Source organism: Vibrio sp. zbq_1, assembly GCF_043102935.1.
In the GTDB taxonomy this organism is placed as follows: domain Bacteria; phylum Pseudomonadota; class Gammaproteobacteria; order Enterobacterales; family Vibrionaceae; genus Vibrio; species Vibrio parahaemolyticus.
Map to the genome: position 1 here is coordinate 173015 of NZ_JBICJH010000015.1, position 115343 is coordinate 288357.

At 46.0% G+C, this 115343-nt stretch carries 110 protein-coding genes, 1 pseudogene and 1 riboswitch (2 of these 112 running past the window's edge); of the genes and pseudogenes, 56 read left to right on the forward strand and 55 right to left on the reverse strand.

The annotated features are described in order from the left end of the window. From ACF8CV_RS08705 to ACF8CV_RS08740, 8 genes are all read right to left on the reverse strand, one after another. Window positions 1-291: the 5' end (the start) of a molecular chaperone gene (locus tag ACF8CV_RS08705; protein WP_171055944.1), read on the reverse strand. It extends 468 nt beyond the left edge of the window; only the first 291 of its 759 coding nucleotides appear in the window; its start codon is at window positions 289-291; its stop codon lies off the left edge, out of view. 21 nt (window positions 292-312) lie between these two features. Continuing rightward, a complete protein-coding gene (locus ACF8CV_RS08710; RefSeq protein WP_031809938.1) occupies window positions 313-810 on the reverse strand; it encodes a spore coat U domain-containing protein in 498 nt (165 codons plus the stop codon). A 39-nt stretch (window positions 811-849) separates the two neighbouring features. Beyond that, on the reverse strand, window positions 850-1395 hold the full coding sequence (locus tag ACF8CV_RS08715) for a spore coat U domain-containing protein (protein WP_005462880.1): 546 nt from the start codon (window positions 1393-1395) through the stop codon (window positions 850-852). A gap of 402 nt (window positions 1396-1797) precedes the next feature. After that, window positions 1798-2829 carry an L-threonine 3-dehydrogenase gene (gene tdh / locus ACF8CV_RS08720; protein WP_005478141.1) on the reverse strand — a complete coding sequence of 344 codons (1032 nt, stop codon included), beginning with the start codon at window positions 2827-2829 and terminating at the stop codon, window positions 1798-1800. 165 nt (window positions 2830-2994) lie between these two features. Continuing rightward, window positions 2995-4188, reverse strand: coding sequence for a glycine C-acetyltransferase (locus ACF8CV_RS08725; RefSeq protein WP_005485813.1), 1194 nt, complete (start codon window positions 4186-4188; stop codon window positions 2995-2997). Between the two features lie 212 nt (window positions 4189-4400). Then, window positions 4401-6725 carry a bifunctional diguanylate cyclase/phosphodiesterase gene (locus ACF8CV_RS08730; RefSeq protein WP_129147361.1) on the reverse strand — a complete coding sequence of 775 codons (2325 nt, stop codon included), beginning with the start codon at window positions 6723-6725 and terminating at the stop codon, window positions 4401-4403. Further along, window positions 6722-7654: a transporter substrate-binding domain-containing protein gene (locus tag ACF8CV_RS08735; protein ID WP_005462861.1), complete on the reverse strand. Its 933-nt coding sequence runs from the start codon at window positions 7652-7654 to the stop codon at window positions 6722-6724. The genes ACF8CV_RS08730 and ACF8CV_RS08735 overlap by 4 nt, the downstream gene beginning before the upstream one ends. A 63-nt stretch (window positions 7655-7717) precedes the next feature. After that, complete coding sequence (locus ACF8CV_RS08740; RefSeq protein WP_005478185.1) at window positions 7718-9124, reverse strand: aminotransferase class V-fold PLP-dependent enzyme; 1407 nt, start codon at window positions 9122-9124, stop codon at window positions 7718-7720. Window positions 9125-9668: 544 nt separating this feature from the next. On the opposite strand from ACF8CV_RS08740, the gene sodC reads away from it, so the two are divergent. After that, the gene (gene sodC, locus ACF8CV_RS08745) at window positions 9669-10184 is read left to right on the forward strand and encodes a superoxide dismutase family protein (RefSeq protein ID WP_025557730.1); all 516 of its coding nucleotides are present in this window, start codon (window positions 9669-9671) and stop codon (window positions 10182-10184) included. 27 nt (window positions 10185-10211) lie between these two features. Here the strand turns inward: sodC and ACF8CV_RS08750 are convergent, their stop codons facing one another. From ACF8CV_RS08750 to ACF8CV_RS08765, 4 genes are all read right to left on the reverse strand, one after another. Continuing rightward, window positions 10212-11585, reverse strand: a complete 1374-nt coding sequence (locus ACF8CV_RS08750) for a sensor histidine kinase KdpD (RefSeq protein WP_138938085.1) — start codon at window positions 11583-11585, stop codon at window positions 10212-10214. A gap of 24 nt (window positions 11586-11609) precedes the next feature. Next, the gene (locus ACF8CV_RS08755; protein WP_171055945.1) at window positions 11610-12341 is read right to left on the reverse strand and encodes a response regulator transcription factor; all 732 of its coding nucleotides are present in this window, start codon (window positions 12339-12341) and stop codon (window positions 11610-11612) included. 188 nt (window positions 12342-12529) lie between these two features. Further along, entirely contained in the window at window positions 12530-13225 is a 696-nt protein-coding gene (locus ACF8CV_RS08760) for a spondin domain-containing protein (RefSeq protein ID WP_138938087.1), read from the reverse strand. 9 nt (window positions 13226-13234) lie between these two features. Continuing rightward, window positions 13235-13918, reverse strand: a complete 684-nt coding sequence (locus tag ACF8CV_RS08765) for a spondin domain-containing protein (protein ID WP_138938088.1) — start codon at window positions 13916-13918, stop codon at window positions 13235-13237. Window positions 13919-14138: 220 nt separating this feature from the next. On the opposite strand from ACF8CV_RS08765, the gene ACF8CV_RS08770 reads away from it, so the two are divergent. The 3 genes from ACF8CV_RS08770 (at window position 14139) to ACF8CV_RS08780 (ending at window position 15995) form a co-directional block, all read left to right on the forward strand. Next, complete coding sequence (locus ACF8CV_RS08770) at window positions 14139-14612, forward strand: hypothetical protein (RefSeq protein WP_138938089.1); 474 nt, start codon at window positions 14139-14141, stop codon at window positions 14610-14612. 77 nt (window positions 14613-14689) lie between these two features. Next, the gene (locus ACF8CV_RS08775) at window positions 14690-15619 is read left to right on the forward strand and encodes a LysR family transcriptional regulator (RefSeq protein ID WP_020841459.1); all 930 of its coding nucleotides are present in this window, start codon (window positions 14690-14692) and stop codon (window positions 15617-15619) included. Beyond that, entirely contained in the window at window positions 15612-15995 is a 384-nt protein-coding gene (locus ACF8CV_RS08780; protein ID WP_021452955.1) for a VOC family protein, read from the forward strand. Before ACF8CV_RS08775 ends, ACF8CV_RS08780 begins: the two co-directional genes overlap by 8 nt. Window positions 15996-16042: 47 nt before the next feature. On the opposite strand, the gene ACF8CV_RS08785 is transcribed toward ACF8CV_RS08780, so the two are convergent. The 6 genes from ACF8CV_RS08785 to ACF8CV_RS08810 form a co-directional block, all read right to left on the reverse strand. Then, a complete protein-coding gene (locus tag ACF8CV_RS08785; protein WP_138938090.1) occupies window positions 16043-17482 on the reverse strand; it encodes a PepSY domain-containing protein in 1440 nt (479 codons plus the stop codon). Between the two features lie 148 nt (window positions 17483-17630). Continuing rightward, entirely contained in the window at window positions 17631-17990 is a 360-nt protein-coding gene (locus ACF8CV_RS08790) for a hypothetical protein (protein WP_020838202.1), read from the reverse strand. Window positions 17991-18153: 163 nt separating this feature from the next. Beyond that, a complete protein-coding gene (locus ACF8CV_RS08795) occupies window positions 18154-18543 on the reverse strand; it encodes a cytochrome b562 (protein ID WP_005462833.1) in 390 nt (129 codons plus the stop codon). Window positions 18544-18696: 153 nt separating this feature from the next. After that, complete coding sequence (locus tag ACF8CV_RS08800) at window positions 18697-19449, reverse strand: phosphatase (RefSeq protein WP_171055955.1); 753 nt, start codon at window positions 19447-19449, stop codon at window positions 18697-18699. A gap of 139 nt (window positions 19450-19588) precedes the next feature. After that, window positions 19589-20041 carry an SRPBCC domain-containing protein gene (locus ACF8CV_RS08805; RefSeq protein ID WP_005462830.1) on the reverse strand — a complete coding sequence of 151 codons (453 nt, stop codon included), beginning with the start codon at window positions 20039-20041 and terminating at the stop codon, window positions 19589-19591. 100 nt (window positions 20042-20141) lie between these two features. Beyond that, window positions 20142-21068 (reverse strand): DMT family transporter, encoded by a 927-nt coding sequence (locus ACF8CV_RS08810; RefSeq protein WP_138938092.1) that lies wholly within the window; start codon window positions 21066-21068, stop codon window positions 20142-20144. A gap of 112 nt (window positions 21069-21180) precedes the next feature. Between ACF8CV_RS08810 and ACF8CV_RS08815 the strand changes: the two genes are divergently transcribed. Both ACF8CV_RS08815 and ACF8CV_RS08820 read left to right on the forward strand, forming a co-directional pair. Next, the gene (locus ACF8CV_RS08815; protein ID WP_023584526.1) at window positions 21181-22071 is read left to right on the forward strand and encodes a LysR substrate-binding domain-containing protein; all 891 of its coding nucleotides are present in this window, start codon (window positions 21181-21183) and stop codon (window positions 22069-22071) included. Window positions 22072-22158: 87 nt separating this feature from the next. Beyond that, the gene (locus tag ACF8CV_RS08820; protein WP_138938093.1) at window positions 22159-23196 is read left to right on the forward strand and encodes a trypsin-like serine protease; all 1038 of its coding nucleotides are present in this window, start codon (window positions 22159-22161) and stop codon (window positions 23194-23196) included. A gap of 37 nt (window positions 23197-23233) precedes the next feature. Here ACF8CV_RS08820 and fliJ read toward each other — a convergent pair whose 3' ends face one another. The 8 genes from fliJ to ACF8CV_RS08860 are packed head-to-tail and all read right to left on the reverse strand — an operon-like array spanning window position 23234 to window position 31257. Beyond that, window positions 23234-23674: a flagellar export protein FliJ gene (gene fliJ, locus ACF8CV_RS08825; protein WP_005462826.1), complete on the reverse strand. Its 441-nt coding sequence runs from the start codon at window positions 23672-23674 to the stop codon at window positions 23234-23236. 15 nt (window positions 23675-23689) lie between these two features. Beyond that, the gene (gene fliI, locus ACF8CV_RS08830) at window positions 23690-25039 is read right to left on the reverse strand and encodes a flagellar protein export ATPase FliI (RefSeq protein ID WP_005478244.1); all 1350 of its coding nucleotides are present in this window, start codon (window positions 25037-25039) and stop codon (window positions 23690-23692) included. After that, window positions 25032-25787 (reverse strand): flagellar assembly protein FliH, encoded by a 756-nt coding sequence (gene fliH / locus ACF8CV_RS08835; protein ID WP_005478070.1) that lies wholly within the window; start codon window positions 25785-25787, stop codon window positions 25032-25034. The genes fliI and fliH overlap by 8 nt, the downstream gene beginning before the upstream one ends. A 3-nt stretch (window positions 25788-25790) precedes the next feature. Beyond that, window positions 25791-26810 carry a flagellar motor switch protein FliG gene (locus ACF8CV_RS08840; protein ID WP_005478340.1) on the reverse strand — a complete coding sequence of 340 codons (1020 nt, stop codon included), beginning with the start codon at window positions 26808-26810 and terminating at the stop codon, window positions 25791-25793. Beyond that, a complete protein-coding gene (gene fliF / locus ACF8CV_RS08845; RefSeq protein ID WP_031776906.1) occupies window positions 26773-28527 on the reverse strand; it encodes a flagellar basal-body MS-ring/collar protein FliF in 1755 nt (584 codons plus the stop codon). Before fliF ends, ACF8CV_RS08840 begins: the two co-directional genes overlap by 38 nt. A gap of 3 nt (window positions 28528-28530) precedes the next feature. Then, window positions 28531-28887: a flagellar hook-basal body complex protein FliE gene (gene fliE, locus ACF8CV_RS08850; protein ID WP_005462799.1), complete on the reverse strand. Its 357-nt coding sequence runs from the start codon at window positions 28885-28887 to the stop codon at window positions 28531-28533. Window positions 28888-28903: 16 nt separating this feature from the next. Then, complete coding sequence (locus ACF8CV_RS08855) at window positions 28904-30235, reverse strand: sigma-54-dependent Fis family transcriptional regulator (protein ID WP_021450557.1); 1332 nt, start codon at window positions 30233-30235, stop codon at window positions 28904-28906. Beyond that, window positions 30235-31257, reverse strand: coding sequence for an OmpA family protein (locus ACF8CV_RS08860; RefSeq protein ID WP_138938094.1), 1023 nt, complete (start codon window positions 31255-31257; stop codon window positions 30235-30237). The genes ACF8CV_RS08855 and ACF8CV_RS08860 overlap by 1 nt, the downstream gene beginning before the upstream one ends. A 387-nt stretch (window positions 31258-31644) precedes the next feature. Between ACF8CV_RS08860 and ACF8CV_RS08865 the strand changes: the two genes are divergently transcribed. The 9 genes from ACF8CV_RS08865 to lafA all read left to right on the forward strand — a co-directional run bounded on the left by ACF8CV_RS08865 (window position 31645) and on the right by lafA (window position 39860). Beyond that, window positions 31645-32463, forward strand: coding sequence for a FliM/FliN family flagellar motor switch protein (locus ACF8CV_RS08865; protein WP_005462796.1), 819 nt, complete (start codon window positions 31645-31647; stop codon window positions 32461-32463). Continuing rightward, window positions 32460-32831, forward strand: coding sequence for a flagellar motor switch protein FliN (gene fliN / locus ACF8CV_RS08870; RefSeq protein ID WP_005462794.1), 372 nt, complete (start codon window positions 32460-32462; stop codon window positions 32829-32831). The genes ACF8CV_RS08865 and fliN overlap by 4 nt, the downstream gene beginning before the upstream one ends. Window positions 32832-32849: 18 nt before the next feature. Further along, window positions 32850-33608: a flagellar type III secretion system pore protein FliP gene (gene fliP / locus ACF8CV_RS08875; RefSeq protein ID WP_005462793.1), complete on the forward strand. Its 759-nt coding sequence runs from the start codon at window positions 32850-32852 to the stop codon at window positions 33606-33608. 12 nt (window positions 33609-33620) lie between these two features. Then, window positions 33621-33890 carry a flagellar biosynthesis protein FliQ gene (gene fliQ, locus ACF8CV_RS08880; protein WP_005462792.1) on the forward strand — a complete coding sequence of 90 codons (270 nt, stop codon included), beginning with the start codon at window positions 33621-33623 and terminating at the stop codon, window positions 33888-33890. Beyond that, window positions 33890-34666 carry a flagellar biosynthetic protein FliR gene (gene fliR, locus ACF8CV_RS08885; RefSeq protein ID WP_005462790.1) on the forward strand — a complete coding sequence of 259 codons (777 nt, stop codon included), beginning with the start codon at window positions 33890-33892 and terminating at the stop codon, window positions 34664-34666. The genes fliQ and fliR overlap by 1 nt, the downstream gene beginning before the upstream one ends. Next, on the forward strand, window positions 34663-35790 hold the full coding sequence (flhB, locus tag ACF8CV_RS08890; RefSeq protein WP_005462787.1) for a flagellar biosynthesis protein FlhB: 1128 nt from the start codon (window positions 34663-34665) through the stop codon (window positions 35788-35790). The genes fliR and flhB overlap by 4 nt, the downstream gene beginning before the upstream one ends. A 31-nt stretch (window positions 35791-35821) precedes the next feature. After that, complete coding sequence (flhA, locus tag ACF8CV_RS08895) at window positions 35822-37912, forward strand: flagellar biosynthesis protein FlhA (RefSeq protein WP_005478396.1); 2091 nt, start codon at window positions 35822-35824, stop codon at window positions 37910-37912. Further along, complete coding sequence (locus tag ACF8CV_RS08900; RefSeq protein ID WP_011106532.1) at window positions 37905-38702, forward strand: EAL domain-containing protein; 798 nt, start codon at window positions 37905-37907, stop codon at window positions 38700-38702. Before flhA ends, ACF8CV_RS08900 begins: the two co-directional genes overlap by 8 nt. A gap of 303 nt (window positions 38703-39005) precedes the next feature. After that, window positions 39006-39860 carry a lateral flagellin LafA gene (gene lafA, locus ACF8CV_RS08905; RefSeq protein WP_005462780.1) on the forward strand — a complete coding sequence of 285 codons (855 nt, stop codon included), beginning with the start codon at window positions 39006-39008 and terminating at the stop codon, window positions 39858-39860. 70 nt (window positions 39861-39930) lie between these two features. Here the strand turns inward: lafA and ACF8CV_RS08910 are convergent, their stop codons facing one another. Beyond that, a complete protein-coding gene (locus ACF8CV_RS08910) occupies window positions 39931-40218 on the reverse strand; it encodes a hypothetical protein (RefSeq protein WP_005499873.1) in 288 nt (95 codons plus the stop codon). Between the two features lie 416 nt (window positions 40219-40634). On the opposite strand from ACF8CV_RS08910, the gene fliD reads away from it, so the two are divergent. The 9 genes from fliD (at window position 40635) to ACF8CV_RS08955 (ending at window position 47270) form a co-directional block, all read left to right on the forward strand. Further along, window positions 40635-41972 carry a flagellar filament capping protein FliD gene (gene fliD / locus ACF8CV_RS08915; protein WP_138938096.1) on the forward strand — a complete coding sequence of 446 codons (1338 nt, stop codon included), beginning with the start codon at window positions 40635-40637 and terminating at the stop codon, window positions 41970-41972. A gap of 19 nt (window positions 41973-41991) precedes the next feature. Next, entirely contained in the window at window positions 41992-42378 is a 387-nt protein-coding gene (gene fliS, locus ACF8CV_RS08920; RefSeq protein ID WP_005462778.1) for a flagellar export chaperone FliS, read from the forward strand. Continuing rightward, window positions 42362-42682 (forward strand): hypothetical protein, encoded by a 321-nt coding sequence (locus ACF8CV_RS08925; RefSeq protein WP_005478392.1) that lies wholly within the window; start codon window positions 42362-42364, stop codon window positions 42680-42682. The genes fliS and ACF8CV_RS08925 overlap by 17 nt, the downstream gene beginning before the upstream one ends. Further along, on the forward strand, window positions 42679-43761 hold the full coding sequence (locus tag ACF8CV_RS08930; protein WP_171055946.1) for a flagellar hook-length control protein FliK: 1083 nt from the start codon (window positions 42679-42681) through the stop codon (window positions 43759-43761). The genes ACF8CV_RS08925 and ACF8CV_RS08930 overlap by 4 nt, the downstream gene beginning before the upstream one ends. Window positions 43762-43784: 23 nt before the next feature. Beyond that, window positions 43785-44285: a flagellar basal body-associated protein FliL gene (fliL, locus tag ACF8CV_RS08935; RefSeq protein WP_025557711.1), complete on the forward strand. Its 501-nt coding sequence runs from the start codon at window positions 43785-43787 to the stop codon at window positions 44283-44285. A gap of 12 nt (window positions 44286-44297) precedes the next feature. Then, complete coding sequence (lafS, locus tag ACF8CV_RS08940) at window positions 44298-45026, forward strand: lateral flagellar system RNA polymerase sigma factor LafS (RefSeq protein WP_005462772.1); 729 nt, start codon at window positions 44298-44300, stop codon at window positions 45024-45026. A 10-nt stretch (window positions 45027-45036) separates the two neighbouring features. Further along, window positions 45037-45894, forward strand: coding sequence for a flagellar motor stator protein MotA (gene motA, locus ACF8CV_RS08945; protein WP_005462768.1), 858 nt, complete (start codon window positions 45037-45039; stop codon window positions 45892-45894). Next, window positions 45894-46886, forward strand: coding sequence for a flagellar motor protein MotB (locus ACF8CV_RS08950; protein ID WP_110176478.1), 993 nt, complete (start codon window positions 45894-45896; stop codon window positions 46884-46886). Before motA ends, ACF8CV_RS08950 begins: the two co-directional genes overlap by 1 nt. Before the next feature lie 96 nt (window positions 46887-46982). Next, complete coding sequence (locus tag ACF8CV_RS08955) at window positions 46983-47270, forward strand: hypothetical protein (RefSeq protein ID WP_005462765.1); 288 nt, start codon at window positions 46983-46985, stop codon at window positions 47268-47270. Window positions 47271-47282: 12 nt separating this feature from the next. On the opposite strand, the gene ACF8CV_RS08960 is transcribed toward ACF8CV_RS08955, so the two are convergent. The 3 genes from ACF8CV_RS08960 to ACF8CV_RS08970 form a co-directional block, all read right to left on the reverse strand. Then, on the reverse strand, window positions 47283-47660 hold the full coding sequence (locus tag ACF8CV_RS08960; RefSeq protein WP_165494742.1) for a PH domain-containing protein: 378 nt from the start codon (window positions 47658-47660) through the stop codon (window positions 47283-47285). Window positions 47661-47772: 112 nt separating this feature from the next. Beyond that, on the reverse strand, window positions 47773-47988 hold the full coding sequence (locus ACF8CV_RS08965) for a TIGR02450 family Trp-rich protein (RefSeq protein ID WP_020841479.1): 216 nt from the start codon (window positions 47986-47988) through the stop codon (window positions 47773-47775). Window positions 47989-48127: 139 nt separating this feature from the next. Next, the gene (locus tag ACF8CV_RS08970; protein ID WP_005462762.1) at window positions 48128-48601 is read right to left on the reverse strand and encodes an HPP family protein; all 474 of its coding nucleotides are present in this window, start codon (window positions 48599-48601) and stop codon (window positions 48128-48130) included. Between the two features lie 98 nt (window positions 48602-48699). Here ACF8CV_RS08970 and ACF8CV_RS08975 point away from each other — a divergent pair, with 98 nt between their 5' ends. Beyond that, the gene (locus tag ACF8CV_RS08975) at window positions 48700-49245 is read left to right on the forward strand and encodes a TetR/AcrR family transcriptional regulator (RefSeq protein ID WP_138938097.1); all 546 of its coding nucleotides are present in this window, start codon (window positions 48700-48702) and stop codon (window positions 49243-49245) included. 87 nt (window positions 49246-49332) lie between these two features. Here the strand turns inward: ACF8CV_RS08975 and ACF8CV_RS08980 are convergent, their stop codons facing one another. Both ACF8CV_RS08980 and ACF8CV_RS08985 read right to left on the reverse strand, forming a co-directional pair. Next, the gene (locus ACF8CV_RS08980; protein WP_138938098.1) at window positions 49333-51756 is read right to left on the reverse strand and encodes a formate C-acetyltransferase/glycerol dehydratase family glycyl radical enzyme; all 2424 of its coding nucleotides are present in this window, start codon (window positions 51754-51756) and stop codon (window positions 49333-49335) included. A 2-nt stretch (window positions 51757-51758) separates the two neighbouring features. Next, window positions 51759-52688, reverse strand: a complete 930-nt coding sequence (locus ACF8CV_RS08985; protein WP_138938099.1) for a glycyl-radical enzyme activating protein — start codon at window positions 52686-52688, stop codon at window positions 51759-51761. 214 nt (window positions 52689-52902) lie between these two features. Between ACF8CV_RS08985 and ACF8CV_RS08990 the strand changes: the two genes are divergently transcribed. Both ACF8CV_RS08990 and ACF8CV_RS08995 read left to right on the forward strand, forming a co-directional pair. Continuing rightward, window positions 52903-53577 carry a fructose-6-phosphate aldolase gene (locus ACF8CV_RS08990; protein WP_031847032.1) on the forward strand — a complete coding sequence of 225 codons (675 nt, stop codon included), beginning with the start codon at window positions 52903-52905 and terminating at the stop codon, window positions 53575-53577. Window positions 53578-53919: 342 nt separating this feature from the next. Next, a complete protein-coding gene (locus ACF8CV_RS08995) occupies window positions 53920-54432 on the forward strand; it encodes a DUF2799 domain-containing protein (protein WP_023584513.1) in 513 nt (170 codons plus the stop codon). A 10-nt stretch (window positions 54433-54442) separates the two neighbouring features. On the opposite strand, the gene ACF8CV_RS09000 is transcribed toward ACF8CV_RS08995, so the two are convergent. Both ACF8CV_RS09000 and ACF8CV_RS09005 read right to left on the reverse strand, forming a co-directional pair. After that, entirely contained in the window at window positions 54443-54898 is a 456-nt protein-coding gene (locus ACF8CV_RS09000; RefSeq protein ID WP_017447218.1) for a GNAT family N-acetyltransferase, read from the reverse strand. Between the two features lie 25 nt (window positions 54899-54923). Further along, window positions 54924-55394 carry a GNAT family N-acetyltransferase gene (locus ACF8CV_RS09005; RefSeq protein WP_024701018.1) on the reverse strand — a complete coding sequence of 157 codons (471 nt, stop codon included), beginning with the start codon at window positions 55392-55394 and terminating at the stop codon, window positions 54924-54926. Window positions 55395-55526: 132 nt separating this feature from the next. Between ACF8CV_RS09005 and ACF8CV_RS09010 the strand changes: the two genes are divergently transcribed. From ACF8CV_RS09010 to ACF8CV_RS09055, 10 genes are all read left to right on the forward strand, one after another. After that, entirely contained in the window at window positions 55527-56717 is a 1191-nt protein-coding gene (locus ACF8CV_RS09010; RefSeq protein ID WP_005484197.1) for an MFS transporter, read from the forward strand. Then, window positions 56692-57660 carry an HTH-type transcriptional regulator YidZ gene (gene yidZ, locus ACF8CV_RS09015; RefSeq protein WP_020841488.1) on the forward strand — a complete coding sequence of 323 codons (969 nt, stop codon included), beginning with the start codon at window positions 56692-56694 and terminating at the stop codon, window positions 57658-57660. Before ACF8CV_RS09010 ends, yidZ begins: the two co-directional genes overlap by 26 nt. Window positions 57661-57801: 141 nt before the next feature. Then, window positions 57802-58671: a DMT family transporter gene (locus ACF8CV_RS09020; protein ID WP_069510953.1), complete on the forward strand. Its 870-nt coding sequence runs from the start codon at window positions 57802-57804 to the stop codon at window positions 58669-58671. A 387-nt stretch (window positions 58672-59058) separates the two neighbouring features. After that, a complete protein-coding gene (locus ACF8CV_RS09025) occupies window positions 59059-61233 on the forward strand; it encodes an FUSC family protein (protein WP_140282724.1) in 2175 nt (724 codons plus the stop codon). A 10-nt stretch (window positions 61234-61243) separates the two neighbouring features. After that, entirely contained in the window at window positions 61244-62887 is a 1644-nt protein-coding gene (locus ACF8CV_RS09030) for a TolC family protein (RefSeq protein WP_031776415.1), read from the forward strand. Beyond that, window positions 62887-63090 carry a DUF1656 domain-containing protein gene (locus tag ACF8CV_RS09035; RefSeq protein WP_005462724.1) on the forward strand — a complete coding sequence of 68 codons (204 nt, stop codon included), beginning with the start codon at window positions 62887-62889 and terminating at the stop codon, window positions 63088-63090. The genes ACF8CV_RS09030 and ACF8CV_RS09035 overlap by 1 nt, the downstream gene beginning before the upstream one ends. A 12-nt stretch (window positions 63091-63102) precedes the next feature. Then, on the forward strand, window positions 63103-63993 hold the full coding sequence (locus ACF8CV_RS09040) for an HlyD family secretion protein (protein WP_005480130.1): 891 nt from the start codon (window positions 63103-63105) through the stop codon (window positions 63991-63993). 16 nt (window positions 63994-64009) lie between these two features. Beyond that, window positions 64010-64696 (forward strand): potassium channel family protein, encoded by a 687-nt coding sequence (locus ACF8CV_RS09045; RefSeq protein ID WP_005462716.1) that lies wholly within the window; start codon window positions 64010-64012, stop codon window positions 64694-64696. Further along, window positions 64689-65834 carry an AI-2E family transporter gene (locus ACF8CV_RS09050; protein WP_005484213.1) on the forward strand — a complete coding sequence of 382 codons (1146 nt, stop codon included), beginning with the start codon at window positions 64689-64691 and terminating at the stop codon, window positions 65832-65834. Before ACF8CV_RS09045 ends, ACF8CV_RS09050 begins: the two co-directional genes overlap by 8 nt. A gap of 278 nt (window positions 65835-66112) precedes the next feature. Further along, window positions 66113-66784: a DUF2057 domain-containing protein gene (locus tag ACF8CV_RS09055; protein ID WP_005499910.1), complete on the forward strand. Its 672-nt coding sequence runs from the start codon at window positions 66113-66115 to the stop codon at window positions 66782-66784. 33 nt (window positions 66785-66817) lie between these two features. Here ACF8CV_RS09055 and ACF8CV_RS09060 read toward each other — a convergent pair whose 3' ends face one another. Both ACF8CV_RS09060 and ACF8CV_RS09065 read right to left on the reverse strand, forming a co-directional pair. Further along, entirely contained in the window at window positions 66818-67306 is a 489-nt protein-coding gene (locus tag ACF8CV_RS09060) for an RDD family protein (protein WP_138938101.1), read from the reverse strand. 151 nt (window positions 67307-67457) lie between these two features. After that, window positions 67458-68222 (reverse strand): ferredoxin--NADP reductase, encoded by a 765-nt coding sequence (locus ACF8CV_RS09065; RefSeq protein ID WP_005499911.1) that lies wholly within the window; start codon window positions 68220-68222, stop codon window positions 67458-67460. Between the two features lie 210 nt (window positions 68223-68432). On the opposite strand from ACF8CV_RS09065, the gene ACF8CV_RS09070 reads away from it, so the two are divergent. Then, entirely contained in the window at window positions 68433-68885 is a 453-nt protein-coding gene (locus ACF8CV_RS09070; protein ID WP_005480116.1) for a thioesterase family protein, read from the forward strand. 111 nt (window positions 68886-68996) lie between these two features. On the opposite strand, the gene ACF8CV_RS09075 is transcribed toward ACF8CV_RS09070, so the two are convergent. Next, the gene (locus tag ACF8CV_RS09075) at window positions 68997-69215 is read right to left on the reverse strand and encodes a VF530 family DNA-binding protein (protein WP_005396617.1); all 219 of its coding nucleotides are present in this window, start codon (window positions 69213-69215) and stop codon (window positions 68997-68999) included. A gap of 150 nt (window positions 69216-69365) precedes the next feature. Here ACF8CV_RS09075 and ACF8CV_RS09080 point away from each other — a divergent pair, with 150 nt between their 5' ends. Continuing rightward, entirely contained in the window at window positions 69366-70289 is a 924-nt protein-coding gene (locus tag ACF8CV_RS09080; RefSeq protein WP_138938195.1) for a LysR family transcriptional regulator, read from the forward strand. Here ACF8CV_RS09080 and ACF8CV_RS09085 read toward each other — a convergent pair. Together ACF8CV_RS09085 and ACF8CV_RS09090 are read right to left on the reverse strand one after the other, a co-directional pair. After that, window positions 70286-70576 carry a putative quinol monooxygenase gene (locus ACF8CV_RS09085; protein WP_047009627.1) on the reverse strand — a complete coding sequence of 97 codons (291 nt, stop codon included), beginning with the start codon at window positions 70574-70576 and terminating at the stop codon, window positions 70286-70288. The genes ACF8CV_RS09080 and ACF8CV_RS09085 overlap by 4 nt on opposite strands. Window positions 70577-70645: 69 nt before the next feature. Then, window positions 70646-71299: an oxygen-insensitive NAD(P)H-dependent nitroreductase NfsB gene (locus ACF8CV_RS09090; RefSeq protein ID WP_017634436.1), complete on the reverse strand. Its 654-nt coding sequence runs from the start codon at window positions 71297-71299 to the stop codon at window positions 70646-70648. A gap of 167 nt (window positions 71300-71466) precedes the next feature. Here ACF8CV_RS09090 and ACF8CV_RS09095 point away from each other — a divergent pair, with 167 nt between their 5' ends. Both ACF8CV_RS09095 and ACF8CV_RS09100 read left to right on the forward strand, forming a co-directional pair. Continuing rightward, window positions 71467-72930, forward strand: coding sequence for an AraC family transcriptional regulator (locus tag ACF8CV_RS09095; RefSeq protein ID WP_171055947.1), 1464 nt, complete (start codon window positions 71467-71469; stop codon window positions 72928-72930). Window positions 72931-73059: 129 nt separating this feature from the next. After that, window positions 73060-75717, forward strand: a complete 2658-nt coding sequence (locus ACF8CV_RS09100; protein WP_208871068.1) for an alpha-amylase family glycosyl hydrolase — start codon at window positions 73060-73062, stop codon at window positions 75715-75717. Window positions 75718-75801: 84 nt separating this feature from the next. On the opposite strand, the gene ACF8CV_RS09105 is transcribed toward ACF8CV_RS09100, so the two are convergent. Beyond that, on the reverse strand, window positions 75802-76959 hold the full coding sequence (locus ACF8CV_RS09105; RefSeq protein ID WP_005462693.1) for a D-alanyl-D-alanine carboxypeptidase family protein: 1158 nt from the start codon (window positions 76957-76959) through the stop codon (window positions 75802-75804). Window positions 76960-77169: 210 nt separating this feature from the next. On the opposite strand from ACF8CV_RS09105, the gene ACF8CV_RS09110 reads away from it, so the two are divergent. Next, window positions 77170-78465 (forward strand): alpha/beta fold hydrolase, encoded by a 1296-nt coding sequence (locus ACF8CV_RS09110; protein ID WP_138938102.1) that lies wholly within the window; start codon window positions 77170-77172, stop codon window positions 78463-78465. Between the two features lie 76 nt (window positions 78466-78541). Here the strand turns inward: ACF8CV_RS09110 and ACF8CV_RS09115 are convergent, their stop codons facing one another. Next, on the reverse strand, window positions 78542-79030 hold the full coding sequence (locus ACF8CV_RS09115; RefSeq protein ID WP_005462686.1) for a GNAT family N-acetyltransferase: 489 nt from the start codon (window positions 79028-79030) through the stop codon (window positions 78542-78544). Between the two features lie 325 nt (window positions 79031-79355). On the opposite strand from ACF8CV_RS09115, the gene ACF8CV_RS09120 reads away from it, so the two are divergent. Then, window positions 79356-80336 carry a rhodanese-related sulfurtransferase gene (locus tag ACF8CV_RS09120; RefSeq protein WP_023623768.1) on the forward strand — a complete coding sequence of 327 codons (981 nt, stop codon included), beginning with the start codon at window positions 79356-79358 and terminating at the stop codon, window positions 80334-80336. A gap of 424 nt (window positions 80337-80760) precedes the next feature. Next, window positions 80761-80865, forward strand: a riboswitch (cyclic di-GMP riboswitch). A 100-nt stretch (window positions 80866-80965) separates the two neighbouring features. Continuing rightward, complete coding sequence (gene gbpA, locus ACF8CV_RS09125) at window positions 80966-82429, forward strand: N-acetylglucosamine-binding protein GbpA (RefSeq protein ID WP_138938103.1); 1464 nt, start codon at window positions 80966-80968, stop codon at window positions 82427-82429. Window positions 82430-82499: 70 nt separating this feature from the next. On the opposite strand, the gene ACF8CV_RS09130 is transcribed toward gbpA, so the two are convergent. After that, entirely contained in the window at window positions 82500-83372 is an 873-nt protein-coding gene (locus ACF8CV_RS09130) for a patatin family protein (protein ID WP_005458402.1), read from the reverse strand. 181 nt (window positions 83373-83553) lie between these two features. Further along, window positions 83554-84195 (reverse strand): MarC family protein, encoded by a 642-nt coding sequence (locus tag ACF8CV_RS09135; RefSeq protein WP_005458325.1) that lies wholly within the window; start codon window positions 84193-84195, stop codon window positions 83554-83556. 195 nt (window positions 84196-84390) lie between these two features. Between ACF8CV_RS09135 and nfsA the strand changes: the two genes are divergently transcribed. Further along, window positions 84391-85113, forward strand: a complete 723-nt coding sequence (gene nfsA / locus ACF8CV_RS09140; RefSeq protein WP_138938104.1) for an oxygen-insensitive NADPH nitroreductase — start codon at window positions 84391-84393, stop codon at window positions 85111-85113. A 75-nt stretch (window positions 85114-85188) separates the two neighbouring features. Here the strand turns inward: nfsA and ACF8CV_RS09145 are convergent, their stop codons facing one another. Next, on the reverse strand, window positions 85189-86088 hold the full coding sequence (locus ACF8CV_RS09145; protein WP_138938105.1) for a hypothetical protein: 900 nt from the start codon (window positions 86086-86088) through the stop codon (window positions 85189-85191). Between the two features lie 454 nt (window positions 86089-86542). On the opposite strand from ACF8CV_RS09145, the gene ACF8CV_RS09150 reads away from it, so the two are divergent. From ACF8CV_RS09150 to ACF8CV_RS09160, 3 genes are all read left to right on the forward strand, one after another. Beyond that, window positions 86543-87661, forward strand: a complete 1119-nt coding sequence (locus tag ACF8CV_RS09150; protein ID WP_023584498.1) for a polysaccharide export protein — start codon at window positions 86543-86545, stop codon at window positions 87659-87661. Window positions 87662-87789: 128 nt separating this feature from the next. Continuing rightward, window positions 87790-88230, forward strand: a complete 441-nt coding sequence (locus ACF8CV_RS09155; protein ID WP_023584497.1) for a protein-tyrosine-phosphatase — start codon at window positions 87790-87792, stop codon at window positions 88228-88230. 53 nt (window positions 88231-88283) lie between these two features. Next, window positions 88284-90455: a polysaccharide biosynthesis tyrosine autokinase gene (locus tag ACF8CV_RS09160; protein WP_021484128.1), complete on the forward strand. Its 2172-nt coding sequence runs from the start codon at window positions 88284-88286 to the stop codon at window positions 90453-90455. A gap of 64 nt (window positions 90456-90519) precedes the next feature. On the opposite strand, the gene ACF8CV_RS09165 is transcribed toward ACF8CV_RS09160, so the two are convergent. Together ACF8CV_RS09165 and ACF8CV_RS09170 are read right to left on the reverse strand one after the other, a co-directional pair. After that, on the reverse strand, window positions 90520-90891 hold the full coding sequence (locus tag ACF8CV_RS09165; RefSeq protein ID WP_025520864.1) for a hypothetical protein: 372 nt from the start codon (window positions 90889-90891) through the stop codon (window positions 90520-90522). A 7-nt stretch (window positions 90892-90898) separates the two neighbouring features. Beyond that, window positions 90899-91207 (reverse strand): monooxygenase, encoded by a 309-nt coding sequence (locus ACF8CV_RS09170; RefSeq protein WP_005499937.1) that lies wholly within the window; start codon window positions 91205-91207, stop codon window positions 90899-90901. Between the two features lie 109 nt (window positions 91208-91316). Between ACF8CV_RS09170 and ACF8CV_RS09175 the strand changes: the two genes are divergently transcribed. From ACF8CV_RS09175 to ACF8CV_RS09195, 5 genes are all read left to right on the forward strand, one after another. Beyond that, on the forward strand, window positions 91317-92207 hold the full coding sequence (locus ACF8CV_RS09175; protein WP_021450521.1) for a LysR family transcriptional regulator: 891 nt from the start codon (window positions 91317-91319) through the stop codon (window positions 92205-92207). A 280-nt stretch (window positions 92208-92487) separates the two neighbouring features. Further along, window positions 92488-93759, forward strand: a complete 1272-nt coding sequence (locus tag ACF8CV_RS09180; RefSeq protein WP_031820829.1) for a DUF1835 domain-containing protein — start codon at window positions 92488-92490, stop codon at window positions 93757-93759. A 400-nt stretch (window positions 93760-94159) separates the two neighbouring features. Continuing rightward, on the forward strand, window positions 94160-95464 hold the full coding sequence (locus ACF8CV_RS09185) for a dicarboxylate/amino acid:cation symporter (RefSeq protein WP_005458380.1): 1305 nt from the start codon (window positions 94160-94162) through the stop codon (window positions 95462-95464). Between the two features lie 404 nt (window positions 95465-95868). After that, a complete protein-coding gene (locus ACF8CV_RS09190) occupies window positions 95869-96342 on the forward strand; it encodes a DUF6795 domain-containing protein (RefSeq protein ID WP_020838249.1) in 474 nt (157 codons plus the stop codon). Continuing rightward, a complete protein-coding gene (locus tag ACF8CV_RS09195; RefSeq protein WP_015313641.1) occupies window positions 96342-97535 on the forward strand; it encodes a lipase family protein in 1194 nt (397 codons plus the stop codon). Before ACF8CV_RS09190 ends, ACF8CV_RS09195 begins: the two co-directional genes overlap by 1 nt. A gap of 9 nt (window positions 97536-97544) precedes the next feature. Here the strand turns inward: ACF8CV_RS09195 and ACF8CV_RS09200 are convergent, their stop codons facing one another. From ACF8CV_RS09200 to ACF8CV_RS09215, 4 genes are all read right to left on the reverse strand, one after another. Further along, window positions 97545-97919: a YkvA family protein gene (locus ACF8CV_RS09200; protein WP_005458336.1), complete on the reverse strand. Its 375-nt coding sequence runs from the start codon at window positions 97917-97919 to the stop codon at window positions 97545-97547. Between the two features lie 165 nt (window positions 97920-98084). Next, window positions 98085-99209 carry a M20 family metallopeptidase gene (locus tag ACF8CV_RS09205; protein ID WP_208871067.1) on the reverse strand — a complete coding sequence of 375 codons (1125 nt, stop codon included), beginning with the start codon at window positions 99207-99209 and terminating at the stop codon, window positions 98085-98087. A gap of 9 nt (window positions 99210-99218) precedes the next feature. Further along, a complete protein-coding gene (locus ACF8CV_RS09210; RefSeq protein WP_005458317.1) occupies window positions 99219-99686 on the reverse strand; it encodes a YjiG family protein in 468 nt (155 codons plus the stop codon). After that, window positions 99686-100423, reverse strand: a complete 738-nt coding sequence (locus ACF8CV_RS09215) for a nucleoside recognition domain-containing protein (protein WP_005480162.1) — start codon at window positions 100421-100423, stop codon at window positions 99686-99688. The genes ACF8CV_RS09210 and ACF8CV_RS09215 overlap by 1 nt, the downstream gene beginning before the upstream one ends. 448 nt (window positions 100424-100871) lie before the next feature. On the opposite strand from ACF8CV_RS09215, the pseudogene ACF8CV_RS09220 reads away from it, so the two are divergent. Both ACF8CV_RS09220 and ACF8CV_RS09225 read left to right on the forward strand, forming a co-directional pair. Next, window positions 100872-101159, forward strand: a pseudogene (locus ACF8CV_RS09220) (hypothetical protein). A 96-nt stretch (window positions 101160-101255) separates the two neighbouring features. Next, window positions 101256-101972: a DsbA family protein gene (locus ACF8CV_RS09225; RefSeq protein ID WP_392416707.1), complete on the forward strand. Its 717-nt coding sequence runs from the start codon at window positions 101256-101258 to the stop codon at window positions 101970-101972. Between the two features lie 67 nt (window positions 101973-102039). On the opposite strand, the gene ACF8CV_RS09230 is transcribed toward ACF8CV_RS09225, so the two are convergent. The 5 genes from ACF8CV_RS09230 to ACF8CV_RS09250 all read right to left on the reverse strand — a co-directional run bounded on the left by ACF8CV_RS09230 (window position 102040) and on the right by ACF8CV_RS09250 (window position 112324). After that, window positions 102040-104100, reverse strand: a complete 2061-nt coding sequence (locus ACF8CV_RS09230) for an alpha-amylase (protein WP_208871065.1) — start codon at window positions 104098-104100, stop codon at window positions 102040-102042. 180 nt (window positions 104101-104280) lie between these two features. Next, on the reverse strand, window positions 104281-104958 hold the full coding sequence (gene mtgA, locus ACF8CV_RS09235) for a monofunctional biosynthetic peptidoglycan transglycosylase (protein ID WP_120417116.1): 678 nt from the start codon (window positions 104956-104958) through the stop codon (window positions 104281-104283). 151 nt (window positions 104959-105109) lie between these two features. Continuing rightward, window positions 105110-107305: a 1,4-alpha-glucan branching protein GlgB gene (gene glgB / locus ACF8CV_RS09240; RefSeq protein ID WP_373366529.1), complete on the reverse strand. Its 2196-nt coding sequence runs from the start codon at window positions 107303-107305 to the stop codon at window positions 105110-105112. A 267-nt stretch (window positions 107306-107572) separates the two neighbouring features. Continuing rightward, window positions 107573-109753 (reverse strand): 4-alpha-glucanotransferase, encoded by a 2181-nt coding sequence (gene malQ, locus ACF8CV_RS09245; RefSeq protein ID WP_153646065.1) that lies wholly within the window; start codon window positions 109751-109753, stop codon window positions 107573-107575. 117 nt (window positions 109754-109870) lie between these two features. After that, window positions 109871-112324, reverse strand: a complete 2454-nt coding sequence (locus ACF8CV_RS09250; protein ID WP_140154316.1) for a glycogen/starch/alpha-glucan phosphorylase — start codon at window positions 112322-112324, stop codon at window positions 109871-109873. A 753-nt stretch (window positions 112325-113077) separates the two neighbouring features. Between ACF8CV_RS09250 and malT the strand changes: the two genes are divergently transcribed. After that, window positions 113078-115343 carry the 5' portion of an HTH-type transcriptional regulator MalT gene (gene malT, locus ACF8CV_RS09255; protein ID WP_153646067.1) on the forward strand. Its footprint extends 443 nt past the window's final position, so only the first 2266 of its 2709 coding nucleotides appear in the window; it begins with the start codon at window positions 113078-113080; its stop codon lies off the right edge, out of view.

The following is a 115343-nucleotide window of genomic DNA, read 5'->3' on the forward strand; positions in this document are numbered from 1 at the left end:
GCGAATCAGCTGTTTTTCACCAGGTTCAATTTTGACAAATGGTGGCGTGGCAATCAGTTGATTTTGATTAGAATAGTTATCTTCACCTTCATTTTGTCCCCATTTAAAAATCCTCACTTGTAAGTAAGAATCAACGTTGCCTTTATTCACCATCCAAAGGTATGTCGCATTAGTCTCCGCTGTTATTTGGGGGTAGATCGGCCAAATTAATAATGAATTGGCGTTAGCATTGGAGATAAAAACAAAAAGGAAGGTCGCTATTAATAATGATTTTTTGAGTATGAATTCCATTTCATCCCTCCGAAACATCACTTACCACTCCAAGGTCAGCGTAAGCGTATCCATATAAATTCCGGCTATTTCATTCCCATTTATTATTGCCTTTGCCCAGATAGGAAACTGAATATTATCTGGGTCTTGCGTGGTATCGACGGAATATCGTGTATCGATATCAAGCACTTGTGTGTAATCCAGATCCTGAAACAAAAAGTAGTCTACCGTCGTGACCCCTTCGCTATGCTTTAACTTGCGCACACCATCCGATGAATTCAGCCCACCGTTTAGAGAAACATTCATCGCAATACCCGGAGTACAACTTAATGTAAGTGATGAGCTGTATGTGACACTGCCTTGTACTTCCGCTGCATAAACAGAAGAATGTTCACCAAAATCCAACGTTCCTATTTGTCCAGCTTGCGTTGCGCTCTCTTCTTGTACTGCGCCATTAATCAAACAGCCTGTGTCTACTGTTGCTGATACTTGAAAGGTTTCTGTCACATCAGCCAGCACAGTTGAAGAACACCAACTCATCACGACAAGTGAAAAGCCTCTAACAACCAGCGTCACGGTTTACCAGCTTAATGTCACACTGATTGTATCTGAATACGATCCCGCAGTGCTGCTCGTACCGTAAGCTTTCGCAAAAAGCTCAATGGTCTGAGCCGTTGCGGTCGTAAACTCAGTAAGCGCCACCGTTCCATTTTGCACGATTTGGGTATTTCTGTCTGAATCGGTAAACAGCTTATATTCGATATACTCGGAACCATTCGACATCGCGTAGGAGCCAGCTGCTACACTTCCGTCATACAAACCAGTGCCAAGTGTAAAGGTCGGAGTCACGCCGTTACTACAGAGCACTTCAATGCCCGTCGCGCTGCCACCATTGACCACAGCATCTTGCTCAGTAAAGATCGCTGGCACGTCGCCGAAATCAAGTAAACCAAAACCAATACCAGACGCAGTATCTACCGCATTATTTCCGTTGATCACACAACCTTGTACAAGGTTAATGGAAACATCAATGGTGCCGCTCACTGAGGCGCCGTTTGCTTGCCAACTGAATGACGTTAATAACAGAGGCATCATCAAATATATTCTTTTCATATAAAGCTCCATTTTCTAACATTCCACTGTATATCGATGATTGTTTTATTAGTTATAGCTCAAGTATGACAAACTAAATGCATATAAAATACGAAACATATAAAAGAAGTAAGTTAGGTATAAAAACAGGCACGATTAAAAAACAAATAACTACAAAAGGAGATTTTTACAAGATATAAAACCACAAAATACCCTTAAAAATAAAATGGTCATTTGGTTATTCTAAATACAGAAAGTGAAGCTTTACTGAAGTTTCAGAAGAAAATAAAGTCGATTTGAACAGAGTCGAGCAGGAAATTGGTTATTAAACGGCAGTAAAATTCTAGGCTGAAATTAAGAAAATGGACGAAAAAGATAGGGCTAAAATAAACAAAAAAGCGCCCCCTTTTGGAGCGCTTTTCTTACTAGAACTGATTATTCCCAATCAAGAATAACTTTGCCCGACATGCCAGAGCGCATAACGTCAAAGCCTTCTTGGAAATCATCAATCTTGTAGTGGTGCGTGATGATTGGCGATAGATCCAAACCAGATTGAATCAGCGAAGCCATCTTGTACCACGTTTCGAACATTTCACGGCCGTAAATGCCTTTGATAACCAGACCTTTGAAGATCACTTGGTTCCAGTCGATACCCATGTCTGATGGTGGAATACCCAACAGAGCGATACGACCACCATGATTCATTGTTGTTAGCATTGAGTTGAATGCTGCTGGGTTACCCGACATTTCAAGACCTACGTCGAAGCCTTCTGTCATGCCTAGTTCAGCCATTACATCTTCAAGCTTCTCTTCAGCCACGTTTACTGCACGAGTTACGCCCATTTTACGAGCAAGCTCGAGACGGTATTCGTTTACGTCTGTGATAACTACATGGCGAGCTCCAACGTGTTTAGCAACCGCTGCCGCCATGATGCCGATTGGGCCAGCACCTGTGATCAGCACGTCTTCACCCACAAGGTCGAAAGAAAGTGCGGTGTGTACTGCGTTACCAAACGGGTCAAAGATAGACGCTAGATCGTCAGAGATCTCGTCTGGGATCTTGAACGCGTTGAACGCTGGGATAACCAAGTATTCTGCAAATGCGCCTTCACGGTTTACACCCACACCGATAGTGTTACGGCATAAGTGAGTACGGCCGCCACGACAGTTACGACAGTGACCACAAGTGATGTGACCTTCGCCAGATACGCGGTCACCGATTTCAAAGCCACGAACTTCCTGACCAATCGCAACCACTTCACCCACGTATTCGTGACCGACAACCATAGGTACTGGAATTGTCTTTTGTGACCATTCGTCCCAGTTGTAAATGTGTACGTCTGTACCACAAATCGCGGTTTTCTTAATTTTGATCAGAATGTCGTTATGGCCAACCTCAGGTTTGTCTACTTCGGTCATCCAAATGCCTTGTTCAGGCTTTAGCTTTGATAGTGCTTTAATTTTCATAGTATTCACCAAATATTGCCCCGCTCAGTGCGAAACAAAAAATCTCTATAAGGTTCATCATCACTCAACAATGCGGGATAAAAGGCTTAACCCAATGAGCCTGCTCCAACGGAGATTTGGGCAAGCCTTTGTCATCAAACCGCATCAACATGAGAGATATCGAACTTAGATAATGCCCATGTCTTTACCAACTTGGATGAACGCATCGATCGCACGATCTAGCTGCTCACGAGTGTGCGCTGCTGACATTTGAGTACGGATGCGCGCTTGGCCTTTTGGTACTACAGGGAATGAGAAGCCGATTACGTAGATGCCTTTTTCTAAAGCACGCTCAGCGAACTCCGCTGCAACTTTTGCATCGCCCAGCATGATTGGAATGATCGCGTGGTCTGCGCCGCCCATTGTGAAACCTGCTGCTTCCATACGAGCACGGAAATGCGCTGCGTTTTCCCATAGACGGTCACGTAGATCGCCGCTTTCTTCTAGTAGATCTAGAACGCGGATAGAAGCGTTTACGATTGCTGGTGCAACAGAGTTAGAGAATAGGTATGGACGAGAGCGCTGACGTAGCCAATCAATCACTTCCGCTTTACCAGATGTGTAGCCGCCAGAAGCGCCACCCATTGCTTTACCTAGCGTACCAGTGATGATGTCGATACGGTCAACCACATTGTGGTACTCGTGCGTACCTGCCCCCGTTTTACCCATGAAGCCAACTGCGTGAGAATCATCAACCATCGTCAATGCGCCGTACTTCTCTGCTAGGTCACAGATAGCTGGAAGGTTTGCTACTACGCCATCCATAGAGAACACACCGTCCGTTACGATAAGGATGTGGCGAGCACCTGCTTCTTTCGCTGCGATCAGTTGTTGCTCTAGCTCTTCCATGTTGTTGTTTGAGTAACGGAAGCGCATTGCTTTACATAGACGAACACCGTCAATGATTGAAGCGTGGTTCAGTGCATCAGAAATGATCGCATCTTCTTTACCAAGAATGGTTTCGAACAGACCTGCGTTTGCATCAAAGCAAGAGGTGTAAAGAATCGTATCTTCTTTACCGAGGAATTTAGAAAGCTTTTGTTCTAGCTCTTTGTGGATGTCTTGAGTACCGCAGATAAAACGTACTGATGCCATGCCGAAGCCGTGCTCATCCATGCCAGCCTTACCCGCTTCGATAAGCGCTGGATGGTTTGCTAGGCCTAGGTAGTTGTTCGCACAAAAGTTCAGTACTTCTTCACCTGTCGAGATTTTAACAGCGGCTTGCTGTTGAGAGGTAATGATACGCTCTGCTTTGTAAAGACCTTCAGCCTTCACTTCTTCAATTTGCTGTTGAATCTGTTGGTAAAATGCAGAAGACATTCGCAATTCCTTCCTGGTTGTTTTGACGAGTTTTCACTCGTTTCGAATTTGGTTTAGCCTTTACGTGACGGGCGTCACAGGCCATCAGCTATCAATTAATTGTAGTGTAAAACAAGGAAAGGAAAACGATTATCCCTCAAGGTGGAAAAGCATTAATGAATTTGAGGAACAAATAACATCAATGCTTTTCTATGAGTTTGTATTGAAAGGAGTTATGACCAAGTAGGTTGGTTTAGAAGTTGCTTAAACTCCTTCGCTGGCACAGGGCGGCTATAGTGGAAACCTTGGCCGAACTCACAGTTTAGCTCGTTGAGATAATCCACATGGCGTTGCTCTTCGATACCTTCTGCGACAATTTTAAGACGCAAGGCTTTGGCCATAGCAATGATCACGTTGACCAGTTCACGATCAGAGTCGTTCTCAAACACGTTTTGCATAAAACTGCGGTCGATTTTCAGACGGTCAAACGGGAACTTCTGCAAGTAACTCAGTGCAGAATAGCCCGTACCGAAGTCGTCAATCGTCAGCTTGGTACCCAGCGCACGTAGGTTATCCAGCATGTCTACCAACTCATCATCATGGTTAAACAACAAGCTCTCGGTTACCTCGACATCAAATTGCTCAGCAGGCAAACCCGATTCTTCTAAGCTTTGCCTGATGAACGCCAATAAGCGATCACAATAGCGGAATTGAACGCTAGAGAAGTTCACCGATACAAACAACGGCGAAATGGATTGCCACTGTGCTGCTTGATAACACGCTTGCTGAATGGCGAACTCGCCAAGTTGATGAATCAACCCATTTTTCTCTGCAATCGAGATGAACTCTTCTGGATTGACGAAACCAAACTTCTCATCGTTCCAACGCATCAATGCTTCTGCGCCAACAATTTTACCGCTTTTCAGTTCGATGATTGGCTGATAGTACATTTCGAGCAGTTGGTTCGAAATCGCATTACGCAAACGACTTTCTAGATCCAAGTAACGCTGTAGATCTTGGTTCATGTTGTGGTTGTAGAAGCAGAACGCATCGCGGCCATCTTGCTTCACGCGGTACATCGCCATATCGGCACACGCCAACAGTTGCTCGGCGTTATCACCGTCGTCTGGGAAAACCGACATGCCGACACTGCCTGTCAGGAAAAACTCGTGATTATTCCAAACAAACGGTTCACTAAAGGCCGATAACACACTCGAAGCAACGCGCTTCGCGGTATCGTTATCTGGTAAATCTGGAATCACCAACAGGAACTCATCCCCACCGATTCTGGCGAGCAAATCGGTTTTTCTCGCGACGTTTTGAAGACGCTGAGCACTGAGTTTGAGAATTTCATCCCCGACAAAATGCCCCATAGAATCGTTGATCTGTTTGAAGTGGTCCAAATCAATAAACATCACCAATACTTTTGACCCCGTACGAGATGCACGGATAAGCTCCAGCGCCAATCGTTCTGAGCCATAACTGCGATTTGGCAATTCTGTTAAGGTGTCGTATTTGGCTTGGAATGCGAGCTCTTTCTCCGATGCTTTTCGGCGCTCTATTTCTTTGGTGAGTTTGTGGTTTTGTTGAGAAAGAATATCTTTACGCTTTTTCTCTTCCTCAAGCTTAATCTTTAATTCCAATTTATTATTGTTTGCGACAAATGCATAACACAGCGCAATAACAATCATCACGGCGAGAATACTTAGCCCAACAATAAAGAGTCGAGAAGTAAAAATATCTCGCTCGTTGAGCGGTTCAAACCATGCCATCAATTTAAAGTGATGTTGTTCCACTGGCACTTCGAAATATATTTTTCCATCCAAAACTTTAGAAAGAAAATGATTCTCATCTGCATTAGTGGTTGAGTTTTTAGTGATAGAATCCCACACCACCATTTCAACATCTTTTATTTTCAGCACCATGCGACTGTAGCTGTCTTCGTGCTCTTGATTGGTTAATTGCTCAATAACAATATCTTTATTGATGTCCGCAATTAAAAAAGCCACTGGTTTCCCAGAAAATTTGACTTGCTTAATCACTTGAATCCGAATGTTGTCGCCATCACGAGTGGCACAAACTTCTTCCGGATGCCCGTGTTGGGTCATCAAATCATGAATATCCATTGGCTTGAGATCTTTTGGGCCAGTCGTGACGATGGTTGTTCCGTCACTGCCCACCAGCGTTAACTTGTTGTAGATGTTGCTACTGTTGATCAACTTGCCGTCAATCTTCTCATCAAATCTACGTTTTAAGTTGATTAAACTTGCACCTAGGCCATATTCCATCGACATACCAGATGCTAAGTTTGCAAAAAAAGTTTGAACGGTTTTGTCACTCGATAAATTATCTACGTCTTCACTTGCGATAGTAAATAAGTTGTCTAGTGTGCTTGCATAGCTTTTTACTTTTAAATCCAGCTCTCTATATTGAGAGTCTTTTAATTTATTCTGTCCAAGACTTGTAACAACAATAAGTATCGCTAAATAAATAGAAACGATTATTGCGCTTATCGTTATTATCTTTTTACTGGATATTTTTTTAACAGCCTTTTTCATCGAATTTTCTTACTATCTTCTAAGAAGTAATCGTTATAAAAGTAGTAAATGGACGGGTAGTATTTTTTAACGAGCTTTTCATACGTCCCATCTTTTTTAATAGAGTCTAAATAACGATCAAACGCTTCGCGTAATTCCGGTGAATTTTTACGGAACGCAACAGCCATTTTTTGATTTTCAGAAACAGGGCCAATGACTTTTATTTCTCCCGGCCATTTTTCTAAAGCAATTAATGTGTCTGCTACATCCAATAAGGTACTTTCAGCATCATTTTTCATGATGGCAGGTACCATTTCGTTTAGGAGTCGTTTGCCATCGGGCAAAATCACTTTGGCACCCGTGTCGTACAAGTCGTAAAGGTTCGGGTCTAGGCACGAATGCTCTAGCGCCAACACTTCTCGTCCATCGATCAACTCTTTCACTGTCTTGACGTCTTCGTCGATCGAGCCACTTGGCTTAATTGGACTTAAACTTGAATCGGTACGAGAAACAAGCCATACCGCCGATGGGAAGTAGTCCTGAGAAAAGTCCAATACCTCTTCCCGCCAATCCAAAATCGTCACGCCATTGGCTATCAGATCACCCTCAATTGGCACACTGCCACCCACTACTGCGCGGTTGTGTCGGTATTGAACATCTTGACCTGTCAGCTTACCGACCATGTCACTCCACTGAGCCGGTACGTACTCATATCGCACACCTAACGAGCTCGCAAATCCTTTTACGATATCGACATCTAATCCTGTCAGCGTGTGCATTTCACCTTGCTCGATGTAAGAAACAAAGTTGGCATAAGGCACACCGATATGACGAAGCACACCACGTTCACGGATTTCTTTAAGGTCATTAGACCAAGCCGAAGAAGACATCACGGACGCGGCCAAAATCGCCACTGCAGTGATGGTTCGTTTAAGTGTTTTGACTGACATTGTGTATATCCTTCCCTTCAACAAAGCGCCCATAAATGGGCGCTTGAGTGATAAACAACGACGTTAGAACGAGTAGTACAGATCAGCAATCGCTTCGACCAATCCTTCTACATCTCGCTCATCATGGAACAAGTGTGTAGAGATACGAAGCGCGTACGTGTCGTGTCCATCATCTTTGTACAGCTTGAAGTTCGTTGTACGGATGATGTAGCCATATTCTTCACGCAGACGGTCACGGAACTCAGTCAGGATTTCTTCGTTCGTCACATCATAAAATGGGTTGAACGTCGTTAATCCACTCGTCAGCCCTTCCACATTTGGCGAGAACATTTTCGCATGTGGCAGCACGTCTTGGAGTGAGGTTTTACATTGGTCACTCAACGTTAGAATGCGGTCTTGGATTCGGTCACGACCAATCTCATCCCACATTTTACAGCTATCAGCCAGCGCTTGTTTAGCTGGGTAGTTGTCGTTACCAATGTACTGCATTTGGATTTGCTTACCTAAGTAATCCGCATGAGAAAGCGACGAGTTTATCAACCACAATGGATTTTCACGGTCGCTCCAGTATTCGTTCAAACGATTACCGTTGTCGCGCACGTATAAAATGCCTGTTGCGCCCGGGCCACACTGCCATTTATGGCCAGAACCAGAGTAGAAATCACAATCCAGATCATGTAGGTCAAGATCGAACATACCCACCGTGTGAGCACCATCCACTAACGTTGGAATTTGGTGCTCTTTTGCAAGAGAACAAATTGCCTTTGCTGGCAGCGCAGTACCGGTCTTGTATGTGATGTGAGAGAACACAATCAGGCGAACATTGTGGTGCGCTTCAATAGCGTCACGGAATGCTTGAATGTAGTCTGCTTCAGAAACGTCTTCAGTACCTGTAAACACTGGTAACTGAATTTCCACGACTTCTACACCAAAGCGGTGTTTTACAACATTCAGCGGAGATGTCGCTGCAATATGTTCGTGGTGTGTAGTAAGAATCACGTCTCCCGGCTCGAAATGCAGACCATTAATGATCGAACATAGACCGTCAGTCGTGTTGCGGCTTAAGATGATTTCATCAGCATTTGCGCCAAAACCTGGTGCAATCTCTGCGATCATGTCTGAAACGTAAGGGAACTTACCAAACTTACCTTTCATGTCCCATGGGAACTTCGCCACTAATTTGTTGTTGTCTTCATAGCCTTCAAGAACATGTTTCGGCATTGAGCCTGTTGTACCAATGTTCATGTAAGTCGTTCGTTTATCCAAAACGAACTGCTTTTGCACTTTACGCCAAAAACGCTTATCGTGCTTTCTACCTAGCCCGCGGCTGCTCCAATCAATTTTCTGTTCTCGAGCTTGTGCTACACCTGAAAAAGCAGAAGCACCAACACCAGCTACAACGGCACCCGTTGCACCTTTAAGAAAATTACGTCGGCTGCGATTAGTCTGAATAGAATCCTTGTCGCTCATTTTTTCGATCCTTGTCGGAAATTAGCCATATTATTAATTTTTAAACGCGTAACTATCTGTTACTAAAACATTATTACCTATTCAAACCAGACTTTAATTTTTTACTCTGCCATTAAGTGACTTTAGTTCCACTTTTTTAGCTTATTTGATGACATAAGCAACAGTTTCGCTTCCAACCAATAAACAACTGAATACATATTAAAATATTCATTAAATTGACTATTTTTATGATAAACGCTTAATAATAGTTTTATCTATAAACAAACAGTGAGCTTTGTTATAAATTCATTAAAAATTTAACTTTGTATTAATTAGAAAATTCAGCGTCATATTTGTTCAACTGCGACTATTCTTTTTATAACCAAGTAATCTCAATATGTTAAGTTTCATAAAATGGCTTGATGTTTAAATGAACAGTTAATTTTTAGACCATATATAGCGAGATCTAAAGTAGTTCAAACAAATGTACGGCCTAACTCTTAGCTGCGAGAACAAACCACTTGGATATACGCTCAAATGAATACTTTATAAAGAAGGAAATCGCATGTTAAAAGGATTGCTGTGCATCTCAGCGGCGGCTGCTTTCGTGATGACACCAAACGCGTTGGCCCAATCAATCACCATGACCGATTTGGGTACTAACCAAGCCGTCGGTACGGTGGAATTATCAGAGAGTGACTACGGAATTGTATTCACGCCGAATCTGTCAGGAATTCCAGCCGGACTACATGGTTTTCACGTCCACGCTAACCCATCCTGTGACAGTGCAGAAAAGGACGGTAAAACCGTAGTAGGTGGCGGTGCGGGTGGCCATTACGACCCAGACAATACTGGCCAACATGGTTTTCCATGGACCGATGGCAACCATCTTGGCGATCTGCCAGCGTTGTATGCCGACATGGAAGGAAACGCCAGCCAACCGGTTTTAGCTCCGCGCCTCAAAATGTCTGATTTAAAAGGCAGAGCCTTGATGATTCATGCCGGTGGGGACAATCACTCGGATCAACCAGCCAAATTAGGTGGCGGCGGTGCGCGCATTGTGTGTGGCGTGATCGATTAAATCATGATCTGTCTAATTCACACTTCCTCATGCGGCAGGAAGTGTGAATCGTTGTGTATACTGATGCGATGTCGCATCGGTTTCAAGATGACTGTGATGCAGCATTAAAATGGACTGGACAATTTTAGTACCAATGCCTAGCGCGCCAGCTTGCGCATTCAGCTCTATTTGGTTGGAAAAAGTAAAACGAACTTGAGATGTATTATCGCCCCGTTTTACATCGCAACTCACGGTCGCATCCGACGGACTATGCCGAAGTGCATTTTCCAATAAATTCAATATCAATCGTTCTAATAACCCCTTATCCCCTATCGCTTGGAGTGGCTCATCTACGGTAATGTTCAACGTCACGCCTTTACGTTGAAACTGACTTTGCATAGTTTCGGCGCATTCTGCCATTAGTTGGCTAATATCAATCGGAAGATACTCATAGCTCGGTAGCGGAGCTTCTTGTTTTGCCACATCCAACAGAGCGTGCAATTGCTGGGAGAGTTTTTCACTGTTGCGAAACGCCACTTCAATGAGCGGATCGGGGTCAGGATGCTGCAAACGCCAAGTTTCCAAATACCCAAGCACACTCGAAAGCGGCGTTTTTAAATCGTGGCTCAATTGCAAAAGACTTTGGCGGCGATGAGAGGATTGATATTCAAGTTGTAAAAATTGCTGCTGGATGTGTTTTGCCATCAATTGATAAGAGCGAGCAATCGGCACTAGCTCCGGCACTTGATGTGCAAAATCGGGTTGTAGGCGAAAGTCGTGTTCGGCTTGTTTTTGCAGTTGATCGGTCACACGTTCAATCGGGTTTAACAAGCTGCGCTTAACCAAGAAATATGAGCCAAAAGCGAAACCTAAAATCGAAATGAGCACTAAACCCGCAAGCGCCAAGTACGGCGAATCCACTTGAGCGTTGGCAATGGCCGTATGACGAGAACTCCCGATCACCACGTACAAATAACCAATGGTTGAGCCAAGCTCCTCTATCGCTGCGACAGAAAAGACTTTATGTTCATCACGATTACGCGGGTCATCGCCTAGAATCGGGAAAGGTTCTCCACTGAGAAACTGACGAATAGGAGCCAGATTCACCGCTCCCATCAATTCCGTCCCTTCTGGCGCTGCGTGCGTAGTAATGTTGCCTTGACTATCAAGAAAATAGATTTCGAAATCAGGCCCTATCAACATGAGGGTGTGGAAAATCGACTTGAGCGCTTTGGGATTATAGTCCGTACCAATCATGAGCGGATTGTCATCCCGCATGTGACTGGCGAGATCTTGATGTAAGCTTTGCTTGGTGCGAAGCTCAATGGTCTCTTTTTGCCAATTGTAAGTCAGCGCAATGGCCGCCATCGCCAAACAAAACCAAACCGTGGTGAATACCACCAAACGAGATTTGAAGCTCATCCTATCGCCTCCTCACACCGCCTATTATGGGCGCGGCTGAAATTTGTACCCAACACCCCAAACCGTTTGAATAAAATGATGCTCTGAGTCCGACAACGACAGCTTGCTGCGCAAGCGATTAATGGTGCTACAAACCGTGTGATGGTACCCAGCATGATTGGTGTTCCAGACATGATCCAAAAGCTCGTCCTTACTGTAGACTCGACCGGGACGAGTGGCGAGAAACTGTAGTAAGGTAAACTCGGTTGCCGTCAGCGCGACGTCTTTATCGTTGAGCGAAACCTGATGCAATTGGGGAATGATCTTCAAATCACCAAAGTTAAGTGCCCCATCTTTTGCTTTTTCTGGAGTCGGCTTTTCAGCGACTTGATTAACGCGCCGAAGTACATTTCTCACCCGAGCTTGAAACTCTAAAACACTAAACGGCTTTGTAATGTAATCATCGACGTCAGCTTCCAACCCATCCACTTTATCCATCTCACCGTCTCTTGCGGTCAACACCAAAACCGGCGTCCAATCTTGCTGCTGGCGCAAGTGATGGCAGATATCTAAACCATCACCATCGGGTAAACCTCTGTCGAGGATCACCAAATCAAACGACTGCTGCTGATAAGCATTTCTACCCGCTGCAACGCTGGATTCTCGACTGACTTGATGCCCCTGAAACTTGAGATGCATTTGAACCAGTTCGGCCAAGTCATCATCGTCTTCAATCAACAATATGTTCGCCACCACGTTGGTTGTATGCCGTTCCATGATCCTTTCCTTGTCTGGGAGACGCCTCATTCTGCAAATGACCGGAACGGAGCCGTATTTCTTTCAACAAGGTCAGCTTTCAACAAGGTCAGATTCCCACAAGGTCAAAAAGTGCTCTGGTGGTGGAATGAGGGATAAAAGCATGAACAAACACTTTTAGGAAAGGATCCGCCACCAGAGCAGGTGAGTTATTCAACGCGCGTGATCGTGACCTTCGCTCCAGGATTTAGAAAACGATGGTTTGCCAACAAGGTTGAATCCGCCAGTCCATCATCATGGCTGATGACCCCAGCGTGAAACGCGACCGCATCATTCATATCGTTTCGGGTTGAGTTAAACCCTTCTCCGCCACCCGCTGGGCCGGGAATCGTGGCTGCCAATTCATCATTAAGCTCTGTGCCAGAATCCCACACGTTCATGTTCATCTCGTAACTGTCACCCACTGCGAGTGACTTGAGCGATAATCCCGTTTCGCCAACAAAGGCATCATTAGTGTTCACGAGCATCGAAGCCAGCGACAAATAACCATAACGATGAGGATTGACTGTGATGGTGACTTCGTCCGATGAGCCCGGCAGCAGCAAACCGTTACCAGAGACACCTTGGTAGACGTTGTCGTCACTGTTCATCAGAGCAATCAGCTCGGCATTGCTGCCACCCTCGGCTAAGTGTTCTAACTCAACCGACGCACTTTGACCAATTTCGAATAGCTGAAAATTGCTATTGTGAGTCAGCACCGCCAATGGAGACATCGGTTGATTCGCCGTTAAGTTCTCGACATTCACCGTATATCGGTATGACTTCGCGACATCATTATCGTCATCATTCGGACAACCAGCGAGCACTCCGACAGAGGCCGCTACCAGTAAGATTTTGTATTTCATACCTCCTCCTTACTTCACAACAATTGTGATGGTTGCAACTGGGTTTAACCAACGATGATGACTGCTATCGAGATCACTCTTGCCACCAGCCGGCTCGCTGTCACCCAAATTACCCGGATGAATGTGAACCTTGTCGTTGCTCACCGCCGTTTCTACGCCAGCACCACCGCTACCGAAGGTAATAAAAGGAGGATTAGGAATGCTGGACGCTAACTCATCGTTCGCTTCAGTGCCCGCGTCGTAACTGTTCAAGGTCGCTTTGTAAGTGCCCGCTTCGGTTGGAATTTTCCAACTATCTAAGCCGACAAAACCATCATTGGTTGGCAATAACATCGCGCTAAGTGAGAGGTAACCGTGATCGCCACTATCCAAAGTAAACGTGGTCGCAGCGCCCGGATTGAGAATACCGCCCGCAGGATTTTCTACGACTGCGCCGCCTGCGTTGCCAATCACGGTCGATAATCCAGAAATATCCCCACCTTCAGCCATCGCTTCAAGCTCTGATGTGGCGGATTCTCCGACTTTAAACATATGTAGATCTGAGCCATGCGCCGCGACGATAAGCGGTGTAAAGTAAATGCCTTTGGTTGCGTTGGTAACCGTAATTTCTAGTTCCGTCGCTTGAGCTGATGCCGCGCCAACCGCCAGAGCAACAGACGTCATGACAAGACTAAGTTGGGTACGTTTTTTCATTGTGAATCCATCCTTTTATGAGAGTGAAACCCAAGCCCTTGAACATCGTCTTTTGTTGGCTTGAGCAGCATTGCTTTCGAACGTTTGTCATTCTTGTCTTTAAGCATGACGAGCAAATATCTCGGTAACTTCATCGAATTCTCATAAAATTCTCACAACTTCTTATCTCTTTCATTCCGTTATAAAATAGCGCCCATCAGTTCCCCAAACGCACATTAAAATGCTCAACAATTTACTTACTGCATACTATGGAGAAATCTACGGTATTGCCTTTTTCAGTCACTCTCTCAACAACTACAAACAGGCAGAGCAACGCGCGCTTTGGCAAACTTTAGTCGACGTGGAAAAACTGACCGCTGAAAAACTCAAACCTGTTTTGCAAGCACATGGAATGGAGATAGAAAACCGTCATCAAGAAATGATGGAAAAAGGTCTTTCCGATGCAGAAAAGTGGATCGATTTACCTTGGTCCAAGCTGGTTGCCACGCTACTCAATTGGGTTGAGCCGTACGAAGTGACATACCGAGAATGGCAAACACTCGCGATAGAGAAGAATTCAAACGCTGTCAATTTTCAAACTGCATTTGATTTTGTCGCAGAACATGAAACCGCTATTTATCAATGTTGGCAGCGTTATCATGCTAACGAGTCTGGGTTGCCGATTCTTCACGCCTTTTTGGCAAAATATCGTTAAAGCGAGACTGGCACACTTGCACCTCGTAAAGCCCTGCCAGACAATACTTTTAATACGCCGCGTAGAACGGAATCTTTATGGTTAATCCAAAACTCATTGCTCTACTGCCCGATTTGGCCTCCTTTATTTTGGTGGTCAACGAAGGCAGTTTTACTGCCGCAGCCAAACAGCTTGGCGTTACCCCATCTGCGTTAAGCAAACTGATCACCCGTTTGGAGCAAGCCCTCAACGTGAAGTTGTTTGAACGCACCACGCGCAAGCTGATCATTACTCAAGCAGGGCAAAAAGTGTATGACCAAAGCATTGCGATGGTTAATGCCGCGCAGCAAGCCGTTGAGCTATCTGCGGAAGAACATGCAGAACCAACTGGCGCGCTCACGGTAGCGGCACCAGAGGCGTTTTTAAACTCGGTCTTGCAACCGTTTGTACTGCCTTTTTTGCAACGTTATCCAAAAATTCAGCTCAAGCTGCGCGCTGCCGACGGGGAAATCGACCTGTTTCGTCAGGGCATTGATGTTGCTTTTAAGCTCACCGATAAACCGGATGAAAATTTGGTGCTCAAAGAGATCAGCAAAACCAATCTGGTTTTGTGTGCGTCGCCAGACTACCTCGCACAAAGAGGCATGCCAGAACATCCGACGCAACTTGAACAGCACGACTGTATTTACCTAGCAGAAAACGACAAAGACAACATTTGGTCGTTTTTTAAAGAAGAGGCGTTTCATTCCATTGCGGTCAGTGGTCGGTATGCGGTCAACCATTCGCAAATGCGCCTAAATGGCGTCAAAGCAGGTTTAGGGATTGGCATCTTCCACGATTTCGTGGTGAAAGAGGCATTAGAGCGCGGAGAAGTGGTCGAAGTGTTGTCCGATTGGATGATCAAAAGTAACTACCACGGTGCGGTCGCCATGCAGTACGCACAAACCAAATACATGCCTGCGCGTCTGCGTGTATTTCTCGACTTTGTAAACGAACATCTCGTGTCTAAGGAACCCAACCATGTTTAATGCGATTCATCACGTCGCTATCATTTGCAGTGATTACCCAACATCAAAGCATTTTTACACCGAAGTGCTAGGGCTAAAAATCATCGCAGAAAACTATCGTGAAACGAGAGATTCCTACAAACTCGACCTTGCGTTGCCGGACGGAAGTCAAATCGAGCTGTTCAGCTTTCCCGGCGCACCGGAGCGACCAAGCTTTCCGGAGGCGCAAGGCTTGCGACATTTGGCGTTTCAAGTCGACAACGTTGAAGAAGTAAAAACGTACCTCGAATCCAAACACATCGCTGTTGAACCCATTCGCATTGATGAGTTTACGGGAAAAGCATTTACGTTCTTCCAAGATCCCGATGGCTTACCATTGGAGCTTTATCAGAAGTAAAAAGAGCCAGCAATTCGCTGGCTCTTGTTTTATACCAATACAACACCTTAGTTCAGTGCTGCTTTTAGCTTCTCGACACGGTTGAACACCAACCAGTCCAGCAGCAAAACGCTCACAATGGCTAAACCGCCCATCGGAAACGCGGCACAAATGGCAACCAATGTGGCTAACCCCAATTTCCACACTCCGTCATGTTGAAATTGTGGCGGCGCGCCAAGCGATGCGCTGCGACTTGGTCGACGGAACCACCACATCACCACTCCGGAAATAGCAATCAGAATAAATGCCAGACAGAACAGCACATTCAACGCCTTGTTGATGAAGCTTACGTCTCCTTGGTGAAGTGAGACACCCGCAGCCATTAACTTGGCAAACCAGCTGTAATCCTGCCAGGTCACATCCACCAGCAAACGACCTGAGTATTGGTCAAAATGGCTGGTTCGATCTTGTCTTGGGTCAGAGATATCCCCTCCCATTGAGTTGGCGGCAACGGTGTAAACACCGTCATCTGAACGAGGCAAGAATACTTTGTAGCTGATAAAGCCCATCATTTCTGCTTTAAGAATAATGTCGTCAATCGATAACGCGCGATGGCTCGCCGTGTAAGACGCCCCCCTTTCCATGTTCGCGTGATCATGGGCGGGTTTATCTTTCGATTCAGGTACGGCAGCAAGCTCTAAGTTCCAAGGCATTTCTTCTGACGAACCGTGGTTAAGATCCTTATGCGTCAATGTCGACTCTGGCTTTTCACCCCAAGTGTAATAGGTCGGAAACGTGTTCCAAGCTTGAACCATCTTTGCACCCCAAATTCCAGCCCAAGACAAACCAGAAATCAGGAAAAACAGTAAAACGAGGGACAACACACCACCTAGGTTAGCGTGCACATCGCGCAATAAAATACGAGAACCTTGGGCAATACGGATTTTCAAAAAGCCTGCTCGACTGGCGTTGTCGCGAGGAAGCCAGAGATACAAGCCCGACACCAAAAGTAAAATACCTAAGCTGGCTGATATTTCGATTAAACGATCGCCAAACTCACCAATTAGCAAGGTGCCATGAATATTATTCATCAGCTCATAAACGCTGTCTGAGCGATCAATGGTGCCTTGAACCTCGCCCGTATATGGATCGACTGCAGCAACGAGCGAACGTCCATCTTCCGCTTTAATTGAAAACCGGTTGGCAAGATGCGCTGCTTTGGCAGGCACAAATTGAGTAACGCTGAAATCGGGATAGGCTTGCTTAACCGACTCTAACTGGATGGACACTGGTGCCTTGTGCTCTTGCGGCACCACTTTTAGCGTAGTCTCATAACGAGCCAGTTCAATCTCATCATCAAATAGCATCACCAGTCCGGTGACGGACAGCATGAGCATAAATGGGATAACGAATAATCCTGCGTAGAAATGCCATCGCCACGTCATAAAGTAGATCGATTTTGCGCGCGACGTTTCCTTGAGTTGAGGCTTTGTTGAGTTTCTCAACATGTTTATTTCCTTTTCATTTTTGCACGCCTAAACGCAGACCAAATGCTTCCCCCACATGCTTTTCTATGCGGTGAAATTTGGACAGGTTTGGGAGTGCGACTGCTTGAATGAGCAGTGTATGTGTGACTTTACTTATTGTTTTTATGGATTATGAAAAAGAAGCCACAGGCGGCGCACGTGGAACTGGCGTTTCAAATCGTACACTTAGAGCCAAAAAAGTGTAACGTTCAGAAATTACCGAGCTCAGTCGTGAAAGTATCGGTGTAGTTGGAAGTGAATCTTGGTGGAAAGTGGAAAAGTGACTAAATGGACACGGCTTGCCCTTGTGCGTCACCGAGCTGTCGCCCTCTTCTATCTGAACCAGCTCGAAACCGTTTAGCGTACAAAGCGTCGCCCACACGCCCATGCTGTTACCATGAGCATTGATAACAGGCATCAGTGTCACGAGCACCCAACTTAAGGCGCTAGCGAATAACATGGAGCGATAAAAAGGAATTAATCTACGCATAACGGTGACTTAACAAATTTCACACAGAGTAGCCAATTCTGAGTTTCAGCTCAAAAAGAGGATCAATAAGTGATTACTACCTCACAATCATTATGTTGACAGAGACAAAAAAGCCCGCAAATTTGCGGGCTTTCTTTCAATCATTCATGCACGTAAGCGCTGCTTAACCAAACAGCTTGCTCCAAATGCTTGGATTACGCTTGTCGTGGTACTCTTCACGAAGGCTATCGATCTCACGCAGTTGCGCTTTTGCTTCTGTCAAATTACCTGCATCCAGATCCGCTTCGATTTTGTCTAGCGTTACCGACAGCTTGTTGAAACCTTCTAGGTAAGTATCAAACTTTTCTGGTGGGTAATTACCACGTTTTGACTGTTCTACAATGGCTTGCAAGCTATCAATCGCTGATTTCATGGTTTCCACGTCAGACGCTTCTGCTGCCTGTTTGAATTCCATCTTCATCTGCTTCATGTTTTGCTTCAAATCAACCGCTTCTGCCATCGCGTATGTTGAGCCAAACGCAATCGCACACCCTAGAACTAAAGGACGTAACATTTTCACTTCTCCATTTTAGTGCCGAATTCTGTGTCGGCTTCGTTTACCCAAACAACTCGCCACGCTAATGCGCATTGTAGGAATATTCGGGCATTTAAGAGGGGCAGTGTAAAGCAATCTTACCTAGGGTGCATACCTAAAATGTAATCAAGTTTATGCGTTGCGAATCTCGTCATACTCTGCGATTGGCAAGCGGCCACGCAGTTCAAGAAATGACAAAAACTGTTTAGCAGAGTGAGTAATCACTTTGTTGCTATCAATATCAAGGTTGTCCATCAGCTCACTGACAAGCTCCAGATTGCCCACATCATGACAAAAGTGTGCATCGCTTCCCGTGGTGAAATACACATCTAACGCTTCGCCGATTTGCGCAATTTCATGGCAACGCTCCACACTGCCAACACGACTGTTGCCTTTGAGCGTAGTGTTATTGATTTCTATCGCTACATTGTGCTCTTTAGCGCACTTCAGCACTTGTTCAAAATCGAAGTCGAAGTTCGGGTTCCCCAAATGCCCTAACGCATCAACGCGACCGCTTTTGATGACGTTTATCAGCGCTTCAGTGTGTGCTTCTTTATTGGCTGGTGGAAAAACGGGCTCGTGGAAACTGGCAATAACCCAGTCCAAATTGCGATCGACGCTTGGCGGAATATCAATTTCACCTTCAATGTTAAGTATGTTGGATTCCACTCCGCGAACGATGGCAACACCTTCAAGAAAACGAGGCAGAATTTTTTGGTTGGAGAAAAACCAGTAGTGAGGCGCACCCGGCATCGACTCCGCATGGTCCGTCGTGCAAAACATGGTTAACCCGTTCTCTTTTGCCGACTTTGCGTTTTCAATCAACGTACTATACGCATGACCACTCGCGTAAGTATGCGTGTGGGTATCAACCTTAAATTCCATCATCCAGTCTCTTGAGTGCTCAAATTTGCGGGTATTGTATACCCTCGTGCGGTCAAGATGTAGCGAACACCGAAAATGCGGCGGTGAACGCTCTCTTACTCAGCCTAGAAATGGAAAAAGTGAGTCTCGATATTTAGTGCTATTGCGAGTCCGTTTCCTCGCAAATACTTTTAATCAATGGCAACGCTTTTTCCCACCCATTGTTGAACATCGATACAAAGTCACTGTGAGTGTGAATGGTGATGTTGAGCAACAAGCGTTCGTCTTCTGTGTCGATCTGATAGATCTCACGAGATCCAATCCACTTGGCTGCAATATCGGCGTCCAACTGTTGCCTATTGTCGGGGTTAAAGATGGCAACATGATGAAACTCTAGCCGATGCAGTGGCTGCACAGAATCAATCACTGCGCGAGTGCCGCCCATATCCGGATCAAAAAAGGTGATGTCGCTGCCCTCTTCCCACTCCCCTTCGAATTGAGATTGAGGTGAAAATGCCTGCGCCCAACGCTTGTAAAGCTCAGCATCCGTCAGCACTCTCCATACGCGCTGCGGAGTCGCGGTTATTTCTACGTAATAGTTTAATGTAAGCATGTTTTCTCTCCCTGAACCTTCATTGACGCTAGTTTATTCTCAGGAAAAATCAAATTTGCTTGCGTTTTAAATGCTTATCTCAACTTACTTTTACGAGGCACTAAGATGTTCTCGTTTGTAACGCCTTGCTTTGATGATGCTTGACCAATACATCCCAGCACCCATTCAATACCGTCGCGAGCACAATTAAGCCCATGCCCGCGATTTGAGTGCGGCTCATTACATCAGCGAAAAAAAGTGATTGCCAAACGGCCGTAAACAACAAGTTGGTAAAAATCAGTGGTGCGAGTTGAGAGCCGCTACTGGCCAGTTGATAGGCTTTTGCACGAAACACTTGAGTATTGATGATCAACATCGACATGGCTAATAGCCACAGCACACTAGGCTCAACGGATAGTGAGAATGAATGAGCCCCCAACAGCCCAGAAGCATCGTTGATAAGCGCCAAAGGCAGAATAAATAACGCGGCAAAGCTAAACGCCCAGAAGTTGATCTCTAGCGGCGACATATTACTTTTGCTGACTTTATACAGCGTCAATTGTGAGCCGGAGTTAAACAGACCACCGGCCAAACCAAGCAGTAAGTCGTATCGCAAAGTAAATTCGCCTTCCGTTCCAGCCAACAACACCACACCACTAAACGCCATCACAATACCAAAAACAGTGGACGCACGAACTTTTCCATGCCAGACAAGCTTTTCAATCACAGGCATAAACAACGGGCCTGTAGCAAAAAGGACCACACTTTCGACCAGCGTTAACGTTTGAAGAGACGCAATAAAACACAATTGAGACAGACCAATACAAAGTGCGCGTAGCAAAGTGGGCTTCAACTCGGTCGATTTCGGCAGTTTGATGCCTTTCGGGATCAGAACTAAGAGCAAGATAAGCGCAGGTAGGAAAAATCGCAAAAAGCTGAACATGGTTACCGAAAGCGCCTCGGACAGCTGCTTTGCTAGCAGCCCTGTAACAGATAAGCTTAATGTAGACATCAACATAAATACGATGGGTTTGTGAACGTGATTCATTAGATACTCCTTAATTCTCGGAGCATTTTATGAACAGTGACTTTATAGAAATAGCGAGTAATATTAACCACTATTGTAAGTAAAACTTACACATTGAAAACAGGTTCGTTCCATGCGCAAATTAGTACCATTAAAATCCATCTACGCGTTTGTGGCGGTGGCGGAATCAGGCAGTATGACGGAAGCCGCCCAGCTTCTGAGCGTTAGCCACTCGGCGATCAGCCAAGCAATTAAATCTCTCGAAAGCCAAGTAAACAAACCGCTTTTTGACCGTATTGGACGCCATGTGTACCTCAATACCGAAGGCAAAAAATACTACCGCAAAGTCGCGCCAGCGTTAGAACAAATCGTCGATGCAACCGAAGCACTGATGCACGATCAAAACTCTCAACGCATTACGCTAAACATGGTGAATTCCTTGGCACTGCATTGGTGGATCCCACGTATGCCACGCCTTCAAGCCTATGCGCCCCAACTTGATGTGCGCCTATCTAACCTTTCTGGACGGTTCAATTTGGAACAAGAAGGCGTTGATGCTGCGTTGGTGCATGGCAACACTGAAGAGTGGCAAGACTACTATTGCGAAAAGCTCAGTGAAGACGAACTGGTATTAGTGTGCAGCCCTGATCTCATCGACCACAGCAATCCAGTTAACCTTTCTGACATCTTAAAGACGTATCCGCTCATTGAGGTCACGAATGAGCGCAGAAAACACGATTGGCAAGTCTGGTCAGACGCGATAGGAGTCGCTCGTCCAAAAAACAAAAAGCCGATCACTTTTAATATGTCGATTCAAGCGGTACAAGCAACCACGCGTCGTTTGGGTGTATTGGTGACTCACCGTTTGTTTGTGAAAGACGACATCAAGTACGGTCAGCTGATCGAACTTGGTGAGCCTGTGATCAATCCTAATCAGCAGCTTTATTTTGTGTGCCCACCGCATAAACTCAAGCAAGAAAGCTTTCACCTATTGCGCTCGTGGTTAAAGCAAGAATTTGCGTAACTGAGCCTGTTACTCAATACGTTAACTTGAGCTTGGTGAACTCTCGGCTAAAGTAAATAGAGTGCGAAAAAACTCAAGGATGAGGCTATGCGATTGTTTCATAGAGTAGTGATTGGGGCTTGTCTCGTTGTACCAGCAGTGGGTAATGCCAATGACGGGGCAGAGCTTGACGAGCAAGGCATTTCAACCGCGATTATTGGAGGCCAGCAAGCGTCTCAAAATCAGCTCCCGTTCTTTGCTCGGCTAATTTTACACAAAACGGGCGACCGACAATTCGCGAATATTTGTGGTGGTTCTATCGTTAATGATCGTTTCATATTAACGGCCGCCCACTGCGTAGAATCCTCGGTTTTTACTGACGGTTGGACAGCAAATGACCTCCGTGTTCTGGTAAAAAATCCAACCATGAACGATGTTTATGTCGAAGAGTTCAAAGACGTTCGCACTATTACGATTCATCCCAACTATGATCCTAATGACCTATGGATTAATGACTTGGCGGTATTGGAGTTAACCCGACCAATTACCGATAACGTTCAGTCCATCACTCTGCCTCAAGATTTTGGCGATTACAGCGGCGAATCGGTTTATCAAATCTTTGGATTGGGACAAACGTCCACGACCGACACCAGCGGCCCGAACTATTTGCGATGGGCGGAGGTTCAACCGCTTTCTGATGCCCAATGTGCTTCTCTCGTTGTGGGGTATAACGACCAAGAAAACATTTGTGCAAATGGCTTTCCAGACCGTAGCTATACCGGAATATGTAGTGGGGACTCTGGCGGCCCACTCACCTATCAAGACAGCAACGGTATGTATCAGCAAATCGGGATTGTGAGTTACGGCTCATCCATTTGTGAGTCGGCAGCCATTCCGAGCGTCTTCACAGAGATTCTGAATTACACCTCATGGATAGAGGCAAGAACCAGTTCTGGGGTTAAAACCGTTTATAACGCAAGCTTAGCAGCCATAGAGGATTACCATAGTGAAGGTGATTCGGGCTTTGATCCAGAGGACACTAATGTTTCAGGATTTAGCGACAACGGCAGCGGCGGTGCAATGGGTGCAGGGTTGTTGTTCTTTGGAGGATTATTGGGTTGGCTGCGACGCAGAAAGACGACGTAACGTTTCTCTTTACTAGATAAAAATAAACGCAAAACGCTTACAACGTTTTGCGTTTCACGCGAGAGTTGATGATGTCTTCAATCAGCTTTTGCTCTTTTTTGGCTTTCTCATAATTTTGCTTGGTACGCCATCTCTCTAATACCTTTTCCAACCCTTGAACGCGAGCGTGTTTGTGTTCTAACGTTTTTTGTACTGATGCACATTCAGCTTGCATCACCGCTTGTTCTTGCTCGTGGTGACGGAGCATTCTTTGCAGCATCTGATCAACGCGGTTGAAGTTCATCAACGCCGCGCTATTCAAAGACGGAGAGGACAACGCCGATTGACCAGCGTGTCCTTTGAGGGCTGAAAGTTGTTGCAATTGCGTTGAAAGATGATTGTGACGCTGACGCATAGCGTCGAGCTGTTGCCCGACCCTATCACGCTGCTTTTCTTCCATTTGTTGCAGTTTGCCGACCGCTTTAAGTTTGGCTTTCATCGCTGCATTCGCTCTCTACTGTGCGCCTTGGAACATTTGAGCCAGCTCAGTCAAACTGGTGGTGTAATCCACCGCCTCGTTCGCTGATTGCTGTAAGTACGAACGCAAATGCGGATACATCGACACAGACTGATCCAACTCAGGGTCCTGACCCGGTTGATAGCCACCAAGCGGCAGTAACTCTTTCACCTGAAGGTAATTGGAGTACATTTGGCGGAAGTTGTTTGCGATGGTGGAATGAGCAGGTTGCGTACAAGTGCTCATACAACGGCTGATAGAAGCATTGATATCAATCGCCGGATAATGCCCTTGTTCCGCCAGCTGGCGCGACAACACAACGTGTCCATCCAAAATGGCACGAGCAGAGTCCACGACTGGGTCTTGTTGATCGTCGCCTTCCGCCAGTACAGTGTAAATCGCCGTTAAGCTGCCATGAGGGTTTTCACTGTTACCCGCTCGCTCTAATAGCTGCGGTAACACACTGAATACCGAAGGCGGATAGCCGCGCGACGCTGGTGGTTCCCCCAAAGATAACGCGATTTCACGTTGAGCCATCGCGTAACGCGTTAGGGAATCCATCAACAAAAGTACATCTTTGCCTTGATCTCGGAAATACTCCGCGACGCGGTGACAAAGCAGTGTCGCTCTAAGTCGCATCAATGGTGATTCATCCGCAGGCGCTGCAATGATGATGGCTTTTTCTCTCGCTTCTGGCGTTAAGTTGCGTTCAATAAACTCACGAACTTCTCGACCACGCTCACCAATCAAACCCACCACAATGACGTCCGCTTCCGTGTTTTTGGTGATCATCCCCATCAACACACTTTTACCGACACCACTGCCCGCCATGAGACCAATACGCTGACCTTTACCGACCGTCAGCAAACCGTTGATCGCACGAACGCCTACATTAAGCGGGGTATCGACAGGACGACGCTTAAGGGGGTTGATCGGTTTAGGTTCAAGTGAAACACGATCGCCTCCTTTAAGCGGCATGCCGTCATCCAATGGCTCGCCTAAGCCGTTCACCACGCGTCCCATCCACTGAGAGCTGAGTTGCACGGTACTGTCGCCGTCTAATGGGATCACCTTCGCACCGGCAAACAAACCGCCTAAACGGCGGATTGGCATTAAGTACGCAACGGTATGATCAAAGCCGACCACTTGTGCTTCGATCATATCGCCTTCGGCGGTTTCCACTAAGCAACGTTGCTCAAGCTTAAAACGACATCCAACCGCTTGTAACATCAAGCCGTTCACTTTAATCAAGCGTCCGGTTACTCGCGCAACGGGAATAGAATCAAGCGATGCTAATGCATCGCTCAAACGCTCACTTAATAGTTCGTGGCTTAATGTACTACTCATTTTCAGACTCAACTTGTGGAATGCTGACTTCGTCTAACAAGTGCTGTTTTACGTTGTCCATGCACGCCTCTAAGCGAGAGTCACAACTGGCGTCTGCTTCCGCATCATCCGTCACTAACTGACAACCACCAATTGGCAGTTCGTTGTTGGCAACCAGCTTCCAAGACTTAGGCAGATCCGCGTTAATGTGCGTAATGCGTTCTAGATCTTGTGGGTTGAGATGAACCGTCACAGTCTCCGCTTTGCCCGGCATCGCAGACAGTGTTTCATCCACCAGCGCCAGAATTTGCTGTGGCATCAGAGTAAGCTCGGCACGAATCACCTGCTGAGCCACCTTCTGTACCAACTCACAAATCATGTGGCGTTGCTGCTGCTCTTTTTCACTTTGCCAGCGAGATAAGGCTTGGAACAAATCATTAACTGGCTTCGCCGCTTCTAAAAAGCCTTGCTTACCAGCTTGTTCACCAGAAACAAATCCTTTCTGGAAGCCTTCTTTCTGACCATCGAGCAAGCCTTGTTGCTTACCTTGCTCGATGCCTTGGCGTAAACCTTCTTCATGACCTTGTTGCAGCCCCTGTTGGAAACCTGCTTCAAGTTGCTGCTGAATGTCCACTTGCGACTCTTGCCAACCTTGGTTGTCCAAGCCGAACTCTTCATCAACCGCAACTGGCTGAGCCAGCGGCGGAAAACGGTGTAAACGGTAACCACTTGGAGGCAGTCGCATAATGTTCGATCTTTGTTCTGCCATGCTTTATTCCACCGTTGGCTCTTCGTATAGAAGCAACTGAACTTCGCCCGACTCATCAAGCTCGCGCACCATTTGCATGATGTCTTGGCGTGCTTTCTGAACTCGACTTAGTGCAACTGCACCACGCGCTTCCATATCGTCTTCTAGCGCTTTCACCATACGTTGTGGCATTGAGCGTTTGATCGCTTGCTGCAACGTGATATCCGAACCTTTCAGTGCCGTAGCCCAAAGCTCGAGTGGAATTTGCTGTACGAGCATGTCCATGGTTTCTTCGCGTTGACGGCCCAGTACCATGAAGTCAAACATGTTCTCTTCGATGGCGTTAACCACTTCTTCATCATGCAGTTTGAGCATTTCCATCAATGAACCACGGTCGCCTTCAAAGCGGTTGATGATGTCTGCCGCTTGCTTAACGCCAGAAAGCGGTACGCTTTGGCTTGCAGACACTTTTTCGATACAACGTTCAACCAGTTCATGCAGATCAGTCGCGACTTGGTGATCGATGTCTTGCAGCTGCGCAATACGGAAGATGATTTCATCATGGTAGTCTTGCGGCAAATGCTTCAGCACGGCAGATGAGCTATCCGCTGGCAGATAAGCCAAGAAAATGGCTTGCATCTGCGGGTGCTCGTTGACGATAAATCGCGCCAGCGTTTCAGCCTCTACCCATTGCAGACGCTGCATGTTGTTGCGAATTTCGTCACCGTACAGGTTGTTCAACAGACCTTTAGCAAGATCGTTACCGAGCGCCTTACGCAAGGTGTTCGACAAGTACTCTTTCGATGCACCACGAATGCCACTGTGCTCACGAAAATCTTCAAAAAAGTTTTGAATCACACCGCGTGCTGAATCGCTTTTTATGCCATTCAGTTTCGCCATTGCGCGAGTCACACGCTGTGTTTCATCGCGGGTGAAATGCTGCAACACTTTGGCCGCCGCATCCTCGCCCATGCCCAGTAGCACAAGCGCGGTTTGTTCTACATAACTAAGCGTTTGTTTTGACGTCAACTGAGCTGTGTTCATTGATGTTTACCCATTGTTTCAGTATTTCGGCTACGCGCTCTGGCTCTTCATTAGCAATAAGCTGTAGGTGTTTCAATTGAATCTCTAGTGGAGAACCTGCCGGAGGCAGCATGTCGCTGTTCACATCCAGACCCGTCGAGGCAGAAATGCCTTTTTCAGACAGACGACGGTTAAGCACTTCTTCATGCTCACGCTCTTCACGTGTTTGTAAGTTGTCGTAATCTGGCTCTTCTTGTGGCGGCTCAGCAAAGTTCAGTTCAGGCACTGGCTTGTCTGCGCCGGTTAGGTGCATGATCAATGGACGCAGCACAAAGAAGATCATCGCCAAGCCCAACATCCCACCGATCACGTAACGTAATGGCTGTTGAACCGTAGGGTCTTGCCACCAAGGCAGAGCTGTTGGCGCGTCGATATCAATCGGTGTGAAGTTGAAGCTCATCAAGCTCAAGCTGTCACCTCGCGCGGCTGAAATGCCAACGGCATCGGTGATCATGGTAGAGATTTGCGCTTTGTCTGCATCGCTCCAAGCCACGCCGTCTGGCGATGCTTTTGAGTTCAATAGAACCGATACGCTCAATTTCTCAATCTGACCTTGTTGGTACTGAGTACGGCGCACGCTGCTGCCAACCGCATATTGACGATTCACTTCAGAACGCGCATTGGTGTTTTGGCTGTCGTTTGTCGCCGCGTCACCAGTCACTGGAGGCTGGTTGCTGAGAGAACCTGGTACGCCAAGCGCGATTTGGTCAATCGAATTGTTTTGAATGGTGTGTTCGTTACGAACCACTGGCGCGTTATCAAGGATTTCTCGCGTTTCTTCCACTTGGCTGAAATCCATATCGGCTGCAACCTGAACGCGGAAATTACTAGGGCCAACAATCGGCGTTAGCATGTCTGCCGCACGTTGGATGATTTGCTTCTCAACGTTCTTTTGGTATTCCAGATACTTCGCGTTTACTTTGCCCGCTTCTGCCGACGCCACATCTGCACTCAACAGTCGGCCATATTGATCGATGACAGAAACAAACTCAGGCTTCATCGCCGTCACACTGCCGACGATCAAGTTGATGATCGCTTCAACCTGTTCTGGCTTAAGGTCTTCACCCGGTTTGAGTTCGAGCATGACAGATGCAGACGGGTTTTCACCGTTTTGGCGTACAAACAAAGTTTGACGAGGAATCGCAAGGTGAACACGCGCATTCGCTACCGAGTTTAGCGACATGATAGTGCGTACTAACTCACCTTCTAAACCATGACGGTAACGCGCAGTCTCCATAAACTGGCTGGTACCTAATGAGCTGTCTTCTTTCAGCGAATCCAATCCGGTTGGCAGTTTCGCTTTTACGCCTTTTGACGCCAATAACATACGAATGCGAGCCACCTCACCTTCAGGAACCAGCACTTGGCCGTTCTGCTCCTGCATGCGGTAGCTCACACCTTCACTCTCTAAGACCGAGACAATCTCGCCAATATCGAATCGCTCTTGTTGGCTGTAAAGCGGACGGAAGCTTTGAGAGGAACTCCAAAGCGCAACCACAATGATCGCCGCTACAATCGCCGCGAGAACAGCGGATAGAACAAGATTTCGTTGGCTACTTGACCAAAGCTGCTTAAGCTTATTTGTCACGTCGTCCATGTTGCCTGCTGGCGAGAACGCTTGTGTCGTGCTGGTCGTCATGGCCGTATTTCCGGCAACTTGGGGGGTTAGTTCTGACATGAATTACACCGGCATCTTCATAATATCTTCAAAAGAGGCAACCACTTTGTTGCGCACCTGCATAAGAGCGTTGAACGATAAGCTGGCTTTCTGGCTTGCGACCATTGCGCCAACTAAGTCGTCACTTTGCCCAGTTTCTACCGCCGTCATTTTTTGACTGGCCGCAGATTGATGTTGATTAACTGTATCCAACACGTTCGTCATCGCTTGAGAAAACGACAGTGGAGCATTCAGTGCTTGTTGATCTAAAGGGTTGGCACTCACGATAAATTCAGGCGGCTGCACTTGAGCCTGCATCGCCTGCATTTTTGACAACATGAGTTGCTCTGCCGAGACCGCATTAGTAGGTTGACTTGCCATCTATATTTTTCTCCTATTAGGCAGCCGAGCCTAGAGCCGACTGTAAATCAATACCGTGTTCTCGCATGGCTGCGAGCTTGTAACGTAGCGCTCGGGTTGATACTCCCAAGGCATTTGCGGTTTTGGTTCGGTTTCCACCAAACTGACGTAATTTGTCCAAAATAAATTGGTATTCAGCCTGCTTCTTCGCTTCCACATGACCAAAGCTGGACTTTGGCTCCATGGAAGGCACTGGGGCAATGAGTTCAATCGGTAACATCAGATCGTGCGCTGTAATGTAGTCACCATGGCGCATCACCAATGCACGTTGAATAACGTTCTCTAATTCACGAATATTGCCCGGCCAGTGATACTGACTCAGAGCGCTGATCGCATCCTGAGATAAGTGACAGCGGCTGCTATCTTGATATTTTTCAACAAAGAATTGGCTGATCGGTAAAATGTCTTCTTTTCTTTCGCGAAGTGGTGGCCAATGCAATGGCAACACATCCAATCGGTAGTAAAGATCTTCACGGAAGGTGCCTTTTTGCACTTCTTCTCGTAAATCTTTGTTGGTTGCTGCAATCACTCGAATATCAAGCTTGATGGCTTTGTGACTGCCCACACGTTCCACTTCTCGCTCTTGAAGTACGCGCAAAAGTTTGGCTTGGACTGCAGGAGACATTTCACCGATTTCATCTAACAAAATCGTGCCGCCGTTTGCTTCTTCAAACTTACCGCTTTGCGAATTCGTCGCGCCAGTAAACGCGCCTTTCACATGACCAAAAAGCACCGCTTCTAACATCGATTCAGGAATCGCGGCACAGTTCACTGCAACAAATGGGCCATTAATGCGAGGAGAGTGTTCGTGTACATATCGAGCCAGCACCTCTTTACCCGTACCAGACTCACCCGTGATCAACACACTCGCGTTCGTACACGCTGCACGGTGCGCCAATTGAAGTACCTGCTTACTGCGCCACGACTCAGCCACAATGTTTGCCATTGGTTTGCCAAGAGCTTCAACGCGCTTTAGCAAATTGATGAGCTGATTCGCTTCAAACGGACGCAACAAGTAATCGGTCGCGCCCGACTTCATAGTCTCTGCCGCCAAAATGCCTTGTTCTTGATCCACAATCGCAATCACAACGCCAGCATTACGCTGCTTCTGGTGACACGCAACAAACTCACGTACGCACATATCCGGTAGCGTAGAGCTCACTAACGTGATGCTTGCGCGCTCTTCTAATAGTGCGCTTCGCCCTGTACGTGTGTGCTTTGCGGTGTAACCGGCATTCTTCAGCACATCCAGTACAGGTTGAGCAAGGTGTTCGTTCGGCTCAACCAACAAAATATTCGTTTTCGTCATCATTGAACCTTAACCTTCTTTTGTTGAGTCTGTTGTTGTACGTACATGGTGTTTTTTTCTATGGTGCGTTCGTTGTCTCTGACTAGGCGTAACGTCACACGTCGATTCTTTGCCTGACCAGCTGCTGTATTGTTATTTGCGACCGGATATCGGTCACCATGAGATCTGACTTCGATAATATTTGGGTTTACACCGTGAGCAATCAGTGCATCGGCCACTTGTTGAGCACGTAAACGTGATACCGAAAGGTTGGTGAGCCTTGGTCCAACATTGTCGGTATGGCCATCGATTAGCACTTTCGTCACTCGGTCATCAACAGAAAGATAGCTATAGAGCGCAGCTAACGTCTGTTGCTGAGTCGCATTTAGTGTTTTCTGACCGAATTGAAAAGGCAGAACGATGTCTCTTGCTTGTGAAAACGAAAGTTTCGGTAGTCGCTCAAGACACGCATTAAATTCGCTCAGTGCCTTTTGAATTTGAATTGTTGGGATTCTTACTTCTGACAAAGCGGAAGCGTCTTTTCCTTCCAATACCAACGTAATCCAACTACCACCGGCAATCGCCTTCATTAATGAGGGTGCGCCTTTGCGGAATACAAATCGACGAGAAGGCCTGGTAACCGTAAGAGAAGATTCAACCTTTCTATAAAGCTCCTTACCCCACGGTGCATTTTGACTAATTAATTTCGCACCTTGCCATTTATTCCCTTCGTTGCGTATATCGGAAATAAATAAAATTTGATTATTTGGTTCCGCACGGAAATAAAACTTCCCCATTGGAACCTTTGAATGCATCAGGTTGCACTCAAATTTATTTCCTTTGAAAGACCAATTAGAAATATCCATTGGAACTGTCAATACCTCACCAGACATGGCTGGATTAAAATTGACCAAACCCAAAGAAAAAAAGACGTTACAAATTATTATCAAACTACGAAAGGAAAGGTATATCTTACATTTCCATGACTTAAGCAGTTTAATTAAATATGCCACTGAAGCTCTATAACTGGCATAGCTAATCATGTTAATTACCTATTCTGAAATATTTAAATTGATTGGCAAACGTTTAGCATGAGCTGGAACACCCATAAAACAAACGAGATAAGACCAATAAAACAACTAGTTATATTAATATTTTTATAATAATCACGTTAGTCACCAGATAGAGGATCCTGGTGAAATAACAACAAAGATTGCTCAAAAATTGTTATTTTTACTTATTAACCGATTTATAAATGAAACTAACCCTTTTTAATTTTTATTAAAAGCTTCGTATGTACTGACATAAGCAACATGTGAACTAAAGTCACATAATTCGAAGTTAAAACTAAAACATCATGAAAAACTCTGTGTAGACTACCGAATATTAAGTTAGAAGAACTTAGTTTGTTAACGCACGGTAAAATATAAATGGAAACTAGAGTTAGTGAGTCTATTTCCGATATCAAACCTCTTGATGTCGAATTATTAGGCAAGCCTATTCATATCATTCGAGATAAGCTTGAAAATTTAATTTCAGAATCTTGTTCAAGCCTAACGAATGAATTGCAAAATTGGCTCAGTACAAACAAAGTGGAAGCTAGCTTAACCTCCGTAGACCTGCATCGATTCTCTCCTGCAATGATGGACAAAGATCAGACATCCACCCATAAGCACCAAGAAGGTGGCATGGTATTTGTTCACGGTGATACTCAGACTCTCGTTAAATTAGCAGACCGTTTTTATGGCGCTAATACAGAGCGTTCAGTCGCAACACTGACTGCCAGTGATCTTCGCCTACAAGAAAGAATCAGCCGCATTATTATCGGTTGGCTAGCACCGCAAGACATGTGGGAAGCATGTGAGTATGAAGCTCCACGCGGCATAGGCTTATGTGTCCAATTAAATATCACCTTTGAAGGTTATCAAGGGTCGATGTACTTAAAACTGGACACGCATCTGATCCAAACCTTGATTGAACAGCTTGAGCTGCAATCAGACGTGGATTTGTATGAACCTTTTTGTCGTTCCCTAGAATCAACGCCAGTTCGTCTTAACGTGGTATTGAGTAAAAAAACGATGGCTCTAAGTGACGTGGTCAGCCTAAAACCTGATGACATCATGCCAATCGAATTACTAAATACCGTACCGGTAAGCATTGGCAATCAACCTCTCTTTACTGGCCGTATTGCTGAGCAAGACGGACAGCTTGTTTTGATTTTTAACCCGGATAAGGAAACGCAGCGATGAGCGAAGCGCCTGAAACTAAAGCGTTCGACACAGATGAACTGAACTTTGATGATTTTCAATTAGAAGACTTTGAAGCTGAAACAACGCGCCAACCTGAGCCTGTTGCTGCAGAGCGCGACCTGAGCTTTTTCAAAAGCATCCCTGTGACTGTCACGCTTGAAGTCGCAAGTAAAGAGATCCCACTTGGTGATTTGATGAAAGCGGGCGAAGGCACCGTCATTGAACTTGAAAAGCTGAACGGCGAACCATTGGACGTAAAGGTGAACGGTTCCCTACTTGGCCATGCGGAAGTAGTTGTCGTTAATGACAAATACGGTCTTCGCTTGATTGACGTACACGATTCGGCATTAAGCGGCGTTGGTCGATAATTTTTGGTAGGCAGTACAATGAACAATCTGAGCGCTTGGCATCGTTGGTTACCTTTGTTGGTATTGGTGTCACTTTTGTTTGCATTCCCAACAATGGCAGCAGACAACGGCTTAACAATTCTGTCCGTTACGGACGGCGACGCACAACAAGAGTACAGCGTTAAACTACAAATTCTTTTGTTGATGACGGCGCTCAGTTTCCTTCCTGCTTTCATTTTGATGGCGACGAGCTTTACACGCATTATTGTGGTGCTGGCTATCTTGCGCCAAGCGCTTGGTTTGCAGCAGAGCCCGCCAAACCGCGTGTTAGTGGGTATTGCATTAACGCTTACCCTGCTCATCATGCGCCCAGTTTGGACGGATATCTACGAGAACGCGTTCCAACCATACGACAATGGTGAAATTACGCTGGTTCAAGCATTTTCCGTGGCGGAAAAGCCCGTGCGCAACTTCATGTTGGCGCAAACCCATCAAAGCTCTCTTGAGCAAATGTTGCGAATTGCCAATGAGCCGCTCGATCAAAAAGTAGAAGACATCTCGTTTGCCGTTGTTCTTCCTGCGTTTGTGATCAGTGAGCTTAAAACTGCGTTCCAAATCGGCTTTATGCTGTTCATTCCGTTTTTGATCATCGACTTGGTGGTCGCTAGCGTCTTGATGGCCATGGGTATGATGATGCTGTCACCACTTATCGTCTCTTTGCCATTCAAGTTGGTGGTGTTCGTTCTGGTCGATGGCTGGGCGATGACGGTCGGCACTCTTTCAGCCAGTTTCGGTTAACAGGAGCCCATGATGACACCTGAATTAACCGTTACTCTATTTTCTGATGCAGTATGGCTCATCATCTTGATGGTGGCCGTACTGGTAGTGCCAGGCCTGATTGTGGGTTTGGGTATTGCCGTATTCCAAGCGGCAACGCAAATCAACGAACAGACATTGAGCTTTTTACCACGTCTGATCGTCACTCTGTTGATGGTGATTTTTGCAGGACACTGGATTCTTCGCAAAATCATGGAGCTGTTTGATTTCTTGTTCCACAACATTCCGGGGATGATTGGCTGATGGCCATCACATTTGCAGACCTCTCCGCGATTCTCGGTCAACTTTGGTGGCCGTTTTTTCGTGTGGGAGCGGTATTTTTATCCATGCCATTTTTTGGTGATGCGTTGATTCCGATTTGGGTTCGCAGTTTATTAGCACTCTCTATCGTGGTCATCACGGCGCCATTAATGCCAACAATGCCTACGGTTGAACTCTTCTCGTTAACCTCTTTGTTTCTGGCATTTGAGCAAGCGATTTGGGGTTTGATGTTCGGTCTGATTCTGCACATGCTGTTTAACGTGTTCACCATGCTCGGCCAAACCATTTCTTTGCAGATGGGGTTGGGTATGGCAATGATGAACGACCCTGTGAATGGTCTGTCGGTGGCGATTCTAGGCCGTATCTTTTTGATTTTTTCGACCTTACTCTTTTTGTCACTAGAAGGGCACTTACTGGTGATCGATATTGTTATCCAAAGTTTTGTGGTGTGGCCTGTTGGCTCAGGCATCACGGCCCTATCACTGCAAGGCGTGATCAATGTGTTTGGTTGGATGTTTGCCGCTTCTCTCGCACTTGCGCTGCCTGCCATCGTGTCAATGCTATTGGCGAACATCAGCTTTGGTGTGATGAACCGCGCCGCACCGTCTCTGAACGTTTATGCGCTAGGTTTTCCGATGACCATGCTACTTGGCCTGTTCAGTGTTTTGATTTCTGTTTCCGGTGTTCCGGGCCGCTACACCGCGCTGGTGCATGAGACGATCCGACACTTAAACAACTTTATGTTGGGGGGCGCATGAGCGATCAGTCGTCACAAGACAAAACCGAAAAGGCCTCCCCCCAGAAAGTTAAAAAAGCCCGCCAGGAAGGCCAAATTCCACGAGCGAAAGAATTCACCACTGCAGTCATTTTCATGGCTGTAGCGCTGTATTTTTACTCTCAAATCAATAGCATCTGGGAAAGCATGTTCGGCATTTTTCGCTATAACATGTCGTTGACGAAAGCCGACCTAGAAAACCCACAGCAAATGGTAGAACAAGTAGGTCAGAGCCTTGGCATGATCATCGAAATGCTGTTGCCACTTTTCACGGTTATCATCATCGTGACGTTCGGTAGCAGTATGGTCTTGGGCGGCTGGATGTTTCGTCCCGCAAACATGTTGCCAAAACTGAGTAAACTCAACCCGCTCAGCGGCATTAAGCGTATTTTCTCAACGCGTTCGTTGGTGGAACTGGTTAAGTCGACAATCAAAGTAACGGTGATTTTCGGCATCCTTTACGGCTACTTGGACAATCACCTTCAGCCATTGTTAGGCATTCAAAACCTACCGCTTAACCAAGGTTTTTCAATGGTGATGTCTATCTTGTTTGAAGGGCTGCTCTTGATGGGATTTGCTTTGTTGTTGTTTGGTGTGATTGATATCCCTTACCAACGCTGGGAACACCTCAAAGAACTTCGCATGACGAAGCAAGAATTAAAGGAAGAATTCAAAAACAACGAAGGCCGCCCAGAAGTCAAACAACGTATACGCCAAATTCAGCAGCAGTTTGCGCGCCGAAAAATCGACAAAATGGTACCGACTGCCGACGTAGTGATCACGAACCCGACACACTATGCGGTCGCTCTAAAATATGAACCGTCGCTCTCAGACGCGCCATTTGTGGTCGCCAAAGGCGTCGATGAAACAGCCATGCACATTCAACGTATCGCGCGAGAAAATCAGGTGGAAATCATTAACTCCCCACCTTTGACACGTTCGATTTATCACACCACCGCGATAGAGCAAGCAATTCCAAGCCAACTTTATATCGCAGTGGCACACATTCTTACTTACGTTTTGCAGTTGAAAGCCTTTCGTAAAGGAGACGGAAAAAAGCCGACACCTTTGCCTCATTTTTCAATTCCAAAACACTTGCAGCACTGATTAACCCGCGTTTATCCAAGGACACGAAAGTATGCTTACTCGGTTAAAACAACTTCAAACCTCAACCAAAGGCTACATTGGCATCCCCATTGTTTTGCTGATGATTCTGGCGATGGTTATTTTGCCATTACCACCATTGCTATTGGATGCGCTGTTTACTTTTAACATCGTATTGGCGATCTTGGTATTGCTGGTCAGTACCACAGCAAAGCGACCACTCGACTTTTCTGTTTTTCCAACCATTTTGTTGGTGGCAACCTTACTTCGCCTAACGCTGAACGTCGCCTCAACCCGAATCGTATTGCTAGAAGGCCATAACGGTGGCGATGCCGCTGGTAAAGTCATTCAAGCTTTCGGTGAAGTGGTGATCGGCGGCAACTACGTTGTCGGTATGGTGGTCTTCATCATCTTAATGATCATTAACTTTGTGGTTATCACCAAAGGTGGTGAACGTATTTCAGAAGTCTCCGCGCGCTTTACATTGGATGCCCTACCGGGTAAACAAATGGCGATCGATGCGGACTTAAACGCCGGTTTGATCGATCAAGAAACCGCTCGTCTGCGCCGCAAAGAAGTTGCGAACGAAGCCGACTTCCACGGCTCAATGGACGGTGCGTCGAAATTTGTTCGCGGTGATGCGGTCGCAGGTCTGTTGATTCTATTCATCAACATCATCGGTGGTATCAGCATCGGAGTTTTCGAACACGGCTTACCAGCGTCTGAAGCGTTCAAAACTTATGCACTGCTAACCATCGGTGATGGCTTGGTAGCGCAAATTCCATCGTTATTGCTGGCAACTGCAGCTGCAATCATTGTGACTCGCATCAATGACAGCGACAACGGCATGTCAGAAACCATGCAAAAACAGTTGCTCGCAACTCCAGCGACCTTGTTTACGGTTGCAGGGATCATGGCCGTCATTGGTATGGTTCCGGGTATGCCGCACCTTGCATTCTTTGCATTTGCTGGCGCATTAGGGTTTGCAGGTTGGAGACAAAGTAAGAAACCAGTTCAAGACACGCAAATCGAACAGGTGGAAGCACTTTCTCAAGCCATGCAAGAGGAAGACACACCACTCACATGGGACGACATCCCACACGTGCACACCCTGTCTCTTGCGCTTGGTTACCGTCTTGTTCACTTGGTAAATAAGGATCAAGGTGCGCCACTTTCGCAACGTATCCGTGGTGTACGTCGTAACCTCTCAGAACAGGTAGGTTTTCTTCTACCCGAAGTTCGCATTCGCGATAACCTAAGCCTAAAACCGAACCAATACACCATTTCTCTTAATGGCGAAGTGATTGAGCAGGGCTTTATCGAACCAGAGCGTTTAATGGCGATTGCCGTTGGCGACACCTACGGTGAAATCGATGGCATTCTAGGGAGCGATCCTGCTTACCAACTTCCTGCGGTTTGGATTGAACATCAAGACAAGGCGAAGGCACTCAACATGGGTTACCAAGTCGTGGACGACGGTACCGTGATCGCAACACACATCAGCAAAATCATGAAAACCAACCTTGCAGAATTGTTTACACACGATGATGTAGAAGCGATGACGCAGCGATTAACCCAACAAGCGCCGAAATTGGCAGAAGCCTTAGCCGCTGCACTTAACCCAGCTCAACAGCTCAAAGTGTACCGCCAGCTATTGCTTGATCAGGTGCCACTAAAAGACATCCGAACCATTGCGAATACCATGCTGGAGTCTTCAGAAAACACGAAAGACCCGATTTTGTTAGCTGCTGATGTTCGCTGCGCACTAAAACGCACGCTAGTTAACTTAATTGCAGGGCAAAAACCTGAGCTCAATGTATACGCTTTATCGGATGAATTGGAGCAAATGCTACTGACGTCGCTGCAACAAGCGCAAGCTTCAGGTACAGTGGTTCTCGATAGTTTCCCAATCGAACCGAATATTCTTGGTCAGTTCCAACAAAACTTACCTTTGATTCGACAACAACTTAAGCAGCAAGGCTTACCGCCAATACTACTTGTAATGCCGCAATTACGCCCACTACTGGCGCGTTATGCGCGTACTTTCACTCAAGGATTGGCTGTGCTGTCTTACAACGAAATTCCAGAAAACAAACAGATCAATGTGGTAGGAAACCTTGGTTAATCTTATTTCAACACACGCGATATACGAATATCTTTGTAGTCTCGCGGTACAACACATCGTCACGGACGACGATCAATTGGTATTTGAAGCACTCAAACATAATGACATCCAACACGCTTGCCAAGCCATTCGTGAAACTCAATCCGGTGAGGTGGTGTATCAACACCTCACTTTGAGATTCGGATTGCGCGGAGAGCAAAGCGTTTATCAGTTTGAGCTTTCCGAACAAATGCAATACTGCTTAGATTTGTTCAGCCTTTATCTCGCCTTACGACAAACTCAATTTCAATTAGAAGCTTTTCATCCAGATTTAATCAGCAACGTCGTCGTGCCAATTCGTGTCGATGCTCTGCTGTGGGATCCGGGCGTGTATTTTCTTGAGCAGATGGTTCAGTTTCACTCAGCCGCTTTCCAGCATGTAATCCCATCCTTACAAGCAGATGAAACATTGTGCCTTCACGAACGCATGGAAACGCTTGTCGAAAAACTGAAGGAAAATGCGTTTGCATTGTGGTTTGAAGTAGCCACATCCCAAACGCATTTTGAGCGTATTGCTGAATTTGATCCAGATATGATCAAACTCTCAGTAACGATAGAGAACAAACAAGATCAACACTCATTTTTACCCATTGCGCGATTTCTAAGAAAACACAAATACCAGTGGGTGGCTGGTCGCGTTGCAAGCCAAGTCGAACTCAACCGCTATCGACTGCTCGGTGCAAGTTATTACTTTGGTTACTTCAGTGACATCCCTACTTCCCTGTCTTTCCGTTCCTTTGATGAGGAATAGCTGAAACCCAACCCTCATGGCAAACTAAAAAGCGCGAATGATTCGCGCTTTTTTACTTTTCTCGTTTTAGATTTTCTCTTTGCCTTAATCTTATGCCGATCAAAACACATCGGAAACTAACGCTAAAACGGTAGCAAACCCCAACTTAGTGGAATGCAAGTCACTAAAAATCATCAATTTTGATCTTTTTTAGAAAATTTTTAATTTTCAAATTAATCATTAGTGGCAAGCGACCGCCTCTAGTTAGTGACTAGGGAATATCCCAAGGCCTGAAAGAAATAGTGATAAACTAAGGAGACTAAGATGGCTTTATCAATGCACACTAACTACGCATCACTTGTAACTCAAAACACTCTAAACAGCACAAGTGGTCTTTTAAATACTGCGATGGAGCGTCTAAGCACGGGTTTCCGCGTAAATTCAGCTTCTGATGACGCTGCAGGTCTACAAATTGCTAACCGTTTGGAAGCTCAAACTCGCGGCATGTCTGTAGCAATGCGTAACGCTCAAGACGGCATCTCTATGATGCAAACTGCTGAAGGTGCAATGGAAGAGATGACTAACATCACTTACCGTATGAACGACCTTGCAACACAATCTTTGAACGGTTCAAACAGTGATAAAGACCGCGCAGCAATGGACGCTGAGTTCAAGCAGCTTTCAGCTGAACTAAACAACATCATGGGCAACACATCTTTTGGTGGTCAAAAACTACTAGCTGCTGGTGGTGGTTTTGAAGCGGGCGCAGTTACTTTCCAAATCGGTGCTTCTTCAGCTGAAACTCTAGACGTAGACGCATCTGCAAGCATCAAAAAAGTAGCAGCTACACTTGCTGACGCAGCTATCACTGACGGTATCGGTGACGCAACTAAAGCTAAAGCAGCTCTTGATAAAATCAGCGATGCTGGTGGCCTTATCGAAGATATCGGTGCTACTCGTGCGCAGTTTGGTGCAAACATCAACCGTCTAGAGCACACAATGACTAACCTAGGCAACATGGTTGAGAACACTTCTGCAGCTAAAGGCCGTATCATGGATGCAGACTTCGCAGTAGAATCTTCAAACATGACTAAGAACCAAATGCTTATGCAAGCTGGTACTACAGTTCTTTCTAAAACTAACCAGCTACCTAGTATGGCAATGTCTCTACTTCGTTAATAACGAATTAGAACGTACGATATTGTTAATATGTACAAAAGCAAAAGCCTCCCTATGGGAGGCTTTTTTATCACCTACGTATATAAATAGAGCTTGTATTCCCGCATTGTTCTTCAGGAACCCTAAAGCCTATTTTTCGCATCATGTTGTGAAGTACTTTGTTAAATAGCTCCAATTCAACTGTCTCGCTTCCCTGTCCTTGTTGATAAGTTTTTAACTCAGGGAAAGTGGATATCGCTTCCTGCTGGATACTGGCCAATTCATCCGCATTAATATTTTGTTTGCTCAGTAACTTAGCACTAATAAATGTCTCGTAAGATCGAGCGCATTTCATCAGTCGTAAAACAAATTCATTCATTTCTGTCGTTCTTTTCTAAGTGATAGCCTGACGTTGGTAAGGTGCGCTAAAACACCAAAATATGCCGAGTTAAAAGATACCAAAAATCGATGTACTTCCTCTGTAGGAATAGTCCTATTTACATAGCAGGAAACACCTAAAGCAGCGCTTTATTAACGGCTTAATCAACACGTCACGTTCCTAAAATGAATTAAATATTTTCAGCTTTTTAGTCGCCTTGTCTTATAGGGAAACACTAGATGTTTTCGAGAGGAAGGCGGAACACATAAGGTGGAAAATCTACTTCCTCTCAAATTTAAATAGTATCGCAAGTCAATGTTTTATAAATACATTTAAGTTCGGCACGTATCTTGCGATAAGACATACTTTCAAGGCATAGAGTTACGCCAATTACCAATGAGAGAGGGAGTAAGCTCGTGAGTTCAATAGATCCAGCAACCTTTGCAGCCCAGTTCGCGCAGATCGAAATTCAACCTTTTAAACAACGCTACCAACTGCAAACCAATACGTATCAATCTCAGCTATCTGCTCTGGGTAAAGTTGAGAGTGCCATGCGTGAGTTCCGCACTGCGCTCAACGAAATGAACAGCAGCACAAACAGCATCATTAAAAACTCCACCTCCATCTCTCAAGAAGGCTACTTTACTGCAGATGCAGACGCTAAGGCTCTATCGGGTAGTTATCAGATATTCGTCGAGCAAGTAGCAACGTCACACCAAGTTTCTACTGGAATGCCAGCAGATCTAGACGCAACCACTGAAATCCCAAAAACAGGAAATCTTGAGTTCACCATCAACGGTAAAACAATGACGATTGATCTATCAACGGTCGATACCGACGGTGATGGTGTAACGACGGTGAGTGACCTAACGAAAGCGATCAATAACAACAGTGATAACCCAGGTGTAAACGCGACCTTGGTACGCTCAAATGGTCAGACTCACTTCATGCTTTCAAGCACTGAAACCGGCGTCGCTAACCAAATCAACGTGTCCGCAACGGGCACAGGCCAAGCATGGTTTGAAGATGCATTCACAAACCTTAGTCAAATCAGTGCCCCCCAAGATGCCGTGATCTGGTTGGGTGCAGAGAATACTGGTCTAAAACTCACTAACTCGAGCAATACGTTTGAAGGTGTTATCGATGGCGTAGACATTACCGTAACCAAGGCTCAGACCTCTGGAGAAACCGCGATTGGTTTAGGTATCGGCGCTGATGACGAAGCAACCAAAGAGCAGCTTAACAAGTTCGTAGACGCCTACAACACATTGATATCTACAATTGATGAACACACACAAATCGGCAGTGAAGATAAAAAACGCGGTGTTCTAGCTAGCGACCCAACCATGCGCTCAATTGAAAGCCAACTATCAAGCCTTGTTCGAGGCGAGCACGGCGGCATGCGCTTAAGCGAAATAGGCGTAACGTTGGATCGCCATGGCAAACTGAAAGTGGACCAAGAAAAATTTGCAGAGGCACAAAAAAACAACAGCGCAGGCTTAGAAGCAATGTTCAATGGCGACGGTGCTTTACTTGACTCAATGGACGCCATGGCCGAACCATTCCTCAAATTTTCTTCTGGTGCGTTCAAATCTCGTAAAGAAGCGCTGCAAGCAAACTTAGATCGCCTCTCAGACAAACAAACCACTTTAGAACGTAAGTACGACATGTCGTACAAGCGTTACCTAAAACAATTCACTCAAATGAATACATTAATGACCCAAATGAACCAAACCATGTCAATGTTTGGCTAAGGCTTTAGGAGAAGATCTCATGCTTATGGACTCCGGTTACGACTCATACCAACAAGTCGACCTCGATGCTCAAGCGGCAGCAGCAAACCCTCATCAACTTGTCATCATGCTTATTGATGGCTTACTCGATGAAATTGAACGCATTCGCGGCCATCTTGCTGCGAAGCGTTTGGCAGAGAAAGGCGCTGGCATCAATAAATGTATGAACATTTTAATTGGATTAACCAGTGCCCTTGATGACGAAAATGGTGGCGAAATTGCAGAGAACTTGCGCCAACTGTACGACTTCTGTCAAGTCGAACTGTACTACGCAAGCGTACAAAATGACGCTGACCGTTTAATGAACGTCGAACGTGTAATGGGTAATATTCGTGAAGGTTGGATGAATTTTGGACAACAAGCATAAAGTGTCGCCAGAGCGATTCCGTCACTTATCTCAGCTAATCCAATTCGCCACTAAGACGGCGGATTGGCACGCGCTAAAACGCCATGATTTGCAGCTTCGAGAGCTGCTTATCAGTCATAAGCCGTTTTTGAAAGATCCCAAATTAGCACCTGAGATTCAGCGTGCTAAATCCGTGCACGCGGATGCTTTTGCTGCATTAGAGAAAGCCACTGGTGAGCTCAAAAAAGAGATGAACATGGCCAACGATCAACAAGAGCGTGCCATGGCATATCAACTAGCGATGACAATGGAGATGACACAATGATGATTTCTTCTTCACTGCCATCGTCAAATGCCGCTTCATCTTCAGAAGGCCGAATCACGCAAGCAAAAGACGTTCAAGGCTTTTCGCAGCGCAGTGCTTCAGGGCAAACACCTCTGAATCAATCCGCAGCATTATCAGAGCAAGCAGTACCAAGCTTTCGCCTTGCTGCACAAACTTTCTCAAGCGAAGAGCGCAAAGAGGCGACAACTGCAACAACGGAAGAAAATGCTGCTGTTGACACCACTGGAATGAATGTTCTTCTCAGTGCAACAACGCCAACTGAAACACCAGACCTTGCAGCGCAAGCGCAAACCTTGACGCAAGGCATGCTAAACATGGCTGAGAAATCGGTTGCATCGTTCAACAAAGTCAATCCGTTGGAAGTAAAAGGTGAAGCAAAAACAACAAGCCCAGCGCAAGCTAATGCCTTGTTAAACACATCACCGCAACAACAAGATATTCAAACTAGCCAAACGACTTCTGCGAATGCACGCGTGAATACCTCTGCCGCAGACTTTCAAGCATTGTTGAACCAACCAGCGCAAGGGCAAGCAACGACTGCACCACTGAACGTTCAAACTTCTGCTCCGTCCGCTCAAGCAGTGAGCGCTGCGACAGTAGCTCATGCTCATACGCAAGGCTCAGAGTGGGCAGCAGTGAAAGTGGACACAAGTGCAGGCAAATGGGGCGAGCAGATGATGCAGGTGCTGCATGACCGAGTCACCTTGCAAGCACAGCAAAGTGTTCAGGAAGCGAAAATCCGTCTCGATCCGCCCGATCTAGGCAAACTGGATTTACTCGTTCGTGTTGAGGGCGATCGATTGAGCGTACAGATCAACGCAAACACGGCGGCAACACGTGAAGCCTTGATGCAAGTATCGGAACGCTTACGCACTGAACTACAAGAACAAAACTTCGTCCATGTTGATGTCAATGTAGGTGCCGACCAAGGTCAAGAGCGCCATCAACAACAGATGAATGACGAAGACACCACAATTTTCGCTGCACGTGAGTCCAGCGCATTTCAATCCAATACAACAACAAACTATTCAGAACACTGGCTGAACACTCAAGCCTAAGTTAGTCATCGAGGAAAAAGGTTATGACCAAACAACAAATGATCGCCATGTTTATCGCCATGATCATCACCAGCGCCCTCGTTTCGGCCGCCACCATCATGGGTGGTATTTGGTATCTCAATAAACAGGCACAAGATTCAGGTGAAACCAGCTCAATGCTTGAGAACTCTCCTTTGTCTTTTCTTGTGACTGAACAACCAACCAGCAAAGGCCCAAGCTTTCACCCTCTAGACAAAGTTGTGCTGAGCATTAAAGGCAAGAAACAGACGCACTTTGTCATGCTAGAGCTGGCTATTGAGACGCGTCGACCAGAACGTATTAAAGACATCGATAACTACATGCCAATGGTTCAAAACTCGCTTTTGAAGCTGTTTAGCGACAAAACTTTCGATGAACTGCAACAGACAGGCGCGATCGATATTCTGCAAAACGAAGTGAAGCAAACGCTGTTGGTAGCCTTTGCGAAGACTGACATCGTGCGTGATATCGATGATGTACTGCTGACGAAATACGTTGTGCAATAACGGAGCACAACCATGTTAGACATGAACCCTCAAGAAACGTACACCGCACCAGAGGAAGTGAACACACCATCACGCCCGATTGATGAAAACGCACTTTTGCAACGTCATCAAGTGATGGTGAAACGCGTAGTTAACCAGCTTCGCGTTCATGCCACTTCCCATTGCAGTATCGAAGATATGCAGCAAATTGGTCTTATCGCGCTGGTTGAAGCAGGACGTCGTTATGGAGACATTGACGATACTCACTTCCCGGCGTTTGCGGTTTGCCGTGTACGCGGCGCGATCTTAGATGAACTGCGCCGTTTAGACTGGCGCTCACGTAAGACACGTCAGCAAGCCCATGAGCTTAACGACGTCACACGTGACCTCACCCGCTCGTTAGGTCGCATGCCAACGGACTCAGAAATCATCAAAGCTCTAGGCACCGACGAGCAAGATTATTACAACCGTCAAAACGCGGCGCTTGCAGGTGAAATGCAAAGTCTCGATCAACTGATGGAAAACAGCACCGACAGCCACTTTGGTGGTCAATACGACGGCATGGAGCACGAGCACATTCGTCGTAGCTTAGACAGCGCACTAGGCCGACTGTCAAAGCGAGATCAATTGCTACTGACGCTGTTTTATCAACACGAACTCAATTTACACGAAATAGCCCTCGTCTTGGATCTGACGCCACCTCGAATTTGTCAGCTTCATAAACAAGCGCTGAAACAACTCAACCAATTAATGTCCTCTTAGGAGTCACAAGATGCAAAAGTTTTTAGGAGTCCTCACTATCCTTGTGTGTGTCTTCGGCGGATACATGTGGGCTGGCGGTAAGCTAGGTGCAATTTGGCAACCAGCAGAATTTCTGATCATCATCGGCGCGGCAGCGGGTTCTCTCATTATTGGTAACCCACCACACGTGCTGAAAGAGATGCGCCAACAAGTGCCAGCAACCATCAAAGGTCCAACTGAAGAGTACGAGTACTACATGGAGCTGATGGCGCTATTAAACAACCTGCTAGAAACAGCGCGTAGCCGTGGTTTCAAGTTTTTGGATTCTCACATCGAAGCACCAGAACAAAGCTCTATCTTCCTGATGTACCCGCTAGTTTCTGAGGATCATCGTCTGATTTCGTTCATTACTGATAATTTACGTTTAATGGCGATGGGACAAATGTCGCCTCATGAATTAGAGGGACTGTTAGAACAAGAAATCGAAGCTATCCAGAACGAACTGCTGCTGCCTTCACGCTCATTACAGCGTACCGCAGAAGCACTACCTGGTTTCGGTATTCTTGCCGCAGTTGGTGGCATCATCATCACTATGCAAGCCATAGATGGTTCTATTGCGCTCATTGGCTATCACGTAGCCGCTGCCCTTGTAGGTACATTCATTGGTATTTTTGGTTGTTACTGTGGTCTAGATCCACTAAGTAACGCCATGGCTCAGCGAGTGAAACGTAATATGACCGCTTTTGAATGCGTACGCGCAACGCTCGTTGCTTACGTCGCTAAAAAGCCAACATTGCTCGCCATCGACGCTGGCCGTAAACACATTCAGCTAGACATCAAACCAACATTCAACCAAATGGAGAAGTGGTTAGCTGAACAGGAGGGATAATGCAAAAACAAGAGCATGTAGTGTTCAAACGTGCCAAAGCTCACGGCCATGACGAACCTCATGGCGGCGCGTGGAAAGTCGCGTTTGCTGACTTCATGATCGCCCTAATGGCGCTGTTTCTTGTGCTTTGGGTCATGCAAGTGGTGGATAAAGAAGAGCGTAAAGCGATTGTTGCCCACTTGCATAGCTCAAGCGTGTTCGACAAGAGTTACGGCAACCCATTTGATACCTCACAAAGTATCTCTCCTATCGACTTGGCACAGGACTCTTCTGTGCCAAGTAAACACAATTCCAATCACGTTGTGAGCTCTTATTTTCAAGGTGACGGTGATGGTCCAGAAATTAACTCTCTAGTTCCTGGCACCTTCGACACCCAAGAGCAACTTGCTGCTCTGGCAAAAGTTATCGAAGAGATGACCGCGCAGATCAACGCGCAAGGAAACGTCAACGTTACTGTGACACCACAAGGCTTGCGTATCGTGTTGCAAGACGATTACAAACAGCACATGTTCAGTCGTGGTGGAGCCGAGCTTACGCCATTTTTTGAAGATTTACTGTTGGCACTTGCCCCTCTTTTCGAGCAAGTAAACAACCCATTGATCATCAGTGGTCATACCGATGCGATTCCGTTTAAGAAACGTTTTGGTCGTCAGTCGAACTGGGCGCTGTCGGCATCGCGTGCTGATGTGGCGAGAAAAACGCTGGTTGAAGGCGGAATGCCTGATGATCGCGTCATGCAAGTTACTGGCATGTCAGATCGAGCGTTGCTGAACCCAGATGAGCCAGATTCAAGCGAAAACCGTCGAATCGAACTGTTTATTCTGACAACACCAGCAGCAAAAGTGCTTGAGACCTTATTTGGCAATCAAGATGACAGCGAGCTGCAAAAAGCGAAACAAAAAGCGGAATTTAACCAACCCGTTATTCGACAAGAAGTGATCCGTTACTCGGCGGACGCAGAAAAACAAGAAGCGAAAATCCAAGCACTATAACGCTTGTCAACGCCATAAACCACAAAGGTCACCTCGCCCTGCTGGTGACCTTTTTAATCCCTAATCCAATTGCCGTGACTTTTAGTAGAGTTCAATATGCACGAGCCAATGCCCGACACAAAAAGACGTGATGTGTTGAAGAAAGCCTTTTTGTGGCTAATCATCTTCGACTATTTATTATTGGCGTTTTTTCTTACCCAACTCTCTAGCCTCAACCTAAACAGTGGCACCATGATCAGCCTGCTGCTCGTGGTTTACAATGTTCTGCTTGTGTCGTTGTGTTTTCAACGAACTAACAAGCAAGACTCATACATCATCTACCCAGTGTTATCAGCAACGTTGCTCGCTTTTGTCTGCTTCCTTTACTTTTTTTTTCTGGTTTAAGAGCCCCATAACCTAATCAAGTACGCGTTCACTGATCATTCGATTGAACGCAACGAGGTCAAATGAGCCTTTAATTTCAAACCGAACTCGTCCCACTTCACTTAAGAAAAACTCAATTTCGCAATCGAGATCAAACGTGCCGGAAGTCTCAATAGAGAATGCATTGATCTTGCTGTAAGGCAGCGACGTGTAATCCACTTTTGAGCCCGTAATACCTTGCACATTCGCCGCAATCACTCGTTTGTTGGTAAACACCACTTGGTCACGAACGGTTTTAAAAGCGGCGAAAATGGTTTCACCATCAATCAAAAATTTGTGGAAATCATCTTTGACTTTGGAAACGTCAATAGGCTTAAGCTTGAACACAGAGGAGTTATCGAAATCGATCATGAGTCGTCCTTTAAATAGGCTGAAAAACGAATTTCTCAACGTATCAGACCACATCGGTTTTGCCTATCCACCTCAACCGTTTTTGCTTGATTCATCTACAGCAAAACCCAAATTACTTCCAACCCTGCCGCCATAACTCTGGGTCTTTCAGATCTTGCCAGTTCATCTCTTGCTCACGTTTATTCATAACGGCTTCAATGACACATTTCACAACATTGCCGTCTTCATCCAGTTCCATTTCAGTTACCACAAAGTGCTTCTCTTTATTTTTAGGTGACGTCGCCGTCCATTTGCTGTGCAATAGTTTCTTTGGGTGAATTCTATTCATCGCGGTATACCAATTTAGCTATCATCTTTATGTATACGACTGAATACCAAGAGAGAATCAGATTTTATTTTTAAGAATCCACGAAAGAGAAAAGCCGCAAAAGAGGTCATCTCCCAATGCGGCCTTACTTACAACCCACTTAGGTCTTTTGACCGTTCAAACGAGGGTTTAAGTACTGACTCTGTAGCAACTGCAAAGCCTTACCAACCAGCACAATCACCACCGCGCCGATCAGTACTGGCGTGAACAGAAAGCTCCACCCCTGCCCAGATGCCATGATCAAGATAGGATTTGCGCCCGCAGGTGGATGCGTTGTCTTCGTAATCAGCATCGCTGACACACCTAACCCAGTCGCAATCGCGAGGGTGATTGGCGTGATCTCAACGTATTGGCTAAACGCAATACCGATAGATGCAGTAATGAAGTGACCAATGATCACGTTTTTTGGTTGAGCGAGAGGGCTGCTAGGCACCCCAAACACCAACACCGCCGTAGCACCAAAGGGCGCCATGAGAAGTACAACCTCAGTAAGAGATACCTCGGCGTAAGACAACACACCAATAGCCAATGTCGCACCAAGCCCCGCGACCAAAGATAAAATTAAATTATTCATAAACACCTCAAAGTAGACCGAATTGTCTACAAATTAAAATAGACAAATCTGTCTACCTTTGTCAATATGTGTTTGTAGAACTTTTTGAGGACGTAGTTATGAACAAAAAGAAACAGCTATTGATCGACACCGCGTTGTCGCTGTTTTACAAACAGGGCATCAACTCCATTGGCATCAATGAAGTCCTTAAAGTTTCTGGCGTGGCTAAACGCACGCTGTACAGCCATTTTGAGAGCAAAGAAGCGCTCATCCTCGCCGCATTAGAACAACGCCATCAAATCTTCATGGCGTGGCTAGAGGAAAAACTGTCATCAACACAATCGAGTACAGACGTAATCGACCAGTTGTTTACCGCGCTTAACGGCTGGTTTCATGGTTCTGAGGAAAAATTGGGCGAGTTTCGCGGCTGTTTCTTCATCAACACGTCCGCCGAATTCAGTGACGACAGCGGCGAGATTGCAACGTATTGCCGCCACCATAAACAGCAAGTTCGTGAGCTAATTCAACGCTATCTCAAATCAGACAACACATCATTACTCGATGCCATTTGCATCATGAAAGAAGGTGCCATCACCACCGCTTACATGACAAAAGAGTACGACGACGTCACAAAGAAATGCGTGGAAATTTTGCACAAGCTGTAATGCGTTCAGGCGTAGTAATTAGCTAATTAAGTATTCAAACAAAAAGGCACCAATCGGTGCCTTCTGCATTAACAGGGGTTGAGGCCATCACAACTCGTGTTCGGTACGGGCGATGATGTCGTCTTGCGCGTCTGGTGACAGCGCGGTAAAGAAGGCTGAATAGCCCGCAACTCGCACGACAAGGTCACGATATTGCTCAGGGTTCTTCTTCGCTGCCAGCAAGGTTTCACGAGAGACGATGTTGTACTGCACGTGCCAACCTTTGTGGTGATTAAAGAAGGTGCGAATCAGCATTGAAAGCTTGAGCTTATCCCCTTCTGAAGCGACAGCCGCTGGGCTTAACTTCTGGTTAAGCAGCACGCCACCTAGGATTTTATTGGCTTGAATTTTACCGACTGAGTTATACACCGCCGTTGGGCCTAAACGGTCAGAGCCTGACGCTGGACTTGCACCTTCTGCTAATGGTGTTTTCGCCTTGCGGCCATCTGGTGTTGCCATAGTGGATACACCGAATGGTACGTTAGCCGAGATACTTGAAGTTCCCGCATAATAACGGCCACCGATGGGACCACGGCCATGACGCGTATTGACGAACTGTTCTAACTCATCAATGTAGACTTGGTACGCATCCGCAAGAAGCATATCAACATAATCATCATCGTTGCCGTATTTTGGCGCGAAGTTAATTAAACGCTGGCGAAGCTGTTCGTTCTCAATACCGTCAAAGTCTTCTTCCAATGCTTTTGCCAGTTCTGGTTGGCTGATTTGGGCATTATCGAAGACTAAGTGCTTAATCGCTGCCAGGCTGTTCCCCAAATTGGCGATACCTACTTGCAGGCCAGAAACCCAATCGTATTTTGCGCCACCTTCTTTCACCGTTTTACCGCGGGCCAAACAATCATCAACTAGCGTTGAGCAGAAGATGTCTTGTGCTTGCTGTTCCAACACACTGTCGACGACAGTATCAATCTCAATAGATTTATGTGTGTAGTAACGGATTTGTTCTGCCCATGATGCGGCGACTTCTTCAAAGTTAGCGAAATTGCCTTTGGCTAACGATTTATCGTGTGGCAGGAAGGCTTTACCCGTGGTCGCATCTACCCCTTCATTTAGCGCAGCGAGCAGGATTCGAGCAAAGTTCATAAAGCTCATGCCAGTACAACGGTAACCCCATTTGCCCGGAACAGCGGTTTCAATACAGCCAATAGACGCATAGTTGTAAGCGTCTTCTTTCTCGACGCCTAGCTTGATGAACTCTGGAATGACGATTTCATCGTTATTGAATGCAGGCATACCGAATCCGCATTTGATCACTTCAATACAGCCCATCAAGAACTCTTGGTTCAAACCTTTGTGGTAACGCACGCTCAAGTTAGGTTGCGTTGAACGAAGCTGACCACAAGATTCTAGAATAGCCCAAGAGAGTGGATTGACAGCATCGATGGGGTCACCACCTTCATTCAGCTTTTGGCCACCGATACAGACGTTTTGATACAGCGGAGAACCCGCCGACGCTTTTGAGTGCGCGCCAGAGCGAATCTTGTTTACTTCAAGCAATTTCAGCCAACAGCTTTGCAATAGCTCAAGGGCGAACGCTTTGTTCATCGCGCCACTTTCAAGGTCACGCACGTAGTAGTCGTTAAGGAACTGGTCCATCCGACCGAATGAAACAGAGTGGCCATTCGATTCAATTTGCAACATCAACTGCACAAAATAGCTCAGTTGCAAAGCTTGCCAGAAGTTGATTGGCGCATGGAAAGCCACATGACGACAGTTTTCTGCGATTGTCTCCAGTTCCGCTTTCCTCTCTGGTCGCGTTTCGTTTTGTGCCATTTCCAGAGCGAGATCGGCGTAACTCACCATATGGTCTTGAATCGCAAGCAAGACAATTTCGACTGACTTATAAAACTGCTCTTTCTTCAACCCTTCATACGTCGACACGTCGTTATTAGCGCGATGCTGACGAACCTCATCCAGCAGACCATTCATACCGATCTTCAGGATTTTTTCGTTATCCACCGCAAGGTGCGCGTCGCCCGAAGTCATGTTGCCTTCGGCTTTAATGATGGTGCTGGCTAAGATCTCTTGCTGCTCGTCGGTAAAGAGTCCATAGCAGCGATCTTGAACAGTTTTACCGCGCCAGTATGGCGTAATGGCGTTAATACTTTGTTTGTCTTCTTCACTTACCGCAAAACCAGCCCCAGGTCGGTCGGCCAGTTCGTCGATTTCCGCTTCAATCCAACGCACCGTGTATTCAGGGAAGATTGGCGCAGCGCGTACTTTGCTCGCTTGGTTACCGACAATCAGCTCGTCGTGCTTAATCCAAATAGTACGTGTACGCAGGTGCTCTTGTAGCGCCAACGCTCGTTGCACAATCACAGGTTTGTCTTCGTTTGCCTGATACGCTCGAGTATAAGCCTCTGCGCGCTCGGTACAGATAGGCGGCGTTACGATGTTGACCAGTGCAGATTTGTGGGCTTTGATTCGCTCTGGAAGGGTATGTAGGTCCATGGTTAACCTCTAACAATCACGTTAAGTTGAGTATGTTCGCTTGCGTATTGCATTGCGCTTTCTAGCAGTTCTGGATTATTTAACGGTTTCTCAGAACACTCGTAAGGCATATCGAGCAAACGGTATTTGTTGATGCCGAGGGTGTGATACGGCAGCAAGTGCAGTTCTTGGCAACTTTCAAGTGAAGCAGCAAAATCGATGATTTCTGTCAGTTCTTCGATGGTGTCATTGAAACCTGGCACCACTGGCACACGAATCACAATGCGTTTGGCAATTGGTGCCAATTTTCTAAAATTGTCTTTGATGCGTTTTAACGATCCCTTCGCCCAGCAGAGAAACTTTTCTTCGTCGGTGTGTTTAAGATCCGCTAACCAGCAATCGATATACGGCGCAACTTTTTCTACGTTTTTCCACGGAACATGCATGCACGACTCCACCGCCGTAGACACATGGTTTTGATGCAAACGTTCGGCAAGTTCTGCCACAAGACTTGGCTGCATCAGCGGCTCGCCACCAGAAAATGTCACGCCACCTTGGCTTTGATCGTAGAAAGGCTTGTCTTTCATCAACACTTCAAACAGGTCGTCCGATTTCGCCGCCTCTCCACATATGCTGAGCGCTTGTGTTGGACATACATTTCGCAGCGCAATGATCTGCGCTTCGCTCATGGCTTTTCGATTGATGATGATTTGATCGTCAATGCGTCGGATACCATCGCTCGCCATGTCGCCGTTTACGGTTTGTTTATAAGCCGACACACAAAGCTGGCAGTCCGCTATACAACTGCGCTCATCAAACAGCAGAGAGTGCTTTTCACTGCGGCTTTCTGGGTTTTGGCACCAAGGACAGGACAAACTGCATCCCTTCAGAAACAGAATGGTGCGAATACCATCACCATCGTGGGTCGAGAACCTCTGAATATTGAAATACATTGCTGTCCGCCTCTTGGTTTGCTCTTCTACTTTTCACGCTTTTCTTTTGTTGAAAGCTTCATTTGATAATGAAATATTGGCACTTAACTTTCATTTTGTGAAATTATTATAGTTTCAATTGAAATTGCAATTGATCAAAATCAAGATCTCATCGGATTGTCAGATCTATAGTGATCCCATCATCAAAACGAAGATTTTGTATAAGGTAGAACCCATGATCGAACTCTATTTAGATACTGCTGACGTGGCAGAAGTAAAACGCTTTAACCAATGCCTACCTCTGAAAGGGGTAACCACAAATCCAAGTATTTTGGCGAAGTCAAAACAAGGCTTGAACCAAACCTTAGCTGGCATGCAAGAAGCGTTAGGGGGCACACCCCGTTTCCATGCTCAAGTGGTGAGCACAACTGTAGAAGGCATGGTAGAAGAAGCGCGCCAAATCCAAGAATTACCCTATGATATGGTCGTTAAAGTGCCAGCAACCGAAAAGGGCTTATCGGCAATTAAGTTAATGAAAAAAGAGGGAATTCAAGTACTCGCCACTGCTATTTACTCTGCTCAGCAAGGTTTCCTTGCGGCATTGTGCGGCGCTGACTATCTTGCGCCTTATGTGAACCGTATTGATGCGATGAACGGAAACGGTGTAGAAGTGGTCGCAGACCTGCAATTGCTACTGGATCAAAACCAACTGCCTGCAAAAATTTTGGCAGCGAGTTTTAAGAATACCCAACAAGCGATGGAAGTGATGAAGTTAGGCATTGAAGCGATCACCTTACCTGTCGATGTGGCCGCGCAGATGTTTTCTCATCCAGCAGTTCAGCCGGCTGTCGATCAATTTGATAAAGACTGGAAATCCGCGTTTGGCAACAAACTTTCATTTGAAAGTTAAGCATAAAATTATCGAAAATCCCATTCCTCCTCGATCGAGGGGCTTTTGATATGGGAATCTCTGAGAAAAAGTAACATTCGCGCAGGCAACTGTTTATAGATGCGGCTTACGAAGAGATTCCCACCTCACTAATCTCGCCTCTACCTTCACGCAAACTACTCTATTCGTAACATCACTACTGACGAAAAACGCTCGTTCCACAAGCAAAAAATTTTGCTTCAAACCGACAAACTCACAAGCACAACGCATCAATAAGTCGGTAATTATTAATTTTATCTATTGGAAATGAACACTGTTCATTTATAATCAGCGAACCTAACGCAGTAACAAGGAATCCACTTCATGAAACGCATTGCGCTTCTCTTTGCCATGTTTGCATTACTTTCTGGTTGTAGCAGCATGTCGCCAGAACAATGCCAAACCGCAGATTGGTATCGCGTCGGCTACCAAGATGGCCACTCAGGCAACAACCCAAACATTTTGTACGAATACATTAAAGACTGTCGCGAAGCAGGCGTAACGCCAAATCACGTTGAGTGGCAAGACGGTTTTGATAAAGGCACCATTCTTTACTGTTCGCCAGACAATGGTTACACGGTGGGTGTAGAAGGAAAAACCTACTATGGCGTTTGCTCTAACGATCTTTTCCTTAAAAACTATCAGTTAGGCCATCAAGAATATCAGCGTCAACAACGCATTAACGCATTAGATGCGGAGATATCACGCCTTGATCATCAATTGGATGCAAACTTAGATAAAGACAACGCGAAGCGTATTAGAGAGAGAAGAAAACAACTGGCGCGTGAGCGTGCATCACTCATCTCGCCAGGAGCTAATTACTACTTTAACTTTTAGTCGCGACGGGCTACAACGCTAGGGTCATAAAGCGGCTATTTGGATCAGGTTGATAGTCGCCAAACGGCTCGCAGTACACGAAGCCATGTTTTTCATATAGGCGATGCGCGGGTTCAAAAAATGCCATCGACCCAGTTTCCAAACTTAAACGTTGTATCCCCTGATGTTTCGCTTGCTCAATCACGTGATTGAGTAAGCGGGATGCCACGCCCTGTTTTCTCGCCGACGGCGTCGTACGCATCGATTTCAACTCTGCGTGACCATCTTCTAGTTGGCTCATTGCCACACATCCCAATAGCTGCTCACCATCCCAGCCCGTCCAAAATGTGATTGAAGGCAGCTTCAACTTGCTTACATCTAACGCATGCACGCTCTCTGGTGGCGATGTAGCGTACATGTCCTGTAAATGCTCTTCCAACAACGCAAGCACCTGCGGCCGTTCTAAATCGTCGATTTCAATTCTCATATATCCATCCTTGGTGTTTTCCTAGTTAAAGCGGTTGTCTCATAATGTGCTGCGGTCCAACGGGGCCGCCGTGGTAAAGCTCATTGGTATCTTCAAACCCTGATTTTAAATAGCACTGATAAGCAGGTATGTTGCGGCAATTCACAGTGAGATAAAGCGCATGAAACTCGGGATAATGACGTTTGGCGAAATCGGCAAACTGTTGAATGGCTTGCTTGGCGATGCCTTTGCCTTGATGACGGTGATCCACCAGCAAAGCACGTACGCCTAAACTGTTTTTAGGGCAAAAATCGTATTTCTCGCTGTAAGCTGCATCAAATAGAAAAAAGCCAACCACGTCATCGTCCGCCAGAATCAGATGCGGAAGCTCTGTGGGTTCAAGACGTGTAAGCATTTCACCCACATCTGCGACCGTAAACTGCGATTGCTCTTCTAGCACGCTAAGTTCGCAAGTTTGTTCATGTCGCTCAGGCGAATACTTTTCAATGGTAATCATAATCTTCCTTGTTGTTTTTATGCTCAATTCATACAGGGTATGTCGTAAATAGAAATACCTAGTGTCGTATTTCCCACTCGCAGGCAAACGTTTAGCACTCTATTATCCTCGCCATTCGATAGAGAGGTTTCCATGTCCCGTTTTTTACTTTGTAGTTTTGCACTCGTTTTACTCTACCCTACTGCCATTGATTTGTATCTTGTTGGTTTGCCTCAAATTGCGTCAGATCTCAACGCCAGTGAATCACAGTTGCATATTGCGTTTTCGATCTATTTAGCTGGCATGGCTACCACCATGTTATTCGCGGGAAAAATTGCAGACTCTGTGGGACGAAAGCCTGTTGCCGTCGTCGGCGCGATGATCTTCGTGCTCGCGTCTTTTCTCGGCGGAATGGCTGAGCAACCAAACGCTTTCTTGATTGCTCGCTTTTGCCAAGGCATCGGTGCTGGATCTTGCTATGTCGTCGCGTTCGCGATTTTACGCGACACGTTAGACGATGAACGCCGCGCGAAAGTATTGTCGATGCTCAATGGCATCACCTGTATCATTCCAGTGATCGCACCCGTGATTGGTCACTTGATTATGCTGAAATTTCCTTGGCCGAGTTTGTTTACCACGATGGCAGGAATGGGCATTCTCGTCAGTGTATTGGCCATTTTTGTTCTCAAGGAATCACTACCCAGCCAACAAGGGGAAGAACAGACAGCGCCAGAGAGCCATCAAGAGACTTTCTTCGAGCGATTTTTTATCAGTAGGCTGATCATTACTGCACTTGGAGTGACCACCATTCTGACCTTTGTTAACGCTTCACCAATTGTCGTGATGAGCATGCTTGGTTTTGATCGCGGTGGCTATTCTTCCATCATGGCTGGGACTGCGACGATCAGTATGTTGATTTCGTTCTCGGCGCCATTGGCATTGGGGATTTTTAAGCAGCGAACCTTAATGATGACCTCTCAAGTATTGCTCGCTTGTGCAGCCATCGTGCTCAGTGCTGCCCATTTCCATGATGGACAATCTCATTACTATGTGTTCGGACTTGGGCTGATTTGCGCTGGCTTCGCTTGTGGCTTTGGCGTGGCCATGAGCCAAGCGCTCAGCCCATTCTCTCAACAAGCTGGCGTGGCGAGCTCACTACTGGGCATTGCTCAAGTTTGTAGTTCCGCGTTCTATATTTGGTTTATGGGTTTCATCGGCGTTAGTGCACTGAATATGTTGGTGTTTATCTTAGTGTTAGGTAGCGTAATCAGCCTTGCTCTAATACTATTGATTCCAAAGCCTGTTCACGATACCCATTATGAAGAAATCCCTAGCGCGACTTGATTTAAACTTACTGTTCACTCTGCAATTATTGTTGCAAGAGCAAAGCGTCTCGAAAGCCTCGAAAAAGCTGAACGTTACGCCCTCTACCGTAAGTAAGTCGCTCAACAAACTTCGTCATTGGTTCGATGATCCTTTGTTTGTCAAAACACCTAAAGGTCTTGCGCCAACGCCTTTGGCGCAAAGCATGGAGCAAGATCTAGCAGAATGGCTGCAAATTGGCAGCCAGATTGCAGAAAAACGCAGCGATATTACGCCTAAAGGAGTGCGTTTTGATATCACGATTGAGTCGCCATTAGTGCTCACGGTGCTGGACAGACTCATCGTCGCTATCCACCAGCGATACCCTGAAGCGAAAGTAAAAACCAGTAACTGGGATTACGATTCACTCGACGCCATCATTCGAGGCGAGGCGGATATCGGTTTTACCGGCCGAGAAAGTCACCCGAGATCGAAAGAGTCTTTGGATCTTCTGCCGTATTTCTTGGATTTTGAGATTCTATTTTATGACCTGCCGATGGTGTATTTACATAAAGATCATCCGGCATTACAGCAAGAGTGGAATCTCGAGACCTTTCTGAGCTACCAACACATCAATATTGTTTGGGAAAAAAGTGAAACTTGGGCGTTGGATGAAGTGTTAACGGAACTAGGGCTACAGCGCTCTATCGGGCTGACGATGTCCAACTTTGAGCAATCCCTTTTTATGGCAGCGCAGCCGACGCATGGCATGATCACCACCGCGCCGCACTATTGCAAAAGCTACACAGAAAAGCTGCATCTCGATTTGGTGTGCTTGCCAATTCCGTTAGACCAAGCTCAACAAGACAAGTTACTGATTCCATTTACCATGATTTGGCATAAACGCAATGCGTACAATCCCAAATTGCTATGGTTGAAAAACACCATCAAGTCATTGTATGAACAACCTTCCCTACCACAGTAACACTCAGGCTAAGGTCAGGTTTTCTCTGGTGATTTTTGATGATTTTCTCACTCTGACAGCTATAACTAATCACTTTATCAACTAATGAAAAAGGTCGTTTGACGCTACACTCAATCCATATTTCTGCGTTAAGGGCCAAGGATGTCGACCTTTTTACTCACTGCTATTACGATGCTGGCGTTCGCCGCCAATTCATTATTGTGCCGACTTGCATTGGCCGAAGGGTTGATTGATGCAGGAAGCTTCACTCTCGTCCGATTGATATCTGGCGCGATTACCTTAATCGCATTGCTTGTCGTGAGAGGTCAGTGGAAAACCGATCGGCCAACTTCTCGCTTTCGCTTTTTTGCTGGCGTGGCTTTATTTGGTTACGCTGCCCTTTTCTCTTTCGCGTACTTACAACTGGCGACAGGAACCGGTGCTTTGCTTTTGTTTGGTGCCGTGCAACTGACGTTACTGGTCATCTATTGGTGGCAAGGTGAGCGCTTTCAATTTCTCGAAATCATCGGTATCGGCCTTTCGATTGTTGGCTTTGTTTGGTTAATGTTGCCATCAGCCACTCGCCCCGATATCAGTTCTGCACTTCTCATGTTGATTTCTGGCGTTTGTTGGGCTGCGTTTACTGCGCTCGGCAAACAAGCGCCTTCTCCAAGTAGTGGCATCACGTGGGGGTTTATCGCTGCATCTATAATTGGCATACTCCTATCACCATTGATGCTGTCCTCAATCCATCTCTCTCTGAGTGGAATTTTGCTCGCTATCACGTCTGGCGCCATTGCATCTGGCCTTGGGTATACGCTTTGGTATCAAGTCATGCGTAAGCTCTCTTTACTTCAAGCCGCCGTCAGCCAACTTTCCGTGCCAGCCATTGCTTTGCTACTAGGCACCGTCGTACTCCACGAACCTCTTTCGCTGCATACACTTTTAACCAGTGGCATCATTCTTGGCGGTATCGCTTTAGTTTTTTTATCTCGATCCAAAAAAACAAGCGAACAATCGGCAAGCCGATAAAAAGTAATAACTTTCCCTCTCAAATACCCATTCATCATCTATGCTTTTTAAAGCAGCAAAGCTCATTGCAGATGGTACGAGTGGCCTGCTTTAGTATCAGGCGAAGGATATAAGGTGAGAATTGGCTCACACAACACGACGTTTTTGTTTCAAAAGTGAGAATTGTCACAGATCGCGATTTTGCTCGTTTAGGCGTTTCGTCAATAACGCCAAGGGCTAGCGCGAGATCGAGCCAAATACGCACTTTGTGTTTTGACAAAGGGTTTACAAAGCACACTTTTTCACCCGCTATATTCCGCCCCCCGAATTTATTCAGAACAAGATTCTGATTATTCACATAATAAATTCATCAACTTATAACGATAAGCCTGAGCAAACTTTGACACTATGAACGACAAAATAAAATTCGCTATTAAAGTATCGCTTAGCCTGACTCTGGCTTATCTGATCCCGTTTGCCATGGGTTGGCCGCAAGCATCGACGGCCGCAACCACAGTGATGCTGATTGCATCCACAGGCAGTCGTCGTGAATCCCTTGCCAAAGGTACCTTACGTGTGTTCGGTACGTTGGTTGGCGCCGTCGTTGGCTTGTTACTGGTGGGATTGTTTGCTCAAGACCGCTTGCTGTACATGCTGAGCGTGTCGGTTGTGGTCTCTTTCATTTTTTACTTCCGTAATGCCTATCAAAAAGATCCAACGCTACTCATGCTAACCGGTGTGATGACGCTGATGATGTCCAATGGCGGTGACGCAGAAGGTGCGTTTCTTTATGGCGTTGACCGCGCTTATATGACGGTGTTTGGAGTGGTGGTTTACACACTCGTGGGGACTTTCTTATTCCCGACCAAAACAGAACAAAATCTAAGACAACTCATCGAACAACTCAACCAAGCACAACGCGCGCTGTTCACCGCTATCTTGCAAAATTTCGAGCAAAAATCGGCAGGGCAAGTCTCTACTCAAGAAGAGGGAGAAGAAAATCCAGAAGCAGGAGAGCCACAACCTAGCGTGGATTCTCTTATCGAACAGATGTTCGCCGCCCAAAATGCGCTCGAACAGCGTTTTGCCACAGTCAGTGTGGAATGCAGCGACGTGTCGGCCTACATGAAAGAGTGGCGCTTGGCGGTTCATTTGAACAAGCAGGTAACGCAACAATTGACCGTTGCGGCGCACAGCCACTTTAGCCACCAGCAAGACCGTGAAAGCATCAGCAACTTTGATCAAGCCGTTGCGGAAATTGAGGCGCTATTTGATACCTGCCAACAAGTCTGGGACGAAAAAGATCCCGCTTTTCGTGCTCAAGAGTTCAAAGTCGAATACAACCAAGCGTTGCTTGAAGACGCAGCGCACCTAGAGAAAGGCTCTGCGCTTATGCTGGGGCACCTCTTGGGGCTCATGCATCAAAACTTGTCGCGTTTAGCGGAGAGCATTAGCTGCATTGACTCTGTGACGAACAATGTCTCCTTTGACGTGCCGCTGCCGAAACCGAAAGGCAAGTTTCTATGGTGGGACGCAGAAAACTTTAAAACCGCGGTCAAAACCTTTGTCACTTATTGGGTTGCAGGACTGATTTGGATTTATTTCAATCCACCAGGCGGCTACTCGTTCGTGGTCTTCTCGACCATGTTTATGTCTTTGCTGTCGTTCGTGCCTGTGCACCCGATTTTGTTGCTTGTGCTGTTCACTTTCGGCTTTTTGTTCGCGGTGCCTTCTTACGTCTTCATTCTTCCCCAATTGGATCTCGGGTTAGAGCTTGGCCTATTCATCTTTATCTACACCTTTATCGGCTTTTATCTGTTCAACGGGCCAGTGACGATTTTCTACATGGTGGGCTTGTTTGTTCTCGGTTTAGATAACAACATGTTCTATCACTTCGGGATCCTCATGACGATCATGCTGCTGTTCTACATGGTGGTATTCATGATCATTTTCGCGCACTACTTCCCGTTTAGCTCACGACCAGAACACCTCTTTTTGACCATAAAAGAGCGCTATTTTAAGCACACTCGGGATCTGTTTGACTCCTATCAGAAGCAGTCTAGCTCGATTATCACGCCGCTCAAACGGGCCTTGCACTTGGTGACGCTCAACGTTTCATCGAAAAAGCTCAAGGTGTGGGGTTCGAAAATCAACCACAAACACTTTGACAAAACAACGCCAGAAGCGATTGGCGCGTTTAGCAAAGCGTGTGATGTACTCAGTAATCACATCAACATCTTAATGGCCGCCGAGAAAAAGTTGATGACCAATCCGCTGATTACTCAGCTTCGCCAACAACACCGCGATTCCATCATTCCTTTGATGGCGGGCGCTTTAGCCAGCCACCAAGCAACACAAGAACTCGACTCCGTATTCGACCAATACAGTCAGGATTACCAAACATTCGAAGATAAACTGGAAGATTTTTTTAGTGAGTTGGATTTATCTGACTACGCTTATTCTGAGATAGCCGGTTTTTATATCTTGCTGAATTTAAAACGGAACGTGTTCGAAGCAATCAAGCATTGCAAGCAAACCTACGAGGATATCGATTGGGTGAACTTACAACAGAAGCGGTTTTAAAGGTGGGGATATGATGCTTCCAAAACTAACCAAACCAAGCCTCGCCATACTTTCCCTGCTCGGGCTCAGTGCGTGTACCACTGTGGGGCCAGACTATGTCCACCCACCGCAAACGCCATTGCCAAGCGATTGGTCGGTGGAAAAAGCAGCCAAAGATACGCAGCAATCCGAGCAACAATTACAACAGTGGTGGCAGCAGTTTAACGACCCGACGCTCAATCAATTAGTCGAGTTGGCGAATGAGCAAAACCTAGACATAGAAGCTGCAGGGCTACGCATTGTTCAAGCGCGTTCATTACTTGGCATTTCGACCGGCTTGCAATACCCGCAAGTTCAAACCGTGTCAGGAAATCTAGCGCGTGCCTACGTGAATGATCAGGGTGTAAACAACGCCGCTCTGTCGTTTGATGCTGCGTGGGAAATGGATATTTGGGGCAAATACGCTCGTGGTATCGAATCTGCAGAAGCCGGTTATTACGCATCCATCGCCTCGTATCACGACATCATGGTCACCATCACCGCTGAGGTGGCGCGCAATTACATCAACTATCGCACATTCCAAGAACGTATTTTGCTGTCTCGCCGCAACATCGAGATTCAAGAACGCGTTGTGCACATCACCCAAGTTCAGTTTGATTCCGGCAACGTAACAGAGCTAGACGTACAGCAAGCGAAAAACCAGCTTTACACCACAAAAGCCGCGCAACCAAGCCTCGAAGTTGCGATGAAGCAATCGCGCACTGCACTGGCTTTGCTATTGGGTGTACTGCCTGAAGAAGTAGAGAAATTGCTGCAATCGGACGGTTTGACGCAGCAAATTGCTGACTATGAAGCGCAGTTCAAATCGACAGGCAGAAAATCGGCGCTATCGGGTACCGACGAGCGTTCCATTGTGCCACGTCCTCCGCTTTTAGATACGCAAGTGGATGCTAACTTAGTGATGCGACGTCCGGATTTGCAAGTCTCTGAGATGCAAGCTCGCGCGCAAAGTGCGCAGATTGGCGTGGCGGAAACGGCTCTGTACCCAAGCTTTTCGTTGTTCGGTTCCATCGGTATCGACAGTACGGTTCCCGATGGCAGCAGTTTCAGTTTTAGCGATTCGCTCACCATGGTGGTTGGCCCAACGTTCAGTTGGAACATTTTCCAATACGGACGCGTGAAAAATAACATTCGTTTCGAAGATGCTCGTTTCCAAGAAACGCTGACCAACTACAACAAAAAAGTGCTGCAAGCCGTGAACGAAGTGACCAATGCGATCGAAGCGTATGACCTGTATTTGCAGCAAAAAGATTTACGTTTGCAATCGGTCAACTCTTCCATTCGTGCGTTCAACATCTCCATGACGCAGTACGAAAACGGCCAAATTTCTTTTGAGCGACTGCTCAACTCAGTCGAAAAAATGACCCGCGCGGAAGACAGTTACGCGCAAATTAAAGGCAATGTCGCGAACCAAGTAATCGCGCTGTACAAAGCGTTGGGCGGCGGCTGGCAGGCACAAACGGGGAAACCATTCCTTGAAGAATCCATCGCCAAGCAGATGCAAGATCGTACCGATTGGGACGGTTATCTGGATGAAGAAAACCGCACGTTGCCACCTTTGCCTATCGAAACACCGACGGAAAACGGCGATAAGAACAAAACGGAGGATCTCTAATGCCTCATGAACTCTCTTGGGGAGACATTTACTTTTCTCCCACGCTACTGGTGCTGTTTCTCGCCGTCACGGCAACGTGGATAACGGTGATGATATTGAACAAGACACGTTTGTCTCGCTTCATCGCTTTTCCGTCTCTGACGTTTATTGCCATCATGGTCGGTTATGTGGTGGCCATTGACAGCTTTTATATTCAATTTTAGGTGCCAAACAAGATGAAAAAACTATTCGTAATCGCACTCAATCTTGTCATTCTTGGTGGCGCAGCTTGGCTCGGCTATCAAAAATTTGAAGAGTATTTTAATAACCCATGGACACGCGATGGCCAAGTACGCGCGAACGTCATCAAGGTCGCACCGCGAGTGTCTGGCCCAATTGTGAATGTTTCGGTGCAAGACAACCAAGAAGTGAAAACGGGCGATTTACTGTTCGAAATCGACCCAACCACTTACGAAGTCGCACTATCTCAAGCCGAAGTGGCGTTGGAAAAATCCATCGTGAGCTCTCGCGGTAAAAAAATCGAATACGATCGCCTTAAAGACATTCGTGCGAAAGACCGCGGCGCTGTTTCTCACAAGGATCTGATTCGTCGTGAAATCGCTTACGAAGAATCGCTACTGCAAATCAAATCTGCAGAAGAGCAATTAAAGTCAGCGCGCCTTAACCTCAGTTTCACCAAAGTTTATGCGACCGTCGATGGTTTTGTGTCTAACCTCGATATTCGAAACGGTACACAAGCGGTCGCAAACCAACCGCTGCTCGCACTGATCGACAAAAACAGTTTCTGGGTATTTGGCTTCTTCCGCGAAAACCAACTCGCGCAAATCGAACCGGGTAGCCGAGCACGTGTCACCTTGATGTCTCACCCAGACACGCCTATCGACGCGACCGTTGACTCTATCGGTTGGGGTATTGCGCCGAAAGACGGCACGGTCGGTTACAACCTTCTTCCAAACGTGAACCCTGTTTTTCAGTGGATTCGCTTAGCACAACGTATTCCGGTACGAATCTCCATCCAAGAGCTTCCCGAAGATGTTGATCTTCGATTCGGGCTTTCTGCGTCCATTATGGTGATGAAAGATTCATCGGCAGAAAATGAACAGTAACTAAGTGAGAAGAACCATGGTCATTGGTAAAAAACTCAAAAACATTAATGAAGAAAACAACTTCTTCTATCTAACCTTAGCGCTGGTAATTTTGTTGCTAGGGAGTGCGATGGCACAAGTGGTGGGCGAAGGGACGATTGAACACATACTGCAGGCGTTCACGGTTCTCACGTTCATTGTCTGTTTTGCCAGCCTTCGTTTTGACAAAACGTGGTCTCGATTCCTCTATACCCTGTTTGGTGTTTGGGTACTGGTGATTGTGATCAAGACCGTTTTTAACATCCGCGAGATGAATGTGGTGATGCTTGCCCTCACCTTCGCGTTCTTTTTCGGCACTTTTAAATCCATCGCAAGACAGATTCTTTTCACTGGCCACGTCAACAGCAACAAAGTGATTGGCTCGGTCGCGCTTTTCTTGCTGCTTGGTCTGATGTGGGCGATTGCCTACCTCATTCTGCTTGAGTTCTCGCCTGAAGCCTTTACCGGTATGGAAGCGATTTCTTGGGGGCAGAACTTCTCCAATGCGGCGTATTTCAGTTTCGTCACCTTAACCACGCTCGGTTATGGCGACATCAGTCCTCTAACGCCACTGGCTCAAGTCGTGGTGTATTTAGAGGCCATTACAGGTGTGTTTTATATGGCGATTGTTGTTTCAAGTCTCGTCAGTTCCAACATTGATCATCAGGTAAACAAAAATGGATAAACAATCGGAAAGAAATGAAAGTAAGCTTTTCATCAGTAACATGGTGGAATCAGCGATACGTATTGGCTTGATCTTCGTATTGCTGATGTTTACGTACGACATCATCAGGCCATTCATCCTTCCAGTGATTTGGGGTGCCATCATCGCGGTAGCGCTACTACCACTGACCAAAAAACTGCAACGCGCTTACGGCGGCAGACGCGGCTTGGCTGCCACGACAATCGCACTGCTGGGTATCGCCCTGCTGGTAACGCCACTAGTGATGGTGTCGGGCTCTATCGTGGATGGTGCAACACACGCGTTGGACGTACTGCAAAATGGTCAGGTAAAAATCCCTGGACCTAAAGCTTCAGTTGCTGATTGGCCTCTTGTGGGTGACAAACTTTATGAAGTATGGACGCTCTTTGCGACTAACTTAGAGCAAGCAATACAAACCTTTATGCCACAAATCAAGTCAGCATTAACCTCTTTGCTTGGCATGGTTGGCGGCGTGTTAGGTAGCTTGTTGCTGTCTATCTTGTCACTGGCTATCGCTGCTGGCTTTATGACGTATTCAGAGTCGTTGGCATCAGGCCTACAAACTATCGCGATCCGTACCGCTGGCGAAAACGCGAAAAGCTGGACAACGCTTATCGCCGCGACCATTAAAAGCGTGCTACTGGGCGTAGTTGGTGTGGCTGCGATTCAAGCGCTATTGATCGGTGCTGGCTTCTTCGTGTTTGGCGTTCCTGCTGCTGGTTTGCTTACTCTGATTCTGATGATTTTGTGTATCGCTCAGCTTCCTGCGCTGCTTGCCGTATTGCCAGTGATTGGCTACATGTACATGACGCAAGACAGCACAACCGCGACCATGTTTACCGTGTGGGCGGTTGTCGGTGCGCTGTCTGAGAACTTACTAAAACCAATGTTTATGGGCCGTGGTGTAGACGTACCAATGCCTGTGATTCTGCTTGGGGCCATCGGCGGTATGCTTTTCTACGGCATCGTTGGCCTGTTCCTAGGTGCGGTTATTCTGGCGATTTGGTATGAGTTGTTCGTTTGGTGGTTGAGCATCGAGAAAGCTCAACAGCAAGAAGAAATGGCTGAACTCAAAGAAGAAGAGGAACAAACAGAATCTGGACATGGTGCCGGTATTTAAATTACCAAGGTAATGCCTTCTCTTTGACCGAATAAAACAAACCGTTGCCCTGCAGCGGTTTGTTTCTATTTAACCTTAGCTCACAGTTTCATCGCAACGGATGAGATAAAAATGACGTTCTTGTTAAATTTTCATACTTCTTACACTTGAGAGTTGCAATCAAGCACTTAACGATGCAATCTCGTTGATCGCTATACCCAAAGAATTCCAAGATCCCCCTACATTTGAGCGACCGATCTTGACGAATTGGGACAATTACAAAGCTTAGGATAAAAACAATGAAATTGATCAAGCCTTTAACTTGCGCGCTTGCTCTAGCAATGAGTGGCATGGCATTCGCAGACGTTACGGTTAGCGTTCCTGACGACGTTTCAGTATTGGCAGCAAACGGTGAAAAAGCGAAACTTTCTGGCGGCTTTTTTGCTTCTGAAAAAACATTGACGCTACCGGATGGCGTAAACCAAGTCGTTTTCCGCTACGCACCTTACTTCAACCAAGGTAATGACCGTCTAAGCGTAGAAAGTGATGCTATCGTGGCACGCTTCGATACTGCAAATGCAGAGTTGACGATTGAAGTTCCAAAATACCGCAACATGCGTGACGCGGAAGAAAACATCAAAGATCTCGATTGGAAACTGGTTGATGGTTCAGGCAAAGCAGTCGCAGTTGACCAAGACAAGCTGATCAAACCGGGTATGCAAATCGGCCGTGATTACGTGCGTGAAATCGAAGATTACAACCGCGCTGGCGGTACAGCAGCCGTCGCTTTTGCTGGCGCAGCGACCATGCAACCAGTCACGCTTCCTGCAAAGATTCCTGAAGACATGAAACAAGCGCGTGCAACCGCAGTGAAAGCAGATTCTACGGCAGAAGAAATGCTGCACTTCTGGTACCAAAAAGCAGACGCAGAAACAAAAGCGCGCTTTAAAGCGTACATCAATCAGCAATAGTCGTTGATTGACTGACCTGATTTAAAAAGCCACTTAATGTGGCTTTTTTTGACCATGCAAAATAGACAGTAGCAAGTCAGGTGCTTGCACGACTTTGGTCTTGGTAAGGAAATCATGCAACAAACGTCGCTCTGGATGAAAAACAAGCAGCACAAGGTTCACCAACGGAACGCCAGGAATAAACATTTCGAGTAGATAGCTGATGCCAAGCCGGATGGAAACCGTCACTTTGGTCGCGGCACGACCATTTTTCATCACCACTTTGATACCAACAAAACGCATGCCGATGGTTTGCCCTTCCTTCAACCAATACCAGTTAATCACGAGAAGAATGGGAACAGTGAGGAGATACACCGCGTGGGTGTCGTAAACAAGCGTGAAGTTTTCTTGCAGGGATAAACGGAAGTCATAGAGCCAAAAATTGATACCCAACGCGATAACAACGACAACGCTAATGACGACGAACAGATCAACGAAACCGCCTATAAGCCGCTGCATTTTGCTCGCAATTGAAGAGTACATATAACCACCTACAACAACAGTGAACGCAGTCTAGGCATTGTTGTATATGTGCTCAATTGATAAGTCTATAAATTCGTATCATGTCTCAAAAGTGATTTTTAATTTACACCGATATAACTTAGTTATCTCGGTTTCAGCGATGAGTGGATACTTACCAATAACGCTCATAGATAACGTGACCGCCTGTTCGAGTTCGATACTTTTCTAACCCTAGCCCTTGCAGCACCGGCAAGGTATCTTTAATCATCTCTGGGTTACCACACAGCATCACAAAGCTGCTTTGCGGAGAGAAAGGCACATCCACTTTATTGGCAAGCTCACCAGAAGCAATCAATTCTGGGATTCGACCTTGCAGTTTTCCGAGTGACGATTCACGACTCACGATTGGCACGTACTTTAAGCGTCCTTCATATCGGAATTGAAGATGCTCAATCAGGTATTTGTAGACCAAATCTTTTTCGTAGCGAACACCATGCACCAACACGATACGATCATTGTGAGGAAGCAGGTTAATGTCATCCAGCAAAGATAGAAACGGGCCAATGCCAGTCCCCGTCGAAAGCAACCATAGATCACTCGCTTGCTTAGGAATGGTGTCGTGAATGAGATCGCCATGCGCGGTTTCACCCACATAAATCGGGTCACCCGCTTTTAGCTTTTGCAACCTTGGAGAAAGTTGCCCTTGAGGATCTGCCACAATGAGGAATTCGAGCCACTCGTGTTGCTCGCTTGGCGCATTAACCACAGAGTAAGCACGGCTGATAGGCTTGCCCTCATCATCGAGCAAAGCAAGCTTGGTGAACTGACCGGCTTTAAAGGTAAGAGGCGCGCCTGAGACCCTTAAACTGAACAGCTCGCCAGTCCAGTCAATGCGTTTTTCCACCTTGGCTAGATTGAAACCTTTCAGCTCAGTCATGAGACACCTCCTATTTGGTTACTCTTAGTTAAACTTACGCCTTCAACTCAATTATGTAAAGTTTCTAGTTTACATAATAAGACTGCCATTTCATTTCACATTTTAAAAACAATTTTATTACATATTAAATGATTACATCTAGAATAAATGCTCAAAGTGATAAGTCGCGTCGCAATTTGTGGCAATGCAGATGAAAAAGGAGCACTAAAAATGGACACACTGTTAAAGGACTTTCCCGTTATCACAGAGATCAAAGTCGCATGGGGTGAAATGGATGCTCTGCAACACGTCAATAACGTGGTCTATTTTCGCTACTTTGAGACGGCGCGTTTAGATTACTTCAACAAAATTAATCTGCTGGTCGACCTGCAAACCTCGCAAATTGGGCCAGTACTCAGCGAGACGCAATGTCGCTACAAACTGCCTGTTACTTACCCAGACACGTTGCTGGTCGGCTCGCGCGTGATCGACATGCAAGAAGATCGCATCACTATGGAATATCAAGTATTGAGTAAAAAATGGGGCAAGATTACGACGGTCTCAACCGCGACAGGCGTGATGTTCGATTTTAAAAACAACGAGAAAGCGGCCATTCCTGACCATGTGCGCCAATCCATTCTTGAGTTAGAAAGCACGGTTGGCAGTACGCATCATTTGGAATAAATCGGCAGCGGACAGTAAAAAGTCAGCGAAGAAACAAGTACAGTTAGAAAACAAAAAGGTGGCTCATGGCCACCTTTTTTGATTCGGATTTTTTAGCTGAAAGCGTAACGCTTAGCAAAACGTCTCGATATACAGCGCTTCGACTTTGTCTCGTGCCCATTGCGTTTTACGCAAAAACTTCAGAGAAGATTTGATCGACGGATCTTTCTTAAAACAGTTCACTCGAACGCGCTCATACAGGCCATTCCAACCAAAGTGTTCAACTAGTCGGGTGACGATTTTTTCTAAACTCAACCCATGCAGAGGGTTATTCGGCTGTTCGTTGCTCATGTTGTTGATCCAGTAACGATGTAAGTGGCGGGCTAATCTAACTCAAAGTGACCACTTAACCTAATGTTTTCACCTTCAAAGGCGTTTAGCTTGAATTACTTTGCTCATCTCCCCTATAGTAGCTCAAACTTCACAAACATCCTTTTCACGATGAAAGCCCTCAACGACCTCAATATTTTTGTCGAAACCGCGCGCCAAGGCAGCTTTTCAAAAGCCGCTAACAGCATGGACATGACACCTGCCGCCATTAGCGCATCGATTAAGCGTCTTGAAGGGCAAATCGGTTTCCCGCTGTTTGTGCGTTCTACCCGAAGCCTGCGTTTAACCTCAGAGGGCGAACTGTTTTTAGACAAAACCACGCAAGCGTTGGCAACATTGCAAGAGGGGTTGGATCAGATCTCAAGTGCGCGTGGCGAGTTATCTGGTCAACTGCACATTACTGCGCCCTCCGATTTTGGTCGCAATATGTTGCTCGATTGGGTGGATGAGTTCATCGATCTCTACCCAAATGTTTCCATAAAACTAGAGCTGTCCGATAGCTTGACGGATATGTACACCAAGCCTGTCGATATTGCGATTCGCTACGGCGAGCCGGCCGACTCCAATCTGGTCGTGTTGGCTTTGTGTGGGGCAAACGAACGGATCTTATGTGCATCGCCAGAGTACGTAGCCACACACCCAGAACTCATCTCTCCTGCCGATTTAACGCAACACAACTGTTTGTGCTATATGGTCGCGGATTCGGTCTACAACAAATGGACGCTCACGCGTGACGGTGAGAAAGAACAAGTCGTGGTCAGCGGTAACTTGATGAGCAACGATAGTGACTTGCCACATCGGTTAGCGATCAAAGGCAAAGGCATTGCGAATAAATCGTTGATGGACATCAGCGGAGACTTAATCGAGGGAAGATTGGTGCGAGTGTTACCAGAGTGGGATTGCGGCCCAGTGCCACTCTACATGGTGTGTGCCGATCGTCGCTTACTAACGCCAACGATTCGGACTTTCCGCGACTTTATCCAACAAAAATGCTGCCAACAACGCGCCAACGTGCTGGCAACCTTCTGTCATTAGGCGATAAATCGAAGAGGACGAATCTGGGTATATTCAACCCAATCGTTCTCTTCTAATGTTTCAAGAAACGTCGCCATGTGCGGGCTTTGCAAATGCTTATCCAAGGCCTCTTGCGATGCCCAAATCTCTTGGAACATAAATAGGCCTTCAACTTTTTCGTCGAGATACAACTCGTATTGGCAACAGCCTTCTTCTTTGCGAGTTGGCTCTAGTAAACCAGCAAGCAAATTCGCCACCTGATCCTTACTATCTGGATAGGCTTTCACTTCTGCAACTAAGTGGATCATCGTTTTATCACTCTTTTGCGATTTATATATTGATTACAGGGTTCTACGTCACCTGCAAGTAAGCTCGAATTAGATCTCGGTGAATACGGTTTCTGCGTCCCAGCGAGACTTTGGCGTTTTCGCGTTGAAGTCATCTTCCGCGTGGTAGCCAAGCGGCACGATCACAACGCTGGTGTAACCTTTTTCGCGCAAGCCAAATTCTTCATCCAGTACTTTGGGATCAAACCCTTCAATTGGCACTGCATCAATTTCTAGCGTCGAAGCTCCCAGCAGCAACGTACCCACGTTGAGGTAAACTTGTTTCTCCATCCAATGGTTCGCATCTTTCAGATCAAAACGGTGCATGTTCACAAAGTAGCTACGACCACCGCGTACAGCCGCTTTCGCTTCTTCAGTTGGGAATCGACCATCTTTTTCTTCTTGCACCATTAGCGCTTCAATGTAGTCGTTATCGATGCCTGTTTTTGCACAAAACACCAATACGTGAGAAGCATTGAGAATCTTCGCCGCGTTAAACGCGTAGTTATCTTGCGCCGCTTTAGCGATGCGCTGTTTGCCTTCTTCTGTGCTTGCCAGAATGAAATGCCAAGGTTGAGAATTCACACTCGATGGACTAAAACGAATCAGCTCTTTAACTGCGTCGATTTTTTCTTGAGGTAGCTTGCGCGTTGGGTCAAACACTTTCGTTGAGTAACGAGATTTTGCAGCTTGTACGATATCCATGAGGTTCTCCAATTAATGAACTTAAGCTGTGTAACAGCATAACCTCATGAGATAAAGGGAAAAACCGATTTCGATTAAAAACATTTTCAAAATAAATTTGAAAATAAAACGATAAGAAAGGCTTTGAGCGTTCTCACTGAACTTCTTCATCTTTTCAGCAATAATGCATGTTTGCTCGCAACCAAACTCAACTCATGCTGCCTCAAGATAACGTTATTACATCCTTTCTGTGCAAAAAGCTCGGTCACAATCACCTTCGAATTGCCGGCGAATATTGGCACATTGAGAAGTTGGTGGCCTTGCAATGCATGATGTTGAAAGAAGCGCCTAACCTCCAAGAAGGGCTACTTTGGTGGAGTAAAAGTGTTTCATTATTCGACCGCCGTTTGTACGTCACATTGCAACATGGTGATGCCCAAATCCATCTGCAAGTCGAATGCAGAACGGCCGATATGCCAAGTTGGGCCGAGTCGGTGTTTGGCTTGCTCAAAATGCAGTTGGAAATGCTTGAGCTAAGCGAATCAATACAGGTACAAGTTCACGCCAACAATCCACTCGCGGCCGATATTTTTCTAGAGGAAACGCAAGATTCTAAAACGAGTTCAAACGTGTTTGACTTGGTGAAACATGTTTATTTGCTGCTTTCTCACCAGCCAATTGAACAACCAGAATTACTGAGTGTTTTGAACGCCTTGTTCATCAAAAACAGCAATTACGCGCTCAAGTTAGAGCAAGCGGCAAGGCAACTGGGCGTCTCCAAACGCACCTTGCAACGTCGACTGCAAGAGAAGCAAATGAGCTACTCTCAATGCGTTGATTTCGCTAAAAGAAAGCAAGCACTCACTTTGCTTGCCGACACCCAACTCACAACGCAGCAAATCGCCTATCAACTTGGTTACGAAGAACCATCGAACTTTCACCGCACTTTTCGTCGTTGGTATCCGTTTTCACCCATGCAGTATCGCCAACAATGTTTGGATAACCGAACTCAGCTAAATCAGCAACCGATCCGCTTGTACTACGCCAAAGCCAATACCTTCGACGATAACCACATCGACCAACCTGTCGGCAAAATCTGGATGGAAGTGGACAATATTGCGTTTGAAAAAGTGGTCTCGGTAGAATGCCGTGACCGTGATGGCGCATGGCGGCGCTATCCCGCCTTCTTCGAGCGTTTTTTAAGTCATGGCACCGAACTCTGGGCAACGACTGAACTTCCGGTGGCGCATCCCCTTACCTTTCGCCTGTGTTATGAAGTCGATGGGGAACGTTACATTGAGAATAACCACCAGCGTGATTATGTGGTTTCTAAGGGGCTTTTAATTGGCGCAACGGAATATATTGTCCCGACTCGGCAACTTATTAACATTGGGGCGCAATATACGCTCTTTATCGAACTGGCATGCCGACTTGAAAACGTTGCGAGGATTGACTGTTACGCCGATGATGACCCCACACCTCACGCAATGCGCTTGACCCAACACTCGCTACATTATGCTTGTTGGGTGCTACAATTATCGCTCACTCAAACTGCAAAGCAGTGCCGTTTCCGCCTTTATGATGAATCCGACAACGAGCTCGCGAAAGAGCATTACCCGATACAATATCCTATTGTGCAACCGCTCAATTAAAACTGTCGGTCAGATCAAAGTCGCCGCTTCGTGACATCATTTCACGTCTTTTTTGGCGTGAAATGACACTCTCAATTTCAAACCTTTGCTTTATCGTTTCTGCATTGCTGCATAACGGAGGCAAAAACTGTGTTTGAAACTCTACCTAACCCAATGAATAAAATAAAAATACTTCCTTTAGCGATCGCTCTTGCTCTTTCTGGCTGTGGAAGCGACGAAACCACACCAATCGATACAGGCAGCCACGTGGCATCCCCTGATTGGCAAGAGCAAATCATTTACTTCCTGATGATCGACCGTTTTAACGACGGCGACAGCGCTCTCAATGATCAAGGGCAAAACGAATTCGATCCGACGTCGGATAAAAAATTCAGCGGCGGCGACCTCGTTGGCGTGAGTGATAAGTTAAGCTACATCGAAGATCTCGGTGCCACATCGATCTGGATTACTCCGCCAGTTGCTAACCAATGGTGGGATGCTGAGCAAAACTACGGCGGCTACCATGGGTACTGGGCGCGCGATTTTCAAAAAGTGGATGAACACTTTGGTGACATGGAAAGCTACCAAGCGTTAGCACGCGAAGTGCATGCACGTAACATGTTCTTAATTCAGGACATCGTGACCAACCATGTAGGCAACTTCTTCACCTACGATGATCCTTACAGTTATGATCCAAGCCTACCTTGCCAAGGCTTCCGTTTGATAAAAAATGCACTACCCGCCGGGCAAGAACTGCCGTACCCACTCAACATGAACGAGTGTAAAACAGACGACACAGGTAGTTACCACTGGACGCCAACCATCACCGACCACAACGATCCGGTACAAGAAAAAACCTGGCAACTCTCTGATTTGGATGACCTTAATACGTCCGATCCTGAAGTACGCGCTTATCTAAAAGAGAGCTACCGAAAATGGATTCGCGAAGTCGGCGTCGACGGATTTCGTATCGATACGGTGAAGTTTGTTGAACACGATTTCTGGAACGATTTCCTACACGCCGACGATGGTGTGATGACGCAAGCGGTTGATACCGGTCGTGACAACTTCCTCACTTTTGGTGAAGTATTCGAAACATCTACGCCTTACCACACCGAAGGCGAAGAGAAAATGTTGACTTACATCGGTGAAAGGGGCTCGCCGAAACAGCTAACCTCGGTACTGAACTTCCCATTGCAAGCGACCATGACGCGCGTATTTGCATCAGGGCAACCGACCGACTATTTACGTTTCCGTCTTGAGAAAATGATGGAGATGTTCCCAAATCCATACATCATGCCGAACTTCATTGATAATCACGACATGCCGCGCTTTCTGTCGCAAGGTAGCGTGAATGACATGAAACAAGCACTGATCACCATGATGAGCGTACCTGGTATTCCTGTGATTTACCAAGGTACAGAGCAAGCAATGTCAGCGGCGCGTGATGCGATGTTCGCCGGAGGGTATCGTGAAGATGGCAACTACGTAGACTCGTTCGACCAAAACAGTGAGATGTACTTGTTTATTCAAGAACTTGCCAAGCTACGCACTGAAAACAAAGTCATGACACGTGGCGAAATGAAAGTGATTGGCAGCGATAAAGCGGGCGCGGGCGTGTTCGCCTTTACCCGAACGTTGGATAACGACGAAGTCTTGGTTGTGATGAATACATCCAACTCGCCGATGTTGATGAACCAACTCGATGTAGAACAAGTTGGCGGCACCGTCTTCAAACAACAAATCATGTCGAACTGGGCACACGCTCCAGAACAGTTAGTCGCAGATGAAAATGGCCATGTGACGTTGGAACTGCCAGCTAAATCAGCAGTAATTTACTCAAAAACAAGCAGCAACCAATCTGTAAATACCCCAGACCTCAACATCCAACTGGCGCAGGATTGGGAAGGACAAACCATCACTGGTGATATTGTTATCGCGGGTAGTGCGAACGCCAACGAGAAGTTGAACCTTGTCGTCGATGGTAACTTGGAAACAGCGCAAGCCATTACTGTAGGCGCTGATGGTCAGTTTAGCGTCACGCTGTCGACTCGTCATTTTGCGATTGGCGAACAACAGCACCGCTTCGCGATTTATTCCACCGAGAAAAAAGCAAGCATCGAGGACGTGAATTTTGTCTCCAACCTAAGCTGGTCAAACACGCCGGACGACACCATTGATGATGCAGGCGATGCACAAGACGGCATGGGCGGTCCTAACGGTAACTACTCGCTACCAACCGATCCAACGTTCGACAAAGACAGCAGCCAGCTCGCGATCAACAAAGCAGAAGTGTTTACCGTTGGCAGTAACGTACGTTTGACCTTCACCATGGACAAGATCACCGACACTTGGTTGCCACCAAACGGCTTCGACCACGTGGGTTTCACCATCTTTATTGATTTACCGGAAGAAGCCGCAACCAACTTGTCTGAGCTACCGAAGATCAACGCTTCTATGCCAAACGGAACCTGGAGTCGCAATGCGGTTGTTTTTGGCTGGCAAAGCTCGATTTACAACACCAAAGGAGCAAATGCGACGACATGGGGAGAAGCCGTAACGCCAGCGCCAATGGTCACGGTAGACAAAGCCAACAACACCATTTCGATGGACTTTGCTAGCGATGCACTAGGCCGCCCAGATTCGCTCGATGGTATCCGCTTCTATGTCACGACTTGGGACTTAGACGGCCTTTCGGCAACTTACCGTCCGCTAGAGCAAGACAAAGGCCCTTGGAACTTCTCCGGTGGCGCATCGGATGAAAGTAAGATTTGGGACGATTTACCAATCATCACCTTGTCGGAATAAACCGTTAAATAAGACACCGCCCAGCGTTTAGCTGGGCGGCCATCAACAAAAGAATACAGAAAGACACTTCTGCTCGTTTTTATTCTAGTTAAAGAACGATTTCACCCACAGCACCAGACTGTCCCAAAGCTGACCGAACCACGAGCCCTCTTCTACCGCTTGGCTGCTGACCAAGGGATAACTCGCCACGGTACTGTCATCGCTTTTCCAAACGACCTTACCAATCTCATCTCCTTGCGCGATCGGCGCAATCAACGGTTCATTTAACACCACACTCTTATCAAGCCCAGCCGTCATTGAACGAGGCAGAGTGAGATAGGCATCTTTAGCAAAGATCGCCTCAACTTGATTAGTATTTCCCTTCCAAACGCGAACTTTAGACTCAACTTGGCCCTGTTTAGCAACTTGCTTGGTGTCATAAAAGCGAAAACCATAGCTGAGTAGATTCTTCGATTGGCTGATCCTAGCCTGTTTACTTGGCGTACCCATCACCACCGAGATAAGGCGCATTCTTCCTTCTTTGGCCGAGCTCACCAAGCTGTATCCGGCATTGCTGGTGTAGCCGGTTTTGCCCCCGTCGACATCAATGGAATTATCCCATAACAACTTATTGCGGTTGTACTGCGTAATGTCGTTCCACTTGAAGACTTTCTCGCTGTATAGCGCATACACATCAGGAACATCGCTGATGATCGACTGCATGAGTTTTGCCATATCGGTTGGTGAGGTTTGGATGCCATCACTATCAAGACCATGGGAGTTCACAAAATAGGTGTCTTGCAGTCCTAATTTCTCCGCCCAACCATTCATCAAGGCGACAAAGCCGCGTTCACTGCCTGCAACGTGCTCAGCCAGTGCAACGCACGCGTCATTTCCTGATTGGATGATCACGCCGCGCATTAAGTTCGCAACACTAATTTCATCTTTCGGTTTGATGAACATTTTAGAAGAACCGGGAAACTTGGCCGACCACGCGTTTTCGCTCACGGTGACAACATCATCCCATTTCAAACGCCCCGCTTTGATTTCTTGTCCAACTACATAAGCGGTCATCAACTTGGTTAAACTCGCCGGAGCAAGGCCTGCTCGCCCGTTATGCTCGGCAATAATGGCACCGGATTGAAAGTCCATTAATACGTAGCCTTTTGCCTGTAACTGAGGTGGGTTAGGCGTAACAACGGCAAAAGTAGGTACGCTTATTAAACAAGTCACAATTGTCCATCGAGCCAGTGACACTTTCATCCGACTTCCTCCATGCTCTTACTTTGTCGCAACTCTATTGAGCATAGCTCACTCAACCAGTTGCACCAGTCGCTAATCGTTTCATTTTCTTGAACTTACATTGATTTGACCAAGGTATAGAACTGAAGAGGCGATTGGGAAATAGCATTGGTTCTTCATGCCATTCGCAGTAAAGTAGCACTACCCCTCAATAAGGAAATAAAGATAACAATGAACGCTCAATCATTTATCGACGCAGGATTGCATTACACTCCCCACAGTTTTACCGTTCCTCTGGATTACCAAGACGCAAGCAAAGGCACCATTGAAGTCTTCGCCCGAGCGGTTTGCCTAGTTGGCGATGAAGAATCGACCAAACCTTGGTTGGTTTACTTTCAGGGCGGGCCTGGCTTTCCCTCTCCGCGTCAAAACGGCAATAGCGGCTGGGTAAAATGCGCGCTGCAAGAGTACCGAGTTTTGCTTCTCGACCAGCGCGGTACGGGCAACAGCAGCGTAATTAATCATCAGACGCTTGCTCACCTCACGCCAGAGCAACAAGCAGACTACTTGAGCCACTTCCGAGCGGATAACATCGTGCGCGACGCGGAGTACATTCGTGAGCAATTTGGCGTCGAAAAATGGGCGATCTTAGGTCAAAGCTTTGGTGGTTTTTGCTCCCTCACCTATTTGTCTTTGTTCCCAGACAGCTTGCTACAAAGCTACATCACAGGTGGCGTGCCATCTGTCTCGCGTCATGCCGACGATGTGTATGAAGCCACCTTCAAACGCACCATGGAGAAAAACCAAGCGTTCTTCCAACAATTTCCAAGTGCGCAACAACTTTGCCAAAACATTGCGAATCACTTGCTGGAAAACGAAGAGTACCTACCAAATGGTCAACGCTTCACGGTGGAGCAATTTCAACAAATCGGCATCAACTTTGGTGTGAGTGATACTTTCTTGCCAACTTACTATTGGCTAGAAAGCGCGTTGATTGAAGTGAACGGCAAACCACAACTTCGTTATGAGTTCTTGAACGATATGTTGGCGCAGCAAAACTTCCAAACCAACCCGATCTACGCCATTTTGCATGAATCGATTTACTGCCAAGGCTTTGCGTCGAGTTGGAGTGCGCACCGTGTTCGCCAAACCCGACCAGAGTTTAATTATGAACCTGGCCAGCCGTTTTACTTTACGGGGGAAATGGTCTTCCCGTGGATGTTCGACCAATACGTCAACCTCAAGCCACTAAAAGACGCCGCAGAAATATTGGCCGCGAAAGAAGATTGGGCTGCGCTGTACGATCAAACACAATTGGCTCAAAATAAAGTGCCTGTCAGTTGCGCCGTTTACGCCGATGATATGTTTGTTGAAATGGATATCAGCCGAGAGACGCTCGCGTTAATCCCAAACTCAAAAGCGTGGATCACCAACGAGTACGAGCACAACGGTTTGCGTGCCGACGGTGAACGTATTCTCGACAGGCTCATAGCCATGGGCAAACAGACCGCAGCTACGTTGAAATAAGCAGGACAGACGTTAGAAAAACGCCTTTTCAGTATTTAGTGAAAAGGCGTTTATAGCAGCTTATGAACAATGGCGATCAGTCTTTCACTCTTTTGCTCATCATTTTAGTCATCACGCGATAACCCATCTTATGATAAAAATCTTCGCCTTCATGATTAAACGATGCGACGGTTAAACCAATTTCTTCAATACCTTGATTGCACAAATCACTTTCGATTTTGTCCATGAGCGACAAGCCTATTCCTAAGTTGCGGTGACTTTCCGAGACCACCAACTCGTTAACGAAGCCAACGCGCTTTGCAACAGAAACCATCGAGTCAATATCTCGAACGGTACCAGAGATAAATCCAACGACTTGTCGATGTGAGCAAGCGATAAAGGCGATCATGCTGTCATCGAAATACTTGTCAAAGACGCCACGTTCTTCCCTTAGCTGCGCCATTTCTTCGGGTGATCGGTAGAAGTTAGGCTCGGCTTCATAGTGAGAGGTATCGAGCTCTACCAATAATCCTTTGAGTAAAGGGATATCTTCTTCTCTCAGCCTTCTGATGTGAAACTGCTGCATGTCCTTTTCCTGCTAACTGATGGTTTTATTGTCATTTTGGCTTTCGCTCATCACCTATTTAGGTAGAAATATAAAGCCTAGCCACAGTACAAATTTCAACCAACCATGTCGAGTTTGATTTCCCTTTCCTCCTTTTGTTTTTGCCAAGAGTTTGAACACATACCGGATTTGTCTCGCTGCCGAGCGCTTTGCCATCCAGCATCGCCTCTCTTCTGACAGGAATATCCGTAAATTTTGTCCGTATTTCCGACTAATTTACTCAGGTATACTCCGAGCCGCTAAAATTTAAAGGTCATCGACCACCTGTTTTTATAAAGGAAATCTCATGAGTCAGTATGTAGTCTGTGCGCTGTACAAGTTTGTGGAGCTGAATAACTATCAAGAGCTACGCGAGCCATTACTTGCGTTGATGGAAAAACACCATATTCGCGGCACGTTACTGCTGGCTGGGGAAGGTATTAATGGTACGGTCGCCTCTGACCGCGCGGGTATTGATACGCTGCTTGAGTGGCTAAATACTGAGCCTCGTTTAACGGGCACGGTCTACAAAGAATCTTACTCTGAAACGCAACCATTCAACCGCACCAAAGTGAAGCTGAAAAAAGAGATCGTGACATTGGGTGTTGAAGGCATCGACCCTCGCCATGTGGTGGGTACGTATGTGAAACCTCAAGATTGGAACGATTTGATCGCCGATCCAGAAGTGTTTGTGGTGGATACTCGCAACGATTACGAAATCGAAATCGGTACCTTCAAAGGGGCTGTAAACCCAAATACTGAAACGTTCCGTGAGTTCCCAGGCTATGTGAAAGAAAACATGGATCCGGCAAAACACAAGAAAGTTGCGATGTTCTGTACAGGTGGTATCCGCTGCGAAAAATCAACCGCTTACATGAAAGAGCAAGGCTTTGAGGAAGTTTACCACCTAGAAGGCGGCATTCTTAAATACCTTGAAGAAGTACCACAAGAAGAGAGCATGTGGGAAGGCGATTGTTACGTGTTTGACGGTCGTGTGGCTGTCAACCACCAGCTTGAGAAAGCCGATTACGATTTGTGTAACGCTTGTCGATTACCGATCACAGAAGAAGACAAGCAGTCTGAATTGTTCGAGCAAGGCGTGAGCTGCCCGAAATGTCACGGCAAACATTCAGAAGAGCAAGTTGCGCGATTCCGCGAGCGCGAAAAGCAAGTTTCATTAGCCGATCAACGAGGCGAGCAGCACGTTGGTGGTGAAAGTGCTAAGCAACGTGCGCAGCGACGCGAAGCAAAGCTAGCGAAAAAAGCAGCTCAACGTAAACAAGCTTAAGTGACTCAAAGGCTTTGGCGGGCCTTATCCCATATAGCCCGCCCTCTTTTTTTACAATCACTATTTATTCACTTTCCCACTAACATTCAAGCAAAACATTTACGTTTCAAATCGAACTCGACAACAGTAAACACACCTAAAAAAACCACCAAGATCACAATCGCACTTAGCCCTGAGCACTTCCCCCTCATCAGTGTTAGCAGCAAAACAAACTCAAAAACCATACCAATAGAATGCTCAGAATTTCATTCATAAAATCAATTAAAAACACCTAAAAATAAATATTTTCAGATAGTTAAATTACATACAATTACAAAGGTCATTCGTTTATTTAGCAAATGGATATTAAATTGCGAGAACGATTCCACAAGGAGATGAATTATTTTTATTTGCCCAGATTCATACGCTACATTCCGAGTGCTCAATCACATTTCGGCAAACCATTCGAAAGGATGGGACGCAAAGCTTCCGGTCTTCCAGCACTGCTTAACTAGTCAACACTAGTGCTTAAGATAGCGGGGTTGCCACTTTCTATCTGTATCTAATGAGTTCCAATCAGATGCGGACGAGGGTGCTCTGCATGCGCCGAGTTGTGGCATTCATTTGTCAGCCAAACAAGAGGACGTGTAATGAAATCATTCCCTAATAAATCGCTCGTTGCCCTTGCTATCGCAAGCATGAGCTCTGGTGTCTTAGCTCACGGTTACGTATCGGAATCCAACGATGGCGTCGCAGCAAGTCGTGCAGCGCTGTGTAAGTACCCAACATCGGATACCAATGAAAGAAACACTAACTGTGGCGCAATTCAATATGAACCACAAAGCGTCGAAGGCGCAGATGGCTTCCCAGAGACAGGCCCTCGCGACGGGAAAATTGCCAGCGCAGAAACGGCTCTAGCAGCTGCACTAGACGAACAAACCGCCGACCGCTGGGTAAAACGTCCGATAAAATCTGGTACACAAACGTTTGAATGGACTTTTACAGCAAACCACGTGACTCGTGATTGGAAATACTACATCACAAAACCGAATTGGAACCCGAACGCTTCATTGTCACGCGACTCGTTCGATCTCAACCCTTTCTGTGTGGTTGACGGCAATATGGTTCAACCACCAAAACAGATGAGCCACCAATGTAACGTGCCTGAACGCGAGGGGTACCATGTCATCCTTGCGGTATGGGATGTGGGTGATACCGCAGCATCATTCTACAACGTTATCGATGTCAAATTTGATGGTGACGGCCCTGTGATTCCTGAGTGGACTCAAGGTGGCCAAATCATCCCTACTATGAATCTAAAGGTTGGCGATTCGGTTTACACTCGCGTGTTTGATCAATCTGGTGAGAACGTTGCATACCGCACTGAACTAGCAATTAGTAACGACGCACTCACTCAAGCGAAAAACTGGTCTTACGCCTTGGCGAGTAAAGTCAACCAAGAGCAAACTAAGCTTCAAGCTGGTCAATATTCGGAAGACAAGTTCACGCCAGTGTACGGCACGAACCCAATTTACCTGCAATCAAACAGTGGCCTTGAGCGTGTTGAAATTGGCTACAATATTGAAACGCCAGTACCTGACTATTCACTCACGGTTGATGGTCTTGCCAGTGAGTACATAATTGCTACAGAACCAACCGCTTTAGACCTCACTCTTACCGCAGAGGGCGACTTAACCGCCGAGTTAACGGTTTACAATCATCATCGCGAACCACTAGCAAGTTGGACGGGTTCAATTCAAGATGGTGCAAGCGAACAAGTAGAACTCACGCTGAGCAAATCAGAACCGGGGCACCACATGTTAGTGACCCGCATTAAAGATACCGATGGCAACCTTGTCGATCAGCAAACGCTGGATTTCCATCTAAAAAGTGAGGAAGTCACCCCACCACCATCAGGCGAATACGACTTTGTATTCCCAGAGGGGCTTTCTAGCTACACAGCAGGTACAAAAGTTTTGGTAAGCGACGGCGCGATTTATCAATGTAAACCATTCCCTTACTCTGGCTACTGCGTACAGTGGAGTGAGAGTGCAACACAATTTGAGCCAGCGACAGGCTCACACTGGGAAATGGCTTGGGATAAACTGAACTAATCTCGCAGACGATAGACGTAAAGAACCCCGCCAATCGCGGGGTTCTTTTTACTTTATCAATAACTGCGAGTTAAAGACAAAAGTGGCAGTTTTCTCGACTTAAACCATAACCACCAGACAGATTGGTGATATGAGTTCTGCCTTCTTGAAGCCCCATTTCATACCCTTCGAGTAGAACGGATTGGCGCATCGACAAGCGTTGCACATGAAATTCATCCGGCGGTGCAATCACTCTCACGCGGGTTCCTTGTGGTGGATTGCGGATAAATTCCAAGGACTCATTGTAGTTCTCTGAACGATGCAACATCGCTTCTGCCATTTTAGGATGTTCAGCAAACAACTTGTTCATTAACCAAGTATTTTTTACTGGTTTTTTGGAGTAATTCAGCGGGTGCGATAGCACAACCGTAATGTCTCGCGCTCCTCTTCGGTAAGCTTCTCGAACCGGAATAGAATCCGCCACACCACCATCGGTATAACAACCACCAGAAAAACACGGAGTATGTTTGTAAGCAATCGGCAATGCTGTTGTCGCTTCTATCGCATGATGGAAATTTTCTCGCGTCACTCGATAGTAGTCCGCTTTACCTGTGTCCACATTCGTGGTGGCCGCAAAAAAAGGAATGCCTTCAAAAAGCTTTTTCTCATCGACGGGATACAAACGGTTGGACTCTTCAAACAGCCATTTTACATCAATCAAATCGCCACCTTTGAGGAAACGGGTCGGATCGAAAAAGCGCTTGCTGGTCGCGAGCTTTGTAATCACATTTATACTGCGGTGCGGGTAATCGGTCAGATAACCAATCAAATTAGATGCGCCTGCCGACACACCAATCGCAAAATCAAATGGCTTATAATCTCGCTCTAGAAATGCGTCTAACACGCCACTGGCAAAGACGCCGCGCATCGCTCCACCTTCCACTACAATTGCTTTCGTTGCCATGTTTCCCCCATTAATTTCTCGGAAAAGAGTAATGAAATTCGTGCATTAGCAACAATTGGTTATTCTTATTATTGAGATAGGCGAAGTCTATGTATTTCTAGCTTAGAAAGTGAAAACTAAAGATCAAAAAATCCACACTTATGACGCAACACAAGTGTGGATTTGGGAAATATGGGAAGAGTTAGGCAAATACGGTTTTGTAGGCTTCGCCAGCACCATCGATGAACATTTGGGTGCCGATAACTGCCAAAATCAGGCCCATCATTTTTGTCACCACATTCAAAGCACTAGGCCCTACCGCTTTGACCAGTTTGTCCCCGAACAGGAACAATATGTAGGTGATGATACAAAGAACCGCAAATGAAACGATGGTAATAATGGTTTGGTCAAAACCACCTGTGGTCGCAAAGTTCATCGCTGTCGCAATCGTACCCGGCCCCGCGAGTATTGGCATCGCCAACGGTGATACGGCAATACTCAAGGCTGCCTGTTGCTGCGCAGGCGAATACGCTTTTTCCTTGGTTTTTTGATGCGTGGAATCTCCTTGCAACATATTAAAACCAATCATGAAGACTAAGATTCCCCCAGTAATGCGCAGCGCATAAAGGGTGATACCAAAGAGGTCGAAAATCACTTTTCCTGCGATGGCAAAAATAGCCACGATGACAAAAGCAATAAACACCGAACGAAGTGCTATTGATCGAACGGTCTCTTTATCTTCATCCGCCGTGAGGCTCAAAAAGATAGGAATATTGGCAATGGGATTCATGATCGCAAAGAACCCCATGAACACTGTGACGGTATGAAGTATCAGCTCTTTCATCTTTCCAACGTAGATAAACTATTGATTCTAAAAACAGTATATACCTTCACAAACAGAATGCGCGCCGTTTCCCCAGTCTGAACTCAAACTTATGCTCTAAGGCACAGTTTTTCTTTCGCGATAGTTTACCCATTCATTAAATACCGCTAAGGTGAACGCTCAGCCTAAAAATAGAACAAAGGATGTTAAGTCATCATGAACAGTACGATCCAAACCATTCTTGGCCACCGTTCCATTCGTAAATTTACCTCACAGCCTATCGATAAAGAACAACTGGAAACCATCCTTCAAGCGGGTCTTGCCGCATCCTCATCCAGTATGTTGCAGGTAGTATCAGTTGTTAGAATCACGGACACAGAGAAGAGATCACAACTAGCGAAATTTGCAGGGAATCAAGCATACGTTGAAAGCGCGGCAGAGTTCTTGGTGTTCTGTATCGACTACCAGCGTCACGCCAGTATTAATCCTGATGTTCAAGCCAATTTCACAGAGTTAACACTAATAGGCGCCGTAGACTCAGGAATCATGGCTCAAAACTGCTTACTGGCAGCAGAATCGATGGGCTTGGGAGGCGTATACATTGGCGGTTTAAGAAACAATGCTCAGCAAGTGGATGAGCTACTGGGGCTACCCCAGAATACCGCCATCCTATTTGGCATGTGTTTGGGCCATCCAGATCAAAACCCAGAAGTTAAACCTCGCCTACCTGCGCACGTGGTGGTGCACGAGAACCAGTACCAAGATCTCAACTTAGATGACATTCAAGCATACGACCAAACGATGCAGAACTACTATGCAAACCGCTCAAGCAATCAAAAACAAAGTACGTGGTCACAAGAAGTTACGAGCAAGCTAGCAGGTGAGTCTCGTCCGCATATTCTTCCGTATTTGAATGGAAAAGGGTTAGCGCGCAGATAAAATCCAGTTGACATCAACTGGATCAAAAAAGGCCTCGTTAGAGGCCTTATAAACTATACAGAGATAACTTAACTATTAGTTACCGCCCGTAGCACCAGTACCGCCACCCGGAAGTGGATCAGGCTTAACTGGTTTGCCAGGTTTTGCATCAGGAATTGTTGGAACAGTTGGTTTAATTTGATCTGCAGGTTTTCCTGCAGCGATATCTTTTTCAACCTGCTCAACAACGTTCTTTGTATCTTCTTCAGAAATCTCTACGTAAATCACTTCATCAGAACCCGCGCTAGCTTTAGGGTAATGTGGATTTTTCGCAATCACTTCTTCGGTAATCGATTTTGCAGCCACTGCTACAGCTTCAGGTGCAGCTGTTGGGTTTGCTTTAATGATATCCGATACAACGTTCGCTGTAGCAACTAACTTCGTAGCAAGTGCACTATTACCGCCTTCACCTTGAAGACCTTCAACTACTGACTCTGTATCACGAAGGATTTCATCAACCGTTTTACCACTTGCATTAATATCAATACCTAAGTTCTCGAATACTTTTTCGGCGATATCAGAAGAGTAAATCTCACCTTCTTTCAAAGAGTTATAAACCAAAGTCGTAAATGGAGAGCCTGTTACTAATGAATCCGCCTGCGCTAAGCCTTGAGGGATTTTGTAATCAGATGTAATAGGTTTACCATTTGATGCGTCTTTACTCTCATCAGTATGCGTCAATACGAAAGCACAGTCACCTGGCGCATTTACGACATTGATATTTTCAAAACGCGCTTCACCAACCATACCTTCATAGTTTGTTGTATTTTCAATCGCGTCGTATGTTTCACCACCACATACAGCTTGAACCTTCATGCCGATAACAGCTGGATCATAAGCCTGAACTGAGTAAGTTTTCACTACTGGGTCACTGTCACTACCACAACCTGCCAGCAGAACCGCAGCCACACTTGCCGTTAAAAGTTTGATTTTCAAAATTAGCTCCAATAATTTGTTGTTATATCCGACCGCAACAGGAAGCATAACGGCAGTTGCATATGGTGTAAATAGGATGCATACAACTTTGGCATGAGTTTTTTCACATTAATCTCTGTTTACCTGTGCAAAATCATGCATTCGTCTCAATAACTCTAGATAGACACATTTTTGTCATATATTTGTCAGTATTTTTTTAAGTATCTAGTTGCCTTTATTGCAACCAGATGGATAATAGTTGTCTATTTTTTGTGGGTCAGTTTTCAACCTTCATTAATAAAACTAAAGCTCTAAGTCGCAAGCAGCCATTTGGAGTGCTTATTACATAAATAATTCTGAATGGACTCGTTTTCTACAGGCTTAAACTGCAGTAAAACATCAATATTGATGACATGCAGCTCAACTAGAATGATTCAATTTCAGTCGGCAAATTTCTTTCGGTAGCTATAAACCAATGAATACACTTAATAAATTTTTGGGGATAACTGTACTTCCTATCGTCCTTTCAGGCTGTACACTTCCTGGTAGCCATCTTTCTATCAGCGATAAAACGGTAATGACTACCGAATCCAGTGACATAGAGTCTCAAGTTACCGTTTATCCCCTAACTTTGGAGCGAGTCACTTCTTTAAACTCTATTGAGCCTTTCTCGAAACCAAACCCAGAGCTAGATGTGGAAATAGCCAAATATGAGTATGAGGTTGGCCCCGGTGATATTCTGAACATCACGATTTGGGATCATCCAGAGCTCACTATTCCTGCGGGTTCGTACCGTAGTTCTGCGGAAGCTGGGAACTGGGTGCATTCTGACGGCACCATTTTTTACCCATACATTGGCGTTGTAAAAGTGGAAGGCAAAAACGTTCGACAAATTCGTTCTGATATTGCAAGCCGTTTAGCAAAATACATTGAAAGTCCTCAAGTAGACGTTAGCGTCGCAGCTTTTCGCTCTAAAAAAACCTATGTTACAGGTGAAGTGAACAAGCCAGGCCAACAAGCGATCACTAACATTCCACTAACACTTCTAGACGCAGTAAACCGCGCAGGTGGACTTGCTCAAGAGGCAGACTGGCGCAATGCAACTCTTACACGCAATGGGGTGGTTGAAAACATCTCGCTTTATGCACTAATGCAACAAGGTGATCTCACTCAAAACCGTCTTCTAAAACCGGGCGACATTGTCCACATCCCACGTAATGACGCACAAAAGGTATTCGTGATGGGTGAAGTCAATGATCCAAAACTGCTGAAAATTGATCGCAGTGGTATGAGCCTTACTGAAGCACTGAGTAACGTCGGTGGTATTAATCAAATTTCGGCAGACGCCACGGGTGTTTTTGTCATTAGACGTTCAAAAGAAGAATCTAAAATGGCAGACATCTACCAGTTAGATGTGTCTGATGCGTCTGCACTCGTTATTGGTACCGAGTTTGATCTAAATCCATATGATATTGTGTATGTTACCACCGCTCCGATTAGCCGTTGGAATCGTGTAATTACACAGCTAGTGCCTACGATTTCAGGCTTTAATGAGCTAACAGAAGGTGTGCTACGCATTCGCACTTGGCCATAGAATTAACATGAGCACAAGAGTTGAACCTTGTGCTCTTTTCTAATACCAAAAGAACCGTTGTTGCTCTTCAGAACAAGATAGAGCATGTAGATTCGATTATTTAGCAATAGCTTAAATAGGGTGAGAACTTGTTTTCTAATATTCTCGTTGTCTGTGTAGGCAATATTTGCCGCTCCCCGACCGGGGAAAGGCTTTTACAATCTTTGCTTCCTAATAAGCAAGTGGCTTCAGCAGGCTTAGCTGTCCACAAAAGTCATCTATCAGGAAAGCCCGCAGATCAAATGGCTGCAAACCTCGCCAGTGAACACGGTATTAGTTTAGACGGGCATGAAGCACAACAATTAACACCAGAGCTCTGTGCTCAGTACGATCTTATACTGGTAATGGAAAAAGGCCATTTAGAAGCCTTAACAAAAATTGCTCCGGAGGCTCGTGGTAAAACCATGCTATTTGGACAATGGATCGAAGAAAAAAATATCCCTGACCCATACAGACAAAGCAGGGAAGCATTCGAGCATGCTTATGCGCTGATAGAAAAAGCTGCATTGGCATGGTCAAAAAAACTATAAGTCGAAAGACTATACATAAACGCTAATGGCAAGGTATTCAAGAAGTTAAAGTAATGACAACACAAACTATTAAACAATCACGTCAAGTCGACGATGAAATCGATTTGGGGAAGCTCTTTGGTATCATTCTTGATGCTAAGTGGCTCATTTTATGTACCGTCGTCCTATTTTCTATTGTAGGTGTCGGTGTTGCCATTCTATCTACACCTATCTACAAAGCTGATGCTCTGATTCAAATTGAAAGTAAGAGTTCAGGTGGTATTTCTGCAATGGTTGGTGATATGGGAGAATTGTTCTCCGCCGAATCATCTGCCACTACTGAAATTGAAATCATTAAATCTCGTATGATCTTGGGTGGCACTGTAGATAAGTTCAACTTAACAACCGTTGCATCTCCTAACTATATGCCAATCATTGGCAAAGGCTTAGCACGAATCCAAGGCGAGCAAATTAGCATTAACGTTACTCGTTTTAACGCTCCATCCTATGCGGTCGGAATTCCTCTAACATTAGAAGTTGTAGATGCAGAGCAGAAAGCATTCAAGCTAACTGAGGATAATGGCAGTGTCGTACTTGAAGGAAGAGTTGGTGAACTGCTTGAGAAGAATGGATACCAATTTTTAGCAACTGAATTAGTGGCTCAAACTGGTGACTCATTCACGGTCAGCAAAATCAGTAAGCTAGATGCAATTAACAAACTTCAAGAAAACCTTTCAATCAGCGAGCGTGGCAAGCAAACGGGAATTATCTCTTTAAGCTTCTCTGGCGAAGATCGTACTAAAATTCAAGCCATCCTGAACGATATTAGCCAAAACTACTTCTTACAAAATGTACAACGCAATTCCGCAGAAGCAGAACAAAGTCTTGAGTTTTTGAAAGGCCATCTACCAGATATCAAAACTAAACTGACGGCATCTGAAGATGTACTTAATCGATTCCGTCAAGAAAATGAATCCATCGATTTAGGCTTAGAAGCTCAATCAACATTGAAAGTGATGGTTGAATTAGAAGCTCAGTTGAACGAGCTTACATTCAAAGAAAGTGAGATCAGCCAACGCTTCACTCAGGATCACCCGGCATACAAATCGCTGCTTGATAAGCGTCAAACCTTGCTTAAAGAAAAAGAGCGCCTAAACAAACAAGTTCAAAAACTACCTAAAACTCAACGTGAAGTATTGCGTATGACACGTGATGTAGAAGTTAACCAACAAATCTACATCCAGCTATTGAACAAGGTGCAAGAACTCAACATTATCAAAGCAGGAACCGTTGGTAACGTTCGTATTCTTGATAGTGCTCAGTCATTTTCTAAACCAATAAAACCAAAAAAAGCACTCATCGTTGTTTTGGCGACGTTGCTAGGCGGTATGGCTGGCGTTGCATTCGTATTGATTCGCGCAGCCTTCCACCGTGGTGTAGAAACGCCTGACCAAATCGAGCAAATGGGCATTCCGGTATATGCAAGCGTGCCTAAGTCTATTCAGCAGCTAGAGTTTGCAAGCAAACTGAAGCGCAATAAGAGCAAAGGCAACAATGAGTTGGTTTTACTTGCTGAAGCGAACCCTGCAGATTTATCTATCGAAGCTCTTCGAAGCCTACGTACCAGTTTGCACTTCGCAATGATGGAAGCGAAAAACAACGTGCTTATGATTTCCGGTCCTGCGCCTTCTATTGGTAAGACATTTGTCTCGACCAACTTTGCAGCCGTTGCTGCGAAAACAGGTCAAAAAGTGCTTCTTATTGATGCAGATATGCGTAAGGGTTACCTACAACAATGCTTCGGCCTACGTTGGGATAATGGTCTTTCAGAATACCTGAGCGGTAAAGTAGCACCTAGTAACATCATTAAATCGACGTCAATAGACAATCTAAATGTGGTTACTCGCGGTCAGGTTCCACCAAACCCTTCCGAGCTTCTTATGCACCCTCGCTTTAAGAGCTTTATTGATGATATGTCCGCTGAGTACGATCTAGTCATCATCGATACACCGCCTGTACTTGCAGTAACGGATCCAAGCATCGTTGGTGCACTTGCTGGCACCACATTGATGGTAGCTCGCTTCGACCAAACGACATTGAAAGAAATTGAGGTAGCACGTGGTCGCTTCGAGCAATCAGGTGTAGAAGTTAAAGGTGTGATTCTCAATGCGGTTGAGAAAAAAGCATCTAACTCATACGGCTATGGATACGGCTACTACAACTACGCGTACAAAAGCGAATCATGAATTAATCTAGATCGCTAATTTGACCAAATATTACAAAGCCCTGCTAGAAACAGCAGGGCTTTTTCTATTGCACTCTTAATTGCTTGTACGTCAACAAACTGAGCGAGACAAAGAATATTGGGTCACTCCAACCAAAACCGACAAATACTCCTGTAATGCTGGCATAGGTAGTAATCACTGCCCCTAACCCATTAGTAATCAATAATGCTTTAAACAGCTGTTTCGCAGTCTTACCAGATTCCACATCACGTAACATCAAACTCACCGCAGCGATTCCACCTAAAAAGATCGACGTATGTTGCGATAAAAACAGCGCGTATTGGTCGTTAATTTGTACGCCATACATCGGCCACATCATGGTTGGTACAAAAAACAACGCAAAAGCGAATACCGTATATATGACACCATGAACGGTTAGAAAAGTGCGGTTGGTCATCATCTCCTTATCCTCCAATAGGCCCTTGATTGATCGTCGTTAACGGCACATTGATATCGAAGATTTGACCTCGTACTTCGACTACGCCCATTTTTCGTAAGCGTGCGGCATGCATTTCGAGATAAGCTTGCGCCGTGGCTTCATCTTCAAAAAGATAGATACCACCACCGAGTTTGTCTTTTTCGCTTTCCGTCCAAATTTTCCAAATCATGCCCGGCTCTTGGTTAATCGACTTAGCTAAGTCGACCAAAGCATTCGACATCTCTTCACCAAACGGACCATGAAATTCAAAATCAACTTGCAATAATTTCGCCATCTTGAGTCTCCTCTTCTTACTGACTCGCTTTTGATGACAAGATTATTACCTTTATAAAACTGACAAAAAAGTTCATAATTTTGCCATTAACTGTCTAAAAAATTGACTCATGAGACTAAAAACGACCTTAGAACAATGGCAAACGCTACAAGCGATTGATCAAGAAGGCAGCATTCAATCCGCAGCTTTGCTGCTCAACAAGAGCCATACCACATTGATCTACTCGGTGAGGAAGCTAGAAGACCAACTTGGTATTCAACTTATCGAAGTACGAGGGCGCAAAGCAGGTTTGACTGAGCACGGTAAAACCATACTGCGTCGTGCACAATCCATGCTTGAACAAGCGCGGGAACTGGAAGTCATCAGCGAGCAGTTAAAAAGTGGGGTGGAATCTCAAATCACGGTCGCAGTAGATCATCTTTGTGACCCTTGTTGGCTTTATGCACCACTCAGTCAATTTTTGGAGGACAACAACACGACCTCCGTTCAAGTGGTTGAAACGTCACTAAGCAAAACAACCGAAATGGTCGTAAATGAACTCGCTGACATCGCAATCATCAACTTACCGATAACCAACTACCCTGCCGAAGCATTTGGCGTAACAACCATGCTGCCTGTAATCGCAGCACACCATCCACTCGCTAAAAAGCCGCATGTTTCCATCGACGATTTTGCAACCACCAGCCAAATTGTCATCCGTGACTTAGGCAATTCAGACAAAACGAAAAGAGATGTGGGTTGGTTACGCGCACGTCAGCGTATTACCGTCGATAACTTCGACCACGCTTTTCACGCAGTAGAGCAAGGCGCTGGATTTTGTCGGCTACCAGCGCACTTAGTCGCAGCCCGCAAGAGCGATAAAATTAAAGTATTGGAGATCGAACACTCCCATCAATATCAGGTTGCGCTGCACCTCACTTTGCCCAAAGGAGCCAAAAGCGGTCCTGCGACTCAAGCGCTTTATCGTACTTTACTCAAAAGTGTAGAAACTCGAGCCTAGCTACAGTGGTATTGAGTTGAATCGCTAGTGTTATCGCCTATTGATTCTACCTAAATATAGAGAAACGGCCATTTTGTGACGCTACACTCTCACAAAAGGTTGCACGGAGGATAGCGACCACCTACTATCACTCTGCTCATGCCTAAAGCACCCAACACTCGCGGAAAGAACTCGGTTCACGGCAATATCCTCACCTGCTTGGTTTAGCAGGCACAATCTGTTTTTACCTTCTTTTTAGCTTCTATTTAGGCGAGTGTGGAAGAAATAAGAAAGGTGAAATATGAACTCTACAAATAGCTTCTCGATCAATATCAATCAGCAAAAATCCATTGCTAAAAAAAGGCTCAAAGCTATCCGCCTATACGATGACGCTACGTTGGAGTTAGTTAAGCGATGTCACTCCAAACCAGAGTCATTGACTCCCAATACAATTCAATTGGCTGACGTTCAACATGCACTCGCAAGAGAACTGGGCTTATCCAGTTGGAGTAAACTAAAAGCTCATGTCGCAGAGCTAGAAGCGCACAAACGAGCCATCAAAGAACAAAAACCGCCCCTAGATGCGAAAGTAAAAACGCTACACGTTCGTTGTGGCCACGACATTCAACAACAACTTAAAGCCAGCGGATTTGAAGGGAAATTTTTAGCCCTGATCGATCCGCTTTGTATTGGCCCCATACCAGAAACACCGCAGAACTTCCTTACCATTCGTGCCCAATATGTCGTAGAAACTCTGCTGCCCGTGATGAAGCGTGAAGACTCGATTCAAGATATAGTCACATTGGAACAATCAAACCTCGAACTATTGCAAAGTGATGTATTTGAACGAATAGTCTTTTGGGTCGAACATGACAGCTATGATCAATTGATGCTAATTCGCGCTCTAACACAGTTAGAGAATGTAGAGAATAAAGTGATAGAGATCATTGAGTTGAACCAGTTCCCAGGCACTGAGCGATTCATTGGCTTTGGGCAGTTGCCTGAAGAAGCTATTCGTTCTTGTTGGCGATACCGTAAACCCGTATCTGCTAAGTTATTGAGCCAAGCAAAGCAGTGTTGGCAAGCAGTGTCATGTTCCTCACCAAAAGCTATCGTCAGTTTGATAGATCAACATCAACTGGATTGCTTACCGAACATGTCCGATGTGCTTAGGCGTCTCTTGCAAGAACTGCCTCATACCAATAGCGGTTTGAGCATGACTCAACAGCTTGCTTTAAATGTATTGAGTTCACAGCGTTCACCCATCTCTGTAACAGAGTGGTTCAAGCGGTATCAGCAAATTGAACCGCTACCTTTTTTAGGTGATGTCATGTTTTACGCCCTACTGTTTCCACTGACTCAATCCGAAGTGCCGCTTTTCGCTATCGACTCATTAGAGAAGAATTGGTGGGAACAAAAAGTTACGCTGACCGAATTTGGCAAAGCGTGTTTAGCAGGCCAAAAGCGAGCAAAGCAATGTTACTGGGTGGGCGGAATGCGAATAAGCGAACATAATCATTGGCGTTGGGATCACCAACGCATCTCCTCACTATCTCACTACAAAAAATCGTAATTACGCAACCTTGAGCTGCGATGCTATTGACTGTAGTGAGCATTAGCATCGCCGTCTGGATCCAAATACTATTACGGCCTATCACCTATTTCACACTGCATAAACCGTAACTATTTATGCAAAAATCAGTTTCCGCCTCGAAGATATGCACATCATTCCTTATTTAACCGAAATGTAAGAATTCATTTCTATCGGTTGTATGTTCGATAAAAGTGTTAAAACTTGAAGTTTTCAACCAGTCACTTCATTACAATTTAGTTAAAGTTCTATTTTTTATAGTGACAAAGTTCACATCTATTAATCAATCAGAGGATTATTCTTTCGTATTTTCTCACTCCACTGCTACTCTGCTCGCCGCTTTGAAGTGAACTCAAGGTGCATAACTATAAGGAGTGTTCTCATGAATACCAAGAAACCGATGTCGCTCACCAGCCGAGTAATTTTAGGTATGGTAGCGGGTATCTTGACAGGATTTGCAATTCGCACACTTTTTGCCGACAACGGATTTGTCGACGCATACATCGTTAATGGATTATTTGAAGTTGGTGGGCAGATCTTCGTCGCCAGCTTAAAAATGCTTGTCGTACCACTAGTGTTTGTTTCACTGGTTTGCGGCACGAGCTCTCTAAAAGACCTTTCTACATTGGGTCGCATGGGTGGTAAAACCCTTGCTTTCTATATAGCAACAACCGCTATCGCTATCACACTTGCGCTTACAATGGGCACGCTATTCCAACCGGGAGCTGGCGCTGATCTGACAGCAGCAAGCTCATTTAAGTCGGCAGAGGCGCCTTCTTTGGGTCAAGTGATCATCGATATGTTCCCGACCAACCCAATCAGCGCGATGGCAGAAGGTAAAACCCTGCAAGTGATCGTGTTTGCGGTTCTGTTTGGTGTCGCGATCAGCGCAGCAGGTAAGCCTGGTGAGCGAATTGCAGCATTCTTCTCTGATCTAAACGAAGTGATCATGAAGCTTGTAGCAATTTTGATGAACCTAGCTCCATATGGCGTGTTCTTCTTGATGGCGAAGTTGTTTACTGGTCTTGGCTTAAGTGCCATCGTCAACCTAGCCGAGTACTTTGTTGTGTTAGCGGGCACACTATTGCTTCACGGCCTAGTGACTTACAGTCTAATGCTAAAAGGCTTTACTGGCCTTAGCCCAATTACGTTCCTACGTAAGATGGAAGACGCAATCATGTTTGCCTTCTCAACGGCATCATCAAACGCGACCATTCCAGTGACAATGGAAACAGCAAAACACCGCATGGGCGTAGATAACCGTATTTCATCATTCACTGTTCCTCTAGGTGCAACCGTGAATATGGACGGCACAGCCATCATGCAAGGTGTCGCAACCGCATTTATTGCTCAAGCATTCAATATTGATTTGAGCATGGGCGATTACATGATGGTTATCATGACCGCAACACTTGCCTCTATTGGTACTGCGGGTGTTCCTGGTGTTGGCCTAGTAATGCTTGCTATGGTATTGAACCAAGTTGGTCTGCCACTTGAAGGTATCGCGCTCATCATGGGTGTTGACCGTCTTCTTGATATGATTCGTACCGCGGTAAACATCACTGGTGACAGTGCAGTAACCGTCATCGTTGCGAAATCAGAAGGTGCATTGGATGAAGCTCGCTTCAACGACCCAATGGCAGGCGTTGCCGAAGAAGAAGTGCATCTTAAACGCGCTGACGCCTAAATCGTTCTACGATTAAATTATCCTGTCTAAGCGAAAACCACCTAATTGTAAGGTGGTTTTTTCGTTTCCAATCAAACGTCAAAAGGGTTAAGTTACAATTATAATTGCTCCTAGATTTCTCTTAGTTACGAATCAGCAAGTAGCTAGACTAAGATAATAACTCTTCTGAATAGTTAGGATTCCTCATCCATTATTATCAATTTGAAAGTGATATAACAGACATTTTCATAATAGCGAGATGCAAATTCCATTATTAAATTAAAGCTCAAAACCAAATGGTGATAGATAGTAGTCTGATAATTAAGTTTGCACTAAGATACACACATCATAAACTCATGTTTAAAAGTAGTATTTTTTTATTCACTTTCTCATTTTCAATACTTACATTAGGTTTTAACGAAAGTATGTTCGGTTTTTTTAATAAATTTAAATATACATTAAGCCCAGAGATAAAGGGCACTTTAGTTGTTGATAAAACGCCTCTAGAAAATGTCACCGTCTACTTGGAAGCTAGTTTTTTAAAGAATACTTACAAGAGAAGTTCAACCACCAATGAGTTAGGTGAATTTAATTTCAAACCTGTCATACATTCTCAAAGATTCAAAGAATCAGCTTTGAATCAAACATATTCATATATAGGTATATATACCTATATAAATGAAGAAAAGAAATATATTTGGGAGTCCCAGTTAAACTACGTTTCACCACCTATATTTATAGAAGACAACCTAAATAACCTTTACTGTGAAATTGAAAACAAAGAATTCCGGTACTTTTTCAAGAATATCAACCTAGATAATGCTCGAGATCTAATGGTTATTAGCAACTGCAATTTAAATGGATTTTTATATAAAACAGAGTTTACGGAGGATACGTAATGCCGTCTTTAACACCAAAACTTGCATCAGAGATCGCGAACATACCGTATGGAGTATACCAGGGACAAGGGAGACTAGCCTTTATGGGACAAGACGGTTTTGAAAAACACTTTGTATTTTCGCAGCAAGATGTTTTTAGTGGCCGAACTGGAGGTATAACAGGATTAGATCGTATCCCATTGTTTAGAAAAGTGATACCTGGTGTAATGAGAACATCTGAAGCGTTTGCGGTAATTGGAGTTGGAAAAGGAAAATATAAGGGAGATTTAGTAATTTCCATTAGAGGGACACAAAATGCCAATGATTGGGTAACTAACCTAAATGTAGGCCTCAAAGGCGCTCCAAATGGCTCTATTGCTCACTCTGGGTTTATTAATTCATTTTCAAGCATCAAACCTAGTATTAAACAGTATTTACAGCAATGCCAACGTTTACCTAGACGTGTTCACTGTGTTGGGCATAGTTTAGGAGGGGCTCTGGCTTCATTATGTTCTGATTGGCTTAGAGAAGAGTATTCATTAAGAGTGAATTTATATACTTTTGGCGCACCTAGAGTAGGTTTAGAACAATATTCCCGTAAATCTAGTAAAAGTAACGACAAAGTATACCGCTGTACTCATGGCGCAGATCCTGTACCTAAAGTACCTGTCTGGCCATTTATTCATGCACCACACAATGGAGATGAGTACCGCTTAGACGCTAGTACTGGCTTTAATATAAGTGCTCATAGTATGTCTAGCGAAACAAATTTAGGGTATTTAGATAATGCTAACTCCGAAACGTGGGGAGCGATAAAAGTCAGGTCTAACAAATACTTGTATACACCTACTAGATTTAAGTTTGAGCACAGAAACCAAGCATCATTTACAGAGTATTGGTCAGAAAGAATTCAATCAGCCTTAATAACCTTATTAAAAGATGCAGGCTTGTTTTCAGCAATAGCAGTCCAAGCTACAGTATCAACTGGAATGACATTTTATGACATACTCGCCAGAAATATAGAAAAAGTAGCTAAAGCATCTAAAGTAAGAGAATCACAAGTCAAAGGGCTGTTAGGTCATATGTTGGTGTTTATTGGAAAACCAGTAACAGCAATTGAAGATATGTCTGCAAAGTTTATTAGAAATGTTTTTCTTATGGTATTTGGAAAACTTTATCGAGCAGCACAAATGGCTATAAGTGCGGTAAAATAAGTTCTCAACTTAATCCGCCATCGAATTCAGTTTTTCTCTGGCTTGTGCTTCGTGTTCTTTAGTGATGGCATTGCCGACAGAGTTAGCGGCTAACGTAAGTGCTGCCATGTCATCGGTAAAGCCGACGCCTGCTAGTACATCTGGCACCATATCGGTTGGTAATACAAAGTAAGCCAACGCGCCACCTAAAATCGCCTTATGGCGAACGGCGGTGTTGGAATCTGTCATCGCGAGCCATGATTTGATGCCCATTACGGCAATTTCTTCACCCGCTTTCTTAACCGACCCTTTCATTTTGCGCCAGAAGGTTTTCTCATCTGGCGCTTGCATCGTTTGATCTTTAGCGTCTTTCGGCGCCGATTTTACAGACATTGTTGTGGTCATCGTTGCCTCCGAAATTTATGACTGTGACCAACATATTAATAAATCGAACCTGAACGCAAGATTAATAACAAGAAAGGATAGTAAAGTGAAACAAAAACACAGATAGAAAAACCCCCAAACCGAAGTCTGGGGATCGTGATGTTGGGAACTAAGTTGTCGAGTGCGCTACTGAGCTATCTTCTCCAGTACACGCATCAGCATTTTTATACGTGGTTCGATAGACTCAAGCAACAAGTACTCTTGGTCACTGTGGAAACCTGCACCGATAGGTCCTAGACCATCCAAAGTTGGAACGCCAAGAATTGCCGTATTGTTTGCATCAGAGCCGCCACCCACTTCTTTCCAGTTGATGTCGATAGACAGTTCACTTGCTGCTTCTTCAACTAATGCCATCAAGCTTTCAGTTTGCGTGCTTGGCACCATAGAGGGTTTGTAAGCTTCACGAACCAACTCGATGCTAACGCCATCAACGAATGGTGTTTCCAGCATGCCGTTTAGCTTGCTATCGACATCATCGTATTCTTCATTACTCCAGAAACGCACATCCACGATCGCTTCAGCGTGCTCAGGGACGATGTTTGCGCCGTTACCGCCAGACACAATACCCACGTTTAATGTGGTGCCAGATTCGAAGTTCGTCATGGCATTGATTGCGAGAATCCAGTTCGCCATCTCGGTAACTGCACTGCGGCCATTTTCTGGCTCGTTGCCAGCGTGGGCTGCAATGCCATTAAACGTGATTTTGTAACGCGCCATGCCTTTGCGCGCTTTGACTAAACCTCCGTCTGCGCGTGCTGCTTCTGCCACCAATACGTTTTTCGCGTTTTTTGCAACAGATTGAATCCAGTCGACCGAATCTAACGATCCGGTTTCTTCGTCTGGGTTCATGCAGATACAAATCGACAGTTTATCCAACACCGCTTGGTCGAGGTTACGCATCGCGTACACAATATTCAGCAAGCCAGATTTCATGTCCGAGACACCCGGACCGTACGCTTTGTCAGCGTCTTGAGACATAGGACGTAATCCAGCGGTGCCGACAGGGAACACTGTATCCATGTGACCAATCAGCATCACGTCAACTTGCTCAGCCTCAGGCTTGTTTCGAACTTCAAGACCGATACCCGCTCTGCCACAGTCGATGCGTTTTACGCTCCAACCAGACATCGCTTGGTACTTCCCTTCAAATTGAGAAGCGATGAAGTCAATGCCATCAGTGGTGTACGTGCCACAATCGACATTGATCAGAGGACGAAGTTCTTCGAGATATTCATTAAGAGAAAACTGCATGATTGCCCCCTAAACAAACAAGTTCATGACTAGCATTGCGCCAAATGCGTTCAATACGGAAATCGCAATCATAATTGGGATATAACGACCTTCAGTACCGATAGGTCCCATAATTCGACCCATGTACTGAACCTGAGAGCCCATTAGGTAAATTGCAGGTGCAAGAATCGCGATGTGCGTACCGTTCAAGATGCCTTGGTCAAACAATGTGATAACCACGCCAACTGCCCCGCCCATCGACATCCAAGCACCAATCAGCACCGCAGCCGCTTCACCTGGCAAACCAAAAACCGCCATTACTGGAGAAAATACCGAGCCCATCAAATCCAACGCGCCAGTAATCTGCAACGCCTTAATGATGACAAACGCCATAAGAACGTTAGGCACGGTTGATGTTGTCGCAATAACCCAGCCTTTTTTAGCGCCTTCAACGAAAATATCCGTCACCATCGGCTTACTTACTTTTACGTCACTCATTACGCCGTCTCCTCTTTTAAGTTCTCAGATTTGCTTTGCTCTTGCTTGTCTTCTTTACCTTCTGTGATGTTTAGATAGATACGGAATAAGTTCGCACCCACAATTTTAAACAAAAACATCACCACAACCGCCAAACCAATAGAAGATGTTACGGCAAGCGAGCCATCCGCCATCGTCAGCGTAAACAGCACCGCCCCTGAGGAGAAAAAGTTAACAATGGTGGCACCAGCAGTGAACTGGAACATAGTGAACACATCGGTTTCGCGTTTGGTGAGATGGCCTTCATCTTTAAGCTGACGAGTCATCGCCGCGCCCGCGTCGGTACTTTGCAGCGAAGCGATAAGAGCCAAACCAGAGTTACCCGGAATCCCCATAATTGGACGAAGAAGCGGCGTTAACAGTTTGCGTGCCGCTTCTAGTGCGCCATAGTGCTCAAGTACATTGATCATACCCAGTGCGAACATAACGGTAGGAATCAAAGTAAGTGCAAAAATGAAACCGTCACGTGCACCGCTACCACCAGTACCACGAAGCGACGTTGTTGCAACTTGCACACCGTCAGCCGTTTCGGTGACACCATAAGCCACCTTGCCAAAAGAGCCATTCAACGTGGTGAAATCAAATACGCCATACCATTCGTTCGATTGCATGAGACCAGAAAAGAAGACGACCGCAAACGCCAGTGCAACGTAGCACCCCAGCGTAACCTTGCGCTCGGTTTGAACAGGATTTTTCATAACATTACCTACACATGTGGGACAGGACACATATGTTCACCCGAATAATGTGCTAGAGAGATGATCAAAATCAATCCGCCTGCCGAACATTCTGGCGACTCAGTTATGAAGTTTTGTTTTATGATTTTAATCACATTTGAAAGATAATAAAAATTTGTGCTAACAATTAGGTATATTAATCTATATCGATACCTCAGGACTTCTTCATCAATCCGACCAATGATTCTGACGAATATTGCTTTCTACAACATTCATGACGTACTTCATACTTTGGCATTGAGGCGATATCGATTAACTCGAAAGTAACATTCCATAATGAAATTTAGGTTAGGATTGTCCGGTCATATGCAAACGGCATAAACCAGAATCAACAGGACTAGGCAGCCCATTGTTACGCTCACAACCTAAAATAGCCAAGTGGACACTCGCCCTCGTGTTTTGGGTGGTGATGGTATGTTTGAGCCAAAACTCCGGCTTCTCGAAAAGCTGCCCTAAGGCTCACCAAATACAGAGTCAGCAAAATGAAAGCGTGAATTGATCACCATCTTGCGACCTTTCAGAGAAGCTGGTTCAAGCGTACCAACACCAGTTTGATCATATTCTTATTCCATTTTTTCTGTTTGCTTTGATTGTGGCGCTGCCGATGGCATCCACAGCAATTCGTTATCTGGAATACACAGAACCGATACGGGAAAAGTATCGGGTTCACCTAAAACTTTGCGTGTTTAGAGAATAAATCCAGCAAGGCGAGAAACCCGCTCGCCTGACTTTTGTACGTATTTTATTCACTTCACACAACAAACAACGAAATCTAAAAGTTTTAGGAAATATTATGACATTCACTCGTACACTTTTGGCGTTAACGATGGCTATCGTACCTGCCGTATCTTTCGCATCAGAAAAGACCTCAGAACAAAAGCTAGAGGAAATTACTCAGATACTAAAAGAGAACCCTCAAATTCTTGATTCATTGCACCAAAACCTGCAAGAGTACATTGCGTATCAACAGTCATTTGGCGACACCTTGAAGGAGGTTCGTCAATATCTAAATGATGGCAAACATTCCTCTTTTGGCGCTGAAACCCCAGAGTTAACCATTATTAACGTAACGGACTACAGTTGCCCTTTTTGTAAACGTTTAGAAGGCGAACTGGTCAAAAATGGTAAGGAATATCCGCAGATAAAAGTGCTTAACCTCAATGTTTCTTTTAAAGAACAATACGAGAAAAACGGCTACAACTCGGCAAGTTACGCATTAAATGTTTGGCAAAACCAGCGAGATAAGTACGAACAAGTGCATGAGTTATTGGTGAAAAAACCGGGCGCACATGATGCACGTTCGTTAAAACAGATCGCGAAGAAAACGGGGACAGAAGCGCAGCTTGTCGACGACAAAGAAACCAAAGCGCTGCTTGATAAAAACTATCAGTATTTCACGCAACTTGGTTTACGCGGCACGCCCGCGTTGATCATTAATGATCAGATCATTCCTGGTTATGTGCCGTTTGACGAGCTAGAAAAAGTCATCGACCAAGAACTGGCGAACTAAAACAACAAAGCCCTTCCTTGATAACTCAAGGAAGGGCTTTATATTTACCGACATAAAGAGCGTTTAGTTACTTATCACGTCCAACAAACGCCACGACGACTTTGTCATTGCCAAGCGAACGAGAGAAAACGTACGCGCCTTCCTGTTCAATAACTCGATGCTGACCTGCGCCAATGGCAGGGTGTGCTTGACGGAACTGACCAAGGGTTTGCCAGTGTTTCAGCAAAGCTTGTTTGTCATCAGATAGCTTCCAAACCATGTCTGAACGTGTGCCTTGGTGGAAATCATCCGCGTAAGGGCCAATGTTACGGCCTACTTCATCGCCATAATAAACCTGAACCGCTCCTGGGCTAAGGAGCAATGCGTTCGCGGCATTACGTTGCATGCCGTAATCTTTAAAACGTGAGAAGAACAACTCCGTATCGTGAGAAGACATGTAACTGACTGGGTTGAAGTCTTTCTCGTTCGCGATAGTGTCCGCATAGCTTTGGTAAGTGTCTGCCATTTGGCTAAAGCACGCCGCGCCTTTGTCTAGCTTCTTCTGCATATCGAAGTTGATCAACGCGTCAAAACCATCATCGAAATAAGGGCTGCGATACGCGGTGTGTCCCCAGACTTCGCCCATCATCCAGAACGGCTGGCCTGATTTGCCATTTTCTTTACGCCACTGCTCTAGGCTGTTCGATGCTTCCTCTTTTAGACGCTTCCAAACTTCACCTTCGACGTGTTTCACCGTATCGACTCGATAACCATCAATGCCAAAGCGTTTCACCCAATCAGTTTGCCACTCAATTAGGTAGTCCGAGACGGTGTAATTGTCACGCGCCTCAACGCGAGTGCTAGGGTTATTCAACAACCATTGCGGCGGCGTGACGGTTTTATTGGATTCAGTGATGAAATCTGGTAAGCCAGCAAGAGACATCGTAATGTCGCTACTGCCCGGAGCTGGGTAACCCGGCAAGCCAGTTCTTACCCAATCGCCGCCCCACCACTTCGCCCAGTTCGGACTCTGATAATCAATATTCTGGTGGTAGCTATGCCAATTTTCGCCTGCTTTTGGTTGCCAGTCGCCCCATTTCTTGGGCAGTTCGGCATTAGGCTTTAACACATCGATACCGTCGAACTGTAGATCTGCCAATGTTGAGTAACCAGAATGGTTGATAACCGCATCCATCAAGACTTTGAGGCCACGCTTGTGCGCCTCTTCCACCAGCGTTTTTAAATCTTCTTCTTTACCGAAGTTCTCATCAATCTTGGTGAAATCGCGCGTCCAGTAGCCGTGGTAAGCATAAAACGGGAATGAGCCACTATCGCCACCACCGACAAAGCCGTGCACTTGTTCAACGATTGGCGACAACCAAATCGCGTCTGTACCTAGGCTCTTGATGTAATCCAGTTTCTCAATTACACCTTTAAGGTCACCGCCATGGAACGTGCCAACTTCATCTTTGCCGTCTTTTTTACGACCATAACTGTTGTCGTTACTTGCGTCTGCGTTGTTGAAACGGTCAACCATCACGAAGTAAATGTTCGCGTTTCGGTAATCAAATGGCACCGCCTCTTTGGTTTTCTGCACAGGCTCTAGCAGCACTAGGCCGCCAGAGTCTTTACTTGGCGTCAGTGATACTTTATGCTCTTTCACTTCAACCATTTGACCTGAATAAGCATCGCGTAACTTGGTGCCTTCAGGAAAGCTATCCCCCACAGCGATCGTCACTTCTCCGCCTTGGTAAACCTCACATTGCACTTGCGGGATCGGGCGTTTAAATTCGGTTTTTGCTGCTTTTTTGGGCTCTCGCTTAAACAGCAACGTCTTAGCCGCGTCGTCATACGCGAAGGAATAGTCGCCAGTAAAGCGAACTTTGAGTGGCAGTTCGGTCGGCTTGCCACAATTTAGCGCGATAGGTTTGTTGAACTTCACTTTCTGACCATCGGGTGCAACGCAGTCGCCTTCAACGCCCGTGATTTTAAGCGTATATCCGTCTTTGGTTAGAGGCACAACCAAAGGCTGCTCTGCACTTAGCGGGAAGTCACGGCTGTTGGTCGTGGTAGAAATGGTGATGTTAGGCTCGGCGATGGCACTTGCCGACGCAAGCAGTAAAGTAGTAGTAATCAGGTTCAGTTTCATCGTTCAATCCATTGGCAGCACATGGTAACCATGCACATTTATTAGTTTTATTCACACTAATTGTGCCTAGATAAGAAACTGAACACATCATTCTAACTGCCTACGCCCCAAAGGTCGTGACGCTTCACATTTTATTGATATAGGGGCGTAGTTCTATTTAAGCGTAATGGATTGAGGGAGTTAAAGTTGCACGCTGCCAAGATTGCTCATTTGGTTCATCGCCCATCTTGTGCGGCGAGCAGTGTAATCACTTTGTGGATAGACTTTGATTCGATATGGGTTTGGCAACACCACGGCTAAACGCGCTGCTTGCCACTTCGAGAGTTGCTTTGCACTGACACCAAAATAATTCTGCGCAGCCGCTTCAGCGCCGTAAATTCCGGGACCAAATTCAACCACATTTAGATACACTTCGAGAATGCGCTCTTTACTCCACATCACCTCCATCAGCAAGGCAAAGTAAAGCTCATAAGCCTTGCGAACGTAGGAGTGAGATGGAAACAAAAACACATTTTTCGCAGCTTGTTGGGTAATGGTGCTCGCGCCTCTCGACGGACCATGATCACCTGCCTCGGAAATCACGTCGAATAGAGATTCGAAATCGACACCATAATGATGAGGGAATTTTTGGTCTTCGGTCGCAATCACCGCTAACTGCATATTTTTTGAAATACGCGTCAAGGATACCCATTCATGTTGGCTGCTGTCTGGATAGTTCTTTGGTGGTGCAACAATGCGGCTTAACTTCCATCCCCATATTGGTGGATCGACATATTTCACCACACCAACCAAAACGATTGGGGCAATCAGTAATATCAACACCATTTTAAATAGAAATGACTTAAGCCTTTTCAACATGTGTGGTTCCCCAATGCATTAGCGATTGATGATAAACAAACCAGCGAGCTTGCCTGATTCAATCAGGAACAACAAGTTTTTGAGGTAAAAAATAGGTCAAAAAAAGCCCGATTTACAATGTAAAACGGGCTTAGAATTTGATTAGACTGAATTATTTATTCCGCTTGTAGAACACGGTTGAAAGTGGTGGTAAACGAAGCTCAAGTGATTGAGGCAGTGATTCACTTTCGACTTTTTCCGTTTTCACACTGGTCAGCACTTTAAAATCGCTGCCGCCGTATTTGCTGTCGTCCGTGTTCAGCAGCAGTTCGTACTGACCTGCATTTGGAACGCCTAAACGGAAACGCTCGTGTGGTACGGGCGTAAAGTTGGTGATGATGAGAATACGCTCACCTTCTTTACTGATACGCTCGTGCGCTAGGATACTCGCATCCGCTTCGTCTTGTAGACGCCACTCAAAACCCGCAGGGACACAATCTTGATCGTGCATCGCCGCTTCATTTCGGTACAAGTGGTTCAAATCTCGCATCAGCTTTTGGACACCTTGATGACGCTCATATTCCAGCAAGAACCATTGCAACTGATCATCGTGGTTCCACTCCGCCGTTTGGCCGATTTCCGCGCCCATGAAGTTCAGCTTTTTGCCCGGTTGACCATACATGTAACCGTAGTATGCACGTAGGTTTGCGGTTTGCTGCCATTCATCACCCGGCATCTTGTTATGGATAGAGCCTTTGCCGTACACCACTTCGTCGTGAGAGAGAGACAAGACGTAGTTCTCGCTGTGCGCATAAACCAGCGGGAATGTGATGGTATTGTGGTGGTATTTGCGGTGAACAGGATCTTCTTTGATGTATGAAAGACTGTCGTGCATCCACCCCATATTCCACTTGAAGCCAAAACCTAAACCACCCATAAAGGTTGGCGCAGACACTCCAGGAAACGCCGTTGACTCTTCCGCAATCGTCATCGCATTCGGGAAGTGCTTGTACACTTCTTCGTTCATCCATTTTAAGGTTGCGATTGCGTCGTAGTTTTCGTTGCCACCGTCGACGTTCGGTACCCACTGATCGTGGCTACGTGAGTAGTCGAGGTAAAGCATCGATGCGACTGCGTCCACGCGAATGCCATCAATATGGAATTGTTCAAACCAGTACAGCGCATTCGATACAAGGAAGCGACGCACATGTTCACGACCGAGATCGTAGATGTATGAGTTCCAATCTTGGTGCCAACCGCGACGTGGGTCCGGGTCGTGGAACAACGGTGTGCCGTCAAAGTTTGCTAAACCGTGGTCATCCGATGGGAAATGCGCCGGAACCCAATCCAGCACCACACCGATACCAGCTTGGTGACACGCATCCACGAAGAATTTGAAATCATCAGGAGAACCGTAACGGCTGGTTGGCGCAAATAAGCCAACGGGTTGATAGCCCCATGAACCATAGAATGGATGCTCAGACACAGGCATCAGCTCAACGTGGGTGTAGCCCATATCCACAAGGTATGGCACCAACTGCTCCGCGAGTTCGCGGTAGTTGAGGAAATCACCTTTCTCGTCGCGCTTCCATGATCCAGCATGCAACTCATAAAACGATAACGCTTCATCACGCTTTTGTGTCACTGCGCGGTTTTGCCATTTCGCATCTTGCCATTGGTAACGCTTGTGATCGTAAGTAATGGATGCGAACGATGGGTATTGCTCAGAGTAGAAACCCCAAGGGTCTTGTTTGTGTGGCAGCCCTTCCCCATTTGGTCCTTTGAGCTCAAATTTGTACTGAACGCCTTCTTCTAAGCCAGGAATGAACAACCCCCAAATGCCATAATCTAAACGTTGCATTGGGTGACGACGACCATCCCATTGGTTGAAGCAACCCACAAGGCTAACAGCCGATGCATGCGGAGCGTAGACAAGGAAACGAACACCGGAAATGTTTTCACCGCCACGTTCTAGCATGACAAAGTGCGCGCCCATGTAGTGATACATGTCTATTGGCGTATGCAGATGCTCGTACTCTTGGTAGATATTGTGGTACTGGTACGGGTCATCAATAATTTGTTCAACACCATTCCAATCGACCGCTAAACGGTAGTGGGTCAGGTGTAAGTCGCGTTGCTCTTTTAAGATAAAACCGCTGTCGCCATCGCGTTCAAGCGCCACGCGAGGTTCACCATTAACAAGCAGTTCAACCTTGTTTGCGCCCGGCATCCACACTCGCAGCGAACCTTCGCCGTCATCAATGAATGGGCCCAACGCCGCAAATGGATCTGAGTAAGCCGCCTCAGCAAGCAGTTCGTACGCGCGTTCGTGTTTTTTCTTTATTTTCTTTGTTTTGGTGATTTTCAAATCTTTCTCCCTAGAACCAATATTCGTTTGAACCGAATGTTGGTTTCTCCACAGCCAACGTTGTGAACTCACAAAAGACTCCGCTTCTCACGTTCGTCGCGTAAACGGCGTCAAAATACAAAAATGCCCGCTATTGTCGCGGGCATAATAACGGTACTTCATCCTAACGGATTGTGTGGGTTGAATGAGTGACCTAGACGGAACTTTCGTACCTCTGAGCTAACAAAATTAGTAATCCGCTCATTCATCTACGTCACTCTACGCATCTTATTTGCTCGCCTGTGCGCGAACTTCTGTAAGGCGTTTAGAAATGCGATTCACGTCTTCACGACTGAAGATTTCATCTAGGTTCATCGACAGCTTACGACGCCAGTTTGGATACTCATCAACCGTGCCAGGAATGTTGACCGGTTGATCCATTTCTAGCCAGTCTTCAAGCTGAACGCTAAGCAGTGCAGAATCACCCGCCGCAACGTGCAATTGAAGCGCTTCGCTTAGGTATGAATCCATTGGTACGAACTGCGCATCATGGCCAATGCCTTCTGGCAAGTAACCGTGCCAACGAACGCTGTCTAGGATGCCTTGTTTGCACTTCAAACGGTCAGCGAATAAGCCTTCCAACTGTTTTTCATCTGGGTACAGACCAATCTCACGACCCATTTTCAAGTCATCGCAGTGCCAGAAACCGCGTAGGGTTGGCATGTCGTGCGTACACAATGCCGCCATAGACTGCTCTGCGTAATGCTTCGGAGAAATAAAGCCGCCGTCCTCTTTTGAGGTTTCGAAGAAGAAGACTTTGTACGAATGCACGCCTGCATCACGTAGGATATCAACGATTTCATCTGGCACAGTACCTAAGTCTTCACCAATCACAGAGCACTGATGGCGGTGCGACTCAAGCGCTAGGATTGCGAGCATGTCTTCTACTGGGTAGTACAAGTACGCGCCTTCTGTCGCTTTTTCGCCTTTTGGAATCCACCATAGACGCAATAGGCCGAGTACGTGGTCGATACGCAGTGCACCACAATGCTTCATGTTGGCACGTAGCAACTTGATGTACGCATCGTAGCCTGTCGCTTCCAACACTTGAGGGTTAAGCGGTGGCAGACCCCAGTTTTGACCTAGAGGACCAAGAATATCTGGTGGCGCACCGATGCTTGCATCCAGCACTAGGTTGCCTTCATCCGCCCATGTTTCACTGCCAGAATCTGCAACACCTACAGCAAGGTCGCGGTACAGACCAACCGCCATGCCTTTTTCTTCAGCTAGGGCTTGCGCTTCTTTGATTTGATCGTCTGCGATCCATTGTAGGTACATGTACAAGTGAACGCGATCTTGGTTGTCTTTGATGTATTTCTGAGTGCCAGCCGCGTCGAATGTGCGGTATTTCTCAGGGAATACAGGCCAACCCCAAACGCCAGAATCTTCAGCGTGCAAATCTGCATGAAGCGCATCAAATGCCGCTTGGTGCAATAAACTTTCGCCGCCCTTCTCTACGAAATCTAAGAATGCGCGAGCGCGGTCCGTGTTTTTATCGAGATGACGAGCCTTGAACTCACTAAATAGCAGCGGCAATACGCTCATTTTTAGTTGAGAAACTTCGGTGTAGTTCACCCAATGTGAGTCACGCGCTTTTTGTAGACGTTGTTGGAACTCTGCGCTGCCCACTCGCTGTTGTGCTTCTGCACTTAGCGCGAACTCAGGTACAGAGCTTACGTCGATGTACATGATGTTCAGCCAGCGACGAGAAGATGGGCTGTATGGGCTCGCGCCTTCTGGGTTCGCTGGGAAAAGTGAGTGAATCGGGTTCAAACCAATGAAATCACCACCACGAGAGGCAATGTCACTCACCAACTGTTTTAGGTCGCCAAAATCACCGATGCCCCAGTTATGCTGAGTACGCAGTGTGTAAAGCTGAATGCTTGGACCCCACAGTTTTTTGTGTTGGTTTAGGTCTTCTTGTTTGAAACACGCTTTCGGTGTGATGATCAATGACATCTCGTAAGGCGTTTTACGACGCTTACGACTGATGATCAGTTTGTGGTAACCCCATGCCAAGTTCTTTGGCAATGCAAACACTAGAGGGCCACCCTCAGCACGCTCATCACGAACAATTTGAGACTGAAGATAGCCTTCAAGTACCTCTCCTTGTTCTGTTTCTAAACGCCAGCTGAATTCACTCTCACGAGCACTCGTACCTAGGTTTAGTTCCACTTCGACTGGTTCGCCGTCGCGTAAAACAAGAACAGGGGCTAGTACGTCTTTCTTATGTTTCTTTTCAGCAGAAGCCAATAGTTTTTCATCGCAGCTAGTATCGTAGCCTAGTGAAGTGAGCAAGCGGCGTAGAGTCTCGTCAGAAACTTTTGCCTCGTCTCCCCACGCGCTGACATAGCTATCAGCCAATCTCGCCATTTCCGCGACTTTCTTTAATGCTGTTTGTTCTTTCATCGCTTTCTCCGAAGGTAATACCAACACCTTCCATGTAGGGTTTTATTGTTATCAATAACGTAAGTTTGCAAATGACCAAAGGTAGCGCTTGGCTACCTTGGTCTTAACTCTGTTCTATTAACGGTGAACCGCTTCTAGTTTCCAGATATTGTTCACGTAGTCGCGAATTGAGCGGTCTGAGGTGAACTTACCAACAAGGGCGGTATTAAGAATGGCTTTCTTCGCCCAGCCAGCTTGGTCTTTATATTGTTTGCCCATCTCTTCGTGCGCTTTCACATACGATGCGAAGTCCGCAAGACATAGGTATGGGTCACCGCCATCCAGTAGGCTATCGTACGTTGCACGTAGTAGGCCCGGTTGACCTGGAGTGAATTCTTCACCCAGTAGTAGGTCCATGGACGCTTTGAGTAGGTGATCCGCGTTGTAGTAGTCAAATGGGTTGTAACCTTGAGCTTTTAGCGCTTTCACACCTTCAACGTCTAGACCGAAGATGTAGATGTTTTCATCGCCCACTTCTTCACGAATTTCAACGTTCGCACCATCCATCGTACCGATAGTTAGGGCACCGTTTAGCGCCATCTTCATGTTACCCGTACCTGATGCTTCTTTACCCGCTAACGAGATTTGTTGAGAAACGTCAGCCGCAGGGATGATGATTTCAGCCATGCTCACGCGGTAGTCGGGAATGAATACCACTTTCATCTTGTTACCGATGCGAGGGTCGTTGTTCACCTTGTCTGCAATCTTGTTGATTGCGAAGATGATTTCTTTCGCTAGGTGGTAACCCGGTGCGGCTTTCGCTGCGAAGAACACTACGCGTGGCGTGCACTCAAAACCTGGTTCGTTAAGAATACGGTGGTACAAAGACAGTACGTGTAGCAAATCTAGGTGCTGACGTTTGTACTCGTGCAGACGCTTGATTTGAACATCGAAGATAGCATTAGTATCGAGCTCGATACCCATGTGCTCTTTCACCCAGTTTGCTAGGCGCTCTTTGTTCTCTTTCTTCACTGCCATGAATTCTTTTTGGAATGTCGCGTCAGTCGCGTACTTAGCAATGCCTTCTAGCTGCTCAAGTTTCGCTGGCCATTCTGCGCCTACTTTCTCAGTGATAAGCTGAGACAGACCTGGGTTACAGAATTTCAACCAACGACGTGGCGTGATGCCGTTTGTTACGTTGTGTAGACGTGTTGGGTACATTTCATGGAACTCTGGGAATAGGTCTTTCTTAACCAACTCAGAGTGAAGTGCCGCCACGCCGTTTACTGCGTAAGAGCCGATTACACATAGGTTTGCCATGCGAACCATGCGGTGGAAACCTTCTTCGATGATAGAAAGCTTCTGTTGTTTCGCAACATCACCCGGCCACATTGCACGTACGTCTTGTAGGAAGCGATGGTTGATCTCGTAAATGATCTCCATGTGACGTGGTAGTAGGTGCTGAATTAGCGACTCTGGCCATGTCTCTAGTGCTTCAGGAAGTAGCGTATGGTTGGTATACGCGAATGTCTTAGAGCTGATTTCCCAAGCCGCTTCCCAAGTTAGACCTTTTTCGTCCATCAGGATGCGCATTAGTTCAGGAATCGCAATCGTTGGGTGCGTATCGTTAAGCTGGATAGTCTCTTGCTTAGGTAGATCCGCTAGCGAGTAGCCTGCTGCTTCATGGCGACGTAGGATGTCGCGTACAGACGCTGCTGAGTGGAAGTACTGTTGCATTAGACGCAGTGTTTTACCTTTCTCGTGGTTGTCGTTCGGGTAAAGCACTTTGGTGATGTTACCTGCGTCGATCAGTGCATGTTGCGCTTCGAAGTAATCACCGTTGTTAAAGCTTGCTAGTGAGAATGGTGCAATCGCCTGACATTCCCAAAGACGTAGCGGGTAAACAGTATCTGATTCGTAACCTACGATAGGCAGATCCCAAGGCATTGCTTTTACAGACATGCCAGGAACCCATTTGCGAACTTCTTTACCGTCTACATTAACAACTTCAACGTGACCGTAAAAACCGATTTCTTGCGCCAGCTCAGGACGAGCAACCTCCCAAGGGTAGCCCTCCACACCACGCCATGCGTCTGGTGCTTCTTGTTGGCGACCGTCTTTGAACGACTGCTTAAACAGACCGTATTCGTAGTGAAGGCCGTAGCCCACTGTTGGGAACTCTTGAGCAGCACATGAATCCATGAAACATGCAGCCAGACGACCAAGACCACCGTTACCAAGTGATGGATCGCGCTCTTCTTCTAGAAGGTCAGTTAGGTTATGACCTAATTCAGCCATTGCTTCTGTTACTTGTTCGTACAGACCCATGCTGATTAAGTTGTTGCCCGTTAAACGGCCAATAAGGAATTCTAGTGAAAGGTAGTTAACGCTCTTCGCTTGTTGGATGCGAGGATCGGTTTCAGTAGCAAGCAAATCAAAAGTAGTGAACTCAGCCAGTGCGCGACCCATTGCTAGGTACCATGCGCGGCTGTCTGCGTTTTCAACCGTGTGAGCGTAAGTTACTGAAAGGTGTTTCTTAACGCTGTCTTGGAAGGACTTCTTGTCAAATTGTTTCTGTTGAGTAGGTTTCATTACGAAATTCTCACGTCTTTTAGTAATTCATCTGCCATACATCGTGCATTTACCTCTGTGAATAAACATCCTCCTAATTCTCCTCCTTTGCAGGAGGAGGGGTGAGGGCGTAGAGGGGGGACCATAAGGAAGTTAGTGATCCAAATCTCAACACGACGTCCTTGGCTCCTATTCTTAGTGATTTTGATCACAACCAAATATGAGAAAGGTTAAAGATTGTTCATGACGCTTTTTATTGCCCTTTTCACCTATCATGCAAAAAGTGTCTTACCGATCACATTAGCTTCGTTAACATCGAGAAATTTTTCGCAAGAGATGTGCAACACAATCTTAATAGCACCAACACCAAAGACATTTAAGTGACAAAAATCACAAAACAAGGGCGTAGTTGATGCCAAATCCATCAACTCTTGAGAATTAGGAAGTGGATCAAAGTAACGAGCATTTCTGATGTCGTACCATCCCTCTCGGCTTACAAGATTGAGCAATTTTTATACAAGCTAGAATTATGCGGTGTGAGTCATTTCTAGTTTTGCTAGCTTTTATACCTAAGTGACCTCGGGAGATGACATTTTGTGTGGATATTGCCAAACCCAAAACAGGGCAGTGCAAAGTGAAAATCACGCTTAATCGCCGAAACATTGATGGTTGTTTAACGGTGTCGCTGGACGAGAGGAAGACTTCGAGAGGGTCTCTTGTTAAAAACAGTGCGTTGAAGTCACTTGGGTATCATAAATAAGGACATAATTACTAATGTGGATTCCATCTAAACTTACTCGTCCCGGCCGACTACACAATGCCATTGTGCGCCCACGAGTGTTGGACTTACTACAACAAGCGCCTTACTACAAATTGGTTTTGTTCCGTTCTCCAGCAGGTTACGGAAAAACAACGATGGCCGCTCAGTGGCTATCCGATAAGCCAAACGTCGGTTGGTACAGCATTGACGACAGTGACAATGATGGCTTTCGTTTCGTCAACTATTTACTCCAAGCGCTGAACAAAGCGACCAACTTCAGCTGCTCGAATGCGCAAAAGCTGGCCGAAAAGCGCCAGATTTCCTCTTTACGCTCGCTGTTTAGCGAAGTATTTGCCGAAATGGCAGATTTTCATCAAGAATGCTACGTGGTTCTCGACGACTACCACTTGATCACCAACGATGAAATTCATGAATCCATGCGTTTCTTCCTCAAGCACATGCCAGACAACTTAACGGTTGTCGTCACCAGCCGTGCAGCGCCGCCTCTGGGCACGGCAAACTTGCGTGTGCGCGATTTAATGATCGAAATCGGCAACGAAATGTTGGCGTTTGATACTGAAGAAACCACCCGCTTCTTTAACCAACGCATTGCCGATGGCATTGATGAAGACATGGCGAACAGCCTAAGAACCTACGTGGAAGGTTGGCCATCTGCGATGCAGTTGATCGCGCTGCAAGCCCAACATCAAAACCGCACATTGGCGCAAACCGTCGAGTCGGTATCGCAGTTCAATCACGCGCATTTGTGGGATTATCTGGTCGAAGAAGTATTTGACCTGCTCGATCACGAAACTCGTCACTTCTTGATGCAAGTGTCCGTGCTTGATCACTTCAACGATGAACTGGTATTTGCCCTCACTCAACGCGAAGACGCGCTGGGTCTGATTGAATCGCTTAACCGTTACGGCTTGTTCATTTATCCACTTGAAGGCGAGCATAACTGGTTCCGCTTCCACAACTTGTTTGGCGAGTTCTTGTCTCACGAGCGTCAAGCACGTATTCCTCAACAAGAAAAAGATCTTCACCGCAATGCGGCGGTCGCTTGGTTACAACAAAAATCGCCACACCAAGCCATTCATCACGCACAAAAGTCCAACGATAAAGACTTAGTCGTTGAGATTTTGAATGAATTCGGTTGGAAGATGTTCAACCAAGGTGAGTTAAGCACACTCGAGCATGCCATCAATAAGCTGGATGCAGAGCTGCTGTTTAGCCACCCTAAATTGACGATGTTACGTGCATGGTTAGCGCAGAGCCAACACCGATACAATCAAGTTGGCCAATTGCTTGAAGAAGCCGAAGAAGAGCATAAAAAGCGTAATATCGAGCTAGATATCCATTACCAAGGCCAAGCTAACGCGCTGCTTGCTCAGGTCGCGATTAACAGCAACCAACCCGAGAAAGCGCTTGAACTTGCGGAGCTGGCTCTCAGCCAACTAGACAACACTATTTACCGTAGCCGAATTGTCGCGACCTCAGTCGTGGGCGAAGTGAACCACGTGCTGGGTAAACTCGACCTCGCGTTGCCGATGATGCAGCAAACCGAAAAATTGGCGCGCCAGTATCAGGTTTACCATCAAGCACTGTGGGCGATTTTACAACAAAGCGAAATCTTGATTGCTCAAGGTTACGTGCAAGCGGCCTTTGAGCTGCAAGATTCAGGCTTTCGTCTGATTGAAGATCAGCAATTACAGCACGTTCCTCTGCACGAGTTTTTATTGCGTATCCGCGCGCAAGTCTTGTGGTGCTGGAACCGCCTAGATGAAGCCGAAGAATGTGCGTACCGAGGCCTACAAATTCTCGAAAACCATTCGCCAAGTAAGCACTTACATAGCTACTCAATGTTGGCGCGCATTGCGATTGGCCGTGGCGAGCTAGACAAAGCTGGTAAATTCATCGAGCACATTCAACATTTAATGAAGCAGTCTACGTACCATGTAGATTGGACCGCCAACGCCTCTTTATCGTTGATCTTATTCTGGCAAGCGCGTGGCAATACAGAAGCCATGCAAGAATGGTTGAACACGGCGGTTCGTCCAGAATCGGCATGTAACCACTTCTTACAACTGCAATGGCGCAATATAGTGCGTGCACACATCAATTTGGGTCAGTATGAGGAAGCACGCCAAGCGCTAAACTTCCTGCAAAGTGAAGCGCGCCGTACCAACCTCATTACCGATACCAATCGCAACCTCGTTGTTGAAGCCGTATTGGCCGCACGCCAAAAAGACGAAGAGCAAGCCAAAGCGCTGCTAAAAG

What these genes read in the sequence shown, in the direction of transcription:
- ACF8CV_RS08710 (WP_031809938.1), bottom strand. Translation starts at nt 810, where the DNA reads ATGAGTTGGTGTTCTTCAACTGTGCTGGCTGATGTGACAGAAACCTTT.
- ACF8CV_RS08715 (WP_005462880.1), bottom strand. Translation starts at nt 1,395, where the DNA reads ATGGAGCTTTATATGAAAAGAATATATTTGATGATGCCTCTGTTATTA.
- tdh (WP_005478141.1), bottom strand. Translation starts at nt 2,829, where the DNA reads ATGAAAATTAAAGCACTATCAAAGCTAAAGCCTGAACAAGGCATTTGG.
- ACF8CV_RS08725 (WP_005485813.1), bottom strand. Translation starts at nt 4,188, where the DNA reads ATGTCTTCTGCATTTTACCAACAGATTCAACAGCAAATTGAAGAAGTG.
- ACF8CV_RS08730 (WP_129147361.1), bottom strand. Translation starts at nt 6,725, where the DNA reads ATGAAAAAGGCTGTTAAAAAAATATCCAGTAAAAAGATAATAACGATA.
- ACF8CV_RS08735 (WP_005462861.1), bottom strand. Translation starts at nt 7,654, where the DNA reads ATGTCAGTCAAAACACTTAAACGAACCATCACTGCAGTGGCGATTTTG.
- ACF8CV_RS08740 (WP_005478185.1), bottom strand. Translation starts at nt 9,124, where the DNA reads ATGAGCGACAAGGATTCTATTCAGACTAATCGCAGCCGACGTAATTTT.
- sodC (WP_025557730.1), top strand. Translation starts at nt 9,669, where the DNA reads ATGTTAAAAGGATTGCTGTGCATCTCAGCGGCGGCTGCTTTCGTGATG.
- ACF8CV_RS08750 (WP_138938085.1), bottom strand. Translation starts at nt 11,585, where the DNA reads ATGAGCTTCAAATCTCGTTTGGTGGTATTCACCACGGTTTGGTTTTGT.
- ACF8CV_RS08755 (WP_171055945.1), bottom strand. Translation starts at nt 12,341, where the DNA reads ATGGAACGGCATACAACCAACGTGGTGGCGAACATATTGTTGATTGAA.
- ACF8CV_RS08760 (WP_138938087.1), bottom strand. Translation starts at nt 13,225, where the DNA reads ATGAAATACAAAATCTTACTGGTAGCGGCCTCTGTCGGAGTGCTCGCT.
- ACF8CV_RS08765 (WP_138938088.1), bottom strand. Translation starts at nt 13,918, where the DNA reads ATGAAAAAACGTACCCAACTTAGTCTTGTCATGACGTCTGTTGCTCTG.
- ACF8CV_RS08770 (WP_138938089.1), top strand. Translation starts at nt 14,139, where the DNA reads ATGCTCAACAATTTACTTACTGCATACTATGGAGAAATCTACGGTATT.
- ACF8CV_RS08775 (WP_020841459.1), top strand. Translation starts at nt 14,690, where the DNA reads ATGGTTAATCCAAAACTCATTGCTCTACTGCCCGATTTGGCCTCCTTT.
- ACF8CV_RS08780 (WP_021452955.1), top strand. Translation starts at nt 15,612, where the DNA reads ATGTTTAATGCGATTCATCACGTCGCTATCATTTGCAGTGATTACCCA.
- ACF8CV_RS08785 (WP_138938090.1), bottom strand. Translation starts at nt 17,482, where the DNA reads ATGTTGAGAAACTCAACAAAGCCTCAACTCAAGGAAACGTCGCGCGCA.
- ACF8CV_RS08790 (WP_020838202.1), bottom strand. Translation starts at nt 17,990, where the DNA reads ATGCGTAGATTAATTCCTTTTTATCGCTCCATGTTATTCGCTAGCGCC.
- ACF8CV_RS08795 (WP_005462833.1), bottom strand. Translation starts at nt 18,543, where the DNA reads ATGTTACGTCCTTTAGTTCTAGGGTGTGCGATTGCGTTTGGCTCAACA.
- ACF8CV_RS08800 (WP_171055955.1), bottom strand. Translation starts at nt 19,449, where the DNA reads ATGGAATTTAAGGTTGATACCCACACGCATACTTACGCGAGTGGTCAT.
- ACF8CV_RS08805 (WP_005462830.1), bottom strand. Translation starts at nt 20,041, where the DNA reads ATGCTTACATTAAACTATTACGTAGAAATAACCGCGACTCCGCAGCGC.
- ACF8CV_RS08810 (WP_138938092.1), bottom strand. Translation starts at nt 21,068, where the DNA reads ATGAATCACGTTCACAAACCCATCGTATTTATGTTGATGTCTACATTA.
- ACF8CV_RS08815 (WP_023584526.1), top strand. Translation starts at nt 21,181, where the DNA reads ATGCGCAAATTAGTACCATTAAAATCCATCTACGCGTTTGTGGCGGTG.
- ACF8CV_RS08820 (WP_138938093.1), top strand. Translation starts at nt 22,159, where the DNA reads ATGCGATTGTTTCATAGAGTAGTGATTGGGGCTTGTCTCGTTGTACCA.
- fliJ (WP_005462826.1), bottom strand. Translation starts at nt 23,674, where the DNA reads ATGAAAGCCAAACTTAAAGCGGTCGGCAAACTGCAACAAATGGAAGAA.
- fliI (WP_005478244.1), bottom strand. Translation starts at nt 25,039, where the DNA reads ATGAGTAGTACATTAAGCCACGAACTATTAAGTGAGCGTTTGAGCGAT.
- fliH (WP_005478070.1), bottom strand. Translation starts at nt 25,787, where the DNA reads ATGGCAGAACAAAGATCGAACATTATGCGACTGCCTCCAAGTGGTTAC.
- ACF8CV_RS08840 (WP_005478340.1), bottom strand. Translation starts at nt 26,810, where the DNA reads ATGAACACAGCTCAGTTGACGTCAAAACAAACGCTTAGTTATGTAGAA.
- fliF (WP_031776906.1), bottom strand. Translation starts at nt 28,527, where the DNA reads ATGTCAGAACTAACCCCCCAAGTTGCCGGAAATACGGCCATGACGACC.
- fliE (WP_005462799.1), bottom strand. Translation starts at nt 28,887, where the DNA reads ATGGCAAGTCAACCTACTAATGCGGTCTCGGCAGAGCAACTCATGTTG.
- ACF8CV_RS08855 (WP_021450557.1), bottom strand. Translation starts at nt 30,235, where the DNA reads ATGACGAAAACGAATATTTTGTTGGTTGAGCCGAACGAACACCTTGCT.
- ACF8CV_RS08860 (WP_138938094.1), bottom strand. Translation starts at nt 31,257, where the DNA reads ATGATTAGCTATGCCAGTTATAGAGCTTCAGTGGCATATTTAATTAAA.
- ACF8CV_RS08865 (WP_005462796.1), top strand. Translation starts at nt 31,645, where the DNA reads ATGGAAACTAGAGTTAGTGAGTCTATTTCCGATATCAAACCTCTTGAT.
- fliN (WP_005462794.1), top strand. Translation starts at nt 32,460, where the DNA reads ATGAGCGAAGCGCCTGAAACTAAAGCGTTCGACACAGATGAACTGAAC.
- fliP (WP_005462793.1), top strand. Translation starts at nt 32,850, where the DNA reads ATGAACAATCTGAGCGCTTGGCATCGTTGGTTACCTTTGTTGGTATTG.
- fliQ (WP_005462792.1), top strand. Translation starts at nt 33,621, where the DNA reads ATGACACCTGAATTAACCGTTACTCTATTTTCTGATGCAGTATGGCTC.
- fliR (WP_005462790.1), top strand. Translation starts at nt 33,890, where the DNA reads ATGGCCATCACATTTGCAGACCTCTCCGCGATTCTCGGTCAACTTTGG.
- flhB (WP_005462787.1), top strand. Translation starts at nt 34,663, where the DNA reads ATGAGCGATCAGTCGTCACAAGACAAAACCGAAAAGGCCTCCCCCCAG.
- flhA (WP_005478396.1), top strand. Translation starts at nt 35,822, where the DNA reads ATGCTTACTCGGTTAAAACAACTTCAAACCTCAACCAAAGGCTACATT.
- lafA (WP_005462780.1), top strand. Translation starts at nt 39,006, where the DNA reads ATGGCTTTATCAATGCACACTAACTACGCATCACTTGTAACTCAAAAC.
- ACF8CV_RS08910 (WP_005499873.1), bottom strand. Translation starts at nt 40,218, where the DNA reads ATGAATGAATTTGTTTTACGACTGATGAAATGCGCTCGATCTTACGAG.
- fliS (WP_005462778.1), top strand. Translation starts at nt 41,992, where the DNA reads ATGCTTATGGACTCCGGTTACGACTCATACCAACAAGTCGACCTCGAT.
- ACF8CV_RS08930 (WP_171055946.1), top strand. Translation starts at nt 42,679, where the DNA reads ATGATGATTTCTTCTTCACTGCCATCGTCAAATGCCGCTTCATCTTCA.
- fliL (WP_025557711.1), top strand. Translation starts at nt 43,785, where the DNA reads ATGACCAAACAACAAATGATCGCCATGTTTATCGCCATGATCATCACC.
- lafS (WP_005462772.1), top strand. Translation starts at nt 44,298, where the DNA reads ATGTTAGACATGAACCCTCAAGAAACGTACACCGCACCAGAGGAAGTG.
- motA (WP_005462768.1), top strand. Translation starts at nt 45,037, where the DNA reads ATGCAAAAGTTTTTAGGAGTCCTCACTATCCTTGTGTGTGTCTTCGGC.
- ACF8CV_RS08950 (WP_110176478.1), top strand. Translation starts at nt 45,894, where the DNA reads ATGCAAAAACAAGAGCATGTAGTGTTCAAACGTGCCAAAGCTCACGGC.
- ACF8CV_RS08955 (WP_005462765.1), top strand. Translation starts at nt 46,983, where the DNA reads ATGCACGAGCCAATGCCCGACACAAAAAGACGTGATGTGTTGAAGAAA.
- ACF8CV_RS08960 (WP_165494742.1), bottom strand. Translation starts at nt 47,660, where the DNA reads ATGATCGATTTCGATAACTCCTCTGTGTTCAAGCTTAAGCCTATTGAC.
- ACF8CV_RS08965 (WP_020841479.1), bottom strand. Translation starts at nt 47,988, where the DNA reads ATGAATAGAATTCACCCAAAGAAACTATTGCACAGCAAATGGACGGCG.
- ACF8CV_RS08970 (WP_005462762.1), bottom strand. Translation starts at nt 48,601, where the DNA reads ATGAATAATTTAATTTTATCTTTGGTCGCGGGGCTTGGTGCGACATTG.
- ACF8CV_RS08975 (WP_138938097.1), top strand. Translation starts at nt 48,700, where the DNA reads ATGAACAAAAAGAAACAGCTATTGATCGACACCGCGTTGTCGCTGTTT.
- ACF8CV_RS08980 (WP_138938098.1), bottom strand. Translation starts at nt 51,756, where the DNA reads ATGGACCTACATACCCTTCCAGAGCGAATCAAAGCCCACAAATCTGCA.
- ACF8CV_RS08985 (WP_138938099.1), bottom strand. Translation starts at nt 52,688, where the DNA reads ATGTATTTCAATATTCAGAGGTTCTCGACCCACGATGGTGATGGTATT.
- ACF8CV_RS08990 (WP_031847032.1), top strand. Translation starts at nt 52,903, where the DNA reads ATGATCGAACTCTATTTAGATACTGCTGACGTGGCAGAAGTAAAACGC.
- ACF8CV_RS08995 (WP_023584513.1), top strand. Translation starts at nt 53,920, where the DNA reads ATGAAACGCATTGCGCTTCTCTTTGCCATGTTTGCATTACTTTCTGGT.
- ACF8CV_RS09000 (WP_017447218.1), bottom strand. Translation starts at nt 54,898, where the DNA reads ATGAGAATTGAAATCGACGATTTAGAACGGCCGCAGGTGCTTGCGTTG.
- ACF8CV_RS09005 (WP_024701018.1), bottom strand. Translation starts at nt 55,394, where the DNA reads ATGATTACCATTGAAAAGTATTCGCCTGAGCGACATGAACAAACTTGC.
- ACF8CV_RS09010 (WP_005484197.1), top strand. Translation starts at nt 55,527, where the DNA reads ATGTCCCGTTTTTTACTTTGTAGTTTTGCACTCGTTTTACTCTACCCT.
- yidZ (WP_020841488.1), top strand. Translation starts at nt 56,692, where the DNA reads ATGAAGAAATCCCTAGCGCGACTTGATTTAAACTTACTGTTCACTCTG.
- ACF8CV_RS09020 (WP_069510953.1), top strand. Translation starts at nt 57,802, where the DNA reads ATGTCGACCTTTTTACTCACTGCTATTACGATGCTGGCGTTCGCCGCC.
- ACF8CV_RS09025 (WP_140282724.1), top strand. Translation starts at nt 59,059, where the DNA reads ATGAACGACAAAATAAAATTCGCTATTAAAGTATCGCTTAGCCTGACT.
- ACF8CV_RS09030 (WP_031776415.1), top strand. Translation starts at nt 61,244, where the DNA reads ATGATGCTTCCAAAACTAACCAAACCAAGCCTCGCCATACTTTCCCTG.
- ACF8CV_RS09035 (WP_005462724.1), top strand. Translation starts at nt 62,887, where the DNA reads ATGCCTCATGAACTCTCTTGGGGAGACATTTACTTTTCTCCCACGCTA.
- ACF8CV_RS09040 (WP_005480130.1), top strand. Translation starts at nt 63,103, where the DNA reads ATGAAAAAACTATTCGTAATCGCACTCAATCTTGTCATTCTTGGTGGC.
- ACF8CV_RS09045 (WP_005462716.1), top strand. Translation starts at nt 64,010, where the DNA reads ATGGTCATTGGTAAAAAACTCAAAAACATTAATGAAGAAAACAACTTC.
- ACF8CV_RS09050 (WP_005484213.1), top strand. Translation starts at nt 64,689, where the DNA reads ATGGATAAACAATCGGAAAGAAATGAAAGTAAGCTTTTCATCAGTAAC.
- ACF8CV_RS09055 (WP_005499910.1), top strand. Translation starts at nt 66,113, where the DNA reads ATGAAATTGATCAAGCCTTTAACTTGCGCGCTTGCTCTAGCAATGAGT.
- ACF8CV_RS09060 (WP_138938101.1), bottom strand. Translation starts at nt 67,306, where the DNA reads ATGTACTCTTCAATTGCGAGCAAAATGCAGCGGCTTATAGGCGGTTTC.
- ACF8CV_RS09065 (WP_005499911.1), bottom strand. Translation starts at nt 68,222, where the DNA reads ATGACTGAGCTGAAAGGTTTCAATCTAGCCAAGGTGGAAAAACGCATT.
- ACF8CV_RS09070 (WP_005480116.1), top strand. Translation starts at nt 68,433, where the DNA reads ATGGACACACTGTTAAAGGACTTTCCCGTTATCACAGAGATCAAAGTC.
- ACF8CV_RS09075 (WP_005396617.1), bottom strand. Translation starts at nt 69,215, where the DNA reads ATGAGCAACGAACAGCCGAATAACCCTCTGCATGGGTTGAGTTTAGAA.
- ACF8CV_RS09080 (WP_138938195.1), top strand. Translation starts at nt 69,366, where the DNA reads ATGAAAGCCCTCAACGACCTCAATATTTTTGTCGAAACCGCGCGCCAA.
- ACF8CV_RS09085 (WP_047009627.1), bottom strand. Translation starts at nt 70,576, where the DNA reads ATGATCCACTTAGTTGCAGAAGTGAAAGCCTATCCAGATAGTAAGGAT.
- ACF8CV_RS09090 (WP_017634436.1), bottom strand. Translation starts at nt 71,299, where the DNA reads ATGGATATCGTACAAGCTGCAAAATCTCGTTACTCAACGAAAGTGTTT.
- ACF8CV_RS09095 (WP_171055947.1), top strand. Translation starts at nt 71,467, where the DNA reads ATGTTTGCTCGCAACCAAACTCAACTCATGCTGCCTCAAGATAACGTT.
- ACF8CV_RS09105 (WP_005462693.1), bottom strand. Translation starts at nt 76,959, where the DNA reads ATGAAAGTGTCACTGGCTCGATGGACAATTGTGACTTGTTTAATAAGC.
- ACF8CV_RS09110 (WP_138938102.1), top strand. Translation starts at nt 77,170, where the DNA reads ATGAACGCTCAATCATTTATCGACGCAGGATTGCATTACACTCCCCAC.
- ACF8CV_RS09115 (WP_005462686.1), bottom strand. Translation starts at nt 79,030, where the DNA reads ATGCAGCAGTTTCACATCAGAAGGCTGAGAGAAGAAGATATCCCTTTA.
- ACF8CV_RS09120 (WP_023623768.1), top strand. Translation starts at nt 79,356, where the DNA reads ATGAGTCAGTATGTAGTCTGTGCGCTGTACAAGTTTGTGGAGCTGAAT.
- gbpA (WP_138938103.1), top strand. Translation starts at nt 80,966, where the DNA reads ATGAAATCATTCCCTAATAAATCGCTCGTTGCCCTTGCTATCGCAAGC.
- ACF8CV_RS09130 (WP_005458402.1), bottom strand. Translation starts at nt 83,372, where the DNA reads ATGGCAACGAAAGCAATTGTAGTGGAAGGTGGAGCGATGCGCGGCGTC.
- ACF8CV_RS09135 (WP_005458325.1), bottom strand. Translation starts at nt 84,195, where the DNA reads ATGAAAGAGCTGATACTTCATACCGTCACAGTGTTCATGGGGTTCTTT.
- nfsA (WP_138938104.1), top strand. Translation starts at nt 84,391, where the DNA reads ATGAACAGTACGATCCAAACCATTCTTGGCCACCGTTCCATTCGTAAA.
- ACF8CV_RS09150 (WP_023584498.1), top strand. Translation starts at nt 86,543, where the DNA reads ATGAATACACTTAATAAATTTTTGGGGATAACTGTACTTCCTATCGTC.
- ACF8CV_RS09160 (WP_021484128.1), top strand. Translation starts at nt 88,284, where the DNA reads ATGACAACACAAACTATTAAACAATCACGTCAAGTCGACGATGAAATC.
- ACF8CV_RS09165 (WP_025520864.1), bottom strand. Translation starts at nt 90,891, where the DNA reads ATGACCAACCGCACTTTTCTAACCGTTCATGGTGTCATATATACGGTA.
- ACF8CV_RS09170 (WP_005499937.1), bottom strand. Translation starts at nt 91,207, where the DNA reads ATGGCGAAATTATTGCAAGTTGATTTTGAATTTCATGGTCCGTTTGGT.
- ACF8CV_RS09175 (WP_021450521.1), top strand. Translation starts at nt 91,317, where the DNA reads ATGAGACTAAAAACGACCTTAGAACAATGGCAAACGCTACAAGCGATT.
- ACF8CV_RS09180 (WP_031820829.1), top strand. Translation starts at nt 92,488, where the DNA reads ATGAACTCTACAAATAGCTTCTCGATCAATATCAATCAGCAAAAATCC.
- ACF8CV_RS09185 (WP_005458380.1), top strand. Translation starts at nt 94,160, where the DNA reads ATGAATACCAAGAAACCGATGTCGCTCACCAGCCGAGTAATTTTAGGT.
- ACF8CV_RS09190 (WP_020838249.1), top strand. Translation starts at nt 95,869, where the DNA reads ATGTTCGGTTTTTTTAATAAATTTAAATATACATTAAGCCCAGAGATA.
- ACF8CV_RS09195 (WP_015313641.1), top strand. Translation starts at nt 96,342, where the DNA reads ATGCCGTCTTTAACACCAAAACTTGCATCAGAGATCGCGAACATACCG.
- ACF8CV_RS09200 (WP_005458336.1), bottom strand. Translation starts at nt 97,919, where the DNA reads ATGACCACAACAATGTCTGTAAAATCGGCGCCGAAAGACGCTAAAGAT.
- ACF8CV_RS09205 (WP_208871067.1), bottom strand. Translation starts at nt 99,209, where the DNA reads ATGCAGTTTTCTCTTAATGAATATCTCGAAGAACTTCGTCCTCTGATC.
- ACF8CV_RS09210 (WP_005458317.1), bottom strand. Translation starts at nt 99,686, where the DNA reads ATGAGTGACGTAAAAGTAAGTAAGCCGATGGTGACGGATATTTTCGTT.
- ACF8CV_RS09215 (WP_005480162.1), bottom strand. Translation starts at nt 100,423, where the DNA reads ATGAAAAATCCTGTTCAAACCGAGCGCAAGGTTACGCTGGGGTGCTAC.
- ACF8CV_RS09225 (WP_392416707.1), top strand. Translation starts at nt 101,256, where the DNA reads ATGACATTCACTCGTACACTTTTGGCGTTAACGATGGCTATCGTACCT.
- ACF8CV_RS09230 (WP_208871065.1), bottom strand. Translation starts at nt 104,100, where the DNA reads ATGAAACTGAACCTGATTACTACTACTTTACTGCTTGCGTCGGCAAGT.
- mtgA (WP_120417116.1), bottom strand. Translation starts at nt 104,958, where the DNA reads ATGTTGAAAAGGCTTAAGTCATTTCTATTTAAAATGGTGTTGATATTA.
- malQ (WP_153646065.1), bottom strand. Translation starts at nt 109,753, where the DNA reads ATGAAAGAACAAACAGCATTAAAGAAAGTCGCGGAAATGGCGAGATTG.
- ACF8CV_RS09250 (WP_140154316.1), bottom strand. Translation starts at nt 112,324, where the DNA reads ATGAAACCTACTCAACAGAAACAATTTGACAAGAAGTCCTTCCAAGAC.